Below are 115343 nucleotides of genomic sequence, written 5' to 3'. Positions count from 1 at the left end.
ATTGTTTCTCTTCTGACGTCCATTCCCCAATTACAGCTCCAGGCCGATCGCTATCTCCACTGGCAGATTGTGTTACCCGTAGTCGGTGTCTGGTGCTACTTGCTGGATGGGATGTTTATTGGCGCGACAAGAGGCGCTGAGATGCGAAATAGCATGGCGGTTGCCGCTCTGGGTTTCGGGCTAACGCTCTTCACGGTTCCATATTTAGGCAATCACGGCTTGTGGCTATCCATCGCGGTGTTTCTGGCACTACGAGGCTTGTCTTTGGGGTGGATTTGGCGTCGCCACTGGCGGCAAAATAGTTGGTTTACCAATGTACAAATTTAAGCCATGTGGTTAAAGATTCTTAGTTTTATCCATACTGCCATATCCTTGGCTACAATTATTATCACGTCCAGCAGATAGTGGGTGTTAGTCGAACGGCAACACAATGGACGTTGGTAATTATTTAGCAGTTCTTAACCGATACGATGAGGATATTAATATGAATAAAGACGAAATCGGCGGTAACTGGAAACAGTTCAAAGGCACAGTAAAAGAGAAATGGGGCAAGCTGACTGATGATGATATGACTGTCATCGAAGGCAAACGCGATCAGCTAGTCGGTAAAATCCAGGAACGCTATGGATACCAGAAGGATCAGGCAGAGAAAGAAGTCGGTGAGTGGGAAACACATAACAAGTACCGCTGGTAATCAGCAACTCTCAGATGTGTGAAATCTCATAGGCTACCCGCCCAGGTACATGGAGGTACCGTTCCTTTCCCTTCCTTTCAAATCAACGCTGTTTAGCGCGACTTTTTCTTCGATTGAATTGAGTGATCATGCCCGCAAGCATCAGGATGGCTACAAGCTTCTACTTCTGCACACGCGCTGCATAAACCATGTGCCTCAATAACATTATGATGCAAAGCAAATCCTAGTTGGGCAGCCAGTTGGTGCATGATATCTTCCACACCTTCCGCACTACGTTCCTTCACCGCACCACATCGGTCACAAATAAACATTGCAGATGAGTGAATTGGCTGATCGATAAGATTGCACAACACATAGCTGTTGGTGGACTCTACACGGTGTATAAAACCTTGTTCGAGCAGAAAATCGAGTGCACGATACACTGTCGGAGGTTTAGCTTGCGGTTCGCTGGCACGCAGTAAATCCAGCAAATCATAAGCACTGATAGCACCAGCTTGCTGAGTCAGCAAACGCAATACTTCAAGACGTTGTGGTGTCAGGCGCACATTACGCAGCTCGCATAGTTTTTCAGCCTGCGCTAACACGTTTTGTGAAGTCGTGATGTCCATCAGTATTCCCCCGTAGATTAGCCCTACACTTTATCACAACGCACAAAAAACGCCGAGTGGTGCGCTTAGCCACAACCTTTTGAGATGACTATCCCGGAGTTTGTTATGAATAAACCTGATTGCATTCGCCACTGGAAGGAAATAGAAGGTGACGATGATTCGACTTATCCAGACAGTGCAGAACGGTTTTCTATTGGCGCACCGCTGGCCCGCAAGCTGGGTCTTAATCGTCTGGGAATTCATCATGAGCGCCTGCTACCTGGTCGTCGCACATCTTATCCTCATGCCGAAAGCAGCGAAGAAGAGTTTGCTTATGTGCTCGAAGGGCATCCACAGGTGTGGATTAACGGGCACCTTTACCCACTTGAGCCTGGCGATAGCGTTGGTTTCCCGGCAGGAACAGGCATATGCCATACCTTTATCAACAACACCGAGCATGAAGTCCGGCTGCTGATTGTGGGGGAGGCAAACAAAGCTGAGAACCGAATTTATTACCCACTAAACGCAAGCTATGCCGCACAGCGTCAGGATCGCTGGATTGATCACCCCCCGCAATTTTTCGGTCCACATGACGGTCAGCCTTCACGAAAACCGAACGGTAAACTATAAATAAGTTTGCATGGAAATTTTGAACTCATAATCCTGAAGGATAGAAACGGGATTCCGATGGGCGAAACAGCCCACTTTTCAGCCTTTTATTCACAGCAATAGTCCGCCTCTGTTCAGTCATAACTGGCAGGGGCAGTAATTACATCTGATTAACAGACGGACGTGTGGTGAATGAAAAAATTGAAAACTTTGGCGGCGTTTAGCGCCGCATCTTTATTTATGGCAAATCACGCTTCTGCGGCGGGCACCTGGTCTGAAGCTCGAAGTGATGCAATGGGTGGAACGGGTGTCGCTTCCGCGAGCTACGGAAGTGGGGTGCTTACGAACCCCGCACTGCTGGCTAAGGCTAAGCAGGACGATACTGTGACGGTGATTCTGCCGTCTGTGAGTGCACAAATTACCGATAAAGATAATCTGCAGGATCAGATTGATGATATTAGCGATAAGGTCAATCAATACAAAGATGTTATAGACGATCTTACCCTGCAGGATATCCTTTTTAACCCAAATGGTTCGCTCAATCAGCTTCAGGGGGCTGCGGGTGATTTGGCGGGTGAGCTTGAAGACCTGAAAGGCAAAACGGCGAATGCAAAAGCAGGTGCCAGCATCGCCGTAAGTATCCCAAACGATGTGCTGTCGGTGGCTTTTGTCGCGAAGGCTTATGCGCGTGCACACGTCAACTCTTCAATTGATCAGCAAGATATTGATTATCTCAATAGTATCGCAGACTCCAGGGCTGTGGCCCGGAGCGTTGCACTGGACGCAGCTGTTAATGGCTCCGATGTTATTACCAGCAATCTGAACTCTACCGCTTCTGGCCGTGCGGCAATCGTCTCTGATTACGGCGTGGCGATGGCGAAGCAATTTGATCTTGGCGGAGTGCCGGTTTCCGTAGGTGTTACGCCTAAGCTGCAAAAAACCTGGTTGTATAACTACACCACTTCGATTTATTCCTACAACAGCGATGACTGGAACAATAGTCGCTACCGCAATGATGATACCGGTTTTAACGTGGATGCGGGCCTGGCGGCCGATCTCGGCGAAAATTGGACGGTCGGTCTGAGCGGCCAGAACCTGATTTCGCGTGACATTGATACCAAAGATATTCTGATCACCAATGGCAGAACCGGTGAGACAACGAACTACAAAGACACATACCAGATTCGTCCATTAGTGACGGCGGGTGTGGCCTGGCATAACGATCTCATCACCCTTAGCGCCGATGGCGATCTCACCGAAACCAAAGGTTTCAAAAGCGAAGAAAACTCGCAGTACGTAGGCGTGGGGGCGGAAATTACTCCGCTGTCCTGGCTTGCCGTGCGTGCGGGTTATCGTGCCGACGTCAAATCAAACGACAGCAACGTCTTTACCGGCGGCGTTGGTTTTGCGCCATTTAATCGTGTTCATGTTGATTTAATGGGATTGTACGGCGAAGACCAGACGTGGGGTGCCGGAGCGCAGCTTAGCGTGACCTTCTGATAAATTTAGCCGTCGGGACGAGCGGGTGTCCCGACGCTGCTTTATGCTATAGTAGCGACCCTTTTTTAACCGTAGCCCGTAAATGCCAGCGCCTATGTCCTCACAAACTAACCAGACTCCTTTCCAGCCACATCGTTTCTCTATTGCACCGATGCTTGACTGGACCGACCGCCACTGCCGTTATTTTTTGCGTCAGTTATCAAGTCAGACACTGCTGTACACCGAAATGGTGACAACCGGTGCGATTATTCATGGCAAAGGAGACTATCTGGCGTACAGCGAAGACGAGCACCCTATCGCGCTGCAATTAGGGGGTAGCGATCCGGCTGCACTGGCTATTTGCGCGAAACTGGCGCAAGAGCGTGGATACGACGAAATTAACCTGAATGTTGGCTGCCCATCTGACCGCGTACAAAACGGCATGTTTGGCGCTTGTCTGATGGCTGATGCGCAACGCGTTGCCGATTGTATTAAAGCGATGCGTGATGTGGTTTCTATTCCGGTTACCGTCAAAACCCGTATCGGCATTGATGACCAGGATAGCTACGAATTTCTTTGCGATTTTATTGGCACGGTAGCCGGGAAGGGTGAATGCGAGATGTTTATCATCCATGCCCGTAAAGCCTGGCTTTCCGGTTTAAGCCCGAAAGAAAACCGTGAGATTCCGCCGCTGGATTACCCACGTGTTTACCAACTCAAACGTGATTTCCCACATCTCACAATGGCAATTAACGGCGGTATTAAAACGCTGGAAGAGGCGAAAACGCATCTGGAACATATGGATGGCGTGATGGTTGGGCGCGAGGCCTACCAGAATCCAGGTTTACTGACGGCAGTTGATCGGGAGATTTTTGGCCTTGATACGCCGGAAGTTGATACCGTTGCGGCGGTGCGTGCTATGTATCCGTACATTGAGCGTGAACTGGCAAACGGTACTTATTTAGGCCATGTTACTCGCCATATGTTAGGTCTGTTCCAGGGGATTCCTGGTGCGCGCCAGTGGCGTCGTTATCTGAGTGAAAATGCGCATAAAGCCGGTGCGGGGATTTCTATCGTTGAACATGCTTTGTCATTAGTCGCGGATAAGCGCTAATTTTTGCCGCAATAACCGTGTAAATTGCTAAGGTATTGCGGAGTTGATCACAACCTCGTATCTTTTCGGCTAAGTTTGCGGGTTACGGCATATCAATTATTTACCAAATCTGACAATATTACTGGGCTACGAAAAAACGAATTCATCGCGCTGTACCCTACATACAGAGCGAACAAAAAAGAATGGGCTTCCCTCGGGAGGCCCAAATTCTTTTATGGAATCAGTAAACTAGAGCCTTGCGTGCTGCGGCTCTCCAGTGTTGTATGAGCCAGAGCGGCATCGCTCAAGGCAAACTTCTGGTTTTCAGCCACATCCACTTTTATCACGCCGCTGGCAATCAACGAGAACAGCTCGTTGCAGGCTTCCTCAAGCTCTTCACGCGTGGTCACGTAACCATTGAGTGACGGACGAGTAACATACAGTGAGCCTTTCTGGTTCAAAATGCCCAGATTCACACCCGTTACCGGGCCGGAGGAGTTGCCAAAACTCACCATCAACCCCTGGCGCTGAAGACAATCCAGCGATGACTCCCAGGTATCTTTCCCAACCGAGTCATAAACTACGGCCACTTTTTTGCCGCCTGTAATCTCTTTTACACGCTCGACGAGGTTCTCTTCGCGGTAATTAATGGTCTGCCAGGCCCCTGCCTTTTTGGCGCTATCTGCCTTTTGTGCCGATCCCACCGTACCAATCAGTTTTGCGCCCAGCGCTTTGGCCCACTGGCAGGCAATTAGCCCAACGCCACCGGCGGCTGCATGGAACAGAAACACTTCATTAGGTTTGATATCGTAGGTTTTACGCAGCAAATAATAGACCGTCAGCCCTTTAAGGAAGGAAGCAGCAGCTTGTTCGAAAGAGATAGCATCCGGGAGTTTTGCAACTTTATCTGCCGGTACGTTATGCACACTGCTGTAAGCGCCGAGTCCGGACTGTGCGTAGACCACACGATCGCCAACTTTAATATGTGTTACCGCGCTTCCAATTTTACTGACTACGCCCGCAGCTTCAGTGCCGAGGCCGCTTGGCAGCATTGGAGGTGGGTATAAACCACTGCGAATATAGGTGTCGATGTAGTTGATACCAATCGCTTTGTTCTCAACTTGGACTTCATGTTCTGCAGGTGTGGCAGGGTTAAATTCGACAACTTTTAAGACTTCAGGACCGCCATGTTGACTAAATTCAATGCGTGTTGCCATGAGAACTCCTTCTGTTTCCTCGGAGGGAGATAGAGTAAACTCTCGTCTCTCTTATCTGATTTTGGTAACTCCCTCACTATGGCAGGAAATAAACCCTTCAACAAACCGAACGAACACCGCGATCGTCAGATGGAAGGGCTGAAAATGCCGCCACATTCTCTGGAAGCGGAGCAGTCGGTGTTGGGCGGTTTAATGCTGGACAACGAACGCTGGGATAACGTTTCCGAGCGCGTCGTGGCTAACGATTTTTTCAGCCGTCCACACCGCATGATCTTCACCGAAATGCAGCGTTTGCTCGAAATGAGCAAACCAATCGATCTGATCACGCTTTCTGAATCTCTGGAACTTCAGGGCAACCTGGAAAGTGTCGGTGGTTTCGCCTATCTGGCCGAATTATCAAAAAATACGCCAAGTGCGGCGAACATCAGCGCTTACGCTGATATCGTGCGCGAACGTGCCGTAGTACGTGAAATGATTTCCGTCGCGAATGAAATCGCGGATGCTGGCTACGACCCTCAAGGGCGAACCAGTGAAGATTTGCTCGATCTTGCCGAGTCCCGTGTCTTCCAGATTGCTGAGAGCCGCGCGAATAAAGACGAAGGTCCGAAAAGTATCGACCAAATCCTTGAAGCGACAGTCTCGCGTATCGAAACGCTCTACCAGACTCCACACGATGGCGTAACCGGCGTTGATACCGGCTACCAGGATTTGAACAAGAAAACGGCTGGACTGCAAAAATCGGATCTGATCATCGTGGCGGCGCGTCCGTCGATGGGTAAAACCACCTTTGCGATGAACTTGTGCGAAAACGCCGCGATGTTGCAGGAAAAACCGGTTCTCATTTTCAGCCTCGAGATGCCCGGCGAGCAGATCATGATGCGTATGCTGGCGTCACTGTCGCGTGTTGACCAAACCAAAATCCGTACCGGCCAGCTTGATGATGAAGACTGGGCGCGAATTTCCAGCACCATGGGCATCTTGCTTGAAAAACGCAATATGTACATTGATGACTCGTCCGGCCTGACGCCAACGGAAGTGCGTTCACGCGCGCGTCGTATCTACCGCGAACATGGCGGCCTGAGCCTGATCATGATCGACTATCTGCAATTGATGCGTGTACCGTCGCTTTCCGACAACCGTACACTTGAGATTGCCGAGATTTCGCGCTCGCTCAAAGCGCTGGCAAAAGAGTTGCAGGTGCCAGTCGTTGCGCTCTCGCAGCTTAACCGTTCCCTGGAACAACGTGCGGATAAACGCCCGGTAAACTCCGACTTACGTGAATCAGGCTCCATCGAGCAGGATGCTGACTTGATTATGTTCATCTATCGTGACGAAGTTTATAACGACAACAGTGACGAGAAAGGCATCGCGCAAATCATTCTCGGTAAGCAGCGTAACGGCCCAATCGGCACCGTGCGCCTGACGTTTAATGGCCAGTTCTCGCGTTTCGATAACTATGCTGGCCCTCAATACGATGAAGACTAAATCCTCGTCATCCTTCAAGCCACACCTGCGTTGGCTGCACTCACTCACCCGAATCACTTACTTTAGTAAGCTCATCGGGATGAGCTCGCTGGCCGCCTTGTTGTGACTCGAATGATTTAGAGGATTGATGAGAATAAATAACTATTTTTGGCAAGGAATAAACATGCAAGCGGCAACTGTAAAAATTAACCGCTGCGCTCTGCGACACAATCTGCAACGCCTGCGCGAACTGGCCCCTGCCAGCCGTATGGTGGCGGTTGTGAAAGCAAACGCATATGGGCATGGTCTGCTCGAGACGGCCCAGACACTGACTGATGCCGATGCTTTCGGCGTTGCCCGTCTTGAGGAAGGTGTTCGCTTACGTGCCGGGGGCATCACTCAGCCCATTCTGCTGCTGGAAGGTTTCTTTAATGCAAGCGACCTTACGACCATTGCCGAGCAGAATTTCCAGACCGCCGTCCACTGCATCGAACAGCTTGAAGCACTGGAGCAGGCCGAGTTAAGCCATCCCATTACCGTGTGGATGAAACTGGACACCGGCATGCATCGCTTGGGTATCTTGCCCGAAGAAGCCGAAGCGTTTTATCAGCGTCTTTCTCGCTGTAAAAATGTCAGCCAGCCGGTGAATATCGTCAGCCATTTTGCTCGCGCTGATGAGCCGGAGTCTGACGCCACGCTGCGCCAGCTCGATATTTTCAACTCGTTTACCGCGGGCAAGCCTGGCCAGCGTTCAATTGGCGCATCTGGTGGCATCTTGCTATGGCCGGATTCGCATATGGATTGGGTTCGTCCGGGCATTATCTTGTACGGCGTTTCTCCGTTGGAGCAACAATCGTGCGGCACTGATTTTGGTTGTCAGCCGGTGATGTCACTGACTTCCAGCCTGATTGCTGTTCGTGCGCACAAAGCCGGTGAAGCGGTCGGTTACGGCGGTACATGGATTGCCGAACGTGATACTCGTCTGGGGGTGGTGGCTATTGGTTATGGTGACGGCTATCCACGTGCGGCACCTTCTGGTACCCCTGTGCTGGTGAATGGCCGTGAAGTGCCCATTGTCGGGCGCGTTGCCATGGACATGATTTGTGTCGATCTTGGTCCGCAGTCAGCAGACAAAGTGGGTGATAGCGTGGTGATGTGGGGCGATAGTCTGCCGGTTGAACGTATTGCTGAAATCACAAAAGTGAGTGCTTACGAACTTATCACGCGCCTGACGTCAAGGGTTGCGATGGAATACCAGGACTAAACGCTTCGGTGGATGGCGCTATCGCTTATCCACCCTACAAACTCGGTTTTCGTAGGTCGGGTAAGGTGCAAGCCGCCACCCGACGTTCGGCATCCGACAAAATATCGGCAGACTCACCAAACCGCTCGATCTCGCCCCAACTTCCGGTTTACATTGGTTGTTCGCAACACTGTAAACCAGGAGAACCTCACCGTGTTTCAAAAAGTTGACGCCTATGCTGGCGACCCAATCCTTTCCTTGATGGAACGTTTCAAAGTTGATCCGCGTAGCGACAAGGTAAACCTCAGCATTGGCCTCTATTACAACGAAGATGGGGTCATCCCGCAGCTACAGGCCGTTGCTCTGGCTGAAGAACGCCTTAATTCTCAGCCGCATGGCGCATCTATTTATCTGCCGATGGAAGGTCTGAACAGCTACCGTAGCGCGATTGCCCCGCTACTGTTTGGTGCAAATCATCCGGCGCTGCTCGAAGGACGTATCGCGACCATTCAAACATTGGGTGGCTCCGGCGCCTTAAAAGTCGGTGCGGATTTCCTGAAAACTTATTTCCCGAACTCCCAGGTATGGGTCAGCGATCCGACGTGGGAAAACCATGTCGCAATCTTTGGCGGTGCCGGTTTCGAGGTAAACACCTACCCATGGTTTGATAGCGAAACCAACGGTGTACGCTTCGAAGCACTGCTGGAAACCCTGCAAACACTGCCTGCACAAAGCATTGTGCTGCTACATCCTTGCTGTCATAACCCAACGGGCTCTGATCTGACTGATGCGCAATGGGATGTGGTTGTTGAAATTCTTAAAGCACGCGAGCTGATTCCGTTCCTGGATATTGCATACCAGGGCTTTGGGGCGGGTATGGAAGAAGATGCCTACGCAATTCGCGCCATTGCCAGCGCTGGCCTGCCAGCGTTAGTCAGTAACTCTTTCTCTAAGATCTTCTCACTGTATGGCGAACGTGTCGGCGGGTTGTCGATAGTGTGTGAAAACGCTGAAACGGCAAGTCGCGTACTGGGCCAGTTGAAAGCAACCGTGCGTCGTAACTACTCCAGCCCGCCAAACTTTGGTGCGCAGGTTGTGGCTGCGGTTCTGAATGACGAGCAACTGAAAGCCAACTGGCTGGCAGAAGTTGAAACCATGCGTCGCCGCATTCTTGATATGCGCCAGGCATTGGTTTCTGTGCTGAAAGCCGAAATGCCAGAGCGTAACTTTGACTATCTGCTGCAACAACGTGGCATGTTTAGTTATACCGGCCTGAGTTCAGCACAGGTTGACCGCCTGCGTGATGAGTTTGGTGTGTATCTGATTGCCAGCGGGCGCATGTGTGTCGCAGGGCTTAACAGCAATAACGTACAGCGTGTAGCACAGGCGTTTGCTGCTGTGATGTAAGTGCTTACTTACATTTTGTCTCAGAAAGGCGATGTGTGATCATCGCCTTTTTCTATGATAAATCTTGAAAAATTCCTTCCTATGGCGCTTTCGCATCGGTATGGTCGAATTGATTTTTGACCATCTGTTCTGCTTTATCACCCTCACTAATCATAATTAAAGGGAAAATGATGCGTAAGCTAACTATGGCATTAAGTGCCGTTTGTTTGTTATTGGGATTGAATCAGTCTGTTGTTGCTAAAGAATCTGTACCTGCACAGCTCAACCCTGGCGTGACTGTTGCGCAGTTGGCGCAGCAAGTCCCTGTTCACTGGGTTTCTGTTGCTCAAATTGAAAATAGCCTGTTGGGGCGTGCCCCGATAGCGGTTGGCTTTGATATTGACGATACGGTGCTGTTCTCAAGCCCTGGCTTCTATCGCGGGCAAAAAGAGTTTTCTCCAGGGAAACAGGATTACCTGAAAAATCCTGAGTTCTGGGAAAAAATGAACAACGGTTGGGATGAGTTCAGTATGCCAAAAGAAGTGGCGAAAAATCTGATCGCCATGCACCTCAAACGAGGCGACAGCATCTACTTTGTAACCGGCCGTAGCCCGACTAAAACAGAAACCGTGACCCAAACGCTACAAAATGATTTTCTGATCCCACAAGCCAGCGTTAACCCGGTTATTTTTGCGGGTGATAAACCCGGGCAAAATACGAAGACGCAGTGGCTGAAAGATAAGAAAATCAAAGTGTTCTACGGTGATTCAGACGGCGATATTACTGCTGCTCAGGACGTAGGTGCGAGGGGCATTCGCCTGCTACGTGCTTCAAACTCAAGTTATCAACCGTTGCCAAAAGCAGGTGCTTTTGGTGAAGAAGTGATTGTTAACTCTGAATATTGATTTTATTCACTAATTAAACACGGCGAGACGCGAAAGCAAATCGCCGTTTTTTTCATCAAAAATCCCTGCTCGAGTTTTACTTTTGGCGAGTTACTCGCACACTTAGAGATGCCAGCAACATAAACTGGTCAGCACATCGTTTTCACGGGAGTCTCTCAGGGGGAATAAAATGACCAATTCGGATCTATTGCAGTACTGCATGAACAAACCCGGAGCGGAACAAACGGTTCATAGCGACTGGAAGGCCACACAAATCAAAGTAGCGGATGTGATGTACGCGATGGTACATGATGTGGAACAAAGGCCGGCGGTTTCGCTGAAGGCAAGTCCCGACCTGGCTGATTTACTTCGCGCGCAGCATCAGGATGTTTTTCCAAGCGCGCATCTCAATAAAGCGCACTGGAGCACGCTTTATCTGGATGGATCGCTTCCGGACTCACAAATTTATTACCTGGTGGATGCTTCATATCAGCAGGCACTATCACTGCTGCCTGAGCAAGTCAGACAGCAGTATGTGAGATAACTATTTAAGCAAAGGTTTAAGGAAACGAGCGGTATGAGATGCTTCGCACTCTGCCACTGTTTCTGGCGTCCCGGAAACCAGAATCTCGCCACCGCCGCTACCGCCTTCTGGGCCAAGGTCGACAATCCAGTCTGCGGTTTTAATCACGTCCAGATTATGTTCGATAACCACAATGGTATTGCCCTGGTCGCGCAACTGATGCAGAACTTCCAGCAACTGCTGGATGTCCGCAAAGTGCAGGCCAGTCGTTGGCTCATCAAGGATATATAACGTCTGACCGGTGCCACGCTTAGAAAGCTCTCGCGCCAGCTTCACACGTTGCGCTTCACCGCCGGACAACGTCGTTGCCGACTGACCCAGGCGAATATAAGACAGGCCCACGTCGATTAACGTTTGCAGCTTACGCGCCAGTGCAGGAACGGCATCGAAGAACTCACGAGCATCTTCAATGGTCATATCCAGCACTTCGTGGATACTCTTTCCTTTGTACTTAACTTCCAGCGTTTCGCGGTTATAGCGTTTGCCTTTGCACTGGTCGCACGGCACGTAAATGTCCGGCAGGAAGTGCATTTCAACTTTGATCACGCCATCGCCCTGACAGGCCTCGCAACGCCCGCCACGCACGTTAAAGCTGAAACGACCCGGCGTATAACCTCGCGCTCGTGATTCCGGCACTCCGGCAAACAGCTCACGCACAGGCGTAAACACGCCAGTGTAGGTCGCAGGGTTTGAACGTGGTGTTCGCCCAATCGGGCTTTGGTCGATATCGATGACTTTGTCGAAATGTTCCAGACCCTGAACGTCGCGATACGGCGCAGGTTCCGCAATCGTTGCGCCGTTAAGCTGGCGTTGGGCGATTGGGAACAGGGTATCGTTAATCAGCGTTGATTTCCCGGAACCGGAAACCCCGGTCACACAGGTGAACAAACCTACCGGCAGCGTTAGCGTCACGTCTTTCAGGTTGTTGCCTTTTGCACCAACCAGTTTCAGCACTTTCTCCGGATCGGCAGGCACGCGGTTCTTCGGCACAGCAATCTCACGTTTGCCGCTAAGGAACTGCCCGGTCAGGGATTCAGGCGCATCAATAATGTCCTGCATGGTGCCTTCAGCAACCACCTGACCACCGTGCACACCGGCACCAGGGCCGATATCGATAATATGGTCTGCGGCGCGGATAGCATCTTCATCGTGCTCTACCACAATCACGGTATTCCCGAGATCGCGCAGGTGAATCAGCGTTTCAAGCAGACGTTCGTTATCACGCTGGTGCAAGCCGATAGAGGGTTCATCCAGCACGTACATCACGCCGACAAGACCCGCACCAATCTGACTTGCCAGACGGATACGCTGTGCTTCGCCACCGGAAAGTGTCTCTGCGGATCGTGAAAGAGATAGGTAGTTCAGGCCGACGTTCACCAGGAATTTCAGGCGGTCGCCAATCTCTTTCAGCACTTTTTCAGCAATTTGCGCACGCTGACCGCTGAGTTTCATGTTCTGGAAGAATTCCATTGCATGGCCGATGCTCATGTCTGAAATAGTCGGCAGCGGGGTGTTTTCGACAAACACATGCCGTGCTTCACGACGCAGGCGTGTGCCTTCGCAGCTTGAGCAGGAACGGTTGCTGATAAACTTCGCCAGCTCTTCGCGTACTGCGGAAGACTCCGTTTCTTTGTAGCGGCGCTCCATATTATGCAGAACGCCTTCAAACGGATGCCGGCGCACCGAGGTGTCGCCACGGTCGTTTATATATTTAAACTCAATGCTTTCTTTACCGGAGCCGTTAAGCACTACGCTTTTCACGCTGGCTGTCAGTTCGTTCCACGGCGTTTCGATATCGAATTTGTAATGTTCGGCGAGCGAACGCATCATCGTGAAGTAATAGAAGTTACGGCGATCCCAGCCACGTATTGCGCCGCCAGCAAGGGAAAGCTCACCGTTTTGCACAACACGATCCGGATCGAAATATTGCTGCACGCCGAGCCCGTCGCAGGTTGGGCAGGCGCCGGCCGGGTTGTTGAACGAGAACAGACGAGGTTCCAGTTCACGCATGCTATAGCCACAAATTGGGCAGGCAAAGTTTGCAGAGAACAGCAGTTCTTCGGCTTTTTCGTCATCCATATCGGCGACAACCGCAGAACCACCGGATAAATCCAGCGCTGTCTCAAATGATTCGGCCAGACGTTGCGCTAAATCCTCACGGACTTTAAAACGGTCAACCACCACTTCGATGGTGTGTTTCTTTTGCAGCTCAAGTTTTGGTGGATCGGATAGATCGCACACTTCGCCGTCGATCCTCGCACGGATATAGCCCTGGCTTGCCAGGTTTTCCAGCGTTTTGCTGTGCTCACCTTTTCTATCTTTAATGATTGGCGCAAGCAGCATCAGGCGCCGGCCTTCCGGCTGAGCTAAAACGTTATCGACCATCTGGCTCACGGTTTGCGCCGCCAGAGTAACATTGTGATCCGGGCAACGCGGCTCGCCTACGCGGGCATATAGCAGGCGCAGGTAGTCATGAATTTCTGTGATGGTACCGACAGTTGAACGCGGGTTGTGAGAGGTCGATTTCTGCTCGATAGAAATCGCAGGCGACAAACCTTCAATGTGGTCGACATCAGGCTTTTCCATCAATGACAGGAACTGACGCGCATAGGCGGAGAGGGACTCAACGTAACGACGTTGCCCCTCGGCGTATAAGGTGTCGAAAGCCAGTGAGGATTTGCCAGAACCCGAAAGCCCAGTCACGACAATCAGCTTGTCGCGTGGAATAACGAGGTTAATATTTTTGAGATTGTGGGTGCGGGCGCCCCGAACTTCGATCTTATCCATTCACCTTTCCCGGTTTAAACGCTTTTTGCCAGGCCGCACTGGAGGCCGCCGACGATCACAAACGGCTAATTATGACACAATAAAACCTGAATGGATATCCAGTGCTTTAATGCAATAATGTATATCCCGCCGACATTCTGGAATACATCCCGCAGCTATAAAGATTAGGGGTGGCGTGGTAGAATCGAGGGTTTACACTACTTATTAAACGTTTCAGGAGACACGATCATGGCCAGCAGAGGCGTAAACAAGGTGATTCTCGTCGGGAATCTGGGTCAAGACCCGGAAGTACGCTACATGCCAAATGGTGGCGCAGTTGCCAACATTACTCTGGCCACGTCAGAGTCCTGGCGCGATAAGCAAACCGGCGAAACCAAAGAAAAAACTGAATGGCACCGTGTAGTGCTTTTTGGCAAACTGGCCGAAGTAGCAGGTGAATACCTGCGTAAAGGCTCCCAGGTTTATATCGAAGGTGCATTGCAAACTCGTAAATGGACTGACCAGGCTGGTGTTGAAAAGTACACTACCGAAATCGTGGTTAACGTTGGCGGCACCATGCAAATGTTGGGTGGACGCGCAGCGGGTGGTGCTCCTGCCGGCGGCGGTGCTCAAGGCCAGCAGCAAGGTGGTTGGGGTCAGCCTCAACAACCGCAGCAAGGTGGCAACCAGTTCAGCGGCGGTGCGCAACAATCTCGCCCGCAGCAGAGCGCTCCAGCACCATCTAACAATGAACCACCAATGGATTTCGATGACGATATTCCATTCTGATAATGGTTCTGGCATTTAGCATTATCTAAAACCCCGCTTGCGGGGTTTTTTGTTTTTTTAACGTGTGTAAAAGCGACTATTAATAACCTGAATGTATTGCTCCGCGTCATAAGTATTCCTGCTTGCATTAAAACGTTATCCAGCTAAGTTAATTTGTGCAAACACACACTTATACACCCTAAATAATTCGAGTTGTGGGTAGGAGACAAGGGAGTAAATCCCCAGGAGCTTACTTTAGTAAGTGACTGGGGTTTGTGAGTGCAGTCAACACCCCCACAACTTGAAGTATGACGGGTATAACTCCACCGGAGAACAGCATGACGGATAGTATTATTCCAGAAATAAAAGCATCAGAAGATGAGATGATTGCAATACGTCATTATCTACATGCAAACCCAGAATTAAGTCTGGAAGAGTTTAAAACCAGCGATTTAGTAGCAAAGCAACTTGAATCATGGGGATATAAAGTCACGCGCGGTATTGGCACTACTGGGGTTGTGGGTTCTTTGAAAAAAGGGGATTCGAATAAATCTATTGGCCTGCGGGCTGATATGGACGCACTCCCTATTTTTGAAGAAACGAATTTACCCTGGGCCAGTACCGTGGCCGGGAAAATGCACGCTTGCGGCCACGACGGGCACACCACTATTTTATTAGCGGCTGCAAAATATATTGCTTCCGAATCCTGCGAATTTAACGGCACAGTCCATCTCATTTTCCAACCTGCCGAAGAAGCGATTGGCGGTGCGGACTTAATGATTAAAGAGGGATTATTCGACCGTTTCCCATGCGACCGTGTTTTTGCCCTGCACAATATGCCAGGCTTGCCGACCGGAAAATTAGGTTTCTACTCAGGCAACTTTATGGCCTCGGCAGACACCGTAAAAATCACCATCAAAGGTTATGGTGGCCATGGTGCTTATCCGCAACGTACCGTTGACCCAATCGTGACGGGCGCGGCGCTAATTACCGCATTGCAAACCATTGTCTCCCGCAATGTCACACCTGGCGAAACAGCCATTGTTACTGTTGGAACCTTCCAGTCGGGCATTGCATCCAACGTTATCCCAGACACTGCGGTGATGGAATTAACCGTGCGTGCCATGAAACCAGAAATTCGCGATCTGCTGATTAAACGAATTGAAGAGTTAGCGGATTTTACCGCTAAAAGTTTTGGTGCAAGTTGTGAAGTGGAAGTCTACGACTCCTATCCAGTGCTGATTAACGATGATGAGCAAACGGCATTTGCCCGGGAACTGGCTGTTGAGTTCTTTGGCAAAGATGCGGTGCTCGATAAAGTTCTTCCTTCGACCGGCAGCGAAGATTTTGCTTTTATGCTGCAAGAAAGACCGGGCAGCTATTTCTTATTGGGGAATGGAGAGAAGGGAGATAAGGGTGGGTGTATGGTGCATAACCCTGGGTATGACTTTAATGATGACATTATTTCTACCGGCGCCTCATTCTTTTCCCGCTTAGTCCAAACTTATTGTCGTTAATTGCCGGAGCTAATATGAAAAAATACATACTGCCATTAATTGCTCTGCTGGCGACGACTTCAGCATTGGCAAATAATATTAAAGAAATCCGTTTTGGTGTTGATCCGACATTTGCACCTTTTGAGTCAAAAGACGCGACTGGTAAAGTTGTCGGCTTTGATATTGATTTAGGGAATGCTATTTGTGAGAAACTTCAGGCGAAATGCGTGTGGGTGGAGAATAATTTTGATGCGATTATTCCTGCACTGCAAGCCAGGAAGTTTGATGCCATTCTTTCCGGGATGTATATGACGGAGAAAAGAAAGGAACAGGTCGCTTTTACCGATAAAATTTATAATGGCCCAGTATTTCTGGTTGCACATAAAAATACCAACATTAAACCTGAGCTTGAACTGTTAAAAGGCAAAACGATTGGTGTCGAGCAGGGATCGGCTCAGGAAACCTATGCCAATAAAAACTGGCGTAATTCTGGTGTAAATGTCGTTGCTTATCAGGGGGCTGATTTGGTCGTTCAGGATTTAGAATCCGGGCGTATTGATGGTGCTGTGCTGTCTGGTGTCATGGCGGAATATAGTTTCCTGAATAAACCGCAGGGTAAGGATTTTGCCATGATAGGCGGAGCATTACAGGACCCTGAACTATTCGGTGCTGGTGCTGCAATTGGTTTGCGAAAGGATGATAACGAATTACGTGAAGCGCTAAATGGAGCGATAAGCCAGATTATTGCTGATGGCACTTATAAGAAACTCGCAGATAAATACTTCAGTTTTGATATTTATTCAGGAATATAATCCCTCATATCACAAGTAAAAAATGGGTCAAAATGGTTTCATTCTGGCCCGCTTTACTCTCCGGACTCTCACTTCTCTCAACCTAAAAAACTGTATGAAAATCACCCTTCATTAAACTTCTTAAAAACAAATAGTTAACCTTTTATCTTCATTTGAAGCTGGCCATAGCTTGTCGAGCTGATCACAAAATAGACAGTGCCGTGTTGTGTTTATTTATTCACTAAACCAATATGCTTTCTCGACGCAGTAGCCGATGAGAGCAAAAAAATGACTAAATTATTTGTTGGCGTTGATGTTGGTTCTGCAAGTGTCAGGGCGGGTATTTTTACTATGGATGGTACCCGTCTGGCATTTTCAGTGCGCCCTATTCAGCAGTTTCATTATCAACCCAATCGGGTCGAACAATCTTCCAGCGATATCTGGCAACAAGTGTGCACAACAGTGCGTGAAGCGATAAGTCTTGCGGGCGTAAAACCTCAGCAAGTGGCATCAATTGGATTCGACGCGACTTGCTCTCTTGTGGCGGTAGGCGATCGCGGCCAGCCAGTGGCTGTAGGTGAGGAAGGGGATGCCGATCACGACATCGTGATGTGGATGGATCACCGCGCTGGTGTTGAAACTCAGCGCATCAATGAGACGAATGATTCAGCCCTGCAATACGTTGGCGGGCAAGTCAGCATTGAAATGGAATTACCTAAAATTCTCTGGCTGAAACAGCACTATCCAGAGCGTTACACATCCACCTGGCGTTTTTTTGATTTGGCCGATTATCTCGTGTGGCGTGCAACTGGCGTTGATGCGGCAGGTATCTGCACGTTGACGTGCAAATGGAATTACCTGGCTCATGAAGAGCGCTTTAGCCAAAGCTTGCTGGAATCGATTGATTTAACTGATTTAGTTAACAAAATACCACCGCAGATTATTCAGATTGGCGAACCCGTTGGTGCGTTGCGCTCAGATGCTGCAGCTCAGTTGGGGCTAACCAGCAATGTGATTGTCGCCAGCGGTTTAATCGATGCTCATGCTGGCGGCCTGGCATTGGTAGCGACAGCGCCTGAAGCAAACCTTGCACTCATTAGCGGGACGTCGAATTGCCACATGATTGTTAGCCAGGAAGCCAAATCTGTTCCTGGCGTCTGGGGGCCTTACTTTGCGGCAATGTATCCAGGTTGGTGGCTGAACGAAGGTGGGCAAAGTGCTGCTGGAGCATTGGTTGACTGGACGCTGATGCAAAGCGACGCATGGCCTGCGTTGAAAAATGAGGCTGCTGTACTGGGTTGTAGCGTTTATCAAATCCTCAACCAATGGGTTGCTGAACTAGAACAAACAGAACAATACCCGACACGCCATCTGCATATTCTGGCGGATCATCATGGCAACCGTTCACCGCGTTCAGATTCCAACGCCAAAGGAATGATCGCCGGGCTGACGCTTGAAAAAGGTCAACAAGCATTGGCAAGGCTGTATCTCGCCACGCTGCAAGCTATTGCTTATGGCACTCGTCACATCATCGACACCATGGAACAACATGGGCAGCGAATTGACTCCATCACGCTATGCGGTGGCGCGAGCAAAAATCCCCTCTGGTTACGTGAATACGCCAACGCCACCGGGCGCGCTATCCATCTTGTTGAAGAAGAAGACGCCGTCACCCTAGGGGCGGCGCTCAACGGTGCTGTTGCCTGCAAAATATTTGACAGTTTTTCAAGCGCGGCCAGGGCAATGGTCAGACTCGATAAGACCATTGAACCGGACCAGACGCATCGTGCATTCCACGACGCCAAATATCAGGTCTACCTGCAAATGTACCAGGACCAGCAGTGCTATCAGGCTGTGATGCAGCAAAACCTCGTGGCTCTTTAATTACATAAAGGAATAAGAACGTGATTACGCAAACCTTACCTTCTGCGCCTCAAAAAATAACCGCGGGTAAAAATGAAATCCTGATGGTGACCAATGCTGATTTACGAGAATCAGCGAATCTTGCTTGCTGGCCGGTGCAGCAAAAATACGAAGCGAAATTGCAGGACGCTTTAAGCTCTCTGGGTTACAGCATGAAACGTGCTCATCCGATTGATGAAGATCGTGGGCATGGCTTTATCAGCAGCCAACGCCAGGGAAGCGATTTATTTGCTCAAATTGATGAACATGCGCCAGTGATTGTCTTGCTGACTGCCTGGCAATACTCGCATCACGTTGCTCCTTCGCTAGTGCATCACAAAGGCCCGGTTTTACTACTGGCAAATTTTGATGGCACCTGGCCTGGATTAGTCGGCATGTTGTGCCTGGCAGGTTCTCTAACCAGCCTTGGCAAAACGTACTCGCGCCTGTGGTCGGAAAATTTTGATGACGACCTGTTCCTTAACGGCCTGCAAACCTGGCTGCGTTACGGTTCATTACAGCATTCGACTCGTTACCTGAAAGATGTCGCTCCAACACATCCGGTAATGGCGACATCTGCGGGAGATATGGGGCGTAAAGCCGGTGAGTTCATTCTGAAAAACAAAGAGATTCTTGGCCTGTTTGATACTTTTTGCATGGGGATGATTAATGGCGTATTCCCGCAGCAAGCGATGGTGAATATCGGTATGCCAATCGAATCGCTATCTCAGTCGGCATTATTGATTGAGATGGAAAAAGTGCCTGATGAACTGCGCGAAGAGTGCCTCAACTGGTATCAGGAACGCGGCATGAAATTCCAGTTTGGCGAAAATGGTCGTGAAGAGTTGACCCGCGATCAGGTTAAAGAACAGTGTGCAATGATGATTGCGATGGCGCGATTTGTGCGACGCTTCGGCTTAACTGCTGTGGGTGTGCAGTATCAACAAGGGCTGAAAGATAGCTGTGCTGCATCTGATTTTGCCGAAGGCGCTATTGGTTCTACCGAGCGATTCCCGATTCCGGACGAGCAGGGCAACATCATCTGTGCCGGGCAGCCTATTCCCTGTATCAATGAAGTGGATATGGGTACCGCGATACCGCAAACCATGCTGTGGCGCTTATTAACTTCCTTCTCTCTGCCAGCAGAAACCACACTGCACGACATCCGCTGGGGCAGTGAATATCAGGGCACCTTCTATTGGGATCTGGAAATTTCTGGTGCCGTACCGTTTGAACATTTGAAAGGCGGCATTGCTGGCGCGACGGGTTACCGCCAGCCAGCGATGTACTTCCCGTATGGCGGATCAACCATTAGCGGGCAGGGCAAGGCCGGGCGCTTTATCTGGGCACGGGCACATTACGAAGGGTGTAACGTCATCATGCATATCGGCACCGGGCATGCTGTGGAATTGCCTGGTGATGAGTTCGAACGTCGTCGCCGTGTTACTTGCTACGAATGGCCATTGCTTAATGCAGTGCTTGATGGTGTTGGACGTGATGACCTGATGGCGGGCCATCAAAGTAACCACCTGACAGTTGCCTACGTGCCAGAAAACGAACTGCAAACGGTATTGCAGGCCTTTGTTGCCCAGTCGCTGACCCAGGGAATTCGGGTGCAGATTGCCGGCGACGCGATTCGGTTGTTGTAAGAGGGCTAGTTGATGAACGAACAAAAATACCGTGGTATTTGGCCGGTGATGTTAACGCCATTTACTGAGCAAAAAGAGATCGACTGGTCGTCGCTTGAACGCTTAATTGAGTGGTATCTAGCGGCAGGTGTGCATGGTTTATTTGCAGATTGTCAGTCGAGTGAAATGTTTTTCCTCAGTGATGAGGAGTCCCTCGAACTGGTGAAATTTGTCGTGAAATGTGTTGATGGACGGGTGCCGGTGGTGGCATCCGGCCATACCGCCAATGCGTTCAATCACCAGCGTGAACAACTTATTAAAATGTCTGATACCGGTGTGGATGCGGTGATCCTCATCAGTAATCGGCTGGCTCTGGCGGGTGAAAGCGATGCGTTGGCGCTAGAAAACTTACAGCGCCTGACTGCCGATGTCCCTAATCATGTTGATCTGGGCATTTACGAATGCCCGTTCCCGTACAAGCGTCTGCTAAGTGAAGAAACTGTCGCATGGTGCGCGCAAAGCGGTCGCTACACCTTTATCAAAGACACTTGTTGTAGCCTGCCGATGATCACACGCCGTCTGGAATTGACCAAAGGTAGTCGTTTGCATTTGGCAAATGCGAATAGCCAAACGTTGCTGGCTTCACTGCAGGCTGGTTGCCAGGCCTACAGCGGCGTGATGGCTAACTTCCATCCTGAGTTGTATGTCTGGCTGTACGAAAACTTCCAGACACAGCCAGAAAAAGCTCAACGCCTGGCGGATTACCTCTCTACGGCGGCCCTGGCCGAAAGCCTGGATTACCCGGTGTGTGCCAAATCCTTCCAGCAACAGATTGGTAATTTCTCGACCCATATTTGCCGGGTGCGCACCAGCCAGGGCTACAGTGAAACCTTCTTCCCGCAGGCAATCGATAGCATGGTGCAATTAGGGCGCGATATTCAGAAAACATTGGCAATTTAAGGAGAGAGTCGATGTCTTTCACCCAAAAAAGTCGCCAGTTCTTGTTGTCAGAATCGCAAACGGATTTTGCCCAATGCCATGCTTCGACGCTGGTGGTATTGCCCGAACAGCAAATCGTTCTGGTGGCATTTTTTGCAGGCAGTAAAGAGGGCGGCGGTGATACCGCGATTTGGCTCTCTCGCTCAAAAAATAGTGAATGGCAACCTGCACTGCGCATCATGGCTGAAGCGGGTATTGCGCACTGGAACCCCGTTCTGCATTACCAGCAAGGGACGGTGTGGCTGTTTTATAAAATCGGGCCAGATGTGCACACCTGGGTCACGCGCGTTGCTGTTTCTCACGATGGAGGACTGAGCTGGAGCGAACCGCGTGCCTTAATCAAGGGCGACCCACAGCCACGCGGGCCGGTGAAAAATAAAATTCTGGTGATGAGCAACGGTGAGTGGTTAGCTCCGGGCTCTACAGAAAACAATCAGCACTGGGACGCCTTTGCCGATATTTCTTCTGACCGCGGACAATCCTGGTACAAAGCCGACATTCCTTTTGAACATCAGCAACCTGTTCATGCTCAAGAGGAAAATATCTGGCAAGGTCTTAAGGACAACGCACTTTGGGAATGCGATTTACAGCAAGTGTTTGCCTGGGATGGTGTGATTCAGCCCACGTTGTGGGAATCGCAACCGGGAAATATTCACGCGTTGCTACGCAGTACGCGTGGAAAGATCTATCGTACCGACTCTTTTGATTATGGTCGAAGCTGGTGCGCTGCTTATGCCACGTCGCTTCCCAATAATAACAGTGGAATTGATGTGGTTCGTCTGGGCTGCGGCACTCTGGTCCTGGCGTGTAATCCTATTGAAGGAAACTGGGGGCGACGTTATCCGATTGCTTTGCTTGAATCACAAGATAATGGTGCTACGTGGTCACAACCCTGGGCTTTGGAACACGGTAAAGGTGAATTTTCCTACCCAGCCATTATTGCCGAAGGGGGCGTTTTACATCTGACGTGGACATTTAATAGAACAAACATCGTTTACCAAGTCATTACCCACAATAACTAAAAATAGCGGAGTACCCTATGAAGAAGAACCTGTTATGTGCCTTATTGATGCTGCTGCCTTTTGGAGCGGTGCATGCGGAACAAACTCTGACCTATCCCAAAAAGAATATTGATGTCGTTATTCCAAAGAATCCAGGTGGTGGGACTGATACTTCTGCACGTACGATAATTGAATTTGCTCGCGACAAAATGCCGTCTGGCACCATGATGGTTCCGGTTAATAAGCCTGCGGGTAACGGTATTACTGGTTTGCTCGAAGTGGCAAAAGCACGTCCCGACGGATATAAGCTGGTGATGACGACCGTGGAATTAGCCATGTTCCCGCATCAAGGGAAATCTCCGGTGACTTATAAAGATTTCACACCAATAGCGACGACTATTGCCGACCCAGTTGCTGTCGTCGTTAATGCAAAATCACCGTATAACACGCTGCAAGAATTTATTGATGCTGCTAAAGCTAACCCTGGCAAAATTAAAGTGGGTAACTCCGGTATGGGGGCTATTTATGACCTCGCAACGATAAACATCGAGAAAATTACCGGCACTAAATTTAACCGTGTTCCTTATAACGAAGGGACGGGTCCTTCAATCGCGGCTCTGGTTGGAGAGCATATTGATGCAGTATTAACCACGCCTGGTTCAGTTAAATCTCAGGTCGATGCCGGTATTTTAAAAGTACTCGGCGTGATGGATGAAAAGCGTTTTCCATTATTCCCTGATGTCCCGACCTTTAAAGAAGCTCTGAATCTGGATGTTAACGTCAAAATGCGTGCCTGGGCTGTTCTGGCTACTACCGCAAAAATTGACGACAACATTAAGAAACAATTGGTTGATACCTTTACCGACGTGGTGAAAACACCTGCTTATCAGGAAGCATTGAAAAAACAAGGCATTATGCCAGTCGTCATTACCGGTGATGATGCCTACAACATGATGAAAGAAGATGATCAGATGTACGGCGAATTGATTGCTGAGACTAAGAAAAAGTAATCCACCAACATAGACGCTCCTGCCGTTTTACGGCAGGAGGGAGAGACAACAATGCGTACGCAGAATATTTTTGTTGGGATGTTCTCACTGGTATTGGGGATAGCAATTATCTTTCTTTCGCGCAATATGCCGATGTTTGATGAAAACGGAATATTAGGCGAGCGCTTCTGGCCTTATTGTCTGGCTTGGTTATTTATTGGCCTGGGAATTATCCAGTGCATCAGTACTTATTTTCAAGGTGCAGGAGAGAATAACCAGAAGGCCGATCTCTCATCCTTTCCGGTTCGTAAAGCCTATGGTGTCACCGTCTTGATGGTGATTTACGCGATTGCACTTTGCTATGCCGGATTTATCGCTTCGTCGCTGATTTTGATTCCCGCCATCATGTGGGTGATGGGTGAACGGCGACCGTTGTTTATTGCTGTCACGACGGCACTAATAGTCCTGTGTATTTATGTTTCATTTGAGATTGTCTTTAATTCACCGCTGCCGGAATCCATCTTCTCCGAGTAATAAGAGGTCATGATGAACGAAATTCTTGATGCCCTGATGATTGTCTTTAGCTTAGAGACCACCGGCATGATTTTGCTGGGGGTTCTGGCGGGCATTATTATTGGTGCGCTGCCCGGGTTAACGGTGAATATGGGGATTGCATTGCTGTTGCCGCTAACCTATTCATTCCAGGGGATGACTGGCATCCTGATGCTGTTAGGTGTGTATTGCGGTGCAGTTTACGGCGGCTCAATTACAGCTATTTTAATCAGTACACCGGGTACACCAGCGTCTGCAGCCACAGTGCTTGATGGTTACCCGATGGCGAAGAAAGGTGAAGCAGGACGCGCGCTGGGTTTATCGACCCTCGCTTCTATGTTTGGTGGTGTATTTAGCACCATCGCTCTGGTCTTAATCGCGCCCTTGTTGGCGAAAGTCGCGACCGGTTTTTCTTCGGCTGAATATTTCGCATTAGCGATATTTGGTATCAGCATTATTACCAGTGTTTCCTCACAGTCCGTTATTAAGGGACTTATTGGCGGCGTTCTGGGCTTATTTATTGCCACCATTGGGCTCGACCCAATGACCAGCGGAATGCGATTCACCTTTGACTCAATCTATCTGATGGGGGGGATTTCATTTATTCCTGTACTGGTTGGCTTGTTCGCCTTCTCTCAAGGCTTATTAAGCCTTGAGGAAGATCACCGTGAGCGTCTTGCAGGTATTGTGCGCCAGACTAAAAGCAAAATTGACCGTATTTTGCCGACCTGGTCTGACATTAAACGTGTGATGCCGACTTATATTCGCTCATCAGTCATTGGCACTGGTATCGGTGCGATTCCAGGAACGGGTGGTGATATAGCCTCGTTTATTGCGTACAACGAAGCCAAGCGTTGGTCAAAACATCCGGAAGAGTTTGGTCATGGTTCACCGGAAGGCGTTTCAGCTCCTGAAGCAGGCGCTAACTCTGTCGCAGGGGGAGCAATGGTGCCACTGATGACGCTTGGGATCCCTGGTGACGGCGCAACTGCGATTATTATGGGCGCATTTATGGTACAGGGCCTGGCGCTTGGGCCGCAGTTATTCACTGAACACCCGGTTGAAGTGAACTCCATTTTTATTGGGTTATTCGCCGCAAATATCTTCATGGGCATTATGGGCTTTATGGGAATGCGCTTGTTTGCCAAAGTGATGAGTGTCCCGCGTCGCGTGTTGGTGCCGATTATCTTTGTTTTGTGCTCGGTTGGCGCGTATTCCGTAAACCATGATATGACCGATGTGTTTGTGATGATGGGTGCAGGTCTTGCAGCTTACATTCTGATCAAGCTGGACTTTTCTATGTCGCCTATCGTAATTGGTATTATTCTTGGCCCAATGGCTGAATCAAATTTCCGTCGCACGTTAGTTATCTCCGAAGGTGATCCGATGATATTTCTGACGCGCCCGGTCTGTGCGGTGTTCTTAGGTATCGCGATACTGACACTGTTGCTACCGATTTTTGGTCCGCGTTTGAAAGCCTTATGGCGTAAACAAACCAGCTCCAGCTAAGGAAGGGTTAGATTGGCAAAGACAATTGAGCAAATCGCCATGGAGCTTGGCGTCTCCATCACAACGGTTCGCGCGGTGTTGAATGGCAACGCGCAGAAATATCGCATTAGCGAAAAGACCCAGGAAAGGATTAATAGCTACGTTAAAAAACATAGCTATACCATCAATCTTGCTGCACGTAGTTTGAAGTTGAATAAGACCGATACCTTTGGTCTGGTGATACCACGCTTATCGAACCCCTTCTTTTCCGCGCTGGCTGAATTATTGGAGGCTCGCTGCCGCGAACAGGGTTATCAGTTGATGATAAGTTGCACCAACAACGATGCTGCTTATGAAAATCTGTTGGTGAAATCGTTGGAAAATCGCAACGTTGATGGAATTTTTGTCGTGTCGACAAACGCGGCAAGCCAGGCGCATTACTTGAAAAACTGTCTGAAACCGATGGTGTTTCTTGATCGGGATTTTGGTGTGGAAGGTACATGCTGCGTGGTAACGGATAACGTTGATAGCGGTTTTAGGCTGACTGACGCAATGCTGAACCATATTCATGCGCCGATTCAATTCTTTGTGGGCGACCCTGATTCCCCTTCGATAATTGACCGTTTGACTGGATATCGCGCAGCGATGGAACAGCACGGCATCGAGTGGACGCCCGCGCATATCAGTAGCGCTGGGCACAACCAGTTGAGCGATGGGGAAAAAATGATGACGGACTACATCGACACCCATCATACCTGGCCGCAACATTTCATTGCGTCATCATTGCCTATTTTGCAAGGGGCATTAGGCGTGTTGCGTGAGCGGTATGGCTATATTCCTCATGAAATTAATATTGGCACTTTTGATGACAATATTATGCTGAGTTTCCTCGCCAACAATATTTGGTCGATGCGGCAAAATGAGAAACGGCTTGCGCAAGAAGCCTGCCAACTCATGCTGGAAAAAATTGCCAACCACGATGAACCGACGGGGAGTAGAGCCAAAGCTGAGCTGATATTCAGGCAAAGTACGGTGGATGCCCGCGACGGCAAAAGCTAACCGATACAAACAAAAACGGCCTCGCAATGAGGCCGTTATCAATTCAAATCAGACCCATCAGGTCAACACCATCGGCCATTCTGGCGGCGCATGGCTTGATATCTCAATCATGATGTCTTTGAACGATGCCCAAATTACTGGGAAATCGGCCAGAGTCAGCCCTAACAGACCCGTTGCAAACCACAAAGATGCAGCGATACCCAGACCACTGCTCACCAGCGCTAAAAATGCGTAGTCGGATTTGCGAAACTGGATGTTCAATGTGCTGGCTAAAAACATCAAAACCGCACTGACTAAAGGCCAGCGCATAAGTAAAACGCTGGTAGTAATTGCCGCCATGAAAACTGTTCCTTAAGCATAACTCATCACGCTCAACGGTTACGCGCGACACAAGGCGCGGCAAATACAGCTCAGGGACCGTCAGGGGAATGAGTGGGTACAGAAAATGTAAGAAGAATCCTGTCTCACAGGATTTGTGAACTATATCACACTTGTTCTTTTAATCGCCAGTTCTGCGGCGCATTTTCTGACCCATTTTATCGGGCTGTCAGGTAACAATTCTTCCACAAATAGCTTCAGGCGTGGTGGCGATAGTCGGTTGGTGTACGGTCGAACTCGCGGCGGAAAACACGCGAAAATGTCTGTTGAGAGACATAGCCATAGTCCATCGCAATATCAAAGATCGGGCGCTGCGTATTGCGTAACTCTTTGGCCGCCATCAACAGGCGACGCTGCCGAATGTATTCACCCAGTGTCTGGCGTTTCACCGTGCGGAACATCCGCTGAAGATACCATTTTGAATAGCCTGATTTTTTTGCCACAACATCAATGTTCAACGGTTGATCAATGTGATCGTCAATCCATTCAGTCAAAGTTTTAATAATGTCCTGATGTGCCATAAGCGATCCTCAAGCTCGATTTCAATTAGCTGGTTCTAATGGCAGCGAGTATAATTCCTCAAGTTAACTTGAGGTAAAGAGCATTATGGAAAAGAAATTACCGCGCTTTAAACCCTTACTCAGTCCTGGCGAAGTGGCGAAGCGTAGCGGCGTGGCCGTTTCGGCTTTGCACTTCTACGAGAGCAAAGGTCTTATCAAAAGCAGAAGAAATAGCGGAAACCAGCGTCGTTACACGCGTGATGTGCTGCGAAATGTAGCCATTATTAAAATTGCGCAGCGTATTGGCATTCCGCTGTCGACCATTGGTGAAGAGTTTGGCGTGCTGCCCGATGGACACAAAATCAATAAGAACGACTGGAAAAAAATGTCGTCGCAATGGCGCGAGGAACTGGACCGGCGCATTCATACGCTGACGGCACTTCGTGACGAACTGGACGGTTGTATCGGCTGCGGTTGTCTATCGGGTGCTGACTGCCCGCTGCGAAACCCAGGCGATAAACTCGGTGAAGAGGGGACGGGTGCTCGTTTACTGGAAGATGATTAACCTTAATAGCAGGCAAAATAGCAGGCAAAACTAAAGCGCCCAACTTCGGCGCTTTAGTTTATTCCCGGTCTTTGTCTTTCGATCTATCCCGCTTTTCGCAAGGAGGGTTTCCCCCGACATCAGCGTCCCTCAATCACACATTCTCAGGAGGTTCCGGATTGCGCTGACAATTTAATTGTAGTTCTGCTCGGCCAGGTTTCAAGGTGGTATTGCATGTTTTTTGAACAATTTTAATGCTTCACTCTTTGCACATTTACCTATAGTTAACTCATCTTGCTAAACAAAAGGTTACCTTATGCTTATCGTCCATCACCTCAATAACTCCCGCTCGCAACGCATTTTATGGATGCTTGAAGAGCTACAGGTGCCTTACCAGATTGTTCGCTACGAGCGCGAACCAACTATGCTGGCCCCCGCTTCATTAAAAGCCGTGCACCCATTAGGGAAGTCACCGGTGGTGGAAGATAATGGCAATATCCTCGCCGAGTCGGGGGCAATCATTGAATACCTGCAAGAAACCTATGACGCCGAAAGCCGCCTCAAACCGATCAGCAGCGAAGACAAACTCCGTTATCGTTTTTGGCTGCATTACGCCGAGGGATCGTTAATGCCGTTATTAATGATGAAACTGGTGTTCGGTAGTCTCGGGAAAGCGCCAGTTCCGTGGCTATTGCGCCCAGTGGGGAAGGTGTTAGGGCAGGGTGTGCAAAAAGCTTATCTCAATAAACAGATTATGACCCATGCGCGTTACCTCGAAGATTCGCTGCAACAAAATCCGTGGTTTGCCGGGCAGGCGTTTAGCGCCGCAGATATTCAGATGAGTTTCCCGGTGATCGCGTTGCTCTCGCGTGGTGGCATTAACGACTTACCGAATCTGCAAAATTGGTACGGTAAAGTGCAAATGCGTCCGGCCTGGCAGCGAGCAATTCAGCAAGGTGGACCATTTGAAATACCATAAGTCCAGTTATCGAAAAATCCTATGAGTCAGGAAAATATATAACCAGTATCTTGCATCATTGTTGCTAAATTGCGCATCGACGATAACGTTTGCGCACGAGGTGGCGATATTTTGACCGGCCAATGCTGTTTTCGACAAAAAGCGGCAAAGTTCGGTTGAAAATCCATGTAAGAAGGCCGGATAATCGTTTGCCTTAATTTTGACACCTAGTTTGTATGCGCGGAGTTAAACGTTTGCTTTTTTTGTGACGCCCTTATTTGTCACAAACGCAGTATAGGGATCTACTCAACTTATTCGCGTTACCGGAAAAGTCCGTAACCCGAAAAATGAAGGGTATGAACGTTTAATTAGCAGTGGATTGTCCACCACGCATACCAACGTAATCATAAAAATCTCAGGGGATTTTTCACTATGTCTAATCATTCTCCGCGTGCAACCAGCGGCATTGACGCCTGGTTCAAAATATCTGCACGTGGTAGTACCGTTCGCCAGGAAGTTGTGGCGGGTTTAACGACCTTCCTCGCGATGGTGTACTCCGTGATCGTTGTACCGGGCATGCTCGGTAAAGCAGGTTTCCCTCCTGCGGCGGTCTTTGTGGCGACTTGCCTGGTAGCCGGTGTTGGCTCTCTCGTCATGGGCCTTTGGGCGAACCTGCCGCTGGCAATCGGTTGTGCCATTTCACTGACTGCGTTTACCGCATTCAGCCTGGTGCTCGGCCAACACATCAGCGTACCTGTTGCGTTAGGTGCTGTGTTCCTGATGGGTGTGCTGTTCACTATCATCTCTGCAACCGGCATTCGTAGCTGGATTTTGCGTAACTTGCCGATGGGTGTTGCGCACGGTACGGGTATCGGTATCGGTCTGTTCCTGCTGCTGATTGCTGCCAACGGTGTCGGCCTGGTAATCAAAAACCCACTTGATGGCTTGCCAGTTGCGCTCGGTCATTTCGACAGCTTCCCGGTTATTATGTCGCTGATTGGCCTTGCGGTGATCATCGGTCTGGAAAAACTGAAAGTCCCTGGCGGCATTCTGCTGACCATCATCGGTATTTCTATTTTTGGCCTGATCTTCGACCCAAATGTTCATTTCTCTGGCATTTTTGCTATGCCTTCGCTGAAAGATGAAGCGGGTAATTCACTGATTGGCAGCCTGGATATCATGGGCGCGTTGAACCCAGTGGTGTTGCCAAGCGTTCTGGCGCTGGTAATGACTGCCGTATTCGATGCAACCGGCACCATCCGCGCCGTTGCAGGGCAGGCAAATCTGCTGGATAAAGACGGTCAAATCATCGATGGCGGCAAAGCGCTGACTACCGACTCCCTGAGCTCCGTGTTCTCAGGCCTGGTGGGTGCGGCTCCTGCTGCGGTTTACATCGAATCTGCGGCAGGTACTGCTGCAGGTGGTAAAACCGGCCTGACGGCAATCACCGTTGGTGTGCTGTTCCTGCTGATTCTGTTCCTCTCACCGCTCTCTTATCTGGTTCCTGCATACGCTACCGCTCCGGCGCTGATGTATGTTGGTTTGCTGATGCTGAGCAACGTGGGCAAAATCGATTTTGAAGATTTTGTTGATGCCATGGCGGGCCTGATTACTGCGGTATTTATCGTGCTGACCTGTAACATCGTTACCGGCATCATGATTGGTTTCGCAACTCTGGTGATTGGCCGTATCGTCTCTGGTGAGTGGCGTAAGCTGAATATCGGAACGGTAGTGATTGCCATTGCGTTAGTTGCCTTCTACGCCGGCGGCTGGGCTATTTAATCTTCATACTTCACGTTGCAGCTGTGTTGGCTGCACTCACTCACCCCAGTCACTTACTAATGTAAGCTCCTGGGGGGAGTTCTTTTGCCGCCTTGCTGCGACGTGAATTATTTTGATTAAATGAGCGCAAGTATTTCTGACTCATTCCAATCAAGTCTTTTCCTGTTTCCTTCCGGTGTAAAAAGTTGTTTTACTATCAGGTAAAATAACATCCTGCAAAAAGGGTTTCACGACACACCGTTCTCAAGGAAAGCATGGAAATTTTCTTTACTATTCTCATCATGACCCTTGTGGTTTCTCTTTCTGGCGTGGCAACGCGCATGCTCCCGTTCCAGATCCCGCTTCCGTTAATGCAAATCGCGATAGGCGCTGTGCTTGCCTGGCCGCACTTTGGTTTGCATGTCGACTTCAACCCGGAACTGTTCCTGGTGCTGTTTATTCCGCCATTGCTCTTTGCAGATGGCTGGAAAACGCCGACGCACGAGTTTCTCAACCACGGACGGGAAATCATTGGCCTTGCGCTGGTTCTGGTGCTGGTTACCGTGGTCGGCATTGGCTTCCTGATTTATTTCCTGGTGCCAGGCATTCCGCTGATCCCAGCGTTTGCGCTGGCTGCTGTTCTCTCACCGACGGATGCCGTGGCGCTCTCCGGTATTGTCGGAGAAGGGCGTATTCCCAAGAAAATTATGGGGATTTTGCAGGGCGAAGCGCTGATGAACGATGCCTCCGGCCTGGTATCGTTGAAAATGGCGGTTGCCGTGGCAGTGGGGACGATGGTGTTTACCGTCGGCGGTGCCACGCTCGAGTTCTTCAAAGTGGCGATTGGTGGTCTGCTGGCCGGGATTGCAGTTAGCTGGCTGTACGGTAAATCACTGCGTCTGATGAGCCGCTGGAGCGGTGACGAGCCTGCAACACAAATCCTGCTGCTTCTGCTGTTGCCGTTCGCATCTTACCTGATTGCCGAACACATCGGCGTTTCTGGCATTCTCGCGGCGGTTGCTGCGGGTATGACTATCACCCGTTCAGGCGTGTTGCGCAGCGCACCACTGGCAATGCGCCTGCGTGCGAATAGCGTCTGGGCGATGCTTGAATTTGTGTTCAACGGCATGGTGTTCTTACTCTTGGGGCTGCAACTGCCGGGTATCATGAAAACCTCCATTGCAGCGGCAAATGCCGATCCGAACGTCGAACTTTGGATGTTATTTGTTGATGTTGGGCTTATCTATTTTGCTCTGATCGGTGTGCGTTTCTTATGGCTGTGGACCATGAAACGCATTAGCCTGCGCTTTATGAAAAAGCGTCCTCTGGAGTTCGGTAACTACTCAACACGTGAATTGTGTATTGCATCATTTGCCGGTGTGCGTGGTGCGATTACGCTTGCGGGTGTCCTTTCCATTCCGTTGCTTCTGGGTGATGGTTCACCGTTCCCGGCACGATACGAATTAATTTTCCTGTCGGCAGGCGTGATTCTGTTCTCGCTGTTTGCCGGGGTAATTATGCTGCCTATTTTGCTGCGTAATGTGGAAGTTCCTGACAAATCTGTGGCGCGGCAGGAAGAGCGTACCGCGCGTGCGGCAACGGCTGAAGTGGCGATTGTCGCGATTCAGAAAATGGAGGAGCGGCTGCAATCTGACGTCAATGAAAACATTGATGACCAGCTGCTAAAAGAGGTCAGTTCGCGGGTTATCGGGAATTTGCGCCGCAGAGCAGACGGGCGCAATGACGTGGAGAGCAGCGAGCTTGAAGAGAACCTTGAGCGCCGTTTCCGCCTGGCAGCACTACGCTCTGAACGTGCCGAGTTGTACCATCTGCGTGCCATACAAAAAATCAGCAATGAAACACTGATGAAGCTGCTGCACGATCTTGATTTGCTTGAAGCGTTGCTGGTCGAACAGCAGTAATCGACTAATCCTCTCCCTCTTCTGGGGGAGAGGATTGGGATGAGGCCTTATGAACTGACCGGCCAAAACTCCTTACAGCAGGTAATCCATGCCTGTGCACTTTGTGAAATATAAACCCCATCGCGCCAAATCATCGCCAACTGCCACGTTAAATCGCTGTTTAACGGCAGCCACATCAGCGTGTTTTTATCCAGTTTTTGGCAAATAATCTCCGGCAGAATCGCAATCCCCACGCCCGCCTGCACCATTGCGGCCAGAAAATCCCACTGACCGCTACGTACCGCAATACGCGGTGTAAACCCATGCTCCTGGAAGAGCTGAATTAACTGACGGCTTAACGCGAAATCTTCGTTGTAGATAAGCAGAGGATGGGCGGCTAGCTCAATCGGGTCGATGCTTTCTCGTGTTGTCCACGGGCCAGAGCGCGGAACCAGAACACACAGCGGATTGTGCAGCAGAGGTAACGAGCAGAAAGTATGGTGCTCATCTTCAAAAGGCAACGCGGTCATGGCTAAATCCAGTTCGCCATTCAGCACGGCCTGCTGCACCGTCAAACCGCCAAATTCAGAAATCTTCAATTCAACGCCAGGGTAGCGCTGGCGATACAGGCTAATTGGCCCGGCCATCATTGTGCCGACCATCGGTGGAATACCGAGGCGCAACACGCCTTTGTTAAGATGGTTGATATCACCAAGTTCGGCTTCCAGCTGGCGAAATTCTGCCAAAATGGTTAATCCTCGCTGATAAACCACTTCACCGGTATCCGTCAGTAATAGTTTGCGGCCATCACGAATGAGTAGAGTGCAACCCAACTCATCTTCGAGGTTACGCAGCATCTTGCTTATAGTCGGCTGGGTGACGAACATCTTTTGAGCCGCACGGGTAAAACTTTGCTGGCGAACCACTTCAACAAAATAACGTAGCGTCCTGATGTCCATAACTATTCCCGTTGACTATACCTGTGATGATTTTAATTCATTTCAACCCATGACGTGAGCTAACTATAATTGCCACCTCACATTTCTTGGAGTTCCACTCTCATGGCCCTGGCGTTACGTGGTTTTACGCCTGTTCTTTTTCGCCGCATTCAGGTTCCGATACAAGTTGCCCTTTACGCGGGATTGTTCATTCTCGCCCAGCAGTTGGTCGACTGGTGGCATTTACCGCTCCCGGCAAACCTTGTGGGAATGGTGCTGTTGCTGGCGTTGATTGTCTGCCGAGTGATCCCGTTGAAATGGGTTCGTGCGGGTTCCCGCTGGTTATTAGCTGAAATGTTGCTGTTCTTTGTTCCCGCCGTGGTCGCGGTGGTGAACTATGCCGAATTACTGATGGTAGATGGCTGGCGTATCTTCATTGTGATTGCTATCAGCACTTCACTGGTACTGGGTGCTACTGCGCTGGTGGTGGATAAAGTTTATCGTTATGAGCTGGCGCGAATGGCTCGCAGGCAGGCTCGCGGTGAGTAACTTTCATCTGAGCCTTCTGTGCCTGGTTATTACTCTTGGGCTCTATTTTGCCAATAAAAAACTCTATCGCCGCTTTCGAAAATTGCCTCTGATGCCGCTGATTTTAACGCCGGTATTGCTGGTGATGATGTTAGTTTTTGGTCATATCTCTTATCAAAATTATATGGGGGAAGCGCACTGGTTACTGTGGCTGCTTGGTCCGGCGACTATCGCCTTTGCTGTGCCGGTTTATGACAATCTGAACGTTATAAAACGCCATTGGATGTCACTTTCGGCGGGGGTTATCACCGCCACCGTTGTTGCGGTAACCAGTTCGGTTTGGCTGGCGCGTTTGTTTACGTTGCCTGATGAAATTCAACGCAGCCTGGCGGTACGTTCGATTACCACACCCTTTGCATTAGCCGCAGCCAAACCACTTGGCGGGCAGCCGGAGTTGGTGGCGTTATTTGTGGTCGTGACGGGCGTATTTGGCATGGCCGTAGGTGATGTGCTGTTTTTGCGCCTCGCGATTCGCGAAGGAATGGCGAAAGGCGCGGGTTTCGGTGCTGCGTCTCACGGCGCTGGCACCGCACGTTCCTACGAACTTGGCCCGCAGGAAGGTGTGGTTGCCAGTTTGGTGATGATGTTTTCCGGTGTGGTGATGGTGTTGGTTGCACCATTGGTTGGTTGGCTGATGTTTTGACAGACGGTTTAGCCGAGCGTCAAAGGATTTGTAGGTCGGATAAGCGCAGCGTCATCCGACACATCTCTCGATCCCCATCAACCCAGTAAGTGCTTACTTACTTTTTAACCGCGACACCAGTTCAAACTCTTTAAACTGCACCGGGCGCTGCTGCTGCATTGAAATATTCCCGGCGATGCCGGTCAAAATAGACATTGCCCCAGCACGGTGATCGGCGGCGCGTTTTAATGGGTCGTTATTTGGCTCGCCAAATAAATCAGCCAGCATCGCGTTATCACCTCCGCCATGGCCGCCTGCACCAATATTGAAATCGGTTTTATACGGTGCGGCAAACATTGGGAACACGGTGATATCGCAGCTCTCCAGGCTACCTTCGTTTTCGCGTTCGCCGCCCGCATTCACGTAAGACATTTCGACCAGTTTCATCTCCAGCCGCCCACGGCTGCCGTTGAACACCACGTTCAATCCTTCCCATGGCAAATAGGCGTTCAGTGAATAGGTCATCTGCACCTGGTTCTGGTATTTCACCAGCAGCGACAGCGTGTCCTCGATAGTAATTCCGTCGCTGAAAACACTCTGATCGCGGTAATAGTTATCTTCGTGTTCGGCATCCAGATACAACGCTTTGAGCTGGGCGTTCTCTTCCATATGCAGCGCAAAGGTGTCGTCTTTGGCGGCCGCAAACCCATGGGCGCGAGGGTAAAATTGCGAGATACCTCGCTTTTCTGCGTTTTCTTTACCGTAAAAACGCAAGCCGCCTTCCGCATAAACGCGTTCCGGATAACTCCCCAGCCAGAAGTTCATCAGGTCAAAATGGTGGGTGGATTTATGCACCAGCAGGCCGCCGCTGTTGCGTTTTTCGCGGTGCCAGCGACGGAAATAATCCGCGCCATGTTCGGTATTGAGCAGCCATTCAAAATGCACTGAGAACACCTCGCCGATGGTGTCATTCATCAGCAATTCGCGGATTTTGCTGTGGTGCGGCGCGTAGCGGTAATTGAATGCGACACGCACCTGGCGGCCCGTCTCTTCAATGGCATTGAGAATGCGCAAAGCGCGTTGTTCGTCGATGGTCATCGGCTTTTCGGTGATCACATCGCAACCGGCATGTAGGGCACGCACAATGTAATCATCATGGGTGCGGTCCATGGTGGTGACGATAATAATATCCGGGCGCGTTTCGCGAATCATGGTTTCGAAATCAGCCGCTTTCCAGGTGGAAACTGACGCAGCGCCTGCGTTTCTTAAAAGCTTATTGGCGTAATTCATACGCGTCTGGTTGGTATCGCAAAATGCGACCAGTTGCGCATTGTCTTTCCATTTTCCGCTGATGGCCTCGATATATAATCCGGCGCGGCCACCGGTGCCTACTAATGCATATTTTTTCATAATGTCCTCATTCATGAAGTCATGGTATTTTTGAGAAATTCGTTATTTCCGGTAATGCTGATGAAACTGGTTCCGCATCAATTAATAGAATTAAACAGCCCGTTTATCTGGCACTGGCCGTGGTTTATTTCTTGTGTTAATACCGCTAAAGGTCACGGCTTTACCGGTATTATTCTTCACCAGCAGGAATTACTTTCGCTGCTCGCCATTCCATCGCCACTTAGTTACCGGCATGATGTTGAAAACCTTATTCACCAACAAAAAAATGCCCTGCAATATTTAAAAAAAGTCAGCGTTTATTTGCAGGAAAATAACCTCAGCTTCTGGCTACAAGGCGAAGCCGCACCGACCGATGACATCATCAGACGTAAATTCCCCGAGTTTTCTTTTGATGAGCGCAGCACGCCGGATTTCTGGCAACAATTTTATTCGTCGATATTGTCCCAGCTACTGCCATTATTACCGCACCTCGGCGGCCTGATATTAAGCCTGACCACGCCGCAATTTCAGACAGACGGCTGGCAGCAAAGCCTGCACCACGTCTGGAGCCAGTTGCGCGCCCAGGGCAAAAAACTGGTGCTGCGTGATTTCATTGATACCAGCTGGCCTCGCCAGCAGCTTTCCCGCGTGTTATCTGGCTTACCGGACGATGTTCGGGCGTCCATCAAAGCCACGGAGCTGGATTACCATCCCGGCTTTGCCAATCATCCCAATATTGTTTCGCTCAGCGGACGTAAAAAGTGGATCGAATACGATCTCTGGGGCACCGGCTACGGCTGGACGATCCTGCCATGTTATCTGGCCGATGAAATCCAGGGCCGCCTCAGTTGGGCGACAAGCCTTGCCGACCACAATATTGAAACCATCACGTCGCGCGTTTCGTGGCAATGGCTTCCGGATGGCTTAACCACGGATTCCGCCAACGCCATCAATCTTATTGGCCTGAGCCACGCCAATAACACCGAGCCTTCATCTGTTATCGACACCTGGATCGAGCAGCAAAACCTCGGCTTTCGCAGCAAATCCGATCGCCAACGTTTTAGCGCTTTGTACGCTTCCAGCCACGACTGGTTGTGCAAAACGCCGAATCTTTTAGGGCGGCGCATGCACTACCAAAGCCAGATCCCGGAAAGCTACGCTCAGGCCCAACAACTGCTGCACACGGACATTCGCAGCGCCAACTGGGCGCAGGCTTTTCAGCCGTTATTCCCAACCGATGATCCCGCGCTTGGTGCCGAACAGCGCCAGCTCATCGGGCTTGAAAAAGAGAGTGCCCACTTCATTGCCACCGCAGCGTTACAACAGCTCCGCGAACTGCGCATCACCTGCCACAACGAAACTCTTGAGCGCCTCGAAGCCGCATGGCGCAACGCTGAAATGTACGGCCAGCTCTTCTCACAAGTCGCTTTTGCAGTAAGGGACCTGCAAATGGCCGAACACTACGTCGATGCCGCGCAGGTGACGAAAACGGCTATGCATCACCGTGAAAAATTACTGCGCTTTGCCGATACGCTTGAGCGTTGGGCTGATGCGCCGCCGCCTGGCAGCCCGAACTATGTTTCTGTTTTATTGAACGCCGAACGGCTGCGCGGGTTCGCCTTAAGTCTGCTGGGATAATCATAAGAAGGTGGAATGTGGTTGTCGTGCGGGCGTGGGTGAGTAAAACGGTGCGAAACCCACAAATGCTAAAACTCGCGATCTCGCTCGCAGAATGGCGAAATTCTCTGTGATTCACATCACGTAGCGCGGGGGGAAAAGTGTGAAGGGCTGCGTGTGGTTCAGGGAAAAGTGCGAAGTTGATCGCGCTAACATACCGTGGGCATCGTCTTATCAATGGCAAACTCTTACCACTCCGTCTAAACTAGGTTCAAATATCGAAATTTGAGCGTAGTTTATGGCGATCAGCAAACCCCCTTCATTCCCGGTGAGTTCCAGCATCAGCATGGAAACAATAATTCGTTACAACCGCTATAACCGGCTGGTGGATGAAAAAGGGCGCTATCTGCCGTTTGATGATTTTCAGTATCGCGTTGCGCATGGCGACGATCCTGCGATTGCGTGGCGGTTTACCCGTATGGCGCGAGACTCGGCTATTCAGCGCATTGAATACCGTAATGAGAAAGGTGAACAAGCCGGATTTAACCTGACCCCAGGCATTCTGGCCACCCTCGAACTGGTGGATAAATATACGACTCGCCTTGCGCTGGATGACATCCGCCGCCGCCTCAGCGCCAGCGGTGCAGAACTGGCCCAACTTCAGATCGATGAAGCGATTACCAGTTCGCAGCTTGAGGGCGCAAACACCACAACCCTGGTCGCGCGGGAGATGCTTTCTACCGGACGCCGGGCACGGACAGAGGGCGAGCAGATGATCGCGGGCAACGCCCGTTTGATGGCTGAAATCGGCGAGCATCTGAATGAGCCGCTAACCGTTGATCTGATCCGCCATTTTCACGCGGTCGGGATGAGCGGTATTAACGACAAAACCTACACGCCCGGCCTTTTCCGGGAAACCGATGATATTGTGATTGCAGACAGGAGCGGCGATATCGTTCACCAGCCGCCAGTTGCGGCCAATATCCTTCGCCGTCTGGAAACAGTTTGTGAATGGGCTAACGATACTTCGGGCTACATTCACCCCATGATTCGGGCGTGCATTCTGCACTTTATGATTGCTCATGAGCACCCGTTCAGAGATGGAAACGGGCGCACCAGCCGGGCTCTTTTCTACTGGAGCATGCTGAAATCGGGCTATGAAGTATTTCGCTACGTGTCTATCAGCAGCTTGTTGCATAACGCTGCCGTTAAATATGCGCACAGCTACCAGTACACCGAAACGGACGGCATGGATCTGACCTACTTTCTGGATTATCAGGCCAGCGTTATCACCCGTGTGGTTAACGGGCTGCTGGAGCATATCAACACGCTGGTAAACCGCCGCGCGGTGCTCGATCGTCGTCTGTTTGAATCCGGCGCGTTAAGCCGCCTGACCCAGCGCCAGGTTACGTTGCTAAACGTTCTGCTGGCAACGCCAGGAAAGACATTCACGAGCATCGAAACAGGCGAGGCATTAGGCGTATCGACGCAAACGGCGCGGCGCGATTTGCGCGTGCTGGTGGCTGAAGGTCTGGTTATCGCTATAAGTGCCAATGACCAGCTAACGACTTATAGGGCGAATACTGAAGGGTGAGATATTGAGATAAATATTCCGATATTCGTACGGGAAGATTACTACAGTGTGCTTTAGAATTGAACATTGCATTTGGTATTGGAAAAAAACTGCGTAATACTAGCTAGTTACGACCATCATATAAAAATGTTTGCGATCGGCGTGAGGGAATAGCTATGTAAGCGAAGCTGAAAATTCGATTTTTTCATGGTATCGCAATATTTTTTAATATATTGGTTGCGAATTATTAGTTGGAAAGTACTAATGTTTATATATGACCCAAAGAATTATTGAGAGAAATTTAGAATTTATTTTCCCAATTTTAATATTGTTCTGAAACTTAAAAAACGTTGTGAACTAGTTGGATTGTTAATATAACCATAGCTAGTTGCATCTTTTTTAACAATATATATAGGGATATATATTGTTAAAGATTTATTAATTGATTTTTTCGTTTGCCTGTGTAGTGAATTAACAAGCAAACGAATTGTCATTGATTTTTTAATTGAGCCAACTCCTAGGGATTAGTCCATCCCCCTCATCTTTCCAACATGCAGCTTCGTAGGTATTTTCCACTTTACCCCATATTGATTTATCAGCGTGTTCTAAAACAATTACTTGAAAATAATAGTTATTTTCTTTAATAGCCTTTGATAATATCTCAAAAATACGACGTGTTGCAATAATATCACTTTGCCTGGTTATTTTAATGTTTTCGTTGGAACTCATGTTATCTAAAGTATTTTCACCGGATGCTGTACTCGGAAAATACACTTGACTAGGTTGGTCTATAACTAAAAAGCTAAATGGAGGAAGATGATTTCTGTCTTTGTGGGAAAGAAATTCATGAAAAGCTAAAAAGGAAGAAATATGATATCCCATCCAGTTAGCACCACTACCTACTTCCCATAAATATTCACTTCTACTGTTTTTGTTTTCTTTAAAACTCAAAGTAAGTTCTTTTTTGTCGAGTGATATATTTCCTCTGCGTTCAAGTTTAAATTCATCAGAGTATTTTTCAATAAGTGTGTTTATTTCACTATAAATTAAACTTTCTCTGCTTTCTTTATTTGATGCTAAAAAATAATTGTTTAATAGATTTAAAGGTTTATTCAATTGTGTTATTTGTTCACTGACATCATCAGTGTTTTTTACCTTATTAAGGGAGGATAGAGTTTCTTGTATTTTACCAATGAGCACATAGATTTTATTTAACGAATCATTAGTTCCTTTGTCAATTTTTTCAAGGTGAAGTTTTTCTTTACGTAATGAACTTAATTCATCTTGATAATCTCTTAATTCTTTTTTAGCTTTTATCAGTTCTTTATCTGCAATGGGATTATCAAAAAGAACATCAGACATTATATTTATTTTAGAAACATGTCGCTCAAGATTATCTACAACTGTGAGTAATGCATTCGTTTTTGAACCACATGCTATACACTTTCCTTCAGGGGCAATCTTATCTTTAAGCCACTTGAATCCTATAATATGTTCTTTTTCTTTTTTCACCGCTTGAGCAAAATCATTTCCTTTAGAAAGTAGTTGATCAAAATTTCTTATTTTTATTCTTAACATATCAATATTTTTTTGTGTTTGTTCACATTGTGCAGTAAGATATTTTATTCTTTTATTTGTGTATTCGTAGTTTGGAGTGCCAAGTAATTTATTAATGTTACCTTCAAGGTAAGTTTTGTTTACTAGCCTTAATGCGGTAATTTTGCTATCAATATCATATTTCTCGGAAGCAGGTGCTAACCCCAATTCAATTGACTCTATCCACAAGCGATCAATATCAATGGTCCAGCTAGATAAAGCTTTTTTATTTATAAATTGTTGTTTTAATAGGCTGTCTATTCTTTTCTGAAGATCAGTTCTTTCCTTTTCTTTTATCATATATTCACGATCGATTATTCCTAGGGCAAAAGGCATAACTCTTTGTAATCGCTCTTTATTCTGATAAGAATCTGCTTTGAAAAATAAAGTATAGGGGTTAGCCACAATGTGCTGTGGTAAAAAATTAAAAGCAGCCATATCTCTGAAAGAGGCTCGACCATCAAAACCGACAGGTTCATTCTCTTCAGACTGAGGAAGGTCACTTAAATTTACGAGTTGGTTGAATTTATTTTTAAACCCATTATTCGTGTGTGTTACTGTAAGAGAATCAGGGAGCTTGGCAGGGAAATGATTGAGGTGGTATTCATTACTAACAGTTTTATTCCCTGGTGTTTTCCGGGCAATAAGATATTTGTATCCATGAATATCCACTTTTAGTCCAAACCATATAACAGACTCCCGAATAAGTCCTACAGGAATTGCACACTTGCTAGACCCAAGGCAATAGTCGATTATTGATGCTATGGATGATTTTCCTGTACCACTTATCCCATGAATAATATTGATTTTATCATTTTTAAATGATATTTCTTGTATATCATTTTCTGGGTTTACAGGCCATAGTATTAAAGTATCTATTGTGAATTTCATGATGTTTTACCTAAAAGAAGTCTGTAAATTGAAGCTGTATCCATATAATGAAACCAGTTGGCTAGCCGGTTTATTGTTTTTGTCATATCATCTGGAAGTGAATTTTTTACATTCGGAGGCCATTTGGAAAAATTTGTTTCAAATGAAATCTCAGGATTATTTTCTGATCGTATGAGAAGCCCAGAAGAAACGGCCATGTTTAGTCCTTGAGTTGTTGCACCTGAATAGTCTGTTATGCGTTGTTTTATATTTGCTTTTATTAACGGAGTATCCATAAGTATTGTACTAAATGGAGTGGACAATTTCCTTGTTTTTATAGCATTACGACTAACTTCATGCCAGGCAAACGGTAGTACGAGGAGTAATTTCATCAATTCTGCTTTGCGATTATCAACAGATAACTCTTCGTATTGCTCTATAAAATATATGAGTAGAAAGCAAGCTAAAGAACTATTATTAATGATGTTTTTATCAGTATAAAACATAATTAATTCTCCTGGTGATATTGAAAATCATCATGCCAATATATAAAAGTATCTTTATGGGGGGATTTAGCCAGGTCATGATAGTTGCCAGTTGTGAAATAAAAATACTCGGTTGGATGACCATTTAATGATGCCTTATAATCGCCAACTGTACTGGTGTATATTTTCTTTAGAACAGGCAATGATTTAGTATCATCACCCTTAATTTCAATGTGTTCTCTAACTTGCTCCCATCGTTCATAAAGAGCATACTCACGTTCATCCCATGCAGATGAAGGAATCTCACCTGAACTCTGTAGTCTTACCCGCTCTGCATAAAAAGCCCAATACTCTCTTAATGCTTTGTTACAACTCTCAGTGCTCAAGTCGATACTCTGAAGTTGTTTTATAAAAAGATGCTCGGAATTATCTTGTTCCATAAATTTTTTAAATTCAGTATTAAAAATAGGTTGATCAATGAAGCTTTTCCTTTTTATTTTTTGTATTTCAGCATTTAGTAAATTGGAGAACGGTTCTTTTGTTAATTCGGCGGGTTGTTGTTTTCTCCATGAAGTTAAACATTGATCACACATAAACCCAAATAATGCACAGTAAATTGATTCGGAATGTTCAATAACTCCAGATGGGAGATGAAATAGATTTATCGTTGCTTGCTTTGGGTCTCTTCCTGAATGCGTCCCATGTTGGTCAAGCATTTCAATATTCTTTATTAAGAATTTTAATTCTTCATCAGAATAATTAAGCACTTTGTCTGCAATTTGTTTGACACTACCTGTGATTATGTTGGCTTGTTTTTTAAGCGCAACTAAAACTGAGTTTATTTCAATTTCAGAGTTTGCTTCTGAGATCAAATGGGCAAGAGTGTTAATTCCTACATTTTTATTAGTCGCCAAGCAATAAGTTATCACATCATATTTCTTTCGAGTTTGTGACATCGTTGAAAGCCATATATGTAATGTATGCCACAAGTTCTTACTACTATTCTGAAAAGGCTGTGGTCGTGTACTTAATGCATGCTTGTCTTGTTCAAAAAAAACATGCCACTGGCCATTATCGAAAGTGATTTCTTCTACTACATCATCGCTAGTTTCCACACCAAAGACACAAGAGTCATTTTCGCTTGAAAAAATACGATACATAGCTCGTTCAATTTGATACAAAAAACCAACAATTTTCGAACTTGCTTCTTCAGTAATCATACTATCTTTTACCTGTATAAAATCACATGAAAAACTGTTCTAACAAATTTAAATGTAATTTAAAACAGCATTCTATTTGTGTGAGAAAACATTCAAACTTAATTTTTAGTATGATGCAATAACATTGTTGGCAGTATGTGATTATGAATGGAAACATTACTTGTGAAATCTAGTTTTTCTTTCCTGTGTTTTTACAAGAAAATTACTTTCTTCAAACTCTTGCTGTTAATTAACAATCGCAGTATCGTTTCGCCGCACCTGCAAAATCAGGTGCCGGGATTAGCCTCCTGAAAATCTTATCGGCGACACACGACGCGCCAGCGTCTTTTTTGTGTCGTGCGTTCAGCTACACACTTATTATGGTGGGCTGAATGGGGGCATCGAAAGATGCGCCAGTGTCCGATAAGGCTGGTAAGGCTAACCCTGTTCAGTCCACCACCCAGAGATTAGCCTCTCAGGTGGTGGTTCAAAACATCACTTATCGGAGGCTGCCTTATGGCTACTATCACTACCCAAACTCACGCTTCACACTCCCCGCTGAATCTTTCTTTCGGAGCTGATACCGATTTCACCGTGCTGGCGGATTATTGCGAACACTTTGCGGACGCGATGATTGAATGCAACAGCCCAGGATTAAAACGCGCACTTTGCTATCGCCTTGCGGAATGCTGCGAGCTAATTCAGCCCAAACTTAATGACCCCATTCCACAGCACCTGGTCGCAAGCCTTACCGTGGATAAACTGCCCGATTCGGCACCCACTTTTGAGCCAGACTCAGACCACCTTTGCGGTTACTGCCACACGCTGGCGCAGATCCTGAGCAACCATAACTTTACCGCTGCGGAGGAAAAATCCCTGACAGGGCTGCTATTCGAACTCAGTTGTTATTTTGCGGATGAAGTAAGAGCGCCGCGCTTTGTGCGCACCGGCGTTGTCGTGCAGCCGGTTGAAAATATGATGTAAATCGGAAGGAATTCCCCGGCTCAAACGAGCCGGGGATGGCGATTAATAATACTGCTCTAAAACAGCCTCAAGCTTATTTCCGGCGGCCATAAATTTCGTGGGGTTTTTAGAATTAAGCGTCGTCAGATTCCGCAGTTTCCAACGTATAGCCGGAAGATGTTGGATATGTGGATAACGATACAAAGACCAGTCGGGTTCATTTTGCTTATAGCTGATTAAAAACTGACGATCTTGTTCGGTAAAGTAGGACTGTAATTTTTGTTGTAACCGCTCCGGTACAGTCAATAAATCAGCAAGAGGAATATCTTGTGATGTCATGCCTGAAAACTCTTGCTTATAGAGAGCTGTTATTCGTGCAATGTCCCAATTGGGATTGAGTAATTCAGCGATCGGCCGAGGATGGCCAAGTAAATAGCAGAGAAATCCGTCAAAAATATCCCGCGTCATTCCTGGTTGTTCAAGTAGATTCAATACATCAAATAGATCCCGTGGGTGCTGGCGATCGAGTGCTGCGCAAATTTTACCGCCATAGAGATCGGGCTGCGATACTACCTGCATGGTAGTAAAACCAAACTCCATTTCTACTCGTTCGCAAACTGGCATATTCACCGAAGGCTTCAGTAAACCGCGCCATACCGGGCTGACTTCGATCTTAATTTGTGTCTGAGCGCCATTAACGATAATGCGCTTTTCATCGGCATTATTTTCTTGCCGTATGGCGTAGATCCCCGGCTTGTTATTAAGAGATTCAGTAATATTAATCAGAGCCTGATCGATGGCTGCCAGATCGGTATGTCGATCAACGAATGTTTGGTAGGCGAGATCAATATCTACCGACAGGCGAGGGAAGTTTTGCACAAAAAGATTAATTGCCGTCCCGCCTTTGAGCGCAAAAACCGTTTCTTTACTGACCTCTGGCAGCGCTTCCATTAATAATTTTACTTGCCGAACGTAGGTATCACGATTATCCATTATCGGGTTCCTGTGGTTTAAATGAGCGTGGGACTGTTATTTGATATTCGGCATCCAGATATCCATCGGGAACAATCTGACGTTTTCCGGTGCCGAGATTGATGTTTTCGAGATTGAGATAATTAAACCAGGCATGCCCGTTGCGCCGCGATAGATAGAGCATGACGCGATTTGTTTTGACGGATTTACTGGCAGAAAGCAGAGTTTGTAATTTGCGTGGGCTTACCAACGATATTCCCTGAAAAAGTTCATCTGCATGTTCAAACGAGATCAGCGCAGGAATATTGCTGGCTATCTCGTAGGCGGCAAGCTCCATATTGCTGCCCATAAGCCTGCGGTCACCCACTTTTAGCTCGCTGATGAACGAATTTACATCGGCGGATAAGCCTGTTGTGTAAAGAGTGACGAACGTTGCGGATCCTTCGAATGCTGTGAACCAGCCTGGCAATTTGGTGTAGGCGGGAAGCGTTAACCAGATTTGTGGACGGCCCAGTTCAAGATAATGCGCATATCCCTGTAAGGTCAGGCTTGTCAGTCCCGCCACGCGAACGGGTTTATCCCACTGTGTTTGCAGACAAATAACGGCATCAACCCAGTCTGGCTCGCGACCTGTACGGCAATAGACGCCGTGTGCAATGCGGCTTAACCAACCGTTCTGGACATAGGCGTAAGAGAGCTTGCGATCGATGCCCTTAGCGGTAAGCCACGTCTGGAGAAGTATCTGGCCGGGCAGCGTGTTCTGCATTAACCAGTTTAAATTATTAGCCAAATGTCGTCTCTGAATAGACAATCAAGCAAATAATTAAACTAGCATGAACTGTTGATAGGGGGAAGAGCAGGAATTCCCCGGCTCGCTTGAGCCGGGAAAAGAGTAAAACCAATCAGTGAGCGCGACCTTGCTCAATACCAATCCCGGTCTGGGAACGGATAAACTGAGCGCGGAATTTATCGCGTTCCAGGTTACCTTCCGGGCTGTTATCGGTTGCCGAGAACACCCAAATCCCCACGAATGCCACCAGAATCGAGAACAGCGCCGGGTATTCGTACGGGAAGATAGCCGTTGCGTGGCCCAGAACCTGTACCCAAACCGTTGGGCCGAGGATCATCAGGATCACTGCGGTCAAAAGGCCGAGCCAGCCACCAACCATCGCGCCGCGTGTGGTCAGTTTCGACCAGTACATGGAAAGCAGAATAATTGGGAAGTTACAGCTCGCCGCAATTGAGAACGCGAGTCCTACCATGAAGGCAATGTTCTGATTTTCGAACAAAATCCCCAGCCCGATAGCGACCACACCCAATATCACTACCGTGATTTTCGACACGCGCAACTCATCACGTTCTGACGCGCCTTTGCGGAACACGTTGGCGTAGAGGTCATGCGAAACCGCTGATGCGCCTGCCAGCGTCAGGCCTGCAACTACCGCCAGAATCGTCGCGAAGGCAACCGCTGAGATAAAGCCCAGGAACAGGCTACCACCCACGGCATCTGCGAGGTGAACCGCCGCCATATTATTCCCGCCAATCAACGCGCCAGCTGCATCTTTAAACGTTGGGTTTGCACCCACCAACATGATTGCGCCAAAGCCGATGATAAAGGTCAGGATGTAGAAATAGCCCATGAAGCCGGTGGCATACAGCACGCTTTTCCGCGCTTCTTTGGCATCGCTGACGGTGAAGAAACGCATCAGAATGTGTGGCAAACCAGCGGTACCAAACATTAAACCTAATCCCAGCGAAAGTGCTGATATCGGGTCTTTGACCAGCCCGCCTGGGCTCATGATTGCCACGCCTTTCGGGTGGACGGCAATCGCTTCGGCAAACAGGTTATTGAAGCTGAAGCCCACGTGTTTCATCACCATAAAGGCCATGAAACTTGCGCCGAACAGCAGCAATACCGCTTTGATGATTTGCACCCAGGTGGTCGCCAGCATACCGCCGAACAACACGTACATCACCATCAGCACGCCAACCAAAACGACCGCCACATGATAGTTCAGGCCGAACAGTAACTGGATAAGTTTGCCCGCGCCAACCATCTGAGCAATCAGGTAAAGCGCGACGACGACCAGCGAACCACAGGCCGAAAGAATACGGATTGGCCCTTGTTTCAGGCGATAAGAGGCGACATCGGCAAAGGTATATTTGCCGAGATTTCTCAGGCGTTCCGCAATCAGGAACAGGATAATTGGCCAGCCGACTAAAAAGCCCAGCGAGTAAATCAGGCCGTCGTAGCCGGAGGTGAACACCAGCGCGGAAATACCGAGGAATGACGCGGCAGACATATAGTCTCCCGCAATCGCCAGGCCATTCTGGAAGCCAGTGATATTGCCGCCCGCGGTGTAGTAATCGCTACGCGTGCGGGTTCTTTTTGACGCCCAATAGGTGATGCCCAGGGTAAAGGCGACGAAAATGACGAACATAATAATCGCCTGCCAGTTGGTCGGCTGGCGTTGCACAGCCCCCGTAATCGCATCAGCGGCAAAGGCGGATGCAGGCAGGCTCAGGAGCGGTGCGGCGATGACGCCGAGTAAACGTTTCATGATACTTTCACCTCGCGTACCACTTCGTTATTCAGACGATCAAATTCGCCGTTCGCCCGCCAGACATAAACGCCTGTCAGGAAGAAGGAGATCAAAATAACCCCAACGCCAATCGGAATGCCGCGCGTCACCGTGGTGCCGGGATGTAAAGGTGTGCCTAGCCAGGCAGGTGCGAACGCAATCAGCAAAATAAAACTGACGTAAATCACGAGCACGATAAGAGACAAAATGGTGGCAAACCGTTGCCGTTTTTCGACTAATTCCCTGAATTGCGCACTGTCTTCTATCCGCTGATAAATGTTGGAATCATTCATCACAAAGTCTCCAGAGAATTCCCTTCGTCTTTTGCGCCGCAGGGGTCTTGGCTGCATTCGCGCACCCCAGTCACTTATTTGTGTAAGCTCCTGGGGATTTGCTCGTTTGCCGCCTTCCTGCAACGCAAAATCCTTTGGGAATTAGGGTTAGGTTGGGTTTTTATAATTGCCTCTCACCTGCAGAAACGGCGTAGGGGGATAAGCGAAGCGCCATCCACCTTAGAGGAACGTCTCACTGGCGGATGGCGTTGCACTTATCCGCCCTACATCCGGAGATGAGAGGGCGGCTCCTGAATGGTTATGAAGGCATGGTAATAGCTTGTTTTTCTTCCAGTAACTTCTCAACAACGCCCGGATCGGCAAGCGTTGAAGTATCACCAAAGTTGCTGGTGTCTCCGGCGGCGATTTTGCGCAAAATACGACGCATAATTTTGCCGGAGCGCGTTTTAGGTAGTGAATCCGTCCAGTGCAGAATATCCGGCGTGGCGAGCGGGCCAATCTCTTTACGTACCCAGTTGCGCACTTCGGTATATAGCTCGGGAGTTGGTTCTTCGCCATGATTCAGCGTGACGTAGGCATATATCGCCTGGCCTTTGATGTTATGCGGAATGCCGACTACAGCCGCTTCGGCAACTTTCGGGTGCGACACCAGCGCAGACTCGATTTCTGCGGTGCCCAGGCGGTGGCCGGAAACGTTCAACACGTCATCCACGCGACCGGTGATCCAGTAGTAACCGTCTTCGTCGCGACGCGCGCCGTCACCGCTGAAGTACATATTTTTGAAGGTCGAGAAATAGGTTTGCTCAAAACGTTCGTGGTCGCCAAATAGCGTGCGCGCCTGGCCCGGCCATGAATCGGTGATCACCAGATTGCCTTCGGTTGCGCCTTGCTGCGGGTTACCTTCGTTATCCACCAGTGCCGGTTGCACGCCAAAGAACGGGCGCGTGGCGGAACCGGCTTTCAGCTCGGTCGCACCTGGCAGTGGGGTTATCATGAAGCCACCGGTTTCGGTCTGCCACCAGGTATCCACCACCGGGCATTTTTCGTTACCGATTTTCTTCCAGTACCACTCCCACGCTTCCGGGTTAATTGGCTCGCCGACAGAACCTAAGATACGCAGCGACGAGCGATCTGTATTTTCAATCGCCTTATCGCCTTCTGCCATCAAGGCACGAATCGCGGTTGGTGCGGTGTAGAGAATATTTACTTTATGCTTATCAACTACCTGTGCCATACGGTTTGGTGCTGGCCAGTTTGGTACGCCTTCAAACATCAGTGTGATAGCACCACACGCCAGCGGGCCGTACAGCAGATAGCTGTGGCCGGTGACCCAGCCCACGTCGGCGGTGCACCAGTAAACGTCGCCCGGATGATAATCAAAGACATATTTAAAGGTGGTTGCGGCATACACCAGATAACCGCCGGTGGTGTGCAGCACCCCTTTCGGCTTGCCGGTTGAACCGGAGGTGTAAAGGATAAAGAGCGGATCTTCGGCGTTCACTTCTACCGGCTGGTGGTGTGCGCTGGCTTTCTCGACCAGCTCGTTCCACCACAGATCGCGGCCTTCATGCCACTCGATATTGCCGCCGGTACGCTTGAGCACAACAACATGCTCAACGGTTTTAACTCCAGGGTTTTTCAGCGCTTCATCGACGTTTTTCTTCAGCGGAATGGAACGCCCGGCACGAATGCCTTCGTCGGCGGTAATCACCAGTTTAGAGCTGGAATCGATAATGCGCCCGGCGACGGCTTCCGGTGAGAAACCACCAAAAATCACGGAATGCACCGCGCCGATACGGGCGCAGGCCAGCATCGCAACGGCAGCTTCCGGCACCATCGGCATATAAATTGCGACGACATCCCCTTTCTTGATGCCCAGTTCTACCAGGGTATTGGCAAAACGGCACACTTCACGGTGCAGTTCGCGGTAGGTAATGGTTTTGCTCTGGGTAGCGTCGTCGCCTTCCCAGATGATCGCGGTCTGATCGCCACGATCTTTCAGGTGACGATCCAGGCAGTTGGCGGCGAGGTTCAGCGTGCCGTCTTCATACCATTTGATAGAGACATTTCCTGGCGCGAATGAGGTGTTTTTCACCTTTTGATAGGGCTTGATCCAGTCGAGGATTTTGCCCTGCTCGCCCCAAAATGCATCGGGATCGTGTACCGAGTGCTGGTACATGGATTGGTACTGCTCCGGGTTTATCAGGCAATCGACCGCAATGTTTGCGGGAATGGCGTGTTTATGTATTTGGCTCATGCTTTTTTTCTCCTTTTAGGATGTTAATAATATGTCACATAAACGTTAATCGTAGAGTGCCTGGGAAGCTTTGTTTATTATTTGGGCGACAGATCACGCATTAATTAAATGGTTGAAAATTTAATCAATACATCCGGTGGGGAGAGGGAAGAAAAGCAAAAAAAAAGCTGCCAGATAGGCAGCTTTCAAGTGTTTTCGTAGGGCGGTTAAGCGTAGCGTCAACCGCCACAACTTGCGAAATGGTGGATGACGCCTGCGGCTTATCCACCCTACATTTATTAACCCGCAGCGCTTTCGCGCAAACTGGCTTTTAGCTTGTTGTACTCGTCAATCACATACTGCTCGGCAGCTTTCTGATCGGCGATCGGCTCGACTCGTACGGCGCAGTATTTGTACTCCGGCGTTTTAGTAATCGGGCTGAGGTTTTCAGTCACCAACTCGTTACAGGCGCCAATCCACCACTGGTAAGTCATGTAAACGGCACCTTTATTAGGGCGTTCGCTCACATTCGCACGCGTGATAACGCGGCCTTTACGGGAATTCACCCACACCAGCGCTTCATCTTCGATACCCAAACGAGCGGCATCATCGATGTGGATTTGCGCATAGCCAGGTTCATCCGCAAGGGCTGCCAGTGCCGCACAGTTACCGGTCATCGAACGGCAAGAGTAATGGCCGACTTCGCGCACCGTGGAAAGTACCATCGGGTACTCTTCGGTGACTTTATCGATTGGCGGCGCCCAGTCACAGGTAAAGAACTCGCCCAGGCCGTTTGCACGGTCGAACTTACCGTCGTACAAGAACGAAGTACCCTGGTCACTTTCAGCAACATCGCGGCAAGGCCACTGGATATAACCCAGCTCGCCCATTTTCTCGTAGGTTGCGCCGTAGAAATCAGGGCACAGGCCGCGCAACTCATCCCAGATTTCCTGAGTGTTGTTGTAGCTCATCGGGTAACCCATGCGGGTGGCGATTTCACTGATAATCTGCCAGTCCGTTTTCAGGTCCCACTTTGGCTCAACTGCTTTAAAGAAGCGTTGGAAACCACGGTCAGCGGCGGTATAAACGCCTTCATGTTCACCCCAGGAGGTGGACGGCAAAATCACATCGGCAGCAGCCGCGGTTTTGGTCATGAAGATGTCTTGCACAATCACCAGTTCGAGCTCTTCAAACGCTTTGCGAACAGCTGAAAGCTCCGCATCGGTTTGAAGTGGATCTTCGCCCATGATGTACGCGGCATACACTTCGCCATGCGCCACACGGTGTGGCAGTTCGCTGATGCGATAGCCGGTGTGAGCAGGCAGCGATGGCACGCCCCACGCTTTCGCGAACTTCTCGCGGCTGACTGCGTCTTTCACGTACTGGTAGCCAGGGTATGTATCTGGCAGTGCGCCCATATCACAAGCGCCCTGTACGTTGTTCTGACCACGAACCGGGTTAACACCGACGTTCGGTTTACCCAGGTTGCCGGTCATCAGCGCAAGACTTGTCAGCGAGCGAACGGTTTCTACGCCCTGATAGAACTGAGTAACACCCATGCCCCACAGGATCGTGGCGGTTTTCGCCTTCGCGTACATACGTGCTGCTGCACGAATTTCTGCTGCCGTAACACCCGTGATTTCTTCAACAGATTCAGGCGTATAGCCAGCAACAATTTTGCGATACTCGTCGAAACCTTCCGTACGGGAAGCCACGAATGACTGGTCGTACAGATTTTCTTCGATAATCACATGCCCGATTGCGTTAAGCAGGGCGATGTTAGAACCATTTTTTAACTGCAAATGCATATCGGCAATGCGCGCGGTTTCAATTTTACGCGGATCGACAACAATGATTTGCGCCCCTTTTTGCTTCGCTTTAATCACGCGGTTAGCAACGATAGGGTGTGAATCTGCCGGGTTATACCCGAACACAAACACTAAATCGGTATCTTCAATCTCAACGATTGAGTTACTCATAGCGCCGTTACCGACCGATTGGTGCAGACCTGCAACCGATGGGCCGTGTCAGACGCGTGCGCAGCAGTCGACGTTATTGGTACCAATAACGGCGCGCGCAAATTTCTGCATTACATAGTTAGTTTCGTTGCCTGTACCGCGGGAAGAACCGGTGGTCATGATGGCATCGGAGCCGTGCTTCGCTTTGATTTCACTCAGGCGAGTACTGACGTAGTTCAGTGCTTCATCCCAGGAAACGTTTTCGAGTTTGCCGCCTTTTTCGCGACGAATCATCGGTGACTTAAGGCGCGGGGTGAGGATTTTAGTATCGTTAATAAAATCCCAGCCGTAGTAACCCTTCAGGCAAAGATCGCCCTGGTTAGTTTTACCTTGAGCCGCTTCCGCCTTGACGACTTTGCCGTTATCGACCACGAGGTTGATTTTGCAACCCGAGGCACAATAGGGGCAAACCGTGACGACTTTTTTCATCAGTGTTGCTCCAGTCAATGCTGTTAAAAGTGGTGTGACACTAAACAGCTGATCACATCTCTCCGCTTTAATGCATTATCTATGCCACATATTAAGTGCGGGATTAGCAGGCATCTTACGGAGATGACGGAGGCAAAACCCTGACGAAACACAGGTCATCGTCAAAAGTGACGTGTCGACCAATGCAGGGTTTGTGACACTGGTTGAATTTTCAGCACGGTTGTCTGTCATTTTCGCGGCACTCCTCCAACAATCGCTCACACTTAAATTTGACTCTTTGCATCCTCCACGGAGAACAACCATGAAGCCTGCCATTTTGCTGGTGGATGACGATTTGGCTATCTGCGACGTGCTGCGCGATGTGCTCAATGAGCACGTTTTTGAGGTAATGGTCTGCCACACCGGGAATGATGCGCTGACAGCGATCGGTCAGCACCCAGGAATTGCGCTGGTGTTGCTCGACATGATTTTGCCTGACATTAATGGGCTGCTGGTGTTGCAACAAATCCAGCGCCAGCGGCCAGATTTACCCGTAGTGATGCTGACGGGTTTGGGAAGTGAGTCTGATGTCGTCGTCGGGCTGGAAATGGGGGCTGATGATTATATTGCCAAGCCGTTTAACTCCCGAGTAGTGGTGGCGCGTGTTAAAGCGGTGCTGCGCCGTTCTGGCGCGCTGGCGTTAGAAACGACAACCACTAAAACCAGTGGCTTACATTTCAACGGCTGGCGGCTGGATACCGATCGCTGCCAGCTCTTTAACGCTCAATCCGAACAGGTTGACCTCACCCAGGGGGAATACGGCCTGCTGCTGGCGTTGATGCAAAATGGCCGCAAAGTCCTCTCGCGCGAAAGATTGCTGGAACTGACCCATAGCGAAAGCCTCGAAGTCTTCGACAGAACTATAGATGTGCTGATTATGCGCCTGCGCAGAAAAATAGAGATAAACCCGCATCAACCGGTATTAATCCGCACCATTCGCGGAGTGGGCTATGTTTTTTCCGCTGATGTTGTTCATGCTGAGAATAATGCTGCGTGAGTTGTTGAAGCCAAAAATCTACTAATGTGCGGCAAGCTCACGGTAAAACTCAGGGTTAGCCTGGATGGTCGCCAACACTTTAGCCGCCAGGCCTGTTGGGTTGCGTCGTTTGGTTTCCCAGCTTTTGATGGTATCGACGCTTGTCCCCAATGCTTTTGCCATTTCACTTTGTGAAACATTCAGTTGCTCTCTGATCGCCTTCACATCTGCAATGTCATAACGGGTGGCTCTGGCTGGCGTTTTTACACCATTCTTAATATCGACAGCTTCTTCAAGAGATGCTTTCAGATCGTCAAAAAAGCTCATGTGCTACCTCGTCTTTCAGTAATTTCGTTAATTTCTTTAGTGCTGCTTTTTCAGCGTCGGTCAGGCTGTCTTTAATGTTTTTTGGGTAAGCCATCACAAGGTAGATAACCTCTTCGGTCGCCAAAAAGTAAATCACTCTGGCACTACCGCTTTTACCTTGAGTACCCGTCGCCATCCTGATTTTTCGCAGACCGCCTGTTTTTTGTATCAGGTCACCTTTGTCTGGTGTCTCGATAAGCTCTTTTTGAAGTTCTTTGAGCTCATCATCCGTTGCGATCAGTTTGATCTGCCGCGTAAACATTGAGGTTTCGATAAATTCTAGCGCATGGCTCACAAGTTCACATTCCTTGTTGGTGTACACAGTACATCATGAGGTGTACTGTGTACACCTCTCTGAGAGCATCTTTATATCTGAGGTAAATGCATTGCTGGGGTCACTACAACGGTAAAAAAGCAATCCCCGATGAATATATAGCTAAGTAATTCGTTAACACGACACTCGAATAAATAGGCAGTCAATATTTATTTAATGTGATGTATTCATATAATAGATTGGGTGCTTAAGGCATCGCCCTAATTCCCTCACAAGTTGGGCGGGGCGAACCCCGCCCGATTAGCCCTACTATTCGGAGCAGGCCAGCCTGGCCGCGACCTCCTGTTTATCATTTCTTATTTTCACTTCGCAAAGATTACGCCGCGTTAATAAGGTTATTGCTATTAATGTTACGCAAACAATTAATAAACAGATGACAACAGTTTTTGTAGGCTTCATGCCTTTTACTCCTTGCCTTGTGGCGAGTAAGAGGCTAACCTCAACTTGTTGGGAGTTGGGGACTAGCCTCGGGTTAACGTATAGTTGCCCGGGGCTTTCTTATTCTTAACGCTCAAGAATATCCCTCACTTATGCTCAGGACTGAAAGCCCTAAGCACCCGCTGCGTAGTTTACTCAGTTTTTATTTATTTGATATTAATTTGCCGATGTAATTCATTTTGGAAAATTACATTTGTCTGGAATGTTGCTCGCAAAAATCAGTGTTATATAGCTAATGAATAGAGAGTGAAAATATATTTATGACTTGATTATTAACTTATCCACTAATAACCAGTCGGTTGTTCATTTATAAAGTTCTGTAATTCCGTTAATGTTTTTGCACCATCGATCGCATTGGCGCATAAAAGATTCGCTCTTGCACAGGCGTGAGCCAATTTCAGGCTATCGACCAACGACCATTTTTCATGGCAGCCATATAATATTCCGGCACAGAAAGCATCGCCGGCACCTACGCTGCCGATAATTTCCGTTTGCGTTAATCTAAACGACGGCACCCATACGCCATCCATGCCTGGTTCAATACCCCATGCACCTTCCGGACAATGAATGACAACCCGTTGCCGAACGCCAGAGTCCATCAGCAAGGTCGCTGCCTGGGCGATATTTTCGATATGTGGATCGCCATTAGAACAGCGGATTTCCAACCCACTAAACTCACTGGCTTCCAGTTCATTGATCACCAGGTAATCCAGCCAACGCAGGGCAGGGAGCACCATTGGACGATAGCGTGGGTCGCCCTGACGCGAGACTAAATCAAGCGAGGTTTCATATCCGAGTTGCGTCATTTGCGCCAGTAACCGTGCGCTGCGGGTGCCGTACTCCGCGTCTTCCATATCCAGGCTATCAAGTAGCAGCAAATAGCCGAGATGGAATATTTTGAATGACGTTTCAAGGCGGTCAAAGGCGGGTAAATCGAGCAGGCGATTAGCGCCTGGCGAGTGAAAAAAGGTGCGTTGCCCGCTGGGATCGGTCATCACTTGCGACATAGACGTTGGCGCAAAAGTGGTGCGGTGCACATGCTGGCGGTTCACATGATACTGATCGAGCATCGCCATAATGTAATCACCATCATGGTCGTCACCCACCAGACCCACCGCCTGAAGCGGCAGCCCGACATGCATTTTGGCCAAAGTCAGCAACACGTTTAATGGCGCGCCCCCGGTTGAACGTTCACTGTGAACTATTTCAGCAAGCCAGCCACGCTGCGGCCATTGCACAATTTGGTGCACATGGTCGACCAGCATATTTCCGGCGGCGATAATCCCGCTGCGCTCTGTCATAACCTCTCCTTAATGGCTACTGGGATAGGCTTTAAGCCTTGTCTGAACTGCCAAAAATCCGCATCTGTTGTGCAACGACATCCGTAATCGCCTCTTCAATACCCAGCAATAACTCGGCGAACTCGTCATAAATGGCATGACGTTGATTCATTCTCTGCTCGATGGCACCGAGTGCGGCCTGTGACATTCCGGTATAGAAATTGATTTTGTGAATACCGAGGCTTATCGCTTTTCTGAAATCTTCGTCACTAATACCGGAACCCCCATGTAGTACCAGCGGCAAGCCAGTTTGGCTACGAATAGCGGCAAGTCTGTCGAAATCGAGTTTCGGCTCGCCTTTGTATTTGCCATGTGCGTTGCCGATAGCCACGGCCAGCGCGTCGATGCCGGTTCTGTCGACAAAATCACGTGCCACTGCTGGATCGGTAAACTTGTTGCTATCGGCTTCGCCATACAATGCACCGCCTTCGTCACCGCCCACTGCACCCAACTCAGCTTCAACCGAGACACCTACCGCATGGCACATCTTCACCACTTCGCGGGTCTGGCGAACGTTCTCCTCATATTCAAGTGTAGAACCATCGAACATGACTGAACTAAAACCGAGGCGTAAAGCGCGAACGACCGCTTCAAAGTGCAGGCCGTGGTCAAGATTGAGCACCACCGGAATATCGTGGCGAGCCGCTTCGAACTTGACGGCTTCAACCAGTGAATCCAGCGAGACATACTTAAAATGGACTTCAGCAATATTGATGATAAACGGTGAGTTCTCTTGCCTTGCCGCGGCAAAAAGGGCGCGCAGAAAGTGGCTGTCGAGAACGTTAAATGCCCCTAATGCGTAACCATTGGCACGTGCATGAGCCAGTCCGTGTGCGAGTGATATCAAAGCCATAATGATTCCCCTGGTGTTGGAAATTAAAAGTGCTGGCGATACTCGTTGCACAGCAATTGCCGTGCAGGTTCGTCTTCAATAATGGAATTAAATCGCTCAAGGGGTTTGAGGAAACGGTTGTCGCGGTCATCGTCGTTGACCATCGACACTTCCCCTACCAGAACGTCGCCGTATCCCGGCTCGCCCCAAAAACTGTGATAAATACCTGGCACCAGACAAATGCTCTCGCCCGGTGAGAGACGCAGTTGGCTACCCGCCGCATGAGTCTGTCGGCAGCCATCAATCACGACGGTGACATCGCTCTCTTCGGTCTGTTCAAACTGGTCAGAATTCCACAATTCAACAATCAAGTTACCGCCGCCGCGATTGATAATGTCTTCGCGTTTGCGCCAGTGAAAATGCATCGGCGTGAGTTGCCCTTCGCGGACATGCATGATTTTTTCGGCATAACTTTTTGCATACGGTGCGCCATCGGGTGAACCGTTACGCAGCGTGAATAACGTCAGCCCCTGAGCGAGAAAATCGTTGCCGCCGAAGGCCGTCATATCCCAACCGAGTTTTAAATCAAATACTTCCTGCCAGATTTTTTTATCGAGCTGCTGCCACTTCGTCAGGTCGTAAGAGGCGAATGGAGGCAAATGAACATCGTGCTGCATAAAGAAATGGCGCGTTTGAGAGAGGATTTGATTAACTTCAGATCGTTTCATTTTGCAGTATTTTCCTCACGCTGTTGTCTGATGGCGCTGCGCTTATCCGACCTACAATCAACATGTTGTAGGTCGGATAAGGCATTTGCGCCGCCATCCGACAAAAATGGCAGGCAGTGGCAAAAACTATTTCACCGTCCAGCCCTTATACGTGCCGATATTGTCCTTATCGATCATCGTCACCGGAATCAGCACCGGCTCTTTTGGCGCGGGTTTGCCTTGCAGAATGTCATAGCCAATCTCCACTGCTTTTGCCGCCATCACTTGTGGGTCTTGCGCAGGAGTTGCTACAAACAGCGTATTCCCGCCGCGTTTCAGAGCTTCTTCGGCATCCGGGCTACCATCTACACCAACAATAAAGAACTCGTTACGTTGTGCTTGTTTTGCTGCCAGATCGGCACCGATCGCTGTCGGATCGTTGATCGCAAACACACCGTCGATCTTCGGGTTTGCTGCAAGCAGAGATGTCATCACCTCAAGGCCACCTTCACGGCTGCCTTTGGCGTTTTGGTTAGAAGACAGGACTTTGATATCCGGGTGCTTTTTAAACTCAGTTACGCAGCCTTCGACACGGTTCTGCACCGCAGAAACTGGAGGCCCGTTGATGATCACCACATTGCCTTTGTTTTTCAGGCGATCCGAAATGTACTTACAGGCCATTTCACCTGCCTGGGTGTTGTTCGATGTGATCGTTGCATCCGCCCCTTCCGCTGCTACGTCCACCGCCACTACCACGATCCCGGCATCTTTAGCGCGTTTGACTGCCGGGCCGATCCCTTTCGAATCAGCGGCGTTGAGAATGATCATATCCACTTTCGCGGCAATAAAGTTATCGATTTGCGACACCTGCTGGCCGAGATCGTAACCGCTGGAAACCAGCGTCACTTTCACGTTATCCCCCGCCAGTTTTCGGGCTTCAAGCTCTGCACCTTTGGTTATCTGCACGAAGAAGGGGTTGGCGAGATCGCCCACCGTCACCCCGATGGATTTCAATTCTTTGGCCTGAACAAAGGGTACGGCGGCAATCATGAGTGCTGCAGCTAGCATCTTCAAACGCATGGTGAATCTCCTGTCTGGTTTTGGCGGATGACGCTCACGCTTATCCGGCCTACGAAAGAGCATGGTTATCGGTTTTGTAGGGTGGATAAGCGAAAGCGTCATCCACCGTTTACGTTATGCACTTTGATGGTGACGGGTACGGTATTTGTCGATCAGCACCGCAATGATGATCACCGCACCCTTGATCACCAGTTGCCAGAAATACGAGACGCCCATCAGCGTCATGCCATTGTTGAGCGTGGCGATAATCAACGCGCCAACCAGCGTGCCGGTAATTGTGCCGATACCGCCGACGAAACTGGTGCCGCCAAGAATGACTGCTGCGATGGCATCAAGCTCATAACCCATCCCAAGGTTGCCGTTGGCGCTGTAGAGCCGCGAAGCACTCATCACGCCGCCAAGCCCGGAAAGCAAACCGCTCATGCCATACACGAACAGCAAGACCAGCCACACTTTGATACCTGTCAGGCGTGCAGCCTGCATATTGCCGCCAACCGCGTAGATATGAACGCCAAGCGTGGTGCGGCGCAGAATGAACCAGCAGACAACAATCACCGCCAGTGCAATAACGACCAACCACGGAATTGGGCCAAGATACGAGTTGCCTATCCATTCAAAATTGATATTGGAGTTAATCACCGTGGTGCCATCGGCCAGTAAATAGGCCGCGCCACGCAGCGCGGTATAAGTGCCAAGCGTGACGATAAACGGCGGTAGCCCGGCCCAGGCGACAAGCATGCCGTTAAACAGCCCAAGCCCGGTGCCCATCATCAGCGCTGCAGGGATCGACAGCGATTCCCAGCCTGGCATGAGCGAAACCACCATCGCGGTCACCGCTGTCGTGCCCAGAATCGAGCCCACGGAAAGGTCGATCCCACCGGTCAAAATAATGAAGGTCATCCCCGCGGCGAGAACGATATTGATCGACGATTGGCGGGCGATATTTAGCAGGTTAGACTCGGTAAAAAAGTTCGGTGTGATAAAGCCAAAAACGGCGACGATCAGGATCAAAATCGGCAAAATCCCAACGGTTTGCATCAAATCACCAAACAGTGCTTTTTTCAGCGAGGCGGATTTGGCGACTTGCTGGGGAGTTGTGTGCGCCAGTGGCGTTTCTTTGGGTTGATTAGTTGCCATGGTTAACCACCTTTTTGTGGGCATCTTCAACGCCGGTTGCCAGCGTCATAATGTTCTCTTGTGTGATATCAGCGGCGTGCAATTCCCCGGCAATACTGCCTTCGCGCATCACATACACCCGATCGCTCATGCCGACTACTTCGGGCAATTCGCTGGAGATCATCAGGATCGCCACGCCCTGTTTTGCCATCTGGCTCATGATCCGGTAGATCTCACTTTTTGCGCCGACATCCACACCGCGCGTTGGCTCATCAAGGATCAAAATACGTGGGCCGATCGCCACCCAGCGTGAGATCAACAGTTTTTGCTGGTTGCCGCCGGATAACCCGCCTGCGCGGACTTGTGCATGCGGCACGCGGATATTGAGCAGGCTGATAGCATCGTCAGAAATAGTCTGGGCTTTTTTACGATCCAGCCAGCCGTAGTGCGCATCGCGCTCAAGTGTTGCCATGGTGATGTTGTCTTGCGCGGCAAGTTCGAGGAATAAGCCCTGCTCTTTGCGGTTTTCAGTCAGGAATCCAATTCCGTGGCTAATTGCTTCGCGCGGGGAGTGAATCTTCACGGGTAGACCGTCGATTTCTATCGTGCCGCCGGTGGATTTACGCACGCCAAAAATCAGCTGCGCCAGCTCAGAACGTCCGGCACCGACTAGCCCCGCCAGGCCGACTATCTCACCAGATTTCACCTGCAGGCTGACCGGCTGCACTTTTGCGCCGTCCGTCAGGTGGTGAACATTCAGGCGTACCGTTCCCAGCGGAATATCGCGTTCTTTATTGAACAGATCGCTTAGCGGGCGGCCCACCATCATGCGCACCAGCTCGTTGGCATTGAGGTGTTCACGCGTCAGACTGCCGACGTATTGCCCGTCGCGCAGCACGCTCACGCGGTCAGAAAGCTCGTACACTTCCGCCATGCGGTGGCTAATATAGATAATTGCCATCCCTTCATCGCGCAGTCGCATAATCAGTTCGAACAGGCGGTGCGTTTCGCGTGAAGAAAGTGCGGCGGTAGGTTCATCCATCACTAAAATGCGGCTGTTGCGGTGCAGCGCGCGGGCGATTTCCACCTGTTGCTGTTCGGCAATGGTCAGGCGTGAGACTAAATCGCTGGCTTTAAACTGTGCGCCGAGGCGGTCGATAACCGTCTGGGCTTGCATCACCATCTCTTTGCGCTTGACTAAGCCACCGCGTGACAGCTCGCTGCCAAGGAAGATGTTTTCAGCGACGGTGAGATTCGGGGCGAGTTGCATCTCCTGGTAAATCAGTGTGATGCCTGCGTTTAATGCGTCTTTCGGCCCCTTGATACTCCAGGGTTCGCCGTTAATTAAGATCTCGCCGCTGGTGGCGGTATAGGCACCGGCGAGGATTTTCATCAGCGTGCTTTTACCCGCGCCGTTTTCCCCCATCAAGGCGTGGATTTCGCCAGGAAACACCGTTAAGTCGACACCTTTCAACGCATAAAACTTGCCGAATGACTTGGCAATATTGCGCATCTCCAGAATGGGAACGCTACTCATGGCGCGACTCCTGCGGGTAGGGTTTCGATTGCTGCCAGTCAATCACGCCCAGGTAAATGCAAAATGTCAGAAGCCGTTCATATTTGTCATATTGATGAATAGTTAATGGGGATCACATTACTGTGACGGATTGAGTCTGCGGATGCCGGATGGCGCTACGCTTATCCGACCAACGAACTGCATTTATAGGGGAGATTCGCGTAGCGACATCCACCAGAAATCACGGAGCCAAACCATGCCTGCACCCCGAACACCCTTTCTCACCAGCGCCCGTGGTCGCCTGCTCTCTTTTAATCTGCTGGTGGTGGCGGTGACATTGTTGGTCTGTGGCGTGGCGGTGTGGGGCTTTAATCACGCCAGCCGTTTGCAGGAACAGGTTCAGGGGCAGACGCTAAGTGATATGTCCGGCAGCATGGAATTGGCGCGGGATACTGCGAACGTGGCGACAGCTGCCGTGCGTCTCACGCAAGTGGTGGGTGCGCTGGAATACCAGAGTGAAGCGCAGCGTTTGCAGCAAACACAGCAGGCACTCCAGAACTCGCTTAACCACCTGGCGCATGCACCACTCGCCAGCCGTGAACCGGAATTGGTGAAGCGCATCACCGAGCGTAGTAATGAACTGGAAAGCAGCGTCACACGGATGTTGGAGTTGGGCCATCGCCGCCATCTGGAGCGTAATGCACTGCTGAGCGCGCTGTATCAAAACCAAAGTTACCTGCACCATATTCAGGATATTAATGCTCGCGACGGGCGTGTAACCCCGGAAGCACGATTGCTGACTGAAATGGACAGGCTGATTCTGATTGCCATTCAAACGCCTTCTCCGAAAGCCACCGTCGTGCAACTGACCGAGGTGATGACGCAACTTCCGGCACATGATGATTCGCCCTTAGTCGATGGGATATTGCAGGAGTTCACTGCGCATTTGCAGCAATTACTGCCACTTTCACAGCTGCTTGAAAACAGCGATTTAGGTATTTCCTGGTACATGTACCACATCAAAGCGCTGGTGGCGTTTTTGAACCAGGACATTAACCAGTACGTGCAAAAAGTGGCGCAAGAGTCACTTAGTCGCACCGAGCAAAGCCATAAAGAACTGCAATCGATGATTGCCTTTATCGGCCTGTTTGCCTTGCTGGCACTGGTGATTACCGGGTTTGCGGGTTGGTATATTTACCGCAATCTCGGCTCGAATTTGACGGCAATCTCCCACGCGATGACGCGGTTGGCGCGAGGCGAGCGCGATGTTAGCGTGCCTGCCTTACAGCGCCGTGATGAGCTGGGCGAACTGGCCAGGGCATTTAACGTCTTTGCGCGCAACACCGCCTCGCTGGAACACACTTCGAAACTTCTCAAAGAGAAGAGTACTCAGCTGGAAACCACCTTCCATGCGATGCGCGATGGTTTTGCCCTGTTTGATAACGACGGGATTTTAGTGGTGTGGAACCCGCAATACCCATTGCTGTTAGGGCTGGCTCCGGAACATCTGCAGCGCGGTCAGCATTACATGAGCCTGCTCAAACAGGTGACGCCGCTTCAGGAACATATTCTCGAAAACCTCTCGCGCCCGTTACCCAAACCGCAGGAGTTAAGGTTGGCAGATAACCGCACCATTGAGCTGCGTTTTAGCCCGGTACCGGGGCGCGGTATGGTGAACGTGGTACTTGAGCGCAGTGAGCGTAAAGCGCTGGAAGAGGCGCTGGTTCACAGCCAAAAAATGAAAGCGGTGGGGCAATTAACCGGCGGCCTCGCGCATGATTTTAATAACCTGCTGGCGGTGATTATTGGCAGCCTTGAGCTGACATCTTCAGATTCACCGGATGCCATACGTATTCAACGCGCCTTAAAGGCTGCCGAACGCGGGGCGCAACTGACTCAACGTTTACTGGCTTTTTCCCGCAAACAATCGCTGCATCCACACGCCGTTTCGATGAAAACGCTATTGGAAAACCTCGACCCGCTGATTCGCCATTCGCTCCCGGCAGCGCTTACGTTGGAAATTGAAGCGCAGCATCCGGCCTGGCCCGCATGGATTGACGTTAACCAGCTGGAGAACGCGATTATTAACCTGGTGATGAACGCCCGCGACGCAATGGAAGGGCAAAGCGGCACCATCAAAATCCGCACCTGGAACCAGCGCGTGGTGCGTTCGAGCGGGCGCAAGCAGGATATGGTGGCAGTGGAAGTTATCGACAGCGGTCATGGCATGTCGGCGGAAGTAAAAGCACAAGTATTTGAACCGTTCTTCACCACCAAACAGACGGGTAGCGGCAGCGGGTTGGGTCTGTCGATGGTGTATGGTTTTGTGCGCCAGTCCGGCGGGCGAGTGCAAATTGAAAGTGCGCCGGGGCAGGGAACATTAGTGCGTTTACAATTGCCGCGAGCACCTGCGCAGGCGGTGAGCGAAACGTTGCCCGAGCCGCTGGCAGTGAATTCTGATGAAGACCAACTGGTTCTGGTGCTTGAAGATGAACATGATGTACGCCAGACGTTGTGCGAGCAACTGCATCAGCTTGGCTATCTGACGCTTGAGACCAGTGATAGCCAGCAGGCAATACAATTGCTGAAAGATGTACCAGACATTCAGATTTTAATCAGTGATTTAATGCTACCGGGGCCAATGAGTGGCGCTGATGTGGTGCAGCATGCCCAGCAACATTATCCACACCTCACATGCCTGTTAATCAGTGGACAGGATTTACGCAGCAGCGGGCAGCAATTGCCGCAGGTAGAGCTGCTGCGTAAACCATTTAACCAACAAAAACTGGCGCAGGCTTTACGGCGAGCACGACATCAATAAAATTTTGTGTCAGGTTTGCAAATCAATGAAAAGGTCATCGTCAAACAATTGACTCCGAGTCCTGAAACAGACATTAATAGAAAGACCCCTTCCAGTATCCCAGGAGGAAGTGGGTGGGTTCAGGAATGCAACTTAGCCGCCTCATCATTGATATGCACCTCATTGATCATCCTGTAGCAAGGACTTAGCCCCTCTGCAAAGAGGGGCTGACTTTGGTGCAATTCTGGTGGATGACGCCTTCGGTTTATCGACCCTACAAAATCAAAAACGTAGCTCGGATAAGCGCAGCGTCATCCGACAATCAAGTCCAAAACTAACCATCTTTCCCCATACCCGTCTGCTGAATCAGCATCAATGACACGCTATTAAACCAGCGATGCGCGAGACTCTGGCGTTTACTCTCCACAGAAATATGCGCGAGATTTTCCCGGTTAAGGGCCGCAGCTTTTCCATCACCTTCAATTGATACGCGATACCAAACGCCCTGGGGACGCAAATCTTTAGCCTGCGCGGTTGGATTTAATTGCACCGGGCCGCCGTGATCTTTAGCCAGCAATAAAGATGGCAGGCGAGTGACGACATTGTGGTCGATAGAAACCACGCGCCCGATAAGTGGCTGCCACTCATCATTCTGATAAATTTTTGCCTGTGCTCCTACGCGTAAGCGCGCCAAATCTTCTTCACCCACCAGCGCTTTCACCCGCCAGCGATTGGCATTTACCAGCGTGGCAATGTGCGTAGAAGGGGAAACCCAGCTACCGGGTTGCAGTGAAATATCGCTATCTTCAATACGGCCACTTGAAGCCGCGACCAGCCTCAGACGCAGCAACTCATTGTTGCCAGCACTTTGCTGGAGCGAGTACTGGCGCGCCATTTGCTCTGCCAGAACCTGTTTTGCCGGGCCGTCTTTATCAAGCCCTAATGCACCACGCGCGCTGAACTCCCATGCGCGGCGCATCTCCTCAGCTTTTCGCTGCGAGGTTTCTGGAAGTGGTGCAATCAGCTCAAACAACGGCTGACCGGCTTTCACCTCCTGCCCATCGGTGACCAGAATCTTCTCGAGGCGCGCGCTGTACGGCGTATAAATCGGCTGTACAAAACCGGCTTCAATCACCCCCGGCAGATTCACTTTATTCGACCACGGCACAAAAATAACCAGTACCGCGGCGAGAGCAATCAGCAGCAATCTTCGGCGGTAGAAAGGCTGGCTTTCCGCGCGCCGTGCCCAACAGTGTTTGATTTCTCGGATCATCGGTTGCACCACAAAAGTCACGATTTCTATCAAGAACAGAATCACACCCAACGCCTTAAAAAAGGCGTGATAGATAACGACAGCAATACCGATAAACAGCAGCAGGCGATAAATCCAGGTGGCGAAGGCAAATACCGTCAAAAAACGGGCAAAGGCCGGGGTGACGTTATCGGGTTTTGGATCGTTGATGCCAAATAGATGCCAGCGCATCGCCCGCTTCGCCCAGTTTCCTGCGCGCTCGTGCAGCCCCGGAAAATCCAGCATGTCGCTCAGAATGTAATAGCCGTCAAAACGCATAAACGGGCTTGCGTTAACCACGACAGTCATAATCCAGGCGGTTGTCGCAAGGAAAAATAACGCGTTTTTGACGCTGCCTTCTGGTGCAAAAGACCACAGCAAGGTAGCCCATGCTGCCAGAACTAATTCAGAGGCAATCCCGGCGACGGCAATTTTTAAACGGTCGCGCGAACGGATGAGCTTCCAGCTTTCGCCGGTATCGGTGTAGGCCATCGGCAACATCACCAGCAGCGCAACCCCCATGTGGCCAACCCGCACACCGTGCCTGGTGGCGGTGAGTGCGTGGCCCATTTCATGCCAGCATTTGGAAAACACCAGTGCGATAGCAAACGCCACCGCGCCATGCCAGTTCACAGAGTTATGTAACGTGGCAACCACGGTGTCCCACTGGCGAGCGGCGAGCACAATGCCGGTAATCGCGACAAACACCGTTAACCATAGGAAGGTTTTGCTAAACAGCGGCTTTAACCATGGCAGGGCTTTGCGCAGGGCTTTTTCCGGGTGAACCAACGGAATGCGGATAAACAAATAGCTGTGTAACAACCACTTCCAGGCAGAGGATGCCGGGCGATAACGGGCGCTACGTAGCAACTGTTGTTGCTGTAAAAACAGTACAAAAGCTTTGATATCTTCTTCATCGACATTCAGCGTGGTTTGCTGATTAATTGCCTGCGCTATTTTCCCGGTATCTGCCAGTTGCCAGCGCTTAAGAATTTCAATTTCCAGCCAGCCAAGACGAAAAAAAAGATTGCGCACGGGATCGGCCAGATGCCAGGCCGGAGAGCCATCGCGGTTGGTACCTGCGCTGTTAAGTCGCAGTTCATCACGTAGCGCAGGCCACGCAGGGGCCGTTGCAGCACCGGGTATCACCACCCGCTCCCGGCACGTAAAGTGGCAATAGGGCGACGTAGCAATAAGTAACCAAGCATTGCCCAATCACCCGTTACGCGCGCCGTTCCCTGCAAGCCAATGCGCGCAACAGCAGGTTTCCCTTCCAGCGTACCGCGCAGCAGATAGCTGGCGACGCCGTTTGGTGCTTCCACCGTTTGATAACCCGCGTACCCCAGTTTTGCGTCCAGTGAATCAAGAGGGGCGACTTTCAAAAATATTTTCATCGGCGCGCCATGCTTCAGGTTGGTGGATTCACTTACCGGAGCCCAGGCGCGAACGCCAAGATTATCCGGGTCTGCCAGCAAGCCAATTCGCTCGCCCGTTTGCACCGGGCGACCCGCCCAGTCGTCCGGGTCAGAATAGACAAATACGCCGTTATCAGGGGCACGAATGGTCAGCTTTTCGAGGTCGCGTGTTATCGATTCAACTTCAACTTTCTTCTCGCGCCATTTGCCTTCAGCCATCGCCAGTTCTGACTTGGCCTGTTGGTCTTCAATCGCCTGTTGCGAAGCCTGATGCAAGGTGGTTTCAGCGGTTTCCAGTTCTGCCTGCGCCACCGCAAGGCGGTTATGCAGCGTGGTGTCATCGAGCGTTGCCAGCACCTGGCCTTTCACCACATCGCTGTTTGGCAGCACGACCATGCGCTTAATCACACCGGAGTCAGGAGCGGCAATCACTTCACTGTGTAGCGAGATTATTTCGGCAGGCACCAGTGTGTACTCACGCACCGGAATGCATAACACCAGTAACACCGCCAGCACGATATAGCCGAGACGACGCCCGGTATTGCGTTGCCAGAATTGTTTGAAACGCGATGGTCGTGCGGTTAAGGCCCACCATGCATAACCATACAACCCGCTTAGTTGCAGCAGGGTAAACTCCGGGGAAGTTGGTGCAAGCGTTGTTGGCCACGGGTCGTCACGGCCCAAAAACCATAGCGCGTGAATCTCTCCGTCGGCACCGGTTAATGGCAGTACCCAGACATTTGCGGGCAGCCATTCATTCCACTGTGGGGCGAGGCCCTCGCTAAGTTGCGCTGGTGAAAGTGCCAATACGCGGGCTTCTGGCGGCAGTGCCCGGCAATGCGGTGCAATCTCTTTTGCGACGTCAGAAAGCCATAAGGCATACGGTGTATTGTTGTCGGTATCACTAAGCCCTGAATGAGCAACCAGTTTTGCGCGGTTGGATGGGGAGAGGGACAACAACGCCGACTGGCGGTAATCCACCAGTTGACGCGTTTCATTACATATAGCGAAGCCTAACTCGGCGGAGTTGCTTATCGCTTCTACCCGGGCTGCTAGCTGGTAGAAGGCTGTACTGGACATCACGAATTTGCAGCTCCGCTTTTCAGGCAACGGTTTTCATCAGGTGGGCAGATAGCAACGGCTTGTCCGCTCATACCCGGCAACACGTCATCGGTTTTTTCCGGGAAGCGAGTTTCAATTTCGATAGTCTGGCTGACCGCATCGACTTTGCCGCTGATATTCGTCACGGTGAGCGGGTATTGCTTGCCGGTTTCACCTACCGAGGCATTTAGCTGCGAGCCAATTTTCAGCCACGCCACCCAGTTTGAAGGCACGTTTAAACGCGCGCGCAACGTACCGCTTCCGACCAGGTCAATCACAGGCGCACCCGCACCAATCCCCTGGCCTTCTTTGACATAGATTTTGGCTACGCGACCATTGAACGGTGCGATAAAGCGGCACTGCGCCAGTTGGGCATCAAAAATGCCGACCTGGCCTTTGGTACGGTTGACTTCAGAGGCGGCTAAACCCACTTCAAGTGCAGCAGCTGATTGTAAGCCCTGGAGTTTTGCTTTGGCTTCATAGCGCAGTTGGGCTGCGTGAAACTCCGCTTCGGCGGCATTTTTACGGGCCACTAAATCACTGCAATCCATACTCGCCAGCACTTTACCCTGGGGAACGGGGTCACCCAGTTGCACATTGATTTTCGCCATGCGTCCAGGTACCACGCTTGAGAGCGGGCTTTCGCGGTTGGCAAGTACCAGGAAGCGCACCGTGGTGCTGCCCTGTGCGGCAGGCTGTGTTGCAGGTGTTTCGGCCGCGAATGTCGGTGCGGATAACCAGGCCAGCGAGCAGATTAATCCGGCGATAAATTTTTGTCGGATGGCGCTGTGCTTATCCGACCTACGTAAACCATTAAGATTATTGAAATTGCAGGGTGGAGAAGCGTTAGCACCATCCACCATGGTTTTATTGTTATTCATACACAGCCTCATGGCGTCGCAGTCAGAACAGGGGGTGCCCCTGCAAGCCTTTGTAAATCAGTGGTAATGGATAATGTTGCTGCTTCGGCAAGCGCGCTGATGGAGCGTGTACTGGTTTCGTTTGGCAGATAGCTTGTGTACTGGCGAGTCAGCACTTCAGCACCGTCTGCATCCAACACACGCATTGTCCACACACCTTTGCGTGTGCCGTTGCTGGCACCAATGTTGAAGCCCATTTGCAAGGTGAGGCTTTTTGGTGACGGCTCAAGAGAGAGGTGGTTTGCTTCAATCACCCGGCCAATGGATTGCTGAACAGTGGAGCGTGAAACGCCAGATGGCAGGCGCGTGATCTGCACTGAAATCGGGTGTTTTTCCACGATGATTCCGGCAGTACGAGCAAATACGCTGCTCTCTTGTTGGCGCAAACTGGTGGCAATTTGTCGCGATAAGCTGGCAACATCGGTTTGATTAACCTGATCTGGTAGCAAATCGATACCCACAGAGTTCAGTACTCGGCCATAAGCGGCCTGCGCTTCGGCATACGATGAAGCTTCCTGGAAGCGTGAAACAATCGATCGTGCCTGAGTACGCAACGTTTCCAGGTCGCTGGTCAGTGAGTTATCTGAACCGGCGCGGGAGATACTCGCCAGGCGTTGGTCGACTAGGGCGGATTGTTCGGCAATCTGGAAGTCATAAGAGGCGAGCTTGTAGCGTTCGGTGGCGACACGAACCTGCGTCAGAACAGCCATACTCAGTGCCATGCGGCGTGCATCATCGGTCTGTGCGCGGGCATCGTTGGCGGTACTAATTGCCGGGATGCTCAGCAGCTTAAACAGGTTCATCGAGACACCGACGCCACCTTCAATCCAGTTGTTGTTGTAGAGATATTGGTTGGAGTCGTAATTCAACCCAGCGAACAGATTCAGACTCGGGAATAACGAGGCGATTTGGCGCTTGGTTTCATAACTGTCGATGCGTGTTTTGTAATCTTCCTCACGCAGTTCCGGGCGACGCTCCAGTGCCATTTGCTCAAGCTTATCAATGTTGGTCGGAGGCGGTGCCAGCGGCGTTGGTGTGTCTTGCAACACCAGCGGTGTGCCCGGCGGCAGGTTGATAAGCGCGGTCAGCTCACTTTTGGCCAATTCCATTTGTTGACGTTTCTGGTTCAGTAATGTCATGGCATCAAGCAGGGCGCGCTGATATTCCAGCCCTTCAATTGGCGGCAAGATCCCGGCCTGTTCTGCTTCACGGGTTTTATCCAGCGCCTGGGCAATTTGCTCAGCCAGCGGTTGGGTTTCATCGAGCAAACGTTGCGCGCCTAAGGCACGCCAGTAGGCATCACGCACTTCCTGGACAATGTTTTGCAGCACTTTACGGCGGCGTTCTTCGGCAATATTGACTTCATCGGCCTGTTGTTTGGCGCGGTAATAACTCATACCGAAGTCGAGCAGATCCCAGGAAAATGTTGCGCTGGAAATATAATGTTCGCGTTCTTCTGACGTGGAAGGGCGCAAGCTGACGAGCCCGTCATCAATACCGACACTGGTGCCGCCTGAATCGTTGTCACGCCAGCGATAACCCGCATCAGCCATCAGTTTTGGCAGCATGTCTTGTTGTGAGACATCCAACAAACTGCGCGACAACGCGGTTTCCATCATTTTCAGACGGTAGTCGAGGTTATATTTCAGCGCTCGTGCCATGGCATCGGATAGCGTCATCGGGCCGCTCAGGGATTCCTGGCCACGGTACATTTCTGCCCGGTCACGATTAACTCGCGCGGTTATCTCATCCTGAGTTAGCGGTTCCGGTTTAATGGTGCCACAGCCCGCCAGGATCAGTACCGCAATCAACCCAGCAATAGGTTTGACTAACGGCACGCCACGTTTTTTATATTGTGCCACCACATATGCGTTCATTATTTTTTCCATCTTAAACAGCCAGTTACCGGCGAGTGATTGTCGGGACTGTAATGAGCTTTCCAGACGCCAAAGTTTGTTTTTCCAAAGCAGCAAGCTGCATGGATAAAGGTTGTGCTCCCGATGCGATAACTGTCGGTTGTTCAACCTGCGTCGCTTCCTGCGTGACCAACGTTTGAGCAAATGAGCTGCGCTCATCGGCTTGTCCAATACCAAACGGGCCAAATGAGTTTCCAAGCGAATTCTGCCCAAGGGCGTTATTTTCTAAGCCAGGTAAAGTGCGTTGCTCACGGCTGTCGCTGTACCAGCGGGAGAACAGAACTGCCTGCTGCATAACTGGCGCATTCGCATGCTCTATCCCATAGCCATAGGCTGCAAACTGGCTGTTAAGCCGGGCCTGAAGGCCAATAGCATCACTTTGTAAATCATAGACGAGCGGCAGAATAAACAAGCCCGGTTCGTAACTTTGGCTGTAAGTGGTCAGTGTCTCTTCTTCTTCAGGACCAAATATCTGGTCGCCATTGCGGTCGTCGACATTTGGCATCGCCGTGACGCCGTGAATCAAAATGGTGAGACGTGCTTCGCTGACGTCGCCATCGCTGTCGGTGATGGTGTAAACAAACACCTCAGTAAGAGTGGCGTTCGCTTCAAGTGCTGCCACACGAGGGTCGCTTCTGTTGACTTCGTAGCGCCAGTTGCCCTTGCTATCGAGGGTTAGCGTGCCGTATTGCCCGCCGCTCGAGCCACCAATGGTGCCTGCGCTACCCGTATTTTCCGATACGACACCCGTGACAGGGCCGTTATTCGCCGCACCATCTGCACCGATGCGATCATCGTTAAACAGGTTGCCGCTGGCCGACTCCTGGTTCTGATCCTGTAAGATTTCCGCACTGTCATCAGTGGCGGTCGGGTTGTCGTTGAAAACGGTAATACGTAGCTGCCCGATAGTGGTGCCGTTCACCTGAACTGCGTAGTCGTTGTGCGTACTGACCTGCCCCGGCTGCGACACCGCTTCACGTAACGTGAAGTTGTAGTCGAGACGCGCAACACCGTCTGCGCTGCTGTAGTACGCCAGCAACTTGATGGTGCCAGTCTCGGTTTCGATAGTAATTGGCGAGAGAGGGTTCAGTCGCAGAAGCTGCTCTGCGGTGATGACGCGTCCCTGGAAGGTGAGCGTTTGCAGCCTTTCGAGCGACAGAATATCCAGCGTGCCGTTAACCTCCTGAGCGCCAGGATCAAGCGGCGTCAGGCCAGATTCTTTCACCGAAATTTCCACCGATGGCGCAACCAGAATGCGCAGCGTGCCGTTAGTTTCGCCGCCTTCGTTGCTGTCGCTCACCGTGTAGGTCACCGGAGGCACAAAACCACGCCAGCTGGCGAGTGGGGTAAAGCGATAGCTGCCGTCTCTCAGAACCGTCAGGCTACCAACACCTGCCAGTACGGCCGTTTCGCCCGCGCCGTAACTTTTGCCGCCAACCTGGAAACCAGACAGATGAATTGGGTCACCGTTCGGGTCGCTATCGTTGGTTAACACGTTGCCAGAAACAGGCTCACCTTGCGGAGTGATGATCCCTTCCGGATTAACCACCGGCGCGTCGTTGGTGACAAACACAGTTACGGTCGAGGTTTCAGTGACCCCGCCGCTGGTTACGGTGTAGGTATAAGTATCGGTGCCGACAAAACCGCTGCGCGGGGTGTAGATTATCTGGCCGTTTTGCAGGGTGGCGGTGCCATTTGTTCCGTTGGTCACTGCGGTGATAGTGGCATCAGGGTTGCTGAAGCTATCGTTGGCTAATACGTCGGTCGTTACCGCATTACCTGCGTGAGTCGTGGTTCTATCTGGCGCGATATCAACTACAGGCGAAACAATAATATTCAGTGTGCTGGTGGTATTTCCGCCAATCAGCGCATCGTTAACCGTATAGGTGATGGTCGGTACTCTGCCGTTCCAGTCGGCCACCGGAGTCAGCGTGTAGCTGCCGTCAGCGCGCAGCGTGAACTCACCCACGCCTGCGATAATCACCGGATATCCTGCCGGAGCGGTTTGCCCATCGACATTAAATTGCGTGATGGTCAGCGGATCGCCGTCAGGATCGGCATCGTTCAACAGTACATTACCGGTGACGACATTATCTTCCGGTGTGATGTTGATATCAGGCCGTGTAATCGGCAGGGTGTTTTCCACGGTGACGCTGACCGTGGCTGTTTCCTGAATACCGCCGCTCAGTACCGTGTAGGTGTAGCTGTCTGTTCCGACATAACCCACGTTTGGTTTGTAGATTATTTTGCCATTTTCGATAGTGACCGTACCGTGGCTGCCCTGAGTCACGGTCTGGATAATTTTATCGCCGTTGGTGAAGGTGTCGTTGGCGAACACATCGGTGGTGACAGAACTGTTGCCATGGACCGAAATGTTATCGTTAAAGGCGTCCTGTACTGGGGTAATGGTGATACTCAGTGCCGCGCTGGAAACACCACCGGTGTTGCCATCGCTGATTTGGTAAGTCACTACCGGTAAGGTGCCGTTCCAGTCCGCAACCGGCACGAAATTCCAGCGGCCATCGGCTTGCATGGTTAATACACCCATCCCGGTGAGAGTGAGCGCAGTGCCTGGCGTATAGAGTGTGCCGTTGACGGTAAATCCGGTGACGGTGAGGGCATTTTTATCTGCATCATCCGCATCGGTATCATTAGCCAGCACATTGCCGGAGGCGGTGCTGTCTTCAGGCGTGGTGCTGGTGTCCGGGTTCGCCACAGGTGGCGTGTTGGTCATATCCACTATTACGGTGGCTGTTTCGTTTCTGCCACCGCTTGTCACGGTATAGGTAAAGCTGTCGCGGCCAACATAACCAGCAACAGGGGTATAAACCACTTTACCGTTAACGATAGTGGTGGTGCCAAAGGCGCCGTCGCTGGTGGCAGTAATCTGTCTGCCACTGTTTTCGAAATTATCGTTAGCCAGAACGTCGATGGTTACTCGCACCCCGGCATGAGTGGAGCTCGAATCGCCAACAATGTCTGCGACTTCAGTCAATACAAGTGTCAGCGTGCTGCTGGCGGTGCCGCCGATATGACCGTCGCTGATGTTATAAGTCACTACGGGTACTGACCCGTTCCAGTCCGCGACCGGTACAAATTTATAGCTGCCGTCGGCATTAAGCGTAAGAGTGCCGATTCCGGTGATGGTCACCGTTTCCCCGGCCAGATGCGGCACCGTTTCACCCGGTAAGGTAAAGCTTGTGACGCTAAGAGTGTCGGTGGCGTTACTGTCGGTGTCGTTGCTTAATACGTTACCGATAAGGGTCGTGTCTTCAACGTTGGTCTGCGTGTCGGGAGTCGCGACCGGTACAGTGTTCGTTACCGTCACGTTTACGGTGGCGATTTCCGTTCTGCCGCCACTGGTGACGGTGTAGGTGTAGGAATCTGTTCCGACATAATCTGGCTGTGGCGTGTAGGTCACAATGCCATTGCTGCCGATAACGACGGTGCCGTGGGTTCCCTGAGTGACTTCGGTAATCGCTTTGTCACCATTCTCGAAGCTGTCGTTAGCGAACAGATTGTCCGAAGAAGACGTGCCCGCCTGAAGCGAGATGTTGTCATCAGCGATATCCACGACAGGGTTCACGATAATATTCACCTTGCCGGAAACCTGGGTGTCGCCGTTGTCATCGGTTACGACATAAGTTATCTGCGGAACGTTGCCGTTCCAGTCAGCGACAGGGGTGAAGGTGTAACTACGATCATAAGAGAGTGTAAATGTGCCGACGCCCGGAATCACGGCGGTGGCCGTGCCGAATCGGTTTATCGCGAACACACTATTAATGCCATCAACCTGGAAGGAGGTCACGCGCACTACATCGAAATCCGGGTCACTTACTGTCAGTCTGCCGCTAAGTTGTGCGCCATCTTCATTCATCGACAGGTTCATATCGGTGGCGACAGGAGCGGCATTTGTGACGATGACTGTTACCGTACTGGTTTCGGTAATGCCGCCGCTAGTAACGGTATAAGTAAATTTATCGGTGCCCACAAATCCTGGCGGTGGGGAGTAGCGAATCGTGTTATCAGACAGCACAAATACTTGCCCAAGCGTGGTGTTGTCACGAATGGCTGTGACGGTCTGGGTATCATTGATGAAGGTATCGTTACCCAGCACATTTATGGTGACCGCGTTATCCGCATGGGTGGTCGCGGTATCTGGGGCAATATCCACCACTGACCGGACTTGTATAACCAGGGTACTGATCGCCTGGCCGCCGTTGTTGCCATCGCTGACGGTGAAGGAAATCGGTGGCACGATGCCATTCCAGTCCGCCACCGGTTCAAAGCTGTAAGACCCGTTACTGTTGATGGTCAGCGTCCCTTTCCCTGCAATGACCACTGGGACTGCCGGGGTTCCTACCGTATACGTCGTGCCATCAACAGTGAAATCCGTCACTGTTATTGTGTCGTTATCGCCATCTCTTGCTGTGATAAGCAGATTGCCATCCAGCCGGGTATCTTCGGCAGTGCTGTCTGCCGTGCTGCGCAACACAGGCACGATATTGTTCATGGTGACGGTGATCGTAGCGGTTTCTGGACGGTTGCCACTGATAACGGTGTAATCAAATACATCATCACCGACATAACCGGCATTAGGCGTGTAGATCAGCGTTTTGCGGTCGGCACTGATGGTTACCGTGCCGTGTGCAGGGGCGGTGACGTTAGTTATGATTTTGTCAGGGTTGCTGAAATTGTCATTGATAAAGGGATCAATGGTTATCGGCTTGCCCGCATGGGTGGAGGCAGAATCGTCGGCGATATCGACGATAGGACGCACGGTGATATCCAGCGAGCTTTGTGTTGGTGAGCCACCGGTGTTATCGGAAACGTTAAATGTGATGGTCGGGACGATACCGTTCCAGTCACGAACAGGTGTAAAGGTATAGCTGCCGTTGGGATTGAGAATGAAAGTCCCACTCCCGGCAATCGTCACCGTGTCGCCCGCCGGATGGTTCTCAGCCGAGCCTTCAATCTGGAAGTCGACCACATGTAGCGGGTCACCGTCCGGATCGCTTAGCAAACGTAAAACATCACCGCTAACTGGGGTATCTTCGTCTGTTACAGCAAACTGGTTGCTGGCGGTTGGCGGCGTGTTAGTCATAAAGATAAACACGTTCGCGGTTTCCGTTATCCCGCCGCTGGTCACCGTGTAGGTGTATTTATCACTACCAATAAAACCGGGGTTCGGGGTGTAAATCAGGGTGTTATTCGGCCCCTGAGTAACTACGCCATTTTCCGGTTGGGTAAAGCTTGTGACGGTTCTGTCCGGGTTTACGAACGTGTCGTTTGCCATCACGTCAGTGGTGATAACGGTACCGGTATGCTCGATTTCGATATTATCGTGTGCATCAACAACCGAGGCCACATGCACGCCTAACTGGCCGGGGGTATCACCATTGCTGTTGCCATCGGTAACCACATAGCTTACGGCGATATCACCATGCCAGTCGTCGCCAGGCTTGTAGGTATAAGTCCCGTTGGCATTCATGGTCAGCGTACCGTGGTTATTCGCAAGTGTTGCCGTCTCACCCGCATTGTACGTTGTCCCATCAATAGTGAAGGATTTCACCGTGAGCGTGTCGCCATCGGGATCGCTATCGTTGGTTAATACGTTGCCCGTGGCTGTGGTGTCCTCATCAATGGTCTGGATTTCGTTGTCCACAACTGGCGCAAGGTTGGTGACGTTTATGGTCACCTTCGCGGTTTCCTCCACACCACCACTTACGACGGTGTAGATATAACTGTCAGTGCCCACAAAACCAGGGTTTGGCGTGTAGGTCAGCACGCCATTAACATACGACAGCGTGCCGTTTGTCGGTGCTGACACCGTCGTGACGGTTTTATCCGCATTGGAGAATGAGTCGTTAAGCAGCAGGTCAGAACCCGGCATCACCAACGGCACGTTGGAGTGAGTGGAGAAAGTGTCATCACGTGCATCAGCTACCGCGGTGATAGTGACCGAAAGAGTGGCGGTATTCGACCAGTGCGAAGTCGGGTTGTTGTCATTGGCAAAGTCGAAGAAATTCACCCGCCCGTTAGACACACCCGATAGGGCTGGATCAGTGGTATCTGAGGCGCGTAATTGCAAGCCCCCGGTCACAGTCCCGTTGTAATCTGGCAGGGGAACAAATCGCATCTGCGTGTTGCTTGCCAGTACAAAGGCATTACTTTCACTGACATCAGACGGAATTGTCGCCCACGTTGTGCCATTGAAGTATTCCCAGTGGCCCTTGCTGGCATCGGTGGTGTCGCCGTAAATTGCGATATAACCCAGAGGGCTGCTGGCGTTGCCGCCACCTGCGATGGCACTCTGGTTATCGGTGGCATCACTGTAAACGGACTGGAATATGTTCCCGATAGTTTGCGTACCGTTAGTATCTTCAGCGATGGTAATTGTTTTATCACCAAGCGTAGGGCGGTCATTAATGTTGGTGACCACGGTGCTGAGCGTGACGAGCGCTTCACTGTAAATAGAGGTGCCGCCGTGCCCGCCAGCGCCGCTGATATTTGTTACCGCACCATTGGCCGGAACCACGGGCGTAGTGGAAACATCGCCATTATTGTTGGTTTCGACCAGGCGCACGCCAAGCGTTGAAGGGGTACCAAAATAATCTGGAGCCGGGACAAAGCGCAGCAATGAAGTTGCGGTGAGTACCAGCGCATTGCTGTCGCTGCGGTTGCCGACCGCCAGCCAGTTGGTGCCATCGAGTGAATACTGCCACTCACCCTGCGCGGCATTCGTCGTGTGGTTGGTAATCGCGACGCCATAAAATGCATCGGCGCTGCTGCCACCCGTTCCACCATTTGCGCTGTTATTAATGGTGTCACGATCGTCATTGAAGAAACCGGTAAACAGCTCGCCCACGGTTTTGCCCGTCACTGAACCGCTTAGCGTGTCTTCTTCAAGCGTCGGAATGCTGACAGTTGGCGTACCGACCACCACTGGCGCATCATTTACCGCATTGACCGTGAAGGTAAATGCACGTGTGGTAATGAGCGCCGATGAAGTGCCACCCACACCATCCTCGTAGGAAACTTGCCCCGGGTCTTGTTGCGGGTTGTTAGCACCGATGGGGAGCGTGTCAGGGCGTGAGCCCGAGTTGCCACCATCGTTAACCGTCACCGTCACACCGAAACTGCCGTTCCAGTCAGAACGGTTCGCACTGCCGGGTGCATCAGGCAGCGTAACTCGCAGGGCCGCCAGATAAGTATTCACCTGGGCGTAGGAGCCGGTAAACGTGAGCGTGTCGGTACCCGTACCCGTAAATGAGCCGCCGCTGCCTGTTGGGGCAACAAAGACAAAGCCATTAGGTAATTTGACGGTGACCGTCATGGTCTGGCCACCGGCATCCGTATCACTGATAGTAATCGGCGGGAGTGTCACGGTGGCGTTGTTTTCATTGGTGCTCAGCGCCGGGTTGCCGCCCAGCACAATCTGCGCCGGGTCGTTAATACTGCTCTGGAACACGGTGCGGTAAGTTGATGCGACGTTTTGCTCAAGCCCGGCAGGAATAGCCGCGTAAGGGCTGATAACCGTGTTGAGTGGAAGTGCGGTTCCTACACCATTTGCTGAAACGTTATTGCCACCGTTGGCACCGCTAGTGAGGTTGCCGTTCGCATCGCGTACCCGGTCGTCAACAATCACTTCGACGCGGTAATACTGGTCTGCATCATCGAGGATTGCGCCGCGCATACTGACTTGCAATTGCGCGAGGTAGGCGTTGATTTGCGCGACTGTACCGGTGATAACCAACGGAGCATTCTGCCCATTGGATGGCGGGTTAACACCATCCGGGCTGCCGGTTTGGACTATCACACCGGAAGTGGTGTTTAGCGAAGAAATATTGATCGCGGAGTTTTGCTGATCGCGATATTGCAATACTGACAATGGGTTACCATTGGCATCGGTGATTCGCACCGTGACCTGCACAATGTCTTTTTCACCCGTCGCAACACCGCCTGCATCTGAAATGTCAGGATCACCAATCACAAAACCACTAACGTTGTTGCCTCCCGGGGCATTGTTGTCGAGCAACAATATATCGGTAGGCCCAGTGACGGTTGGCGGATCGTTCACCGGGATAATGGTTAATGCGATTTGTACATCGGGAGGTGCCACACCTGAAGTATCCCCGACGGTAGCCGTTGACGTGTCCAGATGTACATTGAGCGTCACATCGCCTGCCGCCGCACCGTTTTGGTCGTGGTTAGCATTGTTGGCACTTTGGTAAGTCAATCCATTTGCCGGGTTATTAATCAACGCCTGAATGGCGTCGGCAGTACCGGTAAGAATGAGCGTTCCTGAGTTATCGCCCTGGATTGTAACGCCGTTAATCTCGGTGTTACTGTCATTGGTTAAGCCGCCAATCCCCAGTTGCCCTTGTGCGACGGTTAACGTCACGGTAACCGGCTTACCGAAGGCCGTTGATTCCACGTCGGTAATAACAAAATCGCCGCCAATAAACGTCGGCTGATCTTCAAAAGTCGACTTATTTGGATTGCCCACGACCAGATGCCCAGGGTCGTTCACTGACGAGGCGTTTATCACGACCTGGTTGGCCGAGATATTGCCGTTCGTCACCGGAACAGCATTCTGATACCAGTTGTAATTTTGGTTATCGACTATGCCAGGCGATGTTCCAAACGCCGGATTAGCGGGTTGGTTAACTGGCCCGCCGTTCGCTTCACCGGTTAACTGACCATCAGCCGTCCGCAGGCGGTCGTCGGTAATGACTTGAACCTGGTAAACTGCGTTGCGATCGTTCGGGAAACGCACGGTTAAACCGGTAAGGGCGCTATTTATTTGTGCAACGGTGCCGGTCAGTACCAGATAGCCATTTGTCCCGCCCGTTATCGTCGCACCGCTTGTGGTATTCGCACTGAGCCTGATGTCGTTATATTCGGCCTGGCTGAAGGGGCTACCATCGCTGTGCAGCAAGCGTACTGTGGTTTGTAGGATGTTAACCGAGCTGTTTGTGCCCGTAATATCCGGGTCGGCGACCGTAAAACCTTTCACGGCCTGAGAAATTCCAATATCAATCGGCCCGGAAGGTGCTGTGACGGTAGGTTTGTCGTTGGTTGGCGTGATATTAATGGCAAAGTGGTTGTTGGCTTGTTCTTTGTCACCATCAGACAGCGTGAAATTGAAACCGTCGGCATTCAGGCCGTTACCGGTCACTTCATCGCCGTTATTCAGGTAATAGATACGACCATTGTTAATGTCAGCCTGCGTGAAGGTTGAACCATTGCCGAGGACGCTAAAGTTAACACCATCGGTTGAGTACGCGAGACGGCCATGAGTTGGCGTTGTGGTGACGGTAAATTGCACCTGCTCGGGCGTGCTGTCCGGGTCATAAGCCTGAAGTTGTGAGCTATTAATTTGAACATAGCCTCCTTCGACCACGTTCGCCGGGTTGTTAGCCGGAGGCCGGGCTTCAACTCCACCCACAAGGTTTGGCGAATCTGGAGGCACAACGATATCTGGGCTATCCGGCGTCTGCGGGATTTTCGGGCCATCGTTCACGTTAGTGATGGTAATGCCCACGGTGGCATTGTTGGCCGACTGCAAACCCCAGCGGTCCACCGCATAAGTCGTAAAGCTGGTGCTGCGGACTTCAGAACCGTTGCTGACAAAACGCAGGCCACTGGTTCCATCTCCCTTTAAAATGCTGGCATCAAGCTGCAATGTGCCGATATCTGCATTAGTGATGGTGACCCAACTGGTGCCATTATAATATTGCAGCGCACCGCCAGTAGGCAGCGTCAGGAAGCCAAATTTGAGTGCGCCCGCTCCGCTGACATCATTATTGTAGGCGTAGTTATTGCTGTTATCGGGTCGTAGAAGTTCTCCTTCCCACGACGAGCCGCTATTCGCATCATCCGGGTCGCTCAACTGCAACTGCGAGTTGGTGATAACAACCGTTTCACCTTCAGCTAAAACCGTGTTTGAAGAACCGGCAATCACAGGCGCATCGTTAATCGGGGTGACGAACACGTTCATTATCGGGTTCCAGGTCACCGCAACCGGATTGCCTCGTGCATCTAAGGTCACCTGGCCCGCAGAAACCGAGAAGCTGCCGTCGAACATGAAGTTTTCACCGCCGTCGTGACGAACGCTGATTAACCCCTGGTTCAAATCGGCCTGCGTAAAGGTGCCGAATGCGTTGATAACCCGATAACCTCCCTGACCATCACTTTTCAGGATAGTCAGGCCCGTTTGCCCAGAGGCGCTGCCAAGGAAGGTATAAACGATTTGCTCAGGCGTGGCGCCTTGCACCACGTAACTCAGTCCTGGCGTGCTGTCGGTGATTTTCCCGGTGCCTGAAAGAGTTAATGTTCCCCCCTCGAGAAGCACGCCATGAGGTGCGCTGTTAGGGTTATTTATGTCTGTGCCGATATACCCGGAGTTTGTGGTGGTAGCCGGAACATTTAACACCGGCAGGCCGCTTGGGTCAGGGTTATTTGGATTATCGGTGACGGCCAGGCCAATGGTGAACTGAATATGGGTGAGCTGATCACTGGCATTCCCGCCATCCCATATCCCACCCTGACGCGTGAACGTTGTGCCATCCGGGTTCCAGCGCAACGCGGTGGAGTGGTCGATGACGCGGAAATTAAACACATCTATTCCACCGACGTTGGAAGCCAGGTATTGGGTGTAAACCACCCGGCCTTCGGCGATATCCTCCATCGTAAAGGTGTCGCCGCTTTTCATCAGTAGACCGTTCAGGGTCAGATAACCGTGTGTTAACCCCTGGGCATCAACGATAAAGCTCACGCGGTCAGCCGATGAGTCGCTATCAATGGCTGCCAACATTTCTGGTTGCAGCACGACGTTATTCGGGCCTGTTGTGACTTGCGCATGCAATGTCGAATCTGGATTGAGGTACGGGTCATCATCAACGGGCTGAATCGTCAGTGCAATTATCGCATCGCTACTGGCAGGAACGCCTGTACCGCCGCCCTGGTCAGTAACACGCACGCCAAAATTATCCTGCGTAATGCCTTCTGAACCGTCGTTTTCATAGGTCAATTGATTACGATCGGCATATCTAATCTGCTGGTCTATAACGACGGGCAAACCATTAAAATAGAGTGTGCCGTGGGTTGGCAGCGAAGTAATGGTTAGGGTGAGATCGGTATCCTGTGTATCGCCTCCGCTGCCCGCCACAATGTACTGCCCAACATTCCCGGTATTAACGGCGTTTTCTGGCTGGCCTTCAAAGACAATACCGCCACCCGAAATAGTTGGCAGTTGGTTTTCTGGCGCAATCTGAAGTGTGACCGTGACGGAGTCGGAAAGATTAATTGGCGTAGCACCGTCATTCACATTGGCAGAAAAACTGTCGGCGGTATTCTGCGAAGTGCCCGTTGCGGTATGGACATATTTCAGAGCGTTATTCTGCACATCCTGCTGGGTAAAGACCGAGCCAATACCCAGCCGCGTGCCGTTTAGCGTCAGATAACCGTACTGCGGCATCGCCGTCAGGCTGTAGACAATTTGCGAGGCGCTTTGCGCACCGGCTGCAACATCAGGGTCGATAGCGGTCAGTGTCTGATCGTTAATCACAGTGCCGGAGCCGTTCTTTTCCGGCACGATTACGGTTTTGTTTGGAACTGTTACCGGATCGTTTGATGGGGTAATGGTGACATGCGTGACCAGGCTGTCGTTGCCGGACAGGCTTAAGATATAAAACTGCACATCCGTGGAGGCGGACTGTTTGCCCAGTTCAGTATCACTTGCAGTAAATTTAAGTGAGTTTAACCAGGCTTGTGCATCTGCTACTGAACCCACGAATTCGAGTGTCTTCCCGGATTGAGTACCATTGACTAAATCGCCTACGGCACCGTTGGTCAACGTCACGCTGATCGCAACATTTGCATCACTGGCATTAATCGTTATGCCACTAAAACTGCCGGTTTCAGCACCTGGGTGTAGAGAGCTTGGTTCAGAAACCACCATATCCGGTTTGGTGGTGGTGAGTTCAGGTGCTTGCAGCACACCGTCGTAAGCCAGTTCCAGCGAACGTGTTTCGATGACGCCAGTATGGGATTCAAGTGTCCAGTCAGCCGCTTTTGCCGCGCTACCTGTTTCGTCATTCGAAGCCGCAATGTCCGCATGGGTATAGTCCGCCATACGGCTAATCAGAATGGTGTCTTTAGCCGTAACATTGCAGCCATACAGCAAAATATCACCGTCTGTGGTCAGCTTTTCGCCAAGGGTTTCTAATTGCTGCTGATATTGAGTAATCGTTTTGTCATTAAGTTTGTCGCTACCGAGTGTTATCTCATCGCTGGCGCCATGGCTGATGATATGAATTGCCGTGATATTTTTATCGTTTTTTAGCGCTTCATTAATCTGCTCAAGCCCGGAGTGCTGAGAGTCCAGTACCAACACGCGGCTGCCTTCAGGCAACTGACTGACCAGAGATTGCCAGTTCTGGACATGGCTATCGACGACATAAACTTCATGCGGCGCAGTTGCGTCTGCAGGGGCTGGTGCTGTTATTGATGCTGGTGCAGGCGCCGATGGAGGCGGGACAAAAACCGCTTTCGATGCGTCCGGTGCGTTATCGTGGTGTTGGGTATCAAGCGGGTTATCCGCATGATGAGCGGCTTCAACGACGGCTGCGCCATCGAACAACTGCCGAGGCTCCAGAGCGAAACGATGATGGCGTGGACGGGTTGGATTGTCGTTTCTTTGTCTGGACATAGCGCATCACTCTGTTAGCGGCTTCGGTAGCATTAACGGTAATGATACATCTGATTTACATAGTATGAATGTATTAGTTGGCCTTATTACATAATATTTACGAATGTATTTGAGATTATTCCTGGTGAGATTTACAGGTTCTTTACTGGAGCAGTAAAAACATAACAGCAGCAGAAATAGCTAAATTATTGCAATGAAAAGTAATAAACCACCGTTAGGTTATTATTTTTTTTGATTTTTCAGGGAGAGGGGGAATCATTCTGAGCGAATGATTAGATTCGATTTTTTTGCCGTTGGGGTTAATTAAAAAAAAGAACGACAGGTTAAATAATAACCAATTCTTTCGTTTCGCTTATGATGATTGTTATAGGAGAAATGGTTGGTTACCAATCAATGTTAACAACATCAGTTATCCGGGAAATAAAAATCTATGGTCCCCACCGTTTTTGCAACACTGATTTTTGACTTATGGTGGCTTGCCTAAATCTATCCGGCGTCACTATGGGCATCGATGCCCGCGCCTTGATGAGTTCCGCACCTGATAAGCCTAAAAAGCCACGCGGCTTCAGAGAGCCATTTTTTATGTTAGGTTTTCATCAGGCCGATAGGCCGTTCATGTCATCAATAATCAGTCTTCGCAAAACCAGATTGGGAACTGCTTAATTAACGATTAACCTGCCAGTCAGACTGGCGTCATCGTTACCTTTCGAACACGGTCTGCCGGGTTGTGATTGCCCATGCTATCCGGGCCAGCTTGTTGGCCAGAGCACAACACACTACGCAGGAGTGTTTTCTTGCCAGTTGTGCCCTGACCCAGTCAGCCAGCTTGCCTGACTGATAATCAATTTTCTGGATAAAGACTCTGGCGCACTGGACAAGTAACCGTCGCAGATTTTTGTCTCCCCGTTTACTTATCCCTAAAAGCGTATTTTTGCCGCCCGTGCTGTACTGCCGTGGTACCAGGCCGGTTGAGGCCGCAAAATCCCGGCTACAGCCATATTGTTTACCGTCGCCCAGTTGCGATGATAAAACGCTGGCAGTTATCGGCCCAACACCGGGTATTGTCTGAAGACGTTGTCCTGTTTCATCACGACTCAGCTCTTGTTCCAGCGCTGTTTCAAGCTCCGTGATCTGTTCGACAAGATAAAGATAATGAGCATGTAAGCGCATCAGCAGCTGTGCCAGATAGGGAGGAAGTTCGTTATCTGCAAGGACTGTTGAGAGCCGTTTTATCACTGCGGCTCCGATCGGCATACTGATGCCAAATTCCAGCAAAAAAGCATGCATCTGATTAGTCGTTTTGACTTTATCTCTGACCAGCGATTCCCTGACCCTGTGAAGTGCCCGCATGGCCTGTTGAGCTTCGGTTCGTGGTTGCACAAATCGCATGGAGGGACGGGATGCCGCCTCGCATATGGCTTCTGCATCGACAAAATCGTTCTTGTTGCTCTTAACAAAAGGGCGAACGAACTGCGGAGAAATCAATTTTGCTTCATGGCCTAAATCAGCGATCCGGCGAGCCATAAAATGGGCGCCGGCGCAGGCTTCCATCACAACGGTAGCGGATGTACACCCAGCCAGAAATTCAATAAGTTTGGTGCGGGTAAATTTTTTTCGCAGTAATGCTTTGCCTGATTTATCCTGGCAGTGAACGTGGAAGGAATGTTTGCCGAGATCGATACCAATAAGCGTAACGTTTTGCATGATGGCCTTCTCCAGAAAGAAAAACACCCTGCCAGCGTACCGCTCACAGGGTGGTGGGGACCATCTCATTAGCCACCCGTTGCGGGGTGGCCTATGTTGCGCGTTACAATTCCACTTTAAAAAATTATAACAGCGGCGCGATTAAATCATTTGTGAGTAAGACTGGTCAATCCACTCAACCGTTGTATTAACGATGGTTCTGATAGCTATTTACTATCGAATAATGCAATACCCATATTTCAAGCGGGTACAATTCCGAAAGAGAGCACACTTTCATGTCAGAGAAATTGCAGGAGTGTGACAACAACGCTAGATTTAGCGCTCAGATATTTTTGAGTACCGCTTTGCGCCAGTGTGCGCGTTAATTTCGAGGGTTTGGCGTTGTCGGAAATGCTTTCAATTGTGTTGTTTGTCGCAGCCATTGCCGTGTACGCCGTGAAAGCTGGCCGCAACGTCTGGTGGTTTAGCGCCATCCTGCTTATTTTGGGTCTGTATATTGTCCTGAACGTGACGTTTGTCGCCAGTAACTACTTTACCGGCGAAGGCATTAACGATGCTGTGCTTTACACCCTGACCAGCAGCCTTACCGGGGCAGGAATTGGAAAGTACATTCTGCCAGGTATAGGGATTTTTGTTGCACTGGTTGCGGTATTCGGCGGCTTAACCTGGATTTTACGCCGCCGTAAAAACCACCCCCATCATTTTGGTTATAGCCTGTTGGCGCTGGTTTTTGCTGTGGGTTCTGTAGATGCCTCACCGGCATTTCGCCAGGTGGCGGAACTGGTCAAATCGCAAACACGTTCCGGTGATTCGGATTTCGACGTTTATTACAAAGTCCCGCAAGGCACTATTAAAGACCCTAAATTAAACCTGGTTTATATTTATGGTGAAAGTCTGGAACGTACTTATTTACAGCCAGAATACTTTCCTGACTTAGCGCCGGAATTAACCGGGCTTAAAGATGAAGCAATAGATTTCAGCCATACGGTGCAATTACCCGGCACCGATTACACCATTGCCGGAATGGTCGCCTCGCAATGTGGTATTCCTTTATTTGCACCATTTGAGGGGAATTCATCGGCTTCAATGTCGAGTTTCTTCCCAAAAAATATCTGCCTTGGCGATATTCTAAAAGCCTCCGGCTATGAAAACTATTTTATGCAGGGCGCAGATTTACGCTTTGCCGGTAAAGACATCTTTTTACAGTCGCACGGCTTCGAGCATATGTACGGCGCGCAAGAGCTGAAAAGCATGGTTGCTGACCCAGAATACCGCAATAACTGGGGCTTCTACGACGATACCGTGCTGGATGAAGTCTACGAAAAATATATTGAGCTGTCGAAAAAGAACCAACGTTTCTCGCTATTTACGTTGACCGTCGACACGCACCACCCGGATGGTTTTATTTCGAAAACCTGTAAGCGCCGCAGTTATAAATTTGATGGTAAAGAAAACCAGTCATTCAGCGCGGTTGCCTGTAGCCAGGAACATGTCGCCGCACTTATCGAAAAAATAAAAGCCTCGCCGTATTTTAAAAATACCGTCATTGTCGTGAGTTCCGATCATCTGGCGATGAACAACACTGCTTACAAATATCTCAATCAGCACGAGCGAAATAACCTGTTCTTTATTATTCGCGGCGATAAACCGCAGGCGGATTTAGTACCGGTAAAACGCAGTACGCTGGATAACGGGGCAACGGTTTTAGATGTGCTGGGCGGTGATAATTATCTTGGCTTAGGGCGCAGTAGTTTATCCGGGCAGTCGATTGCCTCGGTATTTCTTAACGTCAAAGAAAAGGTGATGGAGTGGAAACCAGACGTTATCGATCTGTGGAACTTCCCGAAAACCATTAGCCAGTATGAAATTGACCAGAAGAAAAATACCTTCAGCTATTCAGGCGCGCATTTCAAAATGCCGTTATTGTTGCGCATTCTGGATAAGAAAATAGAACCATTGCCTGAAAGCGAATATTCCGCACCGCTGCGTTATCAGCTGGCTGACTTTAAAGAAAATGATAAGTTTATTTGGGCCGATCGCTGTTTCAAAATGGCGCGTTTATGGGAGCCAAAGCTGGCACTCTCGACCGGGCTATGCGTGGCTCAAGGGCAGGTTGGTGGCCAGCCTACGGTACGTTTGATTGAACAACAGCAAGAGCAACATGCTGTTCAATTTGCCCCGCAGGATATCGACAAAGCACGTTTTAAAAACAATGTCGCCTTGCTGAAAGTCGATGAAAATGCCATTCGGTACCAGGCTGATAGCTTTATCTTCAACGTGCCGGGTGCGCCGCAAACCGTGAAAGAGTTCACCGGCATTTCACGCCCGGAAGAGTGGGGGCGTTGGTCAAATGCGAATCTGGCACCGGAAGTGAAAATTGAATATGCCGAGCCGCTGCCGGAGAAATTTGACCTGGTAATCATCGCTAAAGCCTTTGGCCCGAATATTGGCCAACCGGTGCCGGTAAAAGTGGGAAGCCAACAGCAAACATTAACACTTGGAGAAGAGTTGAGTACCACGACGCTGCATTTTGATAACCCTGAGCGTAGTCATGTGCTGGAAATTATTCCACCACAGCCGCAGTTATCTAATGAAGGCAATATTCTTGGTCACGAACCGCGCAAGATTGGGATTGGGATGGAGGATATTAAGGTAGTACCAGCCACATAGTTATTGAATGACGCTGCGCTTATCCGACCTACGAAAAGAAACGTAGGGTGGATAAGTGCAGCGTCATCCACCTTTTACATCAAATGCTTACAGAACACCTTGCCCAAACATGGCATCCGCAACTTTCACGAAACCGGCAATATTGGCACCGCGAACATAATGTGTTTGCTTATCTTCACCACCGTAATTCACACAGGCTTCATGAATATCCAGCATGATGTGATGCAGGCGAACATCCACTTTTTCAGCCTTCCATCCCATACGAGCGGCGTTTTGTGCCATCTCCAGACCTGAAGTGGCCACACCGCCCGCATTTGCCGCTTTACCTGGAGCGAACAGCACGCCCGCGTCCACGAACAGATTGGTTGCTTCAATGGTGGTTGGCATATTCGCACCTTCAGCAATGGCCTTCACACCATTGGCAATCAGCACACGAGCCGCTTCGGTATCCAGTTCATTCTGTGTTGCGCACGGCAGGGCGATATCCACCGGTACGCTCCACGGTTGCTGGCCTTCGAGATACTTCAGGCCGAACTCTTTCGCGTAATCGGCAACTCGACCATCGCGGCTGGATTTAATTTCAGCCAGACGCGCCAGTTTTTCGGTAGTGAAGCCAGTTTCGTCGACGACGGTGCCGTTGGAGTCAGAAGCCGTAACCACGCGCGCACCCAGCGATAATGCTTTTTCAATGGCGTATTGCGCCACGTTACCGGAACCAGAAACGGCAACGCGCATTCCTTCAAAGCCCAGGCCATGACGCTTGAGCATCGCATCGGTGAAGTAGATAAGACCGTAACCAGTCGCTTCCGGGCGAATCAGGCTTCCACCGAACGACAACCCTTTGCCGGTAAATACGCAGGCCGTATTGTTGGAGAGTTTTTTCATCATCCCTGCCATAAAGCCAACTTCACGCCCACCAACGCCAATATCACCTGCAGGAACATCGGTATCCGGCCCAAGGTGGCGATACAGCTCCATCATCAGCGCCTGGCAAAAACGCATGATCTCACCTTCACTTTTGCCTTTCGGGTTAAAGTCGCTACCGCCTTTACCACCGCCCATTGGCAGTGTGGTCAGCGCATTTTTGAAGGTTTGTTCAAAGCCTAAGAATTTCAGAATCGAGAGATTCACCGAGGGGTGGAAACGCATCCCACCTTTAAATGGCCCGATCGCCGAGCTAAATTGCACGCGCCAGGCGCGGTTAACCTGCACCTGATTTTTGTCATCAACCCAGGTGACGCGGAACTGAATCACACGTTCCGGTTCAACCAGTCTCTCCAGTAAGGCTGAACGGCGGTACTGCGGATTTTGCTCCAGGAACGGCCACAGCGTGGTCATGACTTCGCGTACTGCCTGTGCAAATTCAGGTTGGTTTGGATCACGTTGTTGAACAGAGGTCAGGAATGATTCAAGGGAAAGCGAGTTTTCCATAGATTAATAAGTCCTTGTTATAAGCAATGTTATAGATGTGTTGTGTTACTTCGAATATAACATTCACTTATTACCGAGCCGCAAGCGATTTCTTTTTATTGCCACCCAAGCCGTATTAGCGTTATTAATTTCTCTGCGTCACCATTCCATATCACCATGAATGTATTGCCTTTTTTGTATGGTCCGAGCGAATGATTTAGGGTCAGAGTTAATCGCGTTTCATCTATTTTACTTATTGATGCATAAGAAAAATCAAAGTAACGACCCACATGGCGGAACAAGGCTTTGAATAAGCTTTCTTTTGCACAAAAGGCTATCGTTAACGCGTAGTGGTAAGGCCAGCGAGACTGGCGCAACAGCTCTTTTTCAGCGCAATCTATAATCCCACCATGAATTTCTTCGGCGATGTGCGGGGCAATAATTTCTTCATAGTCGATACCGATTCCCTCGCGCATATCCGCAGAATCAGTAATCACGGTCGATAATGCCACATTGCCGCTGTGCGTGACGCTGCCGGTGAATCCCGGTGGCCAGCAGGGTTCACGGTGCAGTCCGATTCCCGGCACATAATCATTTACGCCATGAAAACGCAGCGCTTCACAGGCCGCTATTCTTCCTGCGAGATGTTCGGCTTTGCGTTTAACAACAGAATTGGATAAGCGCTGGTGATGGGGTAGCCATAACAAATCGTTGGGCTGAAAGGTTGTGGCGTCAAAATCCACGCGGTAAACGCGTAAATGGGGGAGAAAGTCGAAATGGGAAAGTTGATATTGCATCGCTATCGCTTAAAAACGGTGGATGTCGCTCACGCTAATCCACCCAGGAACAGCTTTCTCGTAGGGCGGATAAACGCATGCGTCATCCGCCGAAAAGCCAAAACTTAGAAGTGGGTATTCACACTCACATAGTAAGTACGACCGGACTCGTTATAGGTCTCGGCACCTGCCCCGTACATATAACCGACAGCACCACCTGTTGTCTGGGCATTACCTGCGCGCCAGTGGCGTTTATCGAACAGGTTATCAATCCCCGTCGTCAGGCTGACGTTTTTGGTCGCGTCCCAGGTTCCGCTCAGTCCAACAATGCTATACGGGCTAACCTCGTTGGTTTCGGGACCTGTTGCCGGTTCACCTTTGTAGTTGTACTTCTTCGGCTGTTGTTTGCCGTACCACGTAAAGGTTGATTGCACAGAGATGTCCTGGCGAACCTGCCAGCTCAGGGTGGAGTTTAGCGTATATTCCGGAATAACGGACAGGCGCTCACCGGTCTCTTTATTCTTACTTTCCAACATGTAAGTGATGTTATTCGTCCAGTTCACCGTGTTGGAAACCGGTACGTTTAACGTGCCTTCCAGCCCTTCTACCAGCGCCTTAGGAATGTTTTCCCATTGGTAAATATCGGTTTTGGTTTTGCCAGAAGAAGTCTGGCCGATTGGCGCGTATCCCGCTTCGATTTTGTCTTTATAATCATTGCGGAACCAGGTGACCCCAGCGAGCCAGCCGTCACGTTTGAACTCAAGGCCGATCTCTTTGTTGACACTGGTTTCAGCTTTAAGATCTTCGTTACCCATCATGTAGCAGCCCACGCCGGTACCGCTTGCGTAGCAGCCCTGGCCTTTGCTGTAGAGGATGTAGTTTGGGTTAGTCTGATACAGGCTTGGCGCTTTATAGGCCTGAGCAATACCCATTTTCAGGGTGAAGTCATCACCCAAACCTTGAGACAGGTTCAGAGATGGGCTCCAGTTATTACCCACGATGCTGTGATGATCAAAGCGCAGACCCGGTGTCAACATGGTGCTGTCGGTCAGCTCCATATTGTCTTCAGCAAACAGTGAGAAGATCTCTGCCTGAGAATATGGGCTACGGTTGGTGCTGTTCGAACCTGGAATTGGGCCGCCCATAAAGGTTTGACCGTTCGATGACAAATCTTTCATCTTTTGCTGGTTCCATTCGGTACCCAGCGTCAGGTTTTGGTTAAACACGAAATCAATCGGGATATTCACTTCGCTATGCAATAACACATCGCTCAGATCGATATCGCTGAATTTATCGCTGGAGAAAATCCCTTCGGTGCCACCGGCCAGGCCTTCCTGCATACGCGAGTTGCGCGTGTGCTCGTACTGCACGTAGTTGCTGGTGGTCAAGCCGCTGTCCCAACCGCCGTTCCAGGTCAAAGAATAGTTCTGGCGATACAGACGGTTAGTCTCGTTGCCGTAGTTATCTTTCACAATCTGGTTGGTATTGGTGTTCTGGGTATCGCCGGAATAGAGGTTGCCCTGGCGGCTGTAACCCGCTTCCAGTTCCAGTGATTGCATTGGCGCAAAATCCCAACGCACGACGCCATTGATATCTTTGTTAATTACGCCTTCACGCCCGGCTGGCAGGGTGTCGGCATAAATACCGGTACGTTCAGACTGATGGCCCTGGTTGATGTCCCAGGCATCGGCCTGAGTTTTATCGAGGTTGCCGTACAAACGGAAGCTGAAATCCCCACCCAGTGGGCCGTTCAGGCTGAAGTTGGTGCGCTTAGTGGAACCTTCGTCTTTGTGCTCAGGGGCGTTGAGATAGGTGTTCCAGGTACCGTGCCATTCACCGTTGCCTTTTTTGGTGATGATATTGACTACACCACCTGCCGCACCGTTACCATAACGCGCCGCTGCCGGGCCACGAATCACTTCAATACGTTCGACCATTTCTGGTGGCACCCAGCTTGCATCACCGCGTGTATCACGTTCGCCACGCCAGCCAAGTCGTACCGAGTTGCGACTGCTCACCGGTTTGCCATCGATCAGAATCAGGGTGTTTTCCGGGCCCATACCGCGAATATCAATTTGACGTCCATTACCGCGTTGGCCACTGGTGGAGTTACCGGTCAGGTTAACGCCGGGCATAGTGCGGACGATTTCGGAAATATCACGCGCTGGTGGGCGTTTTTTCAGCTCTTCAGCGGTGATGGTTGAAACGCCTGGAGCCTGTAAATTTTGTGCGGCGGCGGTGACAACCAGAGTGTCTTCGTCAGCGTGATTTTGTGTGTCGTCATTGTTGGCAGCAGCGGTCTGAGCCGGTGCTGGTGCTGCTTGTTCTGCCGCAAAGGCAGGTGAAGCGACACCGTATATTCCCAGATTGATCAGCACAGCGAGGGAATAGTTAATTTTCTTATTCATTATGGCGGCCTGCTTTTCCGCTGGGCCCGGTGTCATTCCATTCCCTAAAGGGATCGGGCGCAGCATGGATGTTACGAAGCGATACCGAAACTGTCTGCAACAGCCCCGAAATGAGGGAATCGTGCGTTCAAGTCCGGCAATTAATTGTTTTTGCACCAGGAAGCTGGTAGCCCAAAGCGCGGAAATACGCTATTGCAAATGCAAATAATTATCAATAGTATTATCAATATATTTCAGGCTTGTTGATCGTTATCAATAATTTCAGAAGGTTATGTTTGAGTGACGCATTTGCTGACAGGAAGTGAGAGCTGGTGGCAGGAAAAACAGGCACAAGGGATCCCCGCCGTCACTTTTGAAAGTGACGGTCTGTGCGAGGTGACTTTTCTGTGGCGTGACCCCGAGGGCTGCGAGCAAACCTCTCCGACAAAGCGAGTCTGGATTTACATCACTGGCGTGACCGATCACCACCAGAGCTCGCGCCCGCAATCGCTCGAACGTATTGCTGGCACTAACGTCTGGCAATGGCAAACGCAGCTAACTGCTACATGGCGCGGCAGTTATTGCCTCATTCCAACAGACAGCGAAGATGATTTCCCTGCAGAGGCTTTTGACGGCATCGTGCCGGAGCGCATGGCGCTGCGTGAAGGCTGGCGGAAACTGCTGCCACGTGCGATTGCCGACCCGCTAAATCCTGAAAGCTGGCTCGGTGGGCGAGGGCATCCGATGTCAGCACTCCATCTTCCTGATGCACCAAAGCAAACTGGTTGGGATAAACCATTCACACCGTATAACGCTCCCCAACATATTTCCTGGCTGAGTGTCCGCCTGAAAAACCAACGTAGTGTATGGATTTTTGCAACCGGTGACGCGCAGCCTGAGCAGCGCCCATTGGCGATATTACTCGACGGCCAATTCTGGGCTGAAGGGATGCCAGTGTGGTCTGCACTTCAGGCTCAAACAGATGCCGGAGTATTACCTCCCGCCGTTTATGTGTTGATTGATGTTATCGACAATGCCACTCGCAGTGGTGAACTGCCCTGTAATGCGCAGTTTTGGCTGGCAGTACAAGAAGAATTACTACCGCATCTGCGCACGGTTACCCGCTGGAATGAAAATCCAGAAACCACGGTGGTCGCCGGGCAAAGCTTTGGTGGGCTTTCCTCGCTTTATGCCGCACTTCACTGGCCTGAACAATTTGGCTGTGTGCTGAGCCAATCAGGTTCTTACTGGTGGCCACGTCGCGAAAATAACCAGCAAGGCGGGCAGTTGATACGGCAACTGGAAGACGGGCTTGCGTGTGAAAAACCGCTGCGTATCTATCTTGAGGCAGGGGTCAGAGAGCCTCTCATTCATCAAGTTAATCAACGAATTTACCCCTTACTACAACAAACACAGCGAGCTGTTTTCTACCGTCAGGTTGATGGTGGGCACGATGCGCTTTGCTGGCGAGGCGGTTTAATTGACGGTCTCACCTGGCTTTGGAAAGCGCCTTAAAGATTGGAGTGAACTATGGAATTCAGTAACCCTTTCGACTCGTTGCAGGGCCATTTTTTTATCCTTAAAAATGCGCAGCAACAGTTAAGTTTATGGCCGGAGCATTGTGCTTTACCCGATGGCTGGCAGGTGGTTTGTGAACCCGCATCAAACGATGAATGTAACCGCTGGCTGCTCGCCAACTGGGGCAGTCTTCAACCCGCTTCCTTTGCAAAAGAAGAGGTGAGTGGTGAGTGAATTCATGATGACTCCAGCACGGGAACAACAGATCAAAACCATGCCGCTTGTGGCAGCACAGCCCGGAATCTGGATGGCAGATCAGCTGTCACAACACTCCAACATGTGGAGCGTGGCACACTATGTTGAGCTAAATGGAGAACTCAACGAAGCGTTATTGTGCCAGGCGATAGTGGCAGGAATGAAAGAGGCCGATACCCTTTGCATGCGCTTTAGCGAAGTGGACGGCGAAGCGCGCCAGTGGGTCGATCCTGATGCCTCGTTTGTTGCGCCTCACTGTGTTGATCTGCGCAACCAAATCGATCCGATCGCTGCCGCACAAGCGATAATGCGCGACGATCTCGAAGGGGATTTGCGCATTGCCAGCGGCAAGCCGCTTTACCATCATCAACTGCTGCGTATCTCAGATACACGCTGGTTCTGGTATCAACGTTTTCATCATTTAGTGGTCGATGGCTTTAGTTTCACCGCTATTACCCGCCGTATTGCCAATATTTATAGCGATTTGTGCCAAAACCAGGTGCCTGAACCCACGCCATTTACTCCGTTTAGCGAAGTAGTTGAAGAATACGAGCATTACCGCAAAACGGATGCCTGGCAGCGTGATTCTGCCTTCTGGATAAGCAAAGCTAAACAGTTGCCACCGCCGGCCACTTTGTCAACCAAACCGCTTACCGGGCAAGGGGTGACCACAAAACTGATTCGTCAGACGTTACGTTTTGAGTCTGCTGATTTTCATGCACTGGTTGAAAACGCTCGCCTGCAAAACCTGACAGCCGCCGATATGGCGTTAGGGCTGGTGGCGTTGTGGCTCGGGCGTTTAAGTGGTCGCAATGAGTATTCCGCCGGTTTTATCTTTATGCGCCGCATGGGTTCCGCCGCACTTTGTGCCACCGGCCCGGTGCTGAATGTATTGCCGTTTGGTGTGCGTATTGAATCCGACTACACCCTTGCCAGCCTTGCGACAAACCTTGCCAAAGAACTGAAAGGTTTACGCCGTTACCAGCGTTACGATGCTGAACAAATCCAGCGCGATTTGGGGCTGATCGCAAATGGCGAACCGCTGTATGGCCCAGTACTAAACCTGAAAATGTTCGATTACCGCCTCGATTTCAATGGTATCGAAGGCATCACGCATCAACTGGCTTCCGGCCCGGTGCGAGACCTGGAAATTGCGCTATACATCAGCGAACAAGGTGACTTCTCCCTTGAAATGCTGGCGAATGCCGAGCGTTACAATGCGCAAACTTTGCAGCAGCATATTGCGCGTTTGCCGCTTCTATTGCGCCAGTTTGCGACCAATCCTGCATTACGATGCGTGGATGCCCAATTGCTGCATCAGTCTGAAATTGAACTGCTGGAAAGCGTAAATGCCACGCAAACTCCTGTCCCTGCGACAACATTAAGCCAGCTGATTGCGAAGCAAGCGCTGCGCACACCAGATGCTCCGGCACTGGCGGACGAAAACCACCAGTTCAGTTATCGCGAGATGCGTGAACAGGTTCAGGCATTGGCGAGTGAGCTTCTGTTACGCGGTGTAAAACCGGGTGATGTGGTTGCCGTGGCACTTCCTCGTTCGGTGTTTTTATCACTGGCGCTACAAGCGATTGTTGAAGTGGGCGCAGCCTGGCTGCCGCTGGATACCGGCTATCCCGATGAGCGCCTTCATATGATGCTCGAAGATGCCGCGCCGCGTTTATTGCTCACTTCACAAGAGCAGTTACCACGTTTTAGTGCTGTTAATGGTCTGAAAACCTTCTGCTATCAAAGCGTGTTGGCTGCGGTGAATAAGCCAGAAACCGATAATCTTTCGCGCCCGGAACATACCGCGTATGTGATTTTCACATCCGGTTCCACAGGTCGCCCGAAAGGGGTGATGGTAGGGCAGCAGGCCATCGTTAATCGTCTGTTGTGGATGCAAAACCACTATCCGTTAAGCGGTGACGACGTGGTGTTGCAGAAAACGCCATGCAGTTTTGATGTGTCGGTTTGGGAGTTCTTCTGGCCTTATATTGTGGGCGCACAACTGGTGATGGCCCCACCAGAGGCACATCGCGATCCGGAAGCATTACAGAATTTATTTTCCCGTTACCGTGTGACCACTACGCACTTTGTTCCGTCGATGCTGGCGGCGTTTGTTGCGGCGCTAACTGATGCCGAAGCGGTGGCGAAATGCGCGACGTTGAAACGCGTATTCTGTAGCGGCGAAGCATTGCCAACAGAGCTTTGCCGCCAGTGGGAACAGCTTACCCAGGCACCGTTGCACAACCTTTATGGTCCAACCGAGGCCGCCGTTGACGTGAGTTGGTATCCGGCATTTGGTGAGGAATTAGCACAGGTTTCCGGCAGTAGCGTGCCGATTGGCTGGCCGGTGTGGAACACCGGGCTGCGGATTCTCGATTCAGCAATGCGGCCGGTTCCTGTCGGGATCGCAGGCGATCTTTACCTTACCGGGATCCAGTTGGCGCAGGGCTATTTATCCCGGCCGGATCTTACTGCCAGCCGCTTTGTTGCCGATCCTTTTGCTGCTGGCGAGCGAATGTATCGCACTGGCGACGTGGCGCGTTGGCTCGAAAACGGCGCGGTGGAATATCTTGGACGCAGTGACGATCAGCTAAAAATTCGTGGCCAACGCATTGAATTGGGCGACATTGACCGCGCTTTGCAGGCGCTGCCGGGTGTTGCGCAGGCAGTGACGCACGCCTGCGTGCTCAATAAAGACGCCGCAAGCGGTGGTGATGCCCGTCAGCTGGTGGGCTATCTGGTCTCGGCTTCGGGCGAGGTTTTGCCCGTCGACACGCTACGTGAACAATTGAGCGACGTGCTCCCGGCGCACATGGTGCCGGTCGCGCTCATTCAGCTTGATGATTTCCCATTGAGCGCGAACGGCAAGCTGGACAGAAAAGCACTGCCGTTGCCGGAACTGGCGTTACGTGGCACAGGACGCGCACCGGAATCTTCATTAGAAATCACTATTGCTGATGCTTTTGCCCATTTGCTGGGCTGCGAAATTCGCTCGATAGAAGACGATTTCTTTGCTCTCGGTGGCCATTCATTACTGGCGATGCGTCTCGCCGCCCAATTACGCCGCGCGCTTGAAAGGCCTGTTACCGTCGGCCAAATAATGGTGGCGTCGACGGTCGGCCAGCTCGCTGAAACTCTGGCGCAAGAATACGGTGAAGAGGAAGCGAATCGTGCAGGGTTTGAAGCCGTGCTGCCGCTGCGTAAAAGCACTGGACCAACGCTTTATTGCTTCCACCCGGCGTCTGGCTTTGCCTGGCAATTTAGTGTGTTGCAGCGCTATCTCGACCCACGTTGGTCGATAACCGGCATTCAGTCTCCGCGCCCGAACGGCCCGATGCAGGAGGCTGAAAACCTGGCGCAGGTTTGTGAAACGCACCTGCAAACCCTGCGTCAACTTCAACCGCATGGCCCGTATTATCTGATGGGATATTCGTTAGGCGGTACGCTGGCGCAAGGTATTGCGGCGCGTCTTGAAGCTGCAGGTGAAAAGGTAGCGTTCTTAGGGTTGTTAGATACCTGGCCGCCAGAAACGCAAAACTGGGCGCAAAAGGGTGCTAACGAACTCGATCCGGCTGTGCTTGATGAAATCAACCGCGAACGTGCGGCTTTTGTCGCCGCACAGCAGGGGCAAACGTCGGATGCTTTATTCCAGGCTATCGAAGGCAACTACGGCGATGCGGTGCGCCTGCTCACCACGGCGCAAAGCGTGCCATTTGCGGGTAAAGCCACGCTATTTGTTGCCGAGCGAACGTTACCTGCGGGGATGGATCCGCAACAAACCTGGGCTCCGTGGATTGGCGAACTTGAGGTATTCCGCCTGGACTGCGCCCACGTCGATATTATTTCCCCAAATGCTTTTGTGGAAATAGGGCCTGTTTTGCAGCGGGTTTTGGCGTAAGTGTCGGATGGCGCTGCGCTTATCCGACCTACACAGTGCTTTCGTAGGGGGGATAAGCGCAGCGCCATCCACTGTTTCTTTGAGGTTTTACCCTCGCCCGAGCGGCACCACCAGCGGTGTATGCGCCACCGGGTCTTCAATAATCATGCAACGCAGGCCATAAATCGCTTCGATAAGTTCGGGGGTGACAATCTCAGTTGGTGCACCTTCGGCCACAATCTTCCCATCACGCAAGGCGATTAAATGTGTGGCGTAACGGCAGGCCTGGTTCAAATCGTGCAGCACTGCGGCAAGGGTAAAACCTTGCTTTTGATTGAGATCGCGCAGTAATTCCAGTAAATCAATTTGATGGCTGATATCAAGCCAGGTGGTCGGCTCATCAAGCAGCAAAATTGATGTTTCCTGCGCGAGCACCATTGCAATCCATGCGCGCTGCCGCTGGCCACCAGAAAGCGTATCCACTGGCTGATCGGCTAAATCTTCAATATTTGTCGCTTTTAATGCTCGTTCGACTGCCTGGCTGTCCTCTTCCCGCCAGCGCGAAAACATCGGTTGGTGCGGGTAGCGACCGCGCGCCACCAGTTCCGCTACACTAATATCGCCCGGTGCCGTGGAATTTTGCGCCAGCAAACCCACACGCCGTGCCACTTCTTTGGTCGCAAAACGGTGGATTTCATTGCCATCCAGCCAGACCTGGCCTTGCATCGGTTTCATCAGGCGGCTTAGCGTGCGCAGCAAAGTGGATTTCCCGCAGCCGTTGGGGCCGATAATCGCGGTAAATTTCCCGTCAGGAATGGCAACGGTCAGGCCGTCGGCCACCACATGATTGCCATATCCAAGCCGTAGCTGTTCGCCGTGCAGGCGCGATGGAGTGGAAATCTGGCTCATTTCTTACGGGACTCCTGAATCAACAACGCAATAAGATAAATACCGCCGAGGCTTACCGTGACCACGCCGACCGGTAATTGATATGGCATAAACAGATGTTGAGCGCACAGGTCTGCTGCGAGCAATAGCGTGGCGCCGCATAATGCAGATTGCAGCAAACCCCAGCGTGAGGTGCCGCTTAAACGACGAGCGATATGTGGTGCGACAAGTGCGATAAATGAAATCGGCCCGGCTAATGCGGTGGCTGCGGCAGTCAGTATCACGCCAGTTAGCATTAACAACAGGCGCGAGCGTTCAACCGAAACGCCAAGTGCACAGGCGCTGTCATCGCCCATCTCCAGCAACCGCATGCGGCGTACTAACAATGTTCCAGCAACCAGTGCCAGTAACATTAAAGGAGCCGCCGGGAAGATTTTCCCCCAGGTTAAACCGTTCAGGGAACCGGCGTTCCAGAGTCCAGCGGAAATGGCAGTTTCAAGCGAGGCATGTAGCAGCAGCCAGGTATTGAACGCCACCAGCATAGCCCGCACGCCAATGCCGATGATTATTAAGCGGAAAGTTTCGATACCATTGCGCCAGGCGAGCAACCAGACCACCAGCGCAGTCAAAATACCGCCAACCATGGCAGAGGTGGCAATCGCGGTTTGATGCTGACCGAACAACACCATAGCCACCAATACGCCACTCCACGCACCGGTGTTAAACCCCATCACATCCGGGCTGCCGAGCGGATTGCGCATCAGCGACTGGAAGATGGCACCACTCACGCCCAAAGCCGCGCCAATCAGTAGTGCCATGACAACGCGTGGCAAGCGCCATTCGACCACCACCAGTGAGATATTACGCGGTGCGGAACCAAGTAGCGCGTCAACCACCTGGCTTACCGAAAGCGGTAATACGCCACTTCCCAGGCTCCATATCCCCAGAGTGATACTGAGTAGCAATAAAATCAGGCTGATGGTGACCAGGCGAGGAGAAAGGCGGTTCATAATCCTGCTCCTTTGCGGCTGCGGCGCACTAAGTAGATAAGCATCGGTGCGCCAATAAACGCGCTCACCACTGAAACGCGTAGCTCGCCAGGAACCAGCATGCGGCCAATAATATCGGCAAACAGCAATAGAGTTGGAGTGGCAATGAGAGTCACGGGGAGCGACCAACGGTGATCGGCTCCCACCAGCCAACGTGCCAGATGCGGCATCATCAACCCAATAAAAGCGATAGGGCCAACGGCGGCTGTAGCACTCCCGCATAGTAGCGTTATAGCGACCAGACCCAGCAACTGAGTACGTGCCACTTTGCTGCCGAGTGCGGTTGCGGTGTCAGTACCCATGCTCAGGCTATTAAGAGAGCGGCTGATAAACAGGGAAATCGCACAGCCTGCAAGCACCGGCAGCACAATCACTTTCAAGGTTGATAGTGTACGGATATCAAGCGTTCCGGCCTGCCAGAAACGCAACTGGTCATAAACTACCGGGTTGAGTAGCGCGATGCCGTTGCTTAAACCCTCGAGCACCGCGCCGAGCGCGACGCCCGCAAGTGTTAACCGCACCGGGCTGAGCTGCCCACCGCCCTGGCTTCCGGTAAATGCCACCAGAAGGGCTGCGAACAGTGCGCCTGAAAAGGCAAGCCCAAGGAGTGCCAGAGGAGAGGTAAGACTCCAGACCGCAGCGCCTAATACAATGGCAAAACTGGCTCCGGCATTAACCCCAAGTAGGCCTGGGTCCGCGAGGGGATTTCGAGTCAACGTTTGCATCAATGCGCCGGCAAGGCCCAGCGCGCCACCCGCAAGAATACCGGCTAGTGTGCGGGGGAGGCGGGCGTCGAGCACGATAGTGCAATCTGCACTTTGGCATTGACCGCTGAGTGCATTGATAACGACTTCAGCGGGGAGGGATTTGGCACCTAATAACAAACTGAGTATTGCCATTAAAACGAGTAAAAACAATAAACTCAGCAGGATGAACCAGCGTGACATACGTTGTATATCCTTCACTTCGTAGCCCTACAAAAATCGCGTAAAATTAAATGATAGTTATTATCATTATCACTCTTATTTGTTTATGTTAGCATGAGCCGCCTCGCACCCGGAAAGAAAAATTCGCTTTAAGGCCATGTAATGAACCGCAATTCTTTGCTGCTTAATCTCAGTTTACTCAAGACCCATCCCGCTTTTCGTGCCGTCTTCCTTGCCCGTTTTATCTCCATTGTGTCGTTGGGGTTGTTGGGTGTCGCGGTGCCGGTACAAATCCAGATGCTGACAGGCTCCTCCTTGCAAGTGGGGCTCGCGGTGACGCTGACCGGTTCGGCGATGTTTATCGGCCTGATGATGGGGGGCGTGCTGGCAGATCGCCACGAGCGTCGCCGCCTGATTTTGCTGGCTCGTTCTACCTGTGGCGTGGGCTTTATTGGCCTGACGATTAACGCCGCGTTACCCGAACCGTCGCTTGCGGCAATTTATCTGCTTGGCGTGTGGGATGGGTTCTTTGGCGCACTAGGCGTAACTGCACTTTTAGCCGCAACACCTGCGCTGGTGGGGCGTGAAAATCTGATGCAGGCCAGTGCGATTACCATGCTCACCGTGCGCCTGGGTTCGGTGATTTCACCGATGATTGGCGGGCTGCTGCTGGCATCAGGCGGCGTGGTCTGGAATTATGCGCTGGCGTCCGTCGGCACCTTTATCACTTTGCTGCCGCTGCTGAGTTTACCGAAACTGGCACCACCTGCTCAGGCGCGCGAAAATCCGTTGTTGTCGCTGTGGAATGGCTTACGTTTTCTGGTCGGTCACCCGGTTATTGGCGGCATTGCGTTAGTTGGCGCGTTGTTGACTATGGCGAGCGCGGTGCGGGTGTTGTATCCGGCGCTGGCGGGTCACTGGCAAATGAGTGCCGCGCAAATCGGCCTGATGTACGCCGCCGTTCCGTTGGGGGCCGCGATTGGTGCGTTGACCAGTGGGCGTATTGCCCATCACGCGAGTCCGGGCATGATCATGCTCATGACGGGGATAGTGTCGTTTATCTCGATTGGCGTTTTCAGCCTGATGCCGGTTTGGGGGCTTGGTCTGGCTTGCCTGGCACTGTTTGGCTATCTCAGTGCGATTAGCTCTTTGTTGCAATACACGCTAATTCAGACACTTACACCGGACGGTATGTTAGGGCGCATCAATGGTTTATGGACGGCGCAGAACGTGACGGGTGATGCGATAGGTGCTGCGATTTTAGGTGGCATGACGGTGGTGATGACGCCCGTTGCGGCGGCGAGTTCAGGTGGTTTTGCATTGACACTATGCGGCGTTGTGCTGGCGATTGTGTTGGTGCAGCTTCGTCGTTACCAACAAACCGCCCCGGCGTAAATTGCGGTAGTGTCGGATGTTGCATGCGCGACTCCGACACTAAATGAATCAATCACTTGCTGGCAAACAACTGACTCATCCGCTCCAGAATCTGCGTGGCACTGTAATAATCCAGACGGAAAGTCTCGGTTCCCAGCGCGTAAACGTGTTTTTCCTGCACGGCTGGCAGATGCGAAAGAAGCGGATTATTTGCCAGTGCAGTGGCGTCTTTGTCATCGCTTGCGAACAGGAACAGACTCTCGCCATTCAGACCTGTAGCAAGGTTTTCACCGCCAAGCTGCACGATGTCGTGACGTTTACCCATGCTCTGGCTGGTATGAATAGCCGCGGGAATTGGCGATAAGGTAAAACCAAGTTGCACAAGTAATTTTCCCTGTGCCGAATCTAACGTCCAAATATTCGCTGAACGGGATGCTGGCGTGTAAACCATCGCTGTGACCGGTTGCGGCGGCAACTTCATGTGCATTCTGGCTTCACTTAGCTGCTTATCAAAGCTTGAAATTCTTTCGGCAGCTTGTTTTTCGTGACCGGTAATTTCGCCGAGTTGAGTGAGCAATTGCTGCCAACTTTTATCGTCGTAATTGATAACCAGCGTCGGTGCAATTGCCGAGAGCTGCTCATAAAGGGCGAGGGCAGAATCACCACCGGTGGCACTAATCAAAATCAAATCAGGCATTTGTGCGGCGACGGCTTCCGCACTGGCTTCGCCAATATATAAACGCTGAACGTTACGTTCTTTCGCAACATCTCCCCACTGGCGTAGAAAACCTTGCGAGTCAGCCATGCGGTTGCCAGGCGTCGTAGCGCCGCTTGCCACTACCGGGGCATCAATTGCCAATAGTGAACCGGTGAGTGTCACGCTGGTTGAGACAATTCGCTGCGGTGCCTGCTCAAAGGTATGGGGACCGTGGCTGTCGGTGATAGTGCGCGGCCACTCTGAAGCGTGGGCAAAGCTGCTCAGGCATAAAACGATAACTGCGGAGAATCTGATTTTCACTCAATAACTTCCTGTTGAAATTTAACTATTACGGTGGATGGCGCAGGCGATTATCCACCCTACAAAACGGTTTTGCGTTGGCCGAATAAGCGTTAGCGCCGTCCGACTAGACTGAGCAGCTATTGACACTGCTGTCTTTTCTCTTTAGGTTACGACCCAGAAAAGCAAATGATAATCATTATTAATATCTTTTGTCATGTTTTTACGGAGGACGGATGGAAACGTTACTGGTGCCGCAGCCACAAGAAAAACAGCTAACACCTTGTGCGAATAGTTTTTTCTTTATGTCGCCTTATCGCAGTTTTTCGACCAGCGGCTGCTTTACGCGGCTGGACTGCGCGGCGCTTGATGGTGCAAACCCCCACGGGAATCTGCAAAAACAGCTGCGTGAAGCATTTGAAAACGCCAAAAAGCACGGCATCGAGAAACCTGTTGTCGTCGGCGCAATTCCATTCGATCCGAGCCAACCTTCAGCGTTGTTTATCCCGCAAAGCTGGCAGACGTTTTCTCGCGCCGAGCGTCAGACTGATGCCAGCCAAAGCAGAACAGCAAAACCGCTAAACATTGCCGCTCGTAAAGCCATTCCTGAACAAGACAAATTTATGGAGATGGTGGCTCACGCCGCGGTCAGGACATCGCAGCCGGATATCGACAAAGTGGTGCTTTCGCGCCTGATTGATATTAAAACGGACGCGCCCGTCGATCTCGACGTGCTACTCAATCGCCTGATTAGCCAGAATCCAACCAGTTACAACTTCCATGTGCCGTTACCGGATGGCAGCTCGCTGGTGGGCGCCAGCCCGGAATTGCTGCTACGCAAATCGGGCAAGAATTTCAGCTCCTTGCCGCTGGCAGGTTCGGCGCGTCGCGATAAAGAAAATATTCCGCGCGACAGCGAAATTGGTGCGCAACTGCTGCGCTCAAGCAAAGACCGCCATGAACACGGTCTGGTGACCCAGGCAATGCGCGATGTTTTACAGCCGTATAGCCAACATTTAACGCTTTCCGATACGCCGGAATTGATCACCACACCGACCTTATGGCACCTGGCGACACCAATTTATGGTCAGGTTGAAGGCCATCAACACAACGCACTTTCGCTGGCCTGCTTGCTGCACCCAACGCCTGCGCTGAGTGGTTTCCCACACGATGTGGCACAAAAATTAATTGCCGAACTGGAGCCGTTTGACCGCGAACTGTTTGGCGGCATCGTCGGCTGGTGTGACGCAGACGGTAACGGTGAGTGGGTGGTGACGATTCGCTGTGCCCGGGTAGGCGGCAATCAAGTGCGTCTATTCGCAGGCGCGGGCATTGTCCCTGCTTCCTCTCCTGAATCGGAATGGCGCGAAACCGGCGTCAAACTTTCCACCATGCTCAACGTATTTGGACTGAAATAAATGGCGATTCAATTCACGCGCTGGCCGGATGAACTGGCCGCTCGCTACCGCGAAAAAGGTTACTGGGCGGATCTGCCGCTGACCGACATCCTCACCCGTCAGGCAAAAAATGATGCGATTGCGCTGATTGATGGCGAGCGCCATTACAGCTATCGCGAACTCGAACTGGCCGCTACGCGGCTGGCCTGCGCGTTACAGCGCCGTGGCCTGAGCGGTGGTGAAACCGCGTTGGTCCAGCTTGGTAACGTGGCGGAACTTTACATCACGCTGTTTGCACTGCTGAAAATTGGCGTTGCGCCGGTTAACGCGCTCTTCAGCCACCAACGTACTGAAATGGAAGCGTACGCGAAGCAAATCGAACCGGCGGTACTGATTGCCGACCGCAAACATAATTTGTTCGCTCACGACGATTTCCTGGATGCGCTCTGCCAACAGAACCCGTCGCTACGCATGGCGGTTTTGCTCAACGAAAACGATCGCGAGCGTTCGCTGAGCGCGTTCATCAACGAGCAGGAAGAGAACTTTGTCGCCACGCCGAGCGCGCCCGATGAAGTGGCCTTTTTCCAGCTTTCCGGCGGCAGCACTGGCACGCCGAAACTGATCCCACGTACCCATAACGATTACTACTACAGCATTCGTCGCAGCGTAGAAATTTGCCGTTTTGATGCGAATACACGCTTTCTGTGCGCGATCCCTGCGGCGCACAACTACGCGCTGAGTTCACCTGGTTCGCTCGGCGTATTTTACGGTGGCGGGCGCGTGGTACTGGCAAACGACCCGAGTGCTACGCTCTGCTTCCCGCTGATTGAACGCCACCAGATTAACGTCACCGCGCTGGTGCCGCCTGCCGTCAGCCTGTGGTTACAGGCAATTGGTGAGTGGGGCAGCAATAAATCCCTTGAGTCGCTGACGCTGTTGCAGGTGGGCGGCGCACGGTTGAGCGAAGCGCTGGCCGCTCGTATTCCGGCAGAAATTGGCTGCCAGCTACAGCAAGTTTTCGGCATGGCTGAGGGGCTGGTGAACTACACCCGCCTTGACGACGACAACGAACACATCTTCAAAACCCAGGGCAAACCGATGTGCCCGGACGACGAAGTGTGGGTGGCTGATGCCAACGGCAACCCATTACCGCACGGCGAAGTGGGCCGTCTGATGACGCGCGGACCGTACACCTTCCGTGGCTATTACCGCAGCCCGGAACACAACGCCAGCGCCTTTGATGCCAACGGTTTTTACTGCTCCGGCGATCTCATTTCGATTGCCGAAGACGGTTACATCACCGTTCAAGGACGCGAGAAAGATCAGATCAACCGCGGCGGGGAGAAGATCGCCGCAGAAGAGATCGAAAACCTGCTGCTGCGCCATGAAGAGATTGTTCATGCCGCCTTAGTTTCGATGGAAGACAGTCTGCTGGGCGAGAAAAGCTGCGCGTTTATCGTAGGTCAACGCCCGTTCCGCGCGGTGGAAATTCGCCGTTACTTGCGTGAACTCGGCATTGCCGACTTCAAACTGCCGGATCGCATTGAAATCGTTGAAAACCTGCCGCTGACTGCGGTGGGCAAAGTGGACAAAAAACGTTTGCGCCAGTTGATTGCTGATAAGCAACTGGCTTCCTGATAGACGGAGAATTTATGGCTATTCCAAAACTGAACGCATACAGCTTACCGACGGCTTCTGACATCCCGGAAAACAAAGTGAATTGGGCGTTTGAGCCTGAGCGTGCGGCGCTGCTGATTCATGATATGCAGGAATATTTCATTGATTTCTGGGGCGATAATTGCCCGATGATCCAGCAGGTTATCGCGAATATCGCCGCGCTGCGTGATTACTGCAAACGCCACAATATTCCGGTTTATTACACAGCGCAGCCCAACGCCCAGAGCGACGAAGACCGTGCGCTGCTCAACGACATGTGGGGGCCGGGATTAAACAAACACCCTGAGCGCCAGAAAGTGGTCGCTGAGTTGGCTCCAGATGAAAACGACACGGTGCTGACTAAATGGCGCTACAGCGCCTTTATCCGCTCGCCGCTGGAACAGTCCTTGAAAGAAACGGGTCGTAACCAGCTGATTATCTGCGGTGTGTACGCGCATATTGGCTGCATGACGACGGCAACCGATGCGTTTATGCGTGATATCAAACCGTTTATGGTCGCCGACGCGCTGGCAGATTTCAGCCGTGAAGAGCACATGATGGCGCTGAAATACACCGCCGGGCGTTCCGGGCGTGTGGTCATGACTCGCGATTTGCTGCCGGAAGCAGCCCCGCAAAACAAACAGCAATTGCGTGAAATCGTCCTGCCACTGCTTGATGAATCTGACATTCCTGAAGATGACGAAAACCTGATTGATTACGGCCTGGATTCGGTGCGCATGATGGCGCTTGCGGCGCGCTGGCGCAAAATCCACGCCGATATCGACTTTGTGATGCTGGCGAAAAAACCGACTATTGACGCCTGGTGGGTGCTGCTGTCGCGAGAAGTGCAGGCATGAACATCGACTTTAGCGGCAAGCAAGTTTGGGTGACGGGGGCAGGCAAAGGCATCGGCTATCACACTGCGTGTGCGTTTAGCGAAGCCGGTGCTACGGTTATCGGTTTTGATCTGGCGTTCCCGTTGGATGTTTATCCGTTCGCCACCCAAGTGTTAAACGTGGCGGATGCCGACCAGGTTGGCAGCGTGACTCAGCGAATACTCAGCGACGAACGGCATCTTGATGTGCTGGTGAATGCGGCGGGAATTTTGCGCATGGGCGCGACGGATGCCCTGGCGCTGCAAGACTGGCAGGACACCTTTGCGGTCAACGTCGGCGGCGCGTTCAATCTCTTCCGCGCCGTGATGCCGCGCATGCGTGAACAGCGCAGCGGAGCGATAGTGACCGTTGCATCCGATGCTGCGCACACGCCACGCACCGGTATGTCGGCCTATGGCGCGTCGAAAGCAGCACTGAAAAGCCTGGCGTTAACCGTTGGCCTGGAACTGGCGCCATTTGGCGTGCGCTGCAATGTGGTATCGCCGGGTTCGACGGACACCGATATGCAACGCACGTTGTGGAAAACGCCAGACGCCGAACAACAGCGTATTCAGGGGTTCCCGGACCAGTTCAAACTGGGCATTCCTCTGGGCAAAATTGCCCGTCCGCAGGAGATCGCCAGCACGATTTTGTTCCTCGCTTCATCTCACGCCAGCCACATCACTTTGCAGGATATTGTGATTGATGGTGGCGCAACGCTTGGAGCCTGAATGAGTATCTGGAAAAGGGAACTTACGCTTGAGGCGCTAAATAAAACCAGCGTCGGGACGATGGTTGAGCATCTCGGTATTGTCTACACGCGCATTGACGACGAAAGCCTGGAAGCGGAAATGCCCGTCGATAACCGTACTCAACAGCCATTTGGTTTGCTGCATGGTGGTGCGTCAGTGGTGCTGGCTGAAACGCTGGGGTCGATGGCCGGTTTTTTGACGACGAGTGAAGGGCAGTGTGTGGTTGGGACTGAAATTAACGCCAGCCACCACCGGGCTGTGGCATCAGGAACGGTGCGTGGCGTATGCAAACCGCTGCATTTAGGGCGCTCTTCCCAGGTGTGGGAAATTGCTATTTTTGATGCTCGTGGTAAGCGATGTTGCACTAGCCGTTTGACGACGGCGACGATAGGGTAAAAGTTTATGGCTGATTCAGTCGTATCCTTACAAAGGATATGGCTAATTCAGCCGTATCCTTTGTAAGGATGGTGATTGTTTCGTTCACTAAACGAGTAGCGATCCCTTTACTTACCGAAACGGTGAACGAATCAAGGGTGCTACCGCAGCACCCTTGATAATCCCGGCTCCCGGCGTTTAAATCGCTGCTTCGCAGTAAACCTCCGTTTTTCCTTTCAGTCCCAGGGTCGGTTGTGACTCGCTCCCGGCGATCACAACCTCTCGCCGTTCCCGACGGCTCGACCCGGCCTTACAGTCAAAACGGAGGCGATTTATGCCGGACTCAAAGGTCAACGTCAAAAGCTAAGGTCAAAAGCTGAACCGGTTTTGACCTTGTTCCCGGTATAAATTGCCCCTGCGTTACCCATAAGTCAGGGTTGAGCTGCCGGGAGCAGCGAAAGAGAGCGATCGCCGGGAGCGAGTCGCGAACGGCCCTGAACGTTGGGGATAAGCTGGGGTTTACCGCGCAGCGGCAATTTAATCACCGGGCGACGGGGTTGCCAGGGGGATGTCGTAATCCCCCTGGCACGTTCACCGTTCATTGATTTTTGCGGGATCGAATAACGTTCGGGTGAACGGAAAACCTCCGGCTTGCCATATCCAATCCCCCCCTTCTGGGATAGCGGATCCCCCCGCATCGTGATCTCCTTAACAAGCTGATGTAAAGACCTGGTCAAACCACTGTATTCCAATGTTTCAATGTTGTTAAATCCACGCGCTTGTTCTAGAACAAAACGGTAATACCGTCTGCCTCTACCTCTGGCTCTACACATGGAAAACAATATGAATAATCCAGGGAAACACCTTATATGGGCTGTGCTTGCACTGATAGGTGCATTCGCGCTCGGCTACATCGCACTCAATCGTGGCGAACAGATAAACGCATTGTGGATTGTGGTTGCTGCAATCTGCGTTTACCTCATCGCTTACCGCTACTACGGCCTGTTTATCGCTAAACGGGTCTTAACTGTTGATGCCACTCGTATGACGCCAGCCGTGCGCCATAACGACGGGCTTGATTACGTACCTACCGACAAGAAAGTGTTGTTCGGTCACCATTTTGCTGCAATTGCCGGTGCGGGGCCGCTCGTCGGGCCGGTGCTTGCCGCGCAAATGGGCTACTTGCCTGGCATGCTCTGGCTGCTGGCGGGTGTGGTGTTGGCCGGTGCCGTACAAGATTTTATGGTGCTGTTTGTCTCAACCCGACGTGATGGACGTTCACTGGGCGAACTGGTGAAAGAGGAGATGGGCAATACGGCGGGCGTTATCGCGCTGGTGGCCTGTTTTATGATCATGGTGATCATCCTCGCGGTGCTGGCGATGATTGTGGTGAAAGCCCTGACTCATAGTCCATGGGGAACCTACACCGTGGCGTTCACCATTCCGCTGGCGCTGTTTATGGGAGTCTACATCCGCTACCTGCGCCCGGGCCGCATTGGTGAGGTGTCGGTCATCGGTCTGATTATGCTGATATTTGCCATTATTTCAGGCGGCTGGGTCGCTGAAAGCCCAACCTGGGCACCGTACTTTGACTTTACTGGTGTGCAACTGACATGGATGCTGGTGGGCTATGGTTTTGTCGCCGCAGTACTGCCAGTCTGGCTGCTGCTGGCTCCGCGTGATTACCTCTCCACCTTCCTGAAAATAGGCACCATTATTGGGCTGGCGATTGGCATCTTGATTATGCGCCCAACGCTGCAAATGCCTTCGCTGACCAAATTCATTGATGGTACTGGCCCGGTCTGGACCGGCGACCTGTTCCCGTTCTTGTTTATCACCATTGCGTGCGGCGCGGTTTCTGGCTTCCACGCGCTGATTGCTTCTGGCACCACGCCGAAAATGCTGGCTAACGAAAACCAGGCTTGCTTTATCGGTTACGGCGGCATGTTGATGGAATCGTTTGTCGCGATTATGGCGCTGGTTGCGGCCTGTGTTATCGACCCTGGCGTCTACTTCGCAATGAACAGCCCGATGGCGGTTCTGGCTCCGGCTGGCACGACTGATATTGTGGTATCGGCGGCAAGCGTGGTCAGTAGTTGGGGCTTCCATATCACTCCGGAAACCTTAACCAACATTGCAAATGAAGTGGGCGAGCAAAGCATCATTTCCCGTGCTGGTGGCGCACCTACGCTTGCGGTTGGTATGGCGTACATTCTGCACGGTGCGCTGGGTGGCCTGATGGATGTGTCGTTCTGGTATCACTTTGCCATTCTGTTTGAAGCACTGTTCATTTTGACGGCGGTTGATGCCGGTACACGTGCGGCACGCTTTATGTTGCAAGACTTGTTAGGCGTAATTTCCCCGAGCCTCAAGCGTACTGACTCGTTGCCTGCGAACTTACTGGCGACGGCGCTTTGCGTACTGGCGTGGGGTTACTTCCTGCATCAGGGCGTTGTTGATCCACTCGGTGGTATTAACACCTTGTGGCCTCTGTTTGGTATCGCCAACCAGATGCTGGCAGGCATGGCATTGATGCTGTGCGCGGTAGTGCTGTTTAAGATGAAGAAACAGAAATACGCCTGGGTGGCACTGGTGCCAACCGCCTGGCTGCTGATTTGTACCCTGACTGCTGGCTGGCAAAAAGCGTTCAGCGACAACCCGAAAGTGGGTTTCCTGGCTATCGCTAACAAGTTCCAGGCGATGATCGACAGCGGCAATATTCCGGCGCAATACACTCAGTCGCAGCTTTCGCAACTGGTGTTTAATAACCGTCTGGATGCCGGTCTGACTATCTTCTTTATGGTGGTTGTGGTGGTGATTGGTCTGTTCGCGATTAAAACTGCTCGCCAGGCGCTGAGATCGGACACGCCAACGGCGAAGGAAACGCCTTACCAGAAAATGCCTGAAGACGTTGAGCAGATTGTTGCGCAGGCGAAAAGTGCGCACTAAGCCATTCATCCATCTCCCCATAAGGGGAGATGGATTTTACGCCAGGAGCAACTATGTTCGACACTCTCGCTAAAGCCGGGAAATATCTCGGTCAGGCCGCTAAATTGATGGTTGGCGTCCCTGATTACGACAACTACGTACAACACATTCGTCTGACTCACCCAGAACAGACGCCGATGACTTACGAAGAGTTTTTCCGTGAGCGTCAGGATGCGCGCTACGGCGGAAAAGGCGGCGCTCGCTGCTGCTAATCGAAGGAATTTGACATGAATCAAGCGGTATCTGTCACTCTATTAACGGGTTTTCTCGGCTCCGGGAAAACCACGCTTCTTAACTACTTTCTCGCCCAGAGCGATAACGCGCCCGTTGCCATTCTTGAAAATGAATTTGGTGCAGTAAATATTGATGGCGCATTACTCAGAGGCGGTGAAAACGTCAACGTTGTTGAACTCAGTAATGGCTGTGTCTGTTGCAGCGTGCGTGGGGAATTCACCGCGGCATTAAGAGAAATGCTGGAAAAACGTGCGGCCGGAAAGCTGAAATTTGATCGTCTGATTGTTGAAACCACGGGCCTTGCTGACCCGGCACCCATTGTGCAAACGTTCTTTGTCGATGAACACCTGCGTGACGCGTTGCGCCTGGATGCGGTTATCGCGCTTGCCGATGCCGAACATATTTCCCGCCAGCTTGATGAACATGCCGTTGCGGCGTCACAGCTTGGATTTGCCGATCGTATTTTGCTCACCAAAGCGGATCGTGTTGACGATGAAACAAAACAGCAGGCACTGGATCGAATTAATCGGATCAATAGAAAAGCGGATCTGTTTGAGATCGTAAACGGCGAATGCCCGGAAGAGTTATGGCTTGATCTTAACGCTTTTGAACTCACCGATAATATCGATATGGCCGCAGGGTTCCATGTTATTCGTGCTGATGCAAGCCACCCCGATCGTTTCCAGCCGTTCCGTAAAACGCCAGCTAAACGCTCCTGGGATGATGCTATTCAGGCGCATATTTTTGATGCCGGCATGTTGGATGTGAAAAAAATAGGCGCGTTTATGGAAAGTTGCATCGCGCGTTATGGCAATGACATGCTGCGTTACAAAGGTGTGTTGGCAATTGCCGATCACCCGCAACGCCTTATCGTACAAGGCGTGCATAAAGTCGTGGGCTTTGATTATGGCTCGACGTGGCACCCATCTGAATCACGCGTTTCGCGTTTAGTTGTGATTGGCCGTTACTTGCCAATTGACGAGCTGCGTCGGGAATTTGCTGCAACAAGCATTTAAACGCTGAAACAGGAATGTGATCTCCCGCACGATTTTCATCCCTGGCGAATAAAGCTGTTGTGCGAAACGAAGCAGTATGTTTGTATGAAATTCGCTGTTAAAAACACACAACACATTCAGGACCCAAATGACTACATTCACCCGCAATTCAGGCCTACTACTAACCGCGCTACCAGCCGCGGTGGTCGTCGTGCGTGTGGTGGTGGTGGTCGTCGGCAATGCGCCGTAGGGTCTGAATCAACGCATCGATTCCAAAACCCCGCCGGCGCAAACCGGGCGGGGTTTCTTGTTTTAGTCCCCCGGCCAAAAGCGAAACGGCATAAGAAGAAGGACTGGAGCAATGGCAATTTCGGAAAACCCACCTCAAGCAAACCGTATTACGGGCGCACAATTAATTGTGCAAATGCTTGAACATCATGGCATCACCACCGTTAGCGGTATTCCCGGTGGCACCGTACTGCCGCTCTACAACGCGCTGAGTAAAAGCCAAAAGATCCGCCACATTCTGGCGCGCCACGAACAAGGCGCGGGCTTTATGGCGCAGGGCATGGCACGCACGCAGGGCAAAGCTGCGGTATGTATCGCCTGTAGCGGGCCTGGCGCGACCAACCTCGTGACTGCGATTGCCGATGCGCGCCTCGATTCCATCCCACTGGTCTGTATCACCGGCCAGGTGCCGAAATCGATGATTGGCACCGACGCATTCCAGGAAGTCGACACCTACGGCATCTCCATTCCCATCACCAAACATAACTATCTGGTACGCGATATTTCAGAACTGCCGCAGGTCATTTGCGACGCGTTCCGCATTGCTGAATCTGGCCGCCCAGGTCCGGTGTGGATTGATATTCCGAAAGATGTACAAACCGCTGAAATCGATATCAGCGAGTTACCGCCCGTTTCTGCACATACCGCCGCGCCACAGTTTGAAGCCCAACAGATTGCCGATGCAGCCGCGATGATTAACCAGGCCCAGCGCCCGGTGCTGTACCTCGGCGGCGGGGTTATCAATGCTCACGCCAACACTCGTATTTTGGCTGAAAAAGCGAACCTGCCAACCACCATGACGTTAATGGCGCTTGGCACCGTTCCAGCTAAACATCCGTTATCGCTGGGTATGCTTGGGATGCACGGTGCGCGTAGCACTAACTACATTTTGCAAGAAGCGGATCTGTTGATTGTGCTGGGTGCGCGTTTTGATGACCGTGCGATTGGCAAAACCGAAGAATTTTGCCCGAATGCGAAAATCATTCACGTAGATATCGATCGTGCGGAACTGGGGAAAATCAAACAGGCGCATGTTGCGATTCGCGGTGATGTGGGTGAAGTACTGGAACAATTACTGCCAAAAATTGACGCCCAACCGCGCCAGGCGTGGTTGCAACAAGTGGCCGGTTTGCAGCAAGAGTTCCCGTTCAATATGCCCGGTGCAGACGACCCATTAACGCCGTACGGCCTGATTAGTGCAGCAGCATCATGCGTGGATGATGAAGCAATTATCACCACCGACGTTGGACAGCATCAAATGTGGGTGGCGCAAGCGTATCCGCTAAATCGCCCACGCCAGTGGCTGACATCCGGCGGGCTGGGAACGATGGGCTTTGGCCTGCCAGCGGCAGTCGGTGCGGCATTAGCCGAACCCGCGCGTAAAGTGCTGTGTTTCACTGGCGACGGCAGCATCTTGATGAATATTCAGGAGATGGCGACTGCCGCCGAGCACAATCTGGATGTGAAAATCATCCTGCTGAATAACCAGGCATTGGGGCTGGTACACCAACAACAAACGCTGTTCTACCAACAAAATGTCTTTGCCGCGACCTATTCAGGGCAGACAAACTTCCTGAAAATTGCCGAAGGCTTTGGTCTCGCAACGTGCGATTTGAACGCCGCCGAAAACCCGCAACAGGCGCTGCAAGAGGCGATTTCACAACCAGGCCCATGCCTGATTCATGTGCGAATTGATGCCAGCGAAAAAGTATTCCCGATGGTGCCGCCAGGCGCTGCCAACATTGAGATGATTGGAGAGTAAGTCATGCAACAACTAACCGTTATTCTGGAACTTACGGTGCGTAACCATCCGGGCGTGATGTCTCACATTTGCGGCCTGTTTGCCCGCCGTGCGTTTAACGTTGAAGGCATTCTCTGCCTTCCGCTACCGCAGGGCGATCAGAGCCGAATCTGGCTACAAGTAGCAGACGACCAGCGCCTTGAGCAAATGATTAGC

At 51.0% G+C, this 115343-nt stretch carries 87 protein-coding genes (2 of these 87 only partly in view); 48 read left to right on the top strand and 39 right to left on the bottom strand.

Going from position 1 to position 115343, the window contains the following annotated elements:
• Both dinF and IX31_RS08325 read left to right on the top strand, forming a co-directional pair.
• Positions 1-327, top strand: partial view of an MATE family efflux transporter DinF gene (dinF, locus tag IX31_RS08330; RefSeq protein WP_034456972.1) — the end only. Its footprint begins 1005 nt before the window's first position; the window shows 327 of its 1332 coding nt (coding positions 1006-1332); its start codon lies beyond the left edge, outside the window; the stop codon is at positions 325-327.
• Between the two features lie 157 nt (positions 328-484).
• The gene (locus IX31_RS08325; protein WP_034457268.1) at positions 485-694 is read left to right on the top strand and encodes a CsbD family protein; all 210 of its coding nucleotides are present in this window, start codon (positions 485-487) and stop codon (positions 692-694) included.
• A 92-nt stretch (positions 695-786) separates the two neighbouring features.
• On the opposite strand, the gene zur is transcribed toward IX31_RS08325, so the two are convergent.
• Complete coding sequence (gene zur, locus IX31_RS08320; RefSeq protein ID WP_034456970.1) at positions 787-1302, bottom strand: zinc uptake transcriptional repressor Zur; 516 nt, start codon at positions 1300-1302, stop codon at positions 787-789.
• Between the two features lie 105 nt (positions 1303-1407).
• On the opposite strand from zur, the gene IX31_RS08315 reads away from it, so the two are divergent.
• The 3 genes from IX31_RS08315 (at position 1408) to dusA (ending at position 4483) form a co-directional block, all read left to right on the top strand.
• Positions 1408-1911 (top strand): cupin domain-containing protein, encoded by a 504-nt coding sequence (locus IX31_RS08315; RefSeq protein WP_034456968.1) that lies wholly within the window; start codon positions 1408-1410, stop codon positions 1909-1911.
• 171 nt (positions 1912-2082) lie between these two features.
• On the top strand, positions 2083-3390 hold the full coding sequence (locus tag IX31_RS08310; protein ID WP_034456966.1) for a conjugal transfer protein TraF: 1308 nt from the start codon (positions 2083-2085) through the stop codon (positions 3388-3390).
• Positions 3391-3484: 94 nt separating this feature from the next.
• Complete coding sequence (gene dusA / locus IX31_RS08305; RefSeq protein WP_034456965.1) at positions 3485-4483, top strand: tRNA dihydrouridine(20/20a) synthase DusA; 999 nt, start codon at positions 3485-3487, stop codon at positions 4481-4483.
• 212 nt (positions 4484-4695) lie between these two features.
• On the opposite strand, the gene IX31_RS08300 is transcribed toward dusA, so the two are convergent.
• On the bottom strand, positions 4696-5679 hold the full coding sequence (locus tag IX31_RS08300) for a quinone oxidoreductase (RefSeq protein WP_034456963.1): 984 nt from the start codon (positions 5677-5679) through the stop codon (positions 4696-4698).
• A gap of 78 nt (positions 5680-5757) precedes the next feature.
• Here IX31_RS08300 and dnaB point away from each other — a divergent pair, with 78 nt between their 5' ends.
• The 5 genes from dnaB (at position 5758) to IX31_RS08275 (ending at position 11200) form a co-directional block, all read left to right on the top strand.
• A complete protein-coding gene (gene dnaB / locus IX31_RS08295; protein WP_034456961.1) occupies positions 5758-7164 on the top strand; it encodes a replicative DNA helicase in 1407 nt (468 codons plus the stop codon).
• A 163-nt stretch (positions 7165-7327) separates the two neighbouring features.
• The gene (gene alr, locus IX31_RS08290) at positions 7328-8407 is read left to right on the top strand and encodes an alanine racemase (RefSeq protein ID WP_034456959.1); all 1080 of its coding nucleotides are present in this window, start codon (positions 7328-7330) and stop codon (positions 8405-8407) included.
• A 192-nt stretch (positions 8408-8599) separates the two neighbouring features.
• On the top strand, positions 8600-9793 hold the full coding sequence (gene tyrB / locus IX31_RS08285) for an aromatic amino acid transaminase (RefSeq protein ID WP_034456957.1): 1194 nt from the start codon (positions 8600-8602) through the stop codon (positions 9791-9793).
• Positions 9794-9963: 170 nt separating this feature from the next.
• The gene (aphA, locus tag IX31_RS08280; protein WP_034456955.1) at positions 9964-10677 is read left to right on the top strand and encodes an acid phosphatase AphA; all 714 of its coding nucleotides are present in this window, start codon (positions 9964-9966) and stop codon (positions 10675-10677) included.
• 169 nt (positions 10678-10846) lie between these two features.
• Positions 10847-11200 carry an MmcQ/YjbR family DNA-binding protein gene (locus IX31_RS08275; protein ID WP_034456953.1) on the top strand — a complete coding sequence of 118 codons (354 nt, stop codon included), beginning with the start codon at positions 10847-10849 and terminating at the stop codon, positions 11198-11200.
• Here IX31_RS08275 and uvrA read toward each other — a convergent pair whose 3' ends face one another.
• Positions 11201-14026, bottom strand: a complete 2826-nt coding sequence (uvrA, locus tag IX31_RS08270; RefSeq protein ID WP_034456951.1) for an excinuclease ABC subunit UvrA — start codon at positions 14024-14026, stop codon at positions 11201-11203.
• 228 nt (positions 14027-14254) lie between these two features.
• Between uvrA and ssb1 the strand changes: the two genes are divergently transcribed.
• The 11 genes from ssb1 to IX31_RS08215 all read left to right on the top strand — a co-directional run bounded on the left by ssb1 (position 14255) and on the right by IX31_RS08215 (position 26678).
• The gene (ssb1, locus tag IX31_RS08265; protein WP_034456949.1) at positions 14255-14794 is read left to right on the top strand and encodes a single-stranded DNA-binding protein SSB1; all 540 of its coding nucleotides are present in this window, start codon (positions 14255-14257) and stop codon (positions 14792-14794) included.
• Positions 14795-15111: 317 nt separating this feature from the next.
• Entirely contained in the window at positions 15112-16290 is a 1179-nt protein-coding gene (locus IX31_RS08260; protein WP_034456947.1) for a M20 aminoacylase family protein, read from the top strand.
• Between the two features lie 14 nt (positions 16291-16304).
• A complete protein-coding gene (locus IX31_RS08255; protein ID WP_034456946.1) occupies positions 16305-17081 on the top strand; it encodes an ABC transporter substrate-binding protein in 777 nt (258 codons plus the stop codon).
• A 267-nt stretch (positions 17082-17348) separates the two neighbouring features.
• The gene (locus tag IX31_RS08250) at positions 17349-18944 is read left to right on the top strand and encodes an FGGY-family carbohydrate kinase (RefSeq protein WP_034456944.1); all 1596 of its coding nucleotides are present in this window, start codon (positions 17349-17351) and stop codon (positions 18942-18944) included.
• A 20-nt stretch (positions 18945-18964) separates the two neighbouring features.
• Positions 18965-20611 carry a signal transduction protein gene (locus tag IX31_RS08245; RefSeq protein WP_034456942.1) on the top strand — a complete coding sequence of 549 codons (1647 nt, stop codon included), beginning with the start codon at positions 18965-18967 and terminating at the stop codon, positions 20609-20611.
• 12 nt (positions 20612-20623) lie between these two features.
• The gene (locus IX31_RS08240; RefSeq protein ID WP_034456940.1) at positions 20624-21550 is read left to right on the top strand and encodes a dihydrodipicolinate synthase family protein; all 927 of its coding nucleotides are present in this window, start codon (positions 20624-20626) and stop codon (positions 21548-21550) included.
• A gap of 11 nt (positions 21551-21561) precedes the next feature.
• Positions 21562-22611 (top strand): sialidase family protein, encoded by a 1050-nt coding sequence (locus IX31_RS08235; RefSeq protein WP_034456938.1) that lies wholly within the window; start codon positions 21562-21564, stop codon positions 22609-22611.
• Positions 22612-22628: 17 nt separating this feature from the next.
• Positions 22629-23600 carry a tripartite tricarboxylate transporter substrate binding protein gene (locus IX31_RS08230; protein ID WP_034456936.1) on the top strand — a complete coding sequence of 324 codons (972 nt, stop codon included), beginning with the start codon at positions 22629-22631 and terminating at the stop codon, positions 23598-23600.
• 51 nt (positions 23601-23651) lie between these two features.
• Complete coding sequence (locus tag IX31_RS08225; RefSeq protein ID WP_034456934.1) at positions 23652-24113, top strand: tripartite tricarboxylate transporter TctB family protein; 462 nt, start codon at positions 23652-23654, stop codon at positions 24111-24113.
• A gap of 9 nt (positions 24114-24122) precedes the next feature.
• The gene (locus IX31_RS08220) at positions 24123-25640 is read left to right on the top strand and encodes a tripartite tricarboxylate transporter permease (protein WP_241767170.1); all 1518 of its coding nucleotides are present in this window, start codon (positions 24123-24125) and stop codon (positions 25638-25640) included.
• A 12-nt stretch (positions 25641-25652) separates the two neighbouring features.
• Positions 25653-26678 (top strand): LacI family DNA-binding transcriptional regulator, encoded by a 1026-nt coding sequence (locus IX31_RS08215; RefSeq protein ID WP_051880618.1) that lies wholly within the window; start codon positions 25653-25655, stop codon positions 26676-26678.
• A 57-nt stretch (positions 26679-26735) separates the two neighbouring features.
• Here the strand turns inward: IX31_RS08215 and IX31_RS08210 are convergent, their stop codons facing one another.
• Entirely contained in the window at positions 26736-27017 is a 282-nt protein-coding gene (locus tag IX31_RS08210; RefSeq protein WP_034456932.1) for a YjcB family protein, read from the bottom strand.
• Positions 27018-27253: 236 nt separating this feature from the next.
• Positions 27254-27577, bottom strand: coding sequence for a superoxide response transcriptional regulator SoxS (gene soxS, locus IX31_RS08205; protein WP_034456930.1), 324 nt, complete (start codon positions 27575-27577; stop codon positions 27254-27256).
• Between the two features lie 85 nt (positions 27578-27662).
• Here soxS and soxR point away from each other — a divergent pair, with 85 nt between their 5' ends.
• The 4 genes from soxR to IX31_RS08185 all read left to right on the top strand — a co-directional run bounded on the left by soxR (position 27663) and on the right by IX31_RS08185 (position 32741).
• On the top strand, positions 27663-28121 hold the full coding sequence (soxR, locus tag IX31_RS08200) for a redox-sensitive transcriptional activator SoxR (protein WP_034456929.1): 459 nt from the start codon (positions 27663-27665) through the stop codon (positions 28119-28121).
• Positions 28122-28416: 295 nt separating this feature from the next.
• Positions 28417-29079, top strand: a complete 663-nt coding sequence (locus IX31_RS08195) for a glutathione S-transferase family protein (protein WP_034456928.1) — start codon at positions 28417-28419, stop codon at positions 29077-29079.
• A gap of 411 nt (positions 29080-29490) precedes the next feature.
• Positions 29491-30840: an NCS2 family permease gene (locus tag IX31_RS08190; protein ID WP_034456927.1), complete on the top strand. Its 1350-nt coding sequence runs from the start codon at positions 29491-29493 to the stop codon at positions 30838-30840.
• Positions 30841-31094: 254 nt separating this feature from the next.
• The gene (locus tag IX31_RS08185) at positions 31095-32741 is read left to right on the top strand and encodes a Na+/H+ antiporter (protein ID WP_034456926.1); all 1647 of its coding nucleotides are present in this window, start codon (positions 31095-31097) and stop codon (positions 32739-32741) included.
• Positions 32742-32788: 47 nt separating this feature from the next.
• Here IX31_RS08185 and IX31_RS08180 read toward each other — a convergent pair whose 3' ends face one another.
• Positions 32789-33679 carry a LysR family transcriptional regulator gene (locus IX31_RS08180; protein WP_034456925.1) on the bottom strand — a complete coding sequence of 297 codons (891 nt, stop codon included), beginning with the start codon at positions 33677-33679 and terminating at the stop codon, positions 32789-32791.
• Between the two features lie 102 nt (positions 33680-33781).
• Here IX31_RS08180 and IX31_RS08175 point away from each other — a divergent pair, with 102 nt between their 5' ends.
• Together IX31_RS08175 and IX31_RS08170 are read left to right on the top strand one after the other, a co-directional pair.
• Positions 33782-34207: a CidA/LrgA family protein gene (locus IX31_RS08175; protein WP_034456924.1), complete on the top strand. Its 426-nt coding sequence runs from the start codon at positions 33782-33784 to the stop codon at positions 34205-34207.
• A complete protein-coding gene (locus IX31_RS08170; protein ID WP_034456922.1) occupies positions 34200-34889 on the top strand; it encodes an LrgB family protein in 690 nt (229 codons plus the stop codon). Before IX31_RS08175 ends, IX31_RS08170 begins: the two co-directional genes overlap by 8 nt.
• A gap of 93 nt (positions 34890-34982) precedes the next feature.
• Here the strand turns inward: IX31_RS08170 and IX31_RS08165 are convergent, their stop codons facing one another.
• Entirely contained in the window at positions 34983-36278 is a 1296-nt protein-coding gene (locus tag IX31_RS08165) for a Gfo/Idh/MocA family protein (RefSeq protein WP_034457265.1), read from the bottom strand.
• Positions 36279-36338: 60 nt separating this feature from the next.
• Between IX31_RS08165 and IX31_RS08160 the strand changes: the two genes are divergently transcribed.
• Positions 36339-37895, top strand: coding sequence for a hypothetical protein (locus IX31_RS08160; RefSeq protein ID WP_034456920.1), 1557 nt, complete (start codon positions 36339-36341; stop codon positions 37893-37895).
• Positions 37896-38172: 277 nt separating this feature from the next.
• Positions 38173-39468 (top strand): Fic family protein, encoded by a 1296-nt coding sequence (locus tag IX31_RS08155; protein ID WP_034456918.1) that lies wholly within the window; start codon positions 38173-38175, stop codon positions 39466-39468.
• A 480-nt stretch (positions 39469-39948) separates the two neighbouring features.
• Here the strand turns inward: IX31_RS08155 and IX31_RS08150 are convergent, their stop codons facing one another.
• The 3 genes from IX31_RS08150 to IX31_RS08140 are packed head-to-tail and all read right to left on the bottom strand — an operon-like array spanning position 39949 to position 43618.
• Positions 39949-41934 carry a DUF3732 domain-containing protein gene (locus IX31_RS08150; RefSeq protein ID WP_034456916.1) on the bottom strand — a complete coding sequence of 662 codons (1986 nt, stop codon included), beginning with the start codon at positions 41932-41934 and terminating at the stop codon, positions 39949-39951.
• Positions 41931-42419 (bottom strand): three component ABC system middle component, encoded by a 489-nt coding sequence (locus IX31_RS08145; protein ID WP_034456914.1) that lies wholly within the window; start codon positions 42417-42419, stop codon positions 41931-41933. Before IX31_RS08145 ends, IX31_RS08150 begins: the two co-directional genes overlap by 4 nt.
• Before the next feature lie 2 nt (positions 42420-42421).
• On the bottom strand, positions 42422-43618 hold the full coding sequence (locus tag IX31_RS08140) for an ABC-three component system protein (protein ID WP_034456912.1): 1197 nt from the start codon (positions 43616-43618) through the stop codon (positions 42422-42424).
• Between the two features lie 495 nt (positions 43619-44113).
• Here IX31_RS08140 and IX31_RS08135 point away from each other — a divergent pair, with 495 nt between their 5' ends.
• Positions 44114-44581: a hypothetical protein gene (locus IX31_RS08135; protein ID WP_034456910.1), complete on the top strand. Its 468-nt coding sequence runs from the start codon at positions 44114-44116 to the stop codon at positions 44579-44581.
• 42 nt (positions 44582-44623) lie between these two features.
• Here IX31_RS08135 and IX31_RS08130 read toward each other — a convergent pair whose 3' ends face one another.
• The 6 genes from IX31_RS08130 to fdhF all read right to left on the bottom strand — a co-directional run bounded on the left by IX31_RS08130 (position 44624) and on the right by fdhF (position 53090).
• Positions 44624-45553 carry a nucleotidyl transferase AbiEii/AbiGii toxin family protein gene (locus IX31_RS08130; RefSeq protein WP_034456909.1) on the bottom strand — a complete coding sequence of 310 codons (930 nt, stop codon included), beginning with the start codon at positions 45551-45553 and terminating at the stop codon, positions 44624-44626.
• Positions 45546-46322, bottom strand: a complete 777-nt coding sequence (locus tag IX31_RS08125; RefSeq protein WP_034456908.1) for a type IV toxin-antitoxin system AbiEi family antitoxin domain-containing protein — start codon at positions 46320-46322, stop codon at positions 45546-45548. The genes IX31_RS08130 and IX31_RS08125 overlap by 8 nt, the downstream gene beginning before the upstream one ends.
• A gap of 112 nt (positions 46323-46434) precedes the next feature.
• On the bottom strand, positions 46435-48093 hold the full coding sequence (actP, locus tag IX31_RS08120) for a cation/acetate symporter ActP (RefSeq protein ID WP_034456907.1): 1659 nt from the start codon (positions 48091-48093) through the stop codon (positions 46435-46437).
• A complete protein-coding gene (locus tag IX31_RS08115) occupies positions 48090-48407 on the bottom strand; it encodes a DUF485 domain-containing protein (RefSeq protein ID WP_034456906.1) in 318 nt (105 codons plus the stop codon). Before IX31_RS08115 ends, actP begins: the two co-directional genes overlap by 4 nt.
• A gap of 298 nt (positions 48408-48705) precedes the next feature.
• On the bottom strand, positions 48706-50664 hold the full coding sequence (gene acs / locus IX31_RS08110) for an acetate--CoA ligase (RefSeq protein WP_034456905.1): 1959 nt from the start codon (positions 50662-50664) through the stop codon (positions 48706-48708).
• 278 nt (positions 50665-50942) lie between these two features.
• A complete protein-coding gene (gene fdhF, locus IX31_RS08105) occupies positions 50943-53090 on the bottom strand; it encodes a formate dehydrogenase subunit alpha (RefSeq protein WP_081908639.1) in 2148 nt (715 codons plus the stop codon).
• A gap of 301 nt (positions 53091-53391) precedes the next feature.
• Here fdhF and IX31_RS08095 point away from each other — a divergent pair, with 301 nt between their 5' ends.
• Positions 53392-54126: a response regulator transcription factor gene (locus tag IX31_RS08095; protein ID WP_034456902.1), complete on the top strand. Its 735-nt coding sequence runs from the start codon at positions 53392-53394 to the stop codon at positions 54124-54126.
• Positions 54127-54147: 21 nt separating this feature from the next.
• Here IX31_RS08095 and nadS read toward each other — a convergent pair whose 3' ends face one another.
• The 9 genes from nadS to IX31_RS08055 form a co-directional block, all read right to left on the bottom strand.
• Entirely contained in the window at positions 54148-54432 is a 285-nt protein-coding gene (gene nadS / locus IX31_RS08090) for a NadS family protein (protein ID WP_034456901.1), read from the bottom strand.
• Positions 54419-54766, bottom strand: a complete 348-nt coding sequence (locus IX31_RS08085) for a type II toxin-antitoxin system RelE/ParE family toxin (protein ID WP_034456900.1) — start codon at positions 54764-54766, stop codon at positions 54419-54421. The genes nadS and IX31_RS08085 overlap by 14 nt, the downstream gene beginning before the upstream one ends.
• 288 nt (positions 54767-55054) lie before the next feature.
• The gene (locus IX31_RS22280) at positions 55055-55204 is read right to left on the bottom strand and encodes a Hok/Gef family protein (protein WP_072009420.1); all 150 of its coding nucleotides are present in this window, start codon (positions 55202-55204) and stop codon (positions 55055-55057) included.
• A 323-nt stretch (positions 55205-55527) separates the two neighbouring features.
• A complete protein-coding gene (locus tag IX31_RS08080; protein ID WP_034456899.1) occupies positions 55528-56544 on the bottom strand; it encodes a carbohydrate kinase family protein in 1017 nt (338 codons plus the stop codon).
• A 31-nt stretch (positions 56545-56575) separates the two neighbouring features.
• Entirely contained in the window at positions 56576-57436 is an 861-nt protein-coding gene (locus IX31_RS08075; RefSeq protein WP_034456897.1) for a ketose 1,6-bisphosphate aldolase, read from the bottom strand.
• Positions 57437-57459: 23 nt separating this feature from the next.
• On the bottom strand, positions 57460-58143 hold the full coding sequence (locus IX31_RS08070) for a D-lyxose/D-mannose isomerase (protein ID WP_034456896.1): 684 nt from the start codon (positions 58141-58143) through the stop codon (positions 57460-57462).
• Between the two features lie 126 nt (positions 58144-58269).
• The gene (locus IX31_RS08065) at positions 58270-59202 is read right to left on the bottom strand and encodes an ABC transporter substrate-binding protein (RefSeq protein ID WP_034456894.1); all 933 of its coding nucleotides are present in this window, start codon (positions 59200-59202) and stop codon (positions 58270-58272) included.
• Positions 59203-59316: 114 nt separating this feature from the next.
• Positions 59317-60339, bottom strand: coding sequence for an ABC transporter permease subunit (locus IX31_RS08060; protein WP_051880616.1), 1023 nt, complete (start codon positions 60337-60339; stop codon positions 59317-59319).
• Positions 60329-61855, bottom strand: coding sequence for a sugar ABC transporter ATP-binding protein (locus tag IX31_RS08055; RefSeq protein ID WP_034456893.1), 1527 nt, complete (start codon positions 61853-61855; stop codon positions 60329-60331). The genes IX31_RS08060 and IX31_RS08055 overlap by 11 nt, the downstream gene beginning before the upstream one ends.
• A 235-nt stretch (positions 61856-62090) precedes the next feature.
• On the opposite strand from IX31_RS08055, the gene IX31_RS08050 reads away from it, so the two are divergent.
• Positions 62091-64655 (top strand): ATP-binding protein, encoded by a 2565-nt coding sequence (locus tag IX31_RS08050; RefSeq protein ID WP_034456892.1) that lies wholly within the window; start codon positions 62091-62093, stop codon positions 64653-64655.
• A gap of 313 nt (positions 64656-64968) precedes the next feature.
• Here the strand turns inward: IX31_RS08050 and IX31_RS08045 are convergent, their stop codons facing one another.
• The 6 genes from IX31_RS08045 to IX31_RS08020 all read right to left on the bottom strand — a co-directional run bounded on the left by IX31_RS08045 (position 64969) and on the right by IX31_RS08020 (position 85696).
• On the bottom strand, positions 64969-67074 hold the full coding sequence (locus IX31_RS08045; RefSeq protein WP_051880614.1) for a site-2 protease family protein: 2106 nt from the start codon (positions 67072-67074) through the stop codon (positions 64969-64971).
• Positions 67071-68420 (bottom strand): efflux RND transporter periplasmic adaptor subunit, encoded by a 1350-nt coding sequence (locus IX31_RS08040; protein WP_034456891.1) that lies wholly within the window; start codon positions 68418-68420, stop codon positions 67071-67073. Before IX31_RS08040 ends, IX31_RS08045 begins: the two co-directional genes overlap by 4 nt.
• Complete coding sequence (locus tag IX31_RS08035; protein WP_051880611.1) at positions 68420-69322, bottom strand: efflux RND transporter periplasmic adaptor subunit; 903 nt, start codon at positions 69320-69322, stop codon at positions 68420-68422. Before IX31_RS08035 ends, IX31_RS08040 begins: the two co-directional genes overlap by 1 nt.
• Positions 69323-69330: 8 nt before the next feature.
• Positions 69331-71238, bottom strand: coding sequence for a TolC family protein (locus IX31_RS08030; RefSeq protein WP_051880610.1), 1908 nt, complete (start codon positions 71236-71238; stop codon positions 69331-69333).
• Positions 71239-71263: 25 nt separating this feature from the next.
• The gene (locus tag IX31_RS08025) at positions 71264-83992 is read right to left on the bottom strand and encodes an Ig-like domain-containing protein (RefSeq protein ID WP_034456890.1); all 12729 of its coding nucleotides are present in this window, start codon (positions 83990-83992) and stop codon (positions 71264-71266) included.
• A gap of 699 nt (positions 83993-84691) precedes the next feature.
• Positions 84692-85696, bottom strand: coding sequence for an IS110 family RNA-guided transposase (locus IX31_RS08020; RefSeq protein ID WP_034455038.1), 1005 nt, complete (start codon positions 85694-85696; stop codon positions 84692-84694).
• Positions 85697-86086: 390 nt separating this feature from the next.
• Between IX31_RS08020 and opgB the strand changes: the two genes are divergently transcribed.
• Positions 86087-88366: a phosphatidylglycerol--membrane-oligosaccharide glycerophosphotransferase gene (gene opgB / locus IX31_RS08015; protein ID WP_034456888.1), complete on the top strand. Its 2280-nt coding sequence runs from the start codon at positions 86087-86089 to the stop codon at positions 88364-88366.
• 87 nt (positions 88367-88453) lie between these two features.
• On the opposite strand, the gene gdhA is transcribed toward opgB, so the two are convergent.
• From gdhA to IX31_RS08000, 3 genes are all read right to left on the bottom strand, one after another.
• A complete protein-coding gene (gene gdhA, locus IX31_RS08010) occupies positions 88454-89797 on the bottom strand; it encodes an NADP-specific glutamate dehydrogenase (RefSeq protein ID WP_034456887.1) in 1344 nt (447 codons plus the stop codon).
• A gap of 95 nt (positions 89798-89892) precedes the next feature.
• The gene (locus IX31_RS08005) at positions 89893-90573 is read right to left on the bottom strand and encodes a 4'-phosphopantetheinyl transferase family protein (RefSeq protein ID WP_034456886.1); all 681 of its coding nucleotides are present in this window, start codon (positions 90571-90573) and stop codon (positions 89893-89895) included.
• Between the two features lie 104 nt (positions 90574-90677).
• Positions 90678-92960 carry a TonB-dependent siderophore receptor gene (locus IX31_RS08000; RefSeq protein WP_034457257.1) on the bottom strand — a complete coding sequence of 761 codons (2283 nt, stop codon included), beginning with the start codon at positions 92958-92960 and terminating at the stop codon, positions 90678-90680.
• A 279-nt stretch (positions 92961-93239) separates the two neighbouring features.
• Here IX31_RS08000 and fes point away from each other — a divergent pair, with 279 nt between their 5' ends.
• From fes to IX31_RS07985, 3 genes are read left to right on the top strand one after another with little or no spacing between them, the layout of a single operon-like run.
• The gene (fes, locus tag IX31_RS07995; RefSeq protein ID WP_034456885.1) at positions 93240-94454 is read left to right on the top strand and encodes an enterochelin esterase; all 1215 of its coding nucleotides are present in this window, start codon (positions 93240-93242) and stop codon (positions 94452-94454) included.
• Positions 94455-94469: 15 nt separating this feature from the next.
• Complete coding sequence (locus IX31_RS07990) at positions 94470-94691, top strand: MbtH family protein (RefSeq protein WP_034456884.1); 222 nt, start codon at positions 94470-94472, stop codon at positions 94689-94691.
• A gap of 7 nt (positions 94692-94698) precedes the next feature.
• A complete protein-coding gene (locus IX31_RS07985; protein WP_034457255.1) occupies positions 94699-98613 on the top strand; it encodes an enterobactin synthase subunit F in 3915 nt (1304 codons plus the stop codon).
• 87 nt (positions 98614-98700) lie between these two features.
• On the opposite strand, the gene fepC is transcribed toward IX31_RS07985, so the two are convergent.
• From fepC to fepD, 3 genes are read right to left on the bottom strand one after another with little or no spacing between them, the layout of a single operon-like run.
• Complete coding sequence (fepC, locus tag IX31_RS07980) at positions 98701-99501, bottom strand: iron-enterobactin ABC transporter ATP-binding protein (RefSeq protein ID WP_034456883.1); 801 nt, start codon at positions 99499-99501, stop codon at positions 98701-98703.
• On the bottom strand, positions 99498-100490 hold the full coding sequence (gene fepG, locus IX31_RS07975; RefSeq protein WP_034456882.1) for an iron-enterobactin ABC transporter permease: 993 nt from the start codon (positions 100488-100490) through the stop codon (positions 99498-99500). The genes fepC and fepG overlap by 4 nt, the downstream gene beginning before the upstream one ends.
• On the bottom strand, positions 100487-101476 hold the full coding sequence (gene fepD / locus IX31_RS07970; RefSeq protein WP_034456881.1) for a Fe(3+)-siderophore ABC transporter permease: 990 nt from the start codon (positions 101474-101476) through the stop codon (positions 100487-100489). The genes fepG and fepD overlap by 4 nt, the downstream gene beginning before the upstream one ends.
• 141 nt (positions 101477-101617) lie before the next feature.
• Here fepD and entS point away from each other — a divergent pair, with 141 nt between their 5' ends.
• Positions 101618-102850 (top strand): enterobactin transporter EntS, encoded by a 1233-nt coding sequence (gene entS / locus IX31_RS07965; RefSeq protein WP_034456880.1) that lies wholly within the window; start codon positions 101618-101620, stop codon positions 102848-102850.
• A gap of 52 nt (positions 102851-102902) precedes the next feature.
• Here entS and fepB read toward each other — a convergent pair whose 3' ends face one another.
• Positions 102903-103847, bottom strand: a complete 945-nt coding sequence (fepB, locus tag IX31_RS07960; protein WP_034456879.1) for a Fe2+-enterobactin ABC transporter substrate-binding protein — start codon at positions 103845-103847, stop codon at positions 102903-102905.
• A gap of 215 nt (positions 103848-104062) precedes the next feature.
• On the opposite strand from fepB, the gene entC reads away from it, so the two are divergent.
• Genes entC through entH form a run of 5 tightly spaced genes read left to right on the top strand, consistent with a single transcriptional unit; the run spans position 104063 to position 108902 of the window.
• The gene (gene entC, locus IX31_RS07955) at positions 104063-105244 is read left to right on the top strand and encodes an isochorismate synthase EntC (RefSeq protein ID WP_034456877.1); all 1182 of its coding nucleotides are present in this window, start codon (positions 104063-104065) and stop codon (positions 105242-105244) included.
• Positions 105245-106861, top strand: coding sequence for a (2,3-dihydroxybenzoyl)adenylate synthase (locus IX31_RS07950; RefSeq protein WP_034456876.1), 1617 nt, complete (start codon positions 105245-105247; stop codon positions 106859-106861). It abuts the gene before it with no gap.
• A 14-nt stretch (positions 106862-106875) separates the two neighbouring features.
• Complete coding sequence (locus IX31_RS07945; protein WP_034456875.1) at positions 106876-107736, top strand: isochorismatase; 861 nt, start codon at positions 106876-106878, stop codon at positions 107734-107736.
• Positions 107737-107738: 2 nt separating this feature from the next.
• Positions 107739-108485, top strand: coding sequence for a 2,3-dihydro-2,3-dihydroxybenzoate dehydrogenase (gene dhbA / locus IX31_RS07940; protein WP_277813399.1), 747 nt, complete (start codon positions 107739-107741; stop codon positions 108483-108485).
• Positions 108486-108902 (top strand): proofreading thioesterase EntH, encoded by a 417-nt coding sequence (entH, locus tag IX31_RS07935; RefSeq protein WP_034456873.1) that lies wholly within the window; start codon positions 108486-108488, stop codon positions 108900-108902.
• Positions 108903-109312: 410 nt separating this feature from the next.
• On the opposite strand, the gene IX31_RS07930 is transcribed toward entH, so the two are convergent.
• Positions 109313-109579 (bottom strand): hypothetical protein, encoded by a 267-nt coding sequence (locus tag IX31_RS07930; protein WP_034456872.1) that lies wholly within the window; start codon positions 109577-109579, stop codon positions 109313-109315.
• Positions 109580-109724: 145 nt separating this feature from the next.
• Here IX31_RS07930 and cstA point away from each other — a divergent pair, with 145 nt between their 5' ends.
• The 6 genes from cstA to ilvN form a co-directional block, all read left to right on the top strand.
• Positions 109725-111830 carry a pyruvate/proton symporter CstA gene (gene cstA / locus IX31_RS07925; protein WP_034456871.1) on the top strand — a complete coding sequence of 702 codons (2106 nt, stop codon included), beginning with the start codon at positions 109725-109727 and terminating at the stop codon, positions 111828-111830.
• Positions 111831-111883: 53 nt separating this feature from the next.
• The gene (locus IX31_RS07920) at positions 111884-112081 is read left to right on the top strand and encodes a YbdD/YjiX family protein (RefSeq protein ID WP_034456870.1); all 198 of its coding nucleotides are present in this window, start codon (positions 111884-111886) and stop codon (positions 112079-112081) included.
• A 15-nt stretch (positions 112082-112096) separates the two neighbouring features.
• On the top strand, positions 112097-113119 hold the full coding sequence (locus tag IX31_RS07915) for a CobW family GTP-binding protein (protein ID WP_034456869.1): 1023 nt from the start codon (positions 112097-112099) through the stop codon (positions 113117-113119).
• 127 nt (positions 113120-113246) lie between these two features.
• Complete coding sequence (ivbL, locus tag IX31_RS23140; protein WP_122973993.1) at positions 113247-113348, top strand: ilvB operon leader peptide IvbL; 102 nt, start codon at positions 113247-113249, stop codon at positions 113346-113348.
• A 111-nt stretch (positions 113349-113459) separates the two neighbouring features.
• Positions 113460-115148 carry an acetolactate synthase large subunit gene (ilvB, locus tag IX31_RS07910; protein WP_034456868.1) on the top strand — a complete coding sequence of 563 codons (1689 nt, stop codon included), beginning with the start codon at positions 113460-113462 and terminating at the stop codon, positions 115146-115148.
• A gap of 3 nt (positions 115149-115151) precedes the next feature.
• A protein-coding gene (gene ilvN, locus IX31_RS07905) for an acetolactate synthase small subunit (protein WP_034456867.1) crosses the window boundary here: on the top strand, positions 115152-115343 show its 5' portion. 90 nt of this gene lie beyond the right edge of the window; only the first 192 of its 282 coding nucleotides appear in the window; it begins with the start codon at positions 115152-115154; its stop codon lies beyond the right edge, outside the window.

Source organism: Buttiauxella noackiae, from assembly GCF_000737905.1.
Lineage (GTDB): Bacteria > Pseudomonadota > Gammaproteobacteria > Enterobacterales > Enterobacteriaceae > Buttiauxella > Buttiauxella noackiae.
This window is presented reverse-complemented; position numbering and strand designations above follow the sequence as displayed.

What these genes read in the sequence shown, in the direction of transcription:
- IX31_RS07985 (WP_034457255.1), top strand. Translation starts at nt 94,699, where the DNA reads ATGACTCCAGCACGGGAACAACAGATCAAAACCATGCCGCTTGTGGCA.
- IX31_RS07945 (WP_034456875.1), top strand. Translation starts at nt 106,876, where the DNA reads ATGGCTATTCCAAAACTGAACGCATACAGCTTACCGACGGCTTCTGAC.
- IX31_RS08190 (WP_034456927.1), top strand. Translation starts at nt 29,491, where the DNA reads ATGTCTAATCATTCTCCGCGTGCAACCAGCGGCATTGACGCCTGGTTC.
- IX31_RS08070 (WP_034456896.1), bottom strand. Translation starts at nt 58,143, where the DNA reads ATGAAACGATCTGAAGTTAATCAAATCCTCTCTCAAACGCGCCATTTC.
- IX31_RS08075 (WP_034456897.1), bottom strand. Translation starts at nt 57,436, where the DNA reads ATGGCTTTGATATCACTCGCACACGGACTGGCTCATGCACGTGCCAAT.
- IX31_RS07950 (WP_034456876.1), top strand. Translation starts at nt 105,245, where the DNA reads ATGGCGATTCAATTCACGCGCTGGCCGGATGAACTGGCCGCTCGCTAC.
- IX31_RS08135 (WP_034456910.1), top strand. Translation starts at nt 44,114, where the DNA reads ATGGCTACTATCACTACCCAAACTCACGCTTCACACTCCCCGCTGAAT.
- IX31_RS07915 (WP_034456869.1), top strand. Translation starts at nt 112,097, where the DNA reads ATGAATCAAGCGGTATCTGTCACTCTATTAACGGGTTTTCTCGGCTCC.
- fepG (WP_034456882.1), bottom strand. Translation starts at nt 100,490, where the DNA reads ATGAACCGCCTTTCTCCTCGCCTGGTCACCATCAGCCTGATTTTATTG.
- IX31_RS08240 (WP_034456940.1), top strand. Translation starts at nt 20,624, where the DNA reads ATGAACGAACAAAAATACCGTGGTATTTGGCCGGTGATGTTAACGCCA.
- IX31_RS08160 (WP_034456920.1), top strand. Translation starts at nt 36,339, where the DNA reads ATGAAACTGGTTCCGCATCAATTAATAGAATTAAACAGCCCGTTTATC.
- IX31_RS08050 (WP_034456892.1), top strand. Translation starts at nt 62,091, where the DNA reads ATGCCTGCACCCCGAACACCCTTTCTCACCAGCGCCCGTGGTCGCCTG.
- ssb1 (WP_034456949.1), top strand. Translation starts at nt 14,255, where the DNA reads ATGGCCAGCAGAGGCGTAAACAAGGTGATTCTCGTCGGGAATCTGGGT.
- IX31_RS08275 (WP_034456953.1), top strand. Translation starts at nt 10,847, where the DNA reads ATGACCAATTCGGATCTATTGCAGTACTGCATGAACAAACCCGGAGCG.
- IX31_RS08115 (WP_034456906.1), bottom strand. Translation starts at nt 48,407, where the DNA reads ATGAATGATTCCAACATTTATCAGCGGATAGAAGACAGTGCGCAATTC.
- dnaB (WP_034456961.1), top strand. Translation starts at nt 5,758, where the DNA reads ATGGCAGGAAATAAACCCTTCAACAAACCGAACGAACACCGCGATCGT.
- zur (WP_034456970.1), bottom strand. Translation starts at nt 1,302, where the DNA reads ATGGACATCACGACTTCACAAAACGTGTTAGCGCAGGCTGAAAAACTA.
- cstA (WP_034456871.1), top strand. Translation starts at nt 109,725, where the DNA reads ATGAATAATCCAGGGAAACACCTTATATGGGCTGTGCTTGCACTGATA.
- IX31_RS08035 (WP_051880611.1), bottom strand. Translation starts at nt 69,322, where the DNA reads ATGAATAACAATAAAACCATGGTGGATGGTGCTAACGCTTCTCCACCC.
- IX31_RS08310 (WP_034456966.1), top strand. Translation starts at nt 2,083, where the DNA reads ATGAAAAAATTGAAAACTTTGGCGGCGTTTAGCGCCGCATCTTTATTT.
- entH (WP_034456873.1), top strand. Translation starts at nt 108,486, where the DNA reads ATGAGTATCTGGAAAAGGGAACTTACGCTTGAGGCGCTAAATAAAACC.
- IX31_RS08165 (WP_034457265.1), bottom strand. Translation starts at nt 36,278, where the DNA reads ATGAAAAAATATGCATTAGTAGGCACCGGTGGCCGCGCCGGATTATAT.
- IX31_RS08130 (WP_034456909.1), bottom strand. Translation starts at nt 45,553, where the DNA reads ATGGATAATCGTGATACCTACGTTCGGCAAGTAAAATTATTAATGGAA.
- ilvB (WP_034456868.1), top strand. Translation starts at nt 113,460, where the DNA reads ATGGCAATTTCGGAAAACCCACCTCAAGCAAACCGTATTACGGGCGCA.
- IX31_RS08000 (WP_034457257.1), bottom strand. Translation starts at nt 92,960, where the DNA reads ATGAATAAGAAAATTAACTATTCCCTCGCTGTGCTGATCAATCTGGGA.
- soxS (WP_034456930.1), bottom strand. Translation starts at nt 27,577, where the DNA reads ATGGCACATCAGGACATTATTAAAACTTTGACTGAATGGATTGACGAT.
- IX31_RS08185 (WP_034456926.1), top strand. Translation starts at nt 31,095, where the DNA reads ATGGAAATTTTCTTTACTATTCTCATCATGACCCTTGTGGTTTCTCTT.
- IX31_RS08025 (WP_034456890.1), bottom strand. Translation starts at nt 83,992, where the DNA reads ATGTCCAGACAAAGAAACGACAATCCAACCCGTCCACGCCATCATCGT.
- IX31_RS08095 (WP_034456902.1), top strand. Translation starts at nt 53,392, where the DNA reads ATGAAGCCTGCCATTTTGCTGGTGGATGACGATTTGGCTATCTGCGAC.
- IX31_RS08230 (WP_034456936.1), top strand. Translation starts at nt 22,629, where the DNA reads ATGAAGAAGAACCTGTTATGTGCCTTATTGATGCTGCTGCCTTTTGGA.
- IX31_RS08040 (WP_034456891.1), bottom strand. Translation starts at nt 68,420, where the DNA reads ATGTCCAGTACAGCCTTCTACCAGCTAGCAGCCCGGGTAGAAGCGATA.
- IX31_RS08220 (WP_241767170.1), top strand. Translation starts at nt 24,123, where the DNA reads ATGATGAACGAAATTCTTGATGCCCTGATGATTGTCTTTAGCTTAGAG.
- soxR (WP_034456929.1), top strand. Translation starts at nt 27,663, where the DNA reads ATGGAAAAGAAATTACCGCGCTTTAAACCCTTACTCAGTCCTGGCGAA.
- entS (WP_034456880.1), top strand. Translation starts at nt 101,618, where the DNA reads ATGAACCGCAATTCTTTGCTGCTTAATCTCAGTTTACTCAAGACCCAT.
- IX31_RS08255 (WP_034456946.1), top strand. Translation starts at nt 16,305, where the DNA reads ATGAAAAAATACATACTGCCATTAATTGCTCTGCTGGCGACGACTTCA.
- IX31_RS08065 (WP_034456894.1), bottom strand. Translation starts at nt 59,202, where the DNA reads ATGCGTTTGAAGATGCTAGCTGCAGCACTCATGATTGCCGCCGTACCC.
- IX31_RS08325 (WP_034457268.1), top strand. Translation starts at nt 485, where the DNA reads ATGAATAAAGACGAAATCGGCGGTAACTGGAAACAGTTCAAAGGCACA.
- IX31_RS08225 (WP_034456934.1), top strand. Translation starts at nt 23,652, where the DNA reads ATGCGTACGCAGAATATTTTTGTTGGGATGTTCTCACTGGTATTGGGG.
- fepC (WP_034456883.1), bottom strand. Translation starts at nt 99,501, where the DNA reads ATGAGCCAGATTTCCACTCCATCGCGCCTGCACGGCGAACAGCTACGG.
- IX31_RS08180 (WP_034456925.1), bottom strand. Translation starts at nt 33,679, where the DNA reads ATGGACATCAGGACGCTACGTTATTTTGTTGAAGTGGTTCGCCAGCAA.
- opgB (WP_034456888.1), top strand. Translation starts at nt 86,087, where the DNA reads ATGCTTTCAATTGTGTTGTTTGTCGCAGCCATTGCCGTGTACGCCGTG.
- IX31_RS08210 (WP_034456932.1), bottom strand. Translation starts at nt 27,017, where the DNA reads ATGGCGGCAATTACTACCAGCGTTTTACTTATGCGCTGGCCTTTAGTC.
- alr (WP_034456959.1), top strand. Translation starts at nt 7,328, where the DNA reads ATGCAAGCGGCAACTGTAAAAATTAACCGCTGCGCTCTGCGACACAAT.
- IX31_RS08175 (WP_034456924.1), top strand. Translation starts at nt 33,782, where the DNA reads ATGGCCCTGGCGTTACGTGGTTTTACGCCTGTTCTTTTTCGCCGCATT.
- IX31_RS07920 (WP_034456870.1), top strand. Translation starts at nt 111,884, where the DNA reads ATGTTCGACACTCTCGCTAAAGCCGGGAAATATCTCGGTCAGGCCGCT.
- ivbL (WP_122973993.1), top strand. Translation starts at nt 113,247, where the DNA reads ATGACTACATTCACCCGCAATTCAGGCCTACTACTAACCGCGCTACCA.
- IX31_RS08155 (WP_034456918.1), top strand. Translation starts at nt 38,173, where the DNA reads ATGGCGATCAGCAAACCCCCTTCATTCCCGGTGAGTTCCAGCATCAGC.
- IX31_RS08030 (WP_051880610.1), bottom strand. Translation starts at nt 71,238, where the DNA reads ATGAACGCATATGTGGTGGCACAATATAAAAAACGTGGCGTGCCGTTA.
- IX31_RS08195 (WP_034456928.1), top strand. Translation starts at nt 28,417, where the DNA reads ATGCTTATCGTCCATCACCTCAATAACTCCCGCTCGCAACGCATTTTA.
- IX31_RS08005 (WP_034456886.1), bottom strand. Translation starts at nt 90,573, where the DNA reads ATGCAATATCAACTTTCCCATTTCGACTTTCTCCCCCATTTACGCGTT.
- nadS (WP_034456901.1), bottom strand. Translation starts at nt 54,432, where the DNA reads ATGAGCTTTTTTGACGATCTGAAAGCATCTCTTGAAGAAGCTGTCGAT.
- IX31_RS08235 (WP_034456938.1), top strand. Translation starts at nt 21,562, where the DNA reads ATGTCTTTCACCCAAAAAAGTCGCCAGTTCTTGTTGTCAGAATCGCAA.
- dusA (WP_034456965.1), top strand. Translation starts at nt 3,485, where the DNA reads ATGTCCTCACAAACTAACCAGACTCCTTTCCAGCCACATCGTTTCTCT.
- IX31_RS08315 (WP_034456968.1), top strand. Translation starts at nt 1,408, where the DNA reads ATGAATAAACCTGATTGCATTCGCCACTGGAAGGAAATAGAAGGTGAC.
- acs (WP_034456905.1), bottom strand. Translation starts at nt 50,664, where the DNA reads ATGAGCCAAATACATAAACACGCCATTCCCGCAAACATTGCGGTCGAT.
- gdhA (WP_034456887.1), bottom strand. Translation starts at nt 89,797, where the DNA reads ATGGAAAACTCGCTTTCCCTTGAATCATTCCTGACCTCTGTTCAACAA.
- entC (WP_034456877.1), top strand. Translation starts at nt 104,063, where the DNA reads ATGGAAACGTTACTGGTGCCGCAGCCACAAGAAAAACAGCTAACACCT.
- IX31_RS08150 (WP_034456916.1), bottom strand. Translation starts at nt 41,934, where the DNA reads ATGAAATTCACAATAGATACTTTAATACTATGGCCTGTAAACCCAGAA.
- aphA (WP_034456955.1), top strand. Translation starts at nt 9,964, where the DNA reads ATGCGTAAGCTAACTATGGCATTAAGTGCCGTTTGTTTGTTATTGGGA.
- IX31_RS22280 (WP_072009420.1), bottom strand. Translation starts at nt 55,204, where the DNA reads ATGAAGCCTACAAAAACTGTTGTCATCTGTTTATTAATTGTTTGCGTA.
- fepD (WP_034456881.1), bottom strand. Translation starts at nt 101,476, where the DNA reads ATGTCACGCTGGTTCATCCTGCTGAGTTTATTGTTTTTACTCGTTTTA.
- IX31_RS08260 (WP_034456947.1), top strand. Translation starts at nt 15,112, where the DNA reads ATGACGGATAGTATTATTCCAGAAATAAAAGCATCAGAAGATGAGATG.
- IX31_RS08055 (WP_034456893.1), bottom strand. Translation starts at nt 61,855, where the DNA reads ATGAGTAGCGTTCCCATTCTGGAGATGCGCAATATTGCCAAGTCATTC.
- uvrA (WP_034456951.1), bottom strand. Translation starts at nt 14,026, where the DNA reads ATGGATAAGATCGAAGTTCGGGGCGCCCGCACCCACAATCTCAAAAAT.
- IX31_RS08020 (WP_034455038.1), bottom strand. Translation starts at nt 85,696, where the DNA reads ATGCAAAACGTTACGCTTATTGGTATCGATCTCGGCAAACATTCCTTC.
- IX31_RS08060 (WP_051880616.1), bottom strand. Translation starts at nt 60,339, where the DNA reads ATGGCAACTAATCAACCCAAAGAAACGCCACTGGCGCACACAACTCCC.
- IX31_RS08300 (WP_034456963.1), bottom strand. Translation starts at nt 5,679, where the DNA reads ATGGCAACACGCATTGAATTTAGTCAACATGGCGGTCCTGAAGTCTTA.
- IX31_RS08250 (WP_034456944.1), top strand. Translation starts at nt 17,349, where the DNA reads ATGACTAAATTATTTGTTGGCGTTGATGTTGGTTCTGCAAGTGTCAGG.
- actP (WP_034456907.1), bottom strand. Translation starts at nt 48,093, where the DNA reads ATGAAACGTTTACTCGGCGTCATCGCCGCACCGCTCCTGAGCCTGCCT.
- IX31_RS08145 (WP_034456914.1), bottom strand. Translation starts at nt 42,419, where the DNA reads ATGTTTTATACTGATAAAAACATCATTAATAATAGTTCTTTAGCTTGC.
- IX31_RS07990 (WP_034456884.1), top strand. Translation starts at nt 94,470, where the DNA reads ATGGAATTCAGTAACCCTTTCGACTCGTTGCAGGGCCATTTTTTTATC.
- IX31_RS08080 (WP_034456899.1), bottom strand. Translation starts at nt 56,544, where the DNA reads ATGACAGAGCGCAGCGGGATTATCGCCGCCGGAAATATGCTGGTCGAC.
- IX31_RS08140 (WP_034456912.1), bottom strand. Translation starts at nt 43,618, where the DNA reads ATGATTACTGAAGAAGCAAGTTCGAAAATTGTTGGTTTTTTGTATCAA.
- IX31_RS07930 (WP_034456872.1), bottom strand. Translation starts at nt 109,579, where the DNA reads ATGCGGGGGGATCCGCTATCCCAGAAGGGGGGGATTGGATATGGCAAG.